The sequence below is a fragment of the Nocardia sp. bgisy134 genome (assembly GCF_965341865.1).
Taxonomy (GTDB): domain Bacteria; phylum Actinomycetota; class Actinomycetes; order Mycobacteriales; family Mycobacteriaceae; genus Nocardia.
Genome location: NZ_CBDQZP010000011.1, coordinates 57,672 through 168,510 on the forward strand (window position 1 = coordinate 57,672; position 110,839 = coordinate 168,510).

Annotated in this window: 109 protein-coding genes and 1 pseudogene (2 of these 110 only partly in view); 57 read left to right on the forward strand and 53 right to left on the reverse strand. The window is 68.2% G+C overall.

Going from position 1 to position 110,839, the window contains the following annotated elements:
• The 7 genes from ACRWNM_RS20210 to ACRWNM_RS20240 all read left to right on the forward strand — a co-directional run.
• Nucleotides 1-363, forward strand: partial view of a hypothetical protein gene (locus ACRWNM_RS20210; RefSeq protein ID WP_431969597.1) — the final stretch only. Its footprint begins 705 nt before the window's first position; the window shows 363 of its 1,068 coding nt (coding positions 706-1,068); its start codon lies beyond the left edge, outside the window; it ends in the stop codon at nt 361-363.
• The gene (locus tag ACRWNM_RS20215; RefSeq protein WP_431969598.1) at nt 360-1,013 is read left to right on the forward strand and encodes an ABC-three component system middle component 2; all 654 of its coding nucleotides are present in this window, start codon (nt 360-362) and stop codon (nt 1,011-1,013) included. The genes ACRWNM_RS20210 and ACRWNM_RS20215 overlap by 4 nt, the downstream gene beginning before the upstream one ends.
• The gene (locus ACRWNM_RS20220; RefSeq protein WP_431969599.1) at nt 1,010-3,103 is read left to right on the forward strand and encodes a hypothetical protein; all 2,094 of its coding nucleotides are present in this window, start codon (nt 1,010-1,012) and stop codon (nt 3,101-3,103) included. Before ACRWNM_RS20215 ends, ACRWNM_RS20220 begins: the two co-directional genes overlap by 4 nt.
• A gap of 545 nt (nt 3,104-3,648) precedes the next feature.
• Nucleotides 3,649-4,197: a TOBE domain-containing protein gene (locus ACRWNM_RS20225; RefSeq protein ID WP_431969600.1), complete on the forward strand. Its 549-nt coding sequence runs from the start codon at nt 3,649-3,651 to the stop codon at nt 4,195-4,197.
• Between the two features lie 220 nt (nt 4,198-4,417).
• A complete protein-coding gene (locus tag ACRWNM_RS20230) occupies nt 4,418-5,779 on the forward strand; it encodes a DUF5933 domain-containing protein (RefSeq protein WP_431969601.1) in 1,362 nt (453 codons plus the stop codon).
• Nucleotides 5,780-6,477: 698 nt separating this feature from the next.
• Complete coding sequence (locus ACRWNM_RS20235) at nt 6,478-7,566, forward strand: flavin-containing monooxygenase (protein WP_431969602.1); 1,089 nt, start codon at nt 6,478-6,480, stop codon at nt 7,564-7,566.
• Nucleotides 7,567-7,740: 174 nt separating this feature from the next.
• Nucleotides 7,741-8,691 carry a TauD/TfdA family dioxygenase gene (locus tag ACRWNM_RS20240; RefSeq protein ID WP_431969603.1) on the forward strand — a complete coding sequence of 317 codons (951 nt, stop codon included), beginning with the start codon at nt 7,741-7,743 and terminating at the stop codon, nt 8,689-8,691.
• A gap of 130 nt (nt 8,692-8,821) precedes the next feature.
• Here ACRWNM_RS20240 and ACRWNM_RS20245 read toward each other — a convergent pair whose 3' ends face one another.
• Both ACRWNM_RS20245 and ACRWNM_RS20250 read right to left on the reverse strand, forming a co-directional pair.
• Nucleotides 8,822-11,332 (reverse strand): serine/threonine-protein kinase, encoded by a 2,511-nt coding sequence (locus ACRWNM_RS20245; RefSeq protein ID WP_431969604.1) that lies wholly within the window; start codon nt 11,330-11,332, stop codon nt 8,822-8,824.
• A 424-nt stretch (nt 11,333-11,756) separates the two neighbouring features.
• Nucleotides 11,757-12,164, reverse strand: coding sequence for a hydrogenase (locus ACRWNM_RS20250; protein ID WP_431969605.1), 408 nt, complete (start codon nt 12,162-12,164; stop codon nt 11,757-11,759).
• Nucleotides 12,165-12,261: 97 nt separating this feature from the next.
• Here ACRWNM_RS20250 and ACRWNM_RS20255 point away from each other — a divergent pair, with 97 nt between their 5' ends.
• Together ACRWNM_RS20255 and ACRWNM_RS20260 are read left to right on the forward strand one after the other, a co-directional pair.
• The gene (locus ACRWNM_RS20255; RefSeq protein WP_431969606.1) at nt 12,262-12,405 is read left to right on the forward strand and encodes a hypothetical protein; all 144 of its coding nucleotides are present in this window, start codon (nt 12,262-12,264) and stop codon (nt 12,403-12,405) included.
• A 140-nt stretch (nt 12,406-12,545) separates the two neighbouring features.
• Nucleotides 12,546-13,856: an FAD-binding oxidoreductase gene (locus ACRWNM_RS20260; RefSeq protein WP_431969607.1), complete on the forward strand. Its 1,311-nt coding sequence runs from the start codon at nt 12,546-12,548 to the stop codon at nt 13,854-13,856.
• Nucleotides 13,857-14,061: 205 nt separating this feature from the next.
• On the opposite strand, the gene ACRWNM_RS20265 is transcribed toward ACRWNM_RS20260, so the two are convergent.
• On the reverse strand, nt 14,062-14,535 hold the full coding sequence (locus ACRWNM_RS20265; protein ID WP_431969608.1) for a hypothetical protein: 474 nt from the start codon (nt 14,533-14,535) through the stop codon (nt 14,062-14,064).
• Between the two features lie 414 nt (nt 14,536-14,949).
• Here ACRWNM_RS20265 and ACRWNM_RS20270 point away from each other — a divergent pair, with 414 nt between their 5' ends.
• Nucleotides 14,950-15,384 carry a DUF4189 domain-containing protein gene (locus ACRWNM_RS20270; protein ID WP_431969609.1) on the forward strand — a complete coding sequence of 145 codons (435 nt, stop codon included), beginning with the start codon at nt 14,950-14,952 and terminating at the stop codon, nt 15,382-15,384.
• Between the two features lie 336 nt (nt 15,385-15,720).
• On the opposite strand, the gene ACRWNM_RS20275 is transcribed toward ACRWNM_RS20270, so the two are convergent.
• Together ACRWNM_RS20275 and ACRWNM_RS20280 are read right to left on the reverse strand one after the other, a co-directional pair.
• Entirely contained in the window at nt 15,721-16,284 is a 564-nt protein-coding gene (locus ACRWNM_RS20275) for a GNAT family N-acetyltransferase (RefSeq protein WP_431969610.1), read from the reverse strand.
• 213 nt (nt 16,285-16,497) lie between these two features.
• Nucleotides 16,498-17,037 (reverse strand): GrpB family protein, encoded by a 540-nt coding sequence (locus tag ACRWNM_RS20280; RefSeq protein ID WP_431969611.1) that lies wholly within the window; start codon nt 17,035-17,037, stop codon nt 16,498-16,500.
• A 293-nt stretch (nt 17,038-17,330) separates the two neighbouring features.
• On the opposite strand from ACRWNM_RS20280, the gene ACRWNM_RS20285 reads away from it, so the two are divergent.
• On the forward strand, nt 17,331-17,828 hold the full coding sequence (locus ACRWNM_RS20285; RefSeq protein WP_431969612.1) for a phosphotransferase: 498 nt from the start codon (nt 17,331-17,333) through the stop codon (nt 17,826-17,828).
• A gap of 101 nt (nt 17,829-17,929) precedes the next feature.
• On the opposite strand, the gene ACRWNM_RS20290 is transcribed toward ACRWNM_RS20285, so the two are convergent.
• From ACRWNM_RS20290 to ACRWNM_RS20310, 5 genes are all read right to left on the reverse strand, one after another.
• Nucleotides 17,930-18,247, reverse strand: a complete 318-nt coding sequence (locus tag ACRWNM_RS20290) for a hypothetical protein (RefSeq protein WP_431969613.1) — start codon at nt 18,245-18,247, stop codon at nt 17,930-17,932.
• A 178-nt stretch (nt 18,248-18,425) separates the two neighbouring features.
• The gene (locus tag ACRWNM_RS20295) at nt 18,426-18,839 is read right to left on the reverse strand and encodes a PPOX class F420-dependent oxidoreductase (RefSeq protein WP_431969614.1); all 414 of its coding nucleotides are present in this window, start codon (nt 18,837-18,839) and stop codon (nt 18,426-18,428) included.
• Nucleotides 18,840-18,878: 39 nt separating this feature from the next.
• Nucleotides 18,879-19,355: a DUF1772 domain-containing protein gene (locus ACRWNM_RS20300; protein ID WP_431969615.1), complete on the reverse strand. Its 477-nt coding sequence runs from the start codon at nt 19,353-19,355 to the stop codon at nt 18,879-18,881.
• Nucleotides 19,356-19,650: 295 nt separating this feature from the next.
• Nucleotides 19,651-20,277 (reverse strand): hypothetical protein, encoded by a 627-nt coding sequence (locus tag ACRWNM_RS20305; protein WP_431969616.1) that lies wholly within the window; start codon nt 20,275-20,277, stop codon nt 19,651-19,653.
• 192 nt (nt 20,278-20,469) lie between these two features.
• Nucleotides 20,470-21,060 carry a hypothetical protein gene (locus ACRWNM_RS20310; RefSeq protein ID WP_431969617.1) on the reverse strand — a complete coding sequence of 197 codons (591 nt, stop codon included), beginning with the start codon at nt 21,058-21,060 and terminating at the stop codon, nt 20,470-20,472.
• 495 nt (nt 21,061-21,555) lie between these two features.
• Between ACRWNM_RS20310 and ACRWNM_RS20315 the strand changes: the two genes are divergently transcribed.
• The 3 genes from ACRWNM_RS20315 to ACRWNM_RS20325 all read left to right on the forward strand — a co-directional run bounded on the left by ACRWNM_RS20315 (nt 21,556) and on the right by ACRWNM_RS20325 (nt 24,687).
• Nucleotides 21,556-22,473 carry a haloalkane dehalogenase gene (locus tag ACRWNM_RS20315; protein WP_431969618.1) on the forward strand — a complete coding sequence of 306 codons (918 nt, stop codon included), beginning with the start codon at nt 21,556-21,558 and terminating at the stop codon, nt 22,471-22,473.
• Nucleotides 22,474-22,531: 58 nt separating this feature from the next.
• Nucleotides 22,532-23,155, forward strand: coding sequence for a hypothetical protein (locus tag ACRWNM_RS20320; protein WP_431969619.1), 624 nt, complete (start codon nt 22,532-22,534; stop codon nt 23,153-23,155).
• A 230-nt stretch (nt 23,156-23,385) separates the two neighbouring features.
• Nucleotides 23,386-24,687, forward strand: a complete 1,302-nt coding sequence (locus tag ACRWNM_RS20325; RefSeq protein ID WP_431969620.1) for a PucR family transcriptional regulator — start codon at nt 23,386-23,388, stop codon at nt 24,685-24,687.
• Between the two features lie 184 nt (nt 24,688-24,871).
• On the opposite strand, the gene ACRWNM_RS20330 is transcribed toward ACRWNM_RS20325, so the two are convergent.
• From ACRWNM_RS20330 to ACRWNM_RS20350, 5 genes are all read right to left on the reverse strand, one after another.
• Nucleotides 24,872-25,600, reverse strand: coding sequence for a hypothetical protein (locus ACRWNM_RS20330; protein WP_431969621.1), 729 nt, complete (start codon nt 25,598-25,600; stop codon nt 24,872-24,874).
• Between the two features lie 56 nt (nt 25,601-25,656).
• The gene (locus ACRWNM_RS20335; RefSeq protein ID WP_431969622.1) at nt 25,657-26,379 is read right to left on the reverse strand and encodes a hypothetical protein; all 723 of its coding nucleotides are present in this window, start codon (nt 26,377-26,379) and stop codon (nt 25,657-25,659) included.
• 139 nt (nt 26,380-26,518) lie between these two features.
• The gene (locus tag ACRWNM_RS20340) at nt 26,519-28,870 is read right to left on the reverse strand and encodes an arylsulfatase (protein ID WP_431969623.1); all 2,352 of its coding nucleotides are present in this window, start codon (nt 28,868-28,870) and stop codon (nt 26,519-26,521) included.
• A gap of 116 nt (nt 28,871-28,986) precedes the next feature.
• Complete coding sequence (locus tag ACRWNM_RS20345) at nt 28,987-30,294, reverse strand: MFS transporter (protein ID WP_431969624.1); 1,308 nt, start codon at nt 30,292-30,294, stop codon at nt 28,987-28,989.
• A 118-nt stretch (nt 30,295-30,412) separates the two neighbouring features.
• A complete protein-coding gene (locus ACRWNM_RS20350) occupies nt 30,413-31,258 on the reverse strand; it encodes an SDR family NAD(P)-dependent oxidoreductase (RefSeq protein WP_431969625.1) in 846 nt (281 codons plus the stop codon).
• Nucleotides 31,259-31,443: 185 nt separating this feature from the next.
• Between ACRWNM_RS20350 and ACRWNM_RS20355 the strand changes: the two genes are divergently transcribed.
• From ACRWNM_RS20355 to ACRWNM_RS20365, 3 genes are all read left to right on the forward strand, one after another.
• Nucleotides 31,444-32,664, forward strand: a complete 1,221-nt coding sequence (locus ACRWNM_RS20355; RefSeq protein ID WP_431969626.1) for a PucR family transcriptional regulator — start codon at nt 31,444-31,446, stop codon at nt 32,662-32,664.
• 154 nt (nt 32,665-32,818) lie between these two features.
• Nucleotides 32,819-34,462 carry a long-chain fatty acid--CoA ligase gene (locus tag ACRWNM_RS20360; protein WP_431969798.1) on the forward strand — a complete coding sequence of 548 codons (1,644 nt, stop codon included), beginning with the start codon at nt 32,819-32,821 and terminating at the stop codon, nt 34,460-34,462.
• Nucleotides 34,431-34,835, forward strand: coding sequence for a YidH family protein (locus tag ACRWNM_RS20365; RefSeq protein WP_431969627.1), 405 nt, complete (start codon nt 34,431-34,433; stop codon nt 34,833-34,835). The genes ACRWNM_RS20360 and ACRWNM_RS20365 overlap by 32 nt, the downstream gene beginning before the upstream one ends.
• A gap of 280 nt (nt 34,836-35,115) precedes the next feature.
• On the opposite strand, the gene ACRWNM_RS20370 is transcribed toward ACRWNM_RS20365, so the two are convergent.
• Complete coding sequence (locus tag ACRWNM_RS20370; RefSeq protein WP_431969628.1) at nt 35,116-35,856, reverse strand: SCO6745 family protein; 741 nt, start codon at nt 35,854-35,856, stop codon at nt 35,116-35,118.
• A 242-nt stretch (nt 35,857-36,098) separates the two neighbouring features.
• On the opposite strand from ACRWNM_RS20370, the gene ACRWNM_RS20375 reads away from it, so the two are divergent.
• A complete protein-coding gene (locus ACRWNM_RS20375) occupies nt 36,099-36,431 on the forward strand; it encodes a thioredoxin family protein (RefSeq protein ID WP_431969629.1) in 333 nt (110 codons plus the stop codon).
• A gap of 181 nt (nt 36,432-36,612) precedes the next feature.
• Here the strand turns inward: ACRWNM_RS20375 and ACRWNM_RS20380 are convergent, their stop codons facing one another.
• The 3 genes from ACRWNM_RS20380 to ACRWNM_RS20390 form a co-directional block, all read right to left on the reverse strand.
• Entirely contained in the window at nt 36,613-37,467 is an 855-nt protein-coding gene (locus tag ACRWNM_RS20380) for an alpha/beta hydrolase (protein ID WP_431969630.1), read from the reverse strand.
• Nucleotides 37,468-37,521: 54 nt separating this feature from the next.
• Nucleotides 37,522-38,484, reverse strand: coding sequence for an alpha/beta hydrolase (locus tag ACRWNM_RS20385; RefSeq protein WP_431969631.1), 963 nt, complete (start codon nt 38,482-38,484; stop codon nt 37,522-37,524).
• 131 nt (nt 38,485-38,615) lie between these two features.
• Entirely contained in the window at nt 38,616-39,605 is a 990-nt protein-coding gene (locus ACRWNM_RS20390; RefSeq protein ID WP_431969632.1) for a GlxA family transcriptional regulator, read from the reverse strand.
• 118 nt (nt 39,606-39,723) lie between these two features.
• On the opposite strand from ACRWNM_RS20390, the gene ACRWNM_RS20395 reads away from it, so the two are divergent.
• Both ACRWNM_RS20395 and ACRWNM_RS20400 read left to right on the forward strand, forming a co-directional pair.
• Nucleotides 39,724-40,308: a TetR/AcrR family transcriptional regulator gene (locus ACRWNM_RS20395; RefSeq protein WP_431969633.1), complete on the forward strand. Its 585-nt coding sequence runs from the start codon at nt 39,724-39,726 to the stop codon at nt 40,306-40,308.
• A gap of 271 nt (nt 40,309-40,579) precedes the next feature.
• A complete protein-coding gene (locus tag ACRWNM_RS20400; RefSeq protein WP_431969634.1) occupies nt 40,580-42,103 on the forward strand; it encodes a GMC oxidoreductase in 1,524 nt (507 codons plus the stop codon).
• A 327-nt stretch (nt 42,104-42,430) separates the two neighbouring features.
• On the opposite strand, the gene ACRWNM_RS20405 is transcribed toward ACRWNM_RS20400, so the two are convergent.
• From ACRWNM_RS20405 to ACRWNM_RS20430, 6 genes are read right to left on the reverse strand one after another with little or no spacing between them, the layout of a single operon-like run.
• Entirely contained in the window at nt 42,431-43,642 is a 1,212-nt protein-coding gene (locus ACRWNM_RS20405) for an acetyl-CoA C-acetyltransferase (RefSeq protein WP_431969635.1), read from the reverse strand.
• A 23-nt stretch (nt 43,643-43,665) separates the two neighbouring features.
• Nucleotides 43,666-44,820 (reverse strand): acyl-CoA dehydrogenase family protein, encoded by a 1,155-nt coding sequence (locus tag ACRWNM_RS20410; protein ID WP_431969636.1) that lies wholly within the window; start codon nt 44,818-44,820, stop codon nt 43,666-43,668.
• Nucleotides 44,804-46,345, reverse strand: a complete 1,542-nt coding sequence (locus tag ACRWNM_RS20415; protein WP_431969637.1) for a 3-hydroxyacyl-CoA dehydrogenase — start codon at nt 46,343-46,345, stop codon at nt 44,804-44,806. The genes ACRWNM_RS20410 and ACRWNM_RS20415 overlap by 17 nt, the downstream gene beginning before the upstream one ends.
• Nucleotides 46,345-47,130 (reverse strand): enoyl-CoA hydratase-related protein, encoded by a 786-nt coding sequence (locus ACRWNM_RS20420; RefSeq protein ID WP_431969638.1) that lies wholly within the window; start codon nt 47,128-47,130, stop codon nt 46,345-46,347. Before ACRWNM_RS20420 ends, ACRWNM_RS20415 begins: the two co-directional genes overlap by 1 nt.
• Nucleotides 47,127-47,921, reverse strand: a complete 795-nt coding sequence (locus ACRWNM_RS20425; RefSeq protein ID WP_431969639.1) for a CoA-transferase subunit beta — start codon at nt 47,919-47,921, stop codon at nt 47,127-47,129. Before ACRWNM_RS20425 ends, ACRWNM_RS20420 begins: the two co-directional genes overlap by 4 nt.
• Nucleotides 47,909-48,844, reverse strand: coding sequence for a CoA transferase subunit A (locus ACRWNM_RS20430; RefSeq protein ID WP_431969640.1), 936 nt, complete (start codon nt 48,842-48,844; stop codon nt 47,909-47,911). The genes ACRWNM_RS20425 and ACRWNM_RS20430 overlap by 13 nt, the downstream gene beginning before the upstream one ends.
• A gap of 106 nt (nt 48,845-48,950) precedes the next feature.
• Between ACRWNM_RS20430 and ACRWNM_RS20435 the strand changes: the two genes are divergently transcribed.
• Nucleotides 48,951-49,865: a LysR substrate-binding domain-containing protein gene (locus ACRWNM_RS20435; protein ID WP_431969641.1), complete on the forward strand. Its 915-nt coding sequence runs from the start codon at nt 48,951-48,953 to the stop codon at nt 49,863-49,865.
• A gap of 6 nt (nt 49,866-49,871) precedes the next feature.
• On the opposite strand, the gene ACRWNM_RS20440 is transcribed toward ACRWNM_RS20435, so the two are convergent.
• From ACRWNM_RS20440 to ACRWNM_RS20470, 7 genes are all read right to left on the reverse strand, one after another.
• Nucleotides 49,872-51,029, reverse strand: coding sequence for an acyl-CoA dehydrogenase family protein (locus tag ACRWNM_RS20440; protein WP_431969642.1), 1,158 nt, complete (start codon nt 51,027-51,029; stop codon nt 49,872-49,874).
• A gap of 95 nt (nt 51,030-51,124) precedes the next feature.
• On the reverse strand, nt 51,125-51,883 hold the full coding sequence (locus ACRWNM_RS20445) for a hypothetical protein (protein WP_431969643.1): 759 nt from the start codon (nt 51,881-51,883) through the stop codon (nt 51,125-51,127).
• 77 nt (nt 51,884-51,960) lie between these two features.
• Nucleotides 51,961-53,211, reverse strand: coding sequence for an ABC transporter substrate-binding protein (locus tag ACRWNM_RS20450; RefSeq protein WP_431969644.1), 1,251 nt, complete (start codon nt 53,209-53,211; stop codon nt 51,961-51,963).
• Complete coding sequence (locus ACRWNM_RS20455; protein WP_431969645.1) at nt 53,201-54,256, reverse strand: branched-chain amino acid ABC transporter permease; 1,056 nt, start codon at nt 54,254-54,256, stop codon at nt 53,201-53,203. Before ACRWNM_RS20455 ends, ACRWNM_RS20450 begins: the two co-directional genes overlap by 11 nt.
• Before the next feature lie 5 nt (nt 54,257-54,261).
• Nucleotides 54,262-55,149, reverse strand: a complete 888-nt coding sequence (locus ACRWNM_RS20460; RefSeq protein ID WP_431969646.1) for a branched-chain amino acid ABC transporter permease — start codon at nt 55,147-55,149, stop codon at nt 54,262-54,264.
• Nucleotides 55,146-55,871, reverse strand: coding sequence for an ABC transporter ATP-binding protein (locus ACRWNM_RS20465; protein WP_431969647.1), 726 nt, complete (start codon nt 55,869-55,871; stop codon nt 55,146-55,148). The genes ACRWNM_RS20460 and ACRWNM_RS20465 overlap by 4 nt, the downstream gene beginning before the upstream one ends.
• A complete protein-coding gene (locus tag ACRWNM_RS20470) occupies nt 55,868-56,626 on the reverse strand; it encodes an ABC transporter ATP-binding protein (RefSeq protein WP_431969648.1) in 759 nt (252 codons plus the stop codon). The genes ACRWNM_RS20465 and ACRWNM_RS20470 overlap by 4 nt, the downstream gene beginning before the upstream one ends.
• Nucleotides 56,627-56,853: 227 nt before the next feature.
• Here ACRWNM_RS20470 and ACRWNM_RS20475 point away from each other — a divergent pair, with 227 nt between their 5' ends.
• The 4 genes from ACRWNM_RS20475 to ACRWNM_RS20490 all read left to right on the forward strand — a co-directional run bounded on the left by ACRWNM_RS20475 (nt 56,854) and on the right by ACRWNM_RS20490 (nt 61,358).
• Nucleotides 56,854-58,137 (forward strand): PucR family transcriptional regulator, encoded by a 1,284-nt coding sequence (locus ACRWNM_RS20475; RefSeq protein WP_431969649.1) that lies wholly within the window; start codon nt 56,854-56,856, stop codon nt 58,135-58,137.
• A gap of 43 nt (nt 58,138-58,180) precedes the next feature.
• The gene (locus ACRWNM_RS20480; RefSeq protein WP_431969650.1) at nt 58,181-59,698 is read left to right on the forward strand and encodes a long-chain-fatty-acid--CoA ligase; all 1,518 of its coding nucleotides are present in this window, start codon (nt 58,181-58,183) and stop codon (nt 59,696-59,698) included.
• A 568-nt stretch (nt 59,699-60,266) separates the two neighbouring features.
• Complete coding sequence (locus ACRWNM_RS20485; RefSeq protein WP_431969651.1) at nt 60,267-60,668, forward strand: STAS domain-containing protein; 402 nt, start codon at nt 60,267-60,269, stop codon at nt 60,666-60,668.
• 198 nt (nt 60,669-60,866) lie between these two features.
• Complete coding sequence (locus tag ACRWNM_RS20490; RefSeq protein WP_431969652.1) at nt 60,867-61,358, forward strand: hypothetical protein; 492 nt, start codon at nt 60,867-60,869, stop codon at nt 61,356-61,358.
• Between the two features lie 4 nt (nt 61,359-61,362).
• On the opposite strand, the gene ACRWNM_RS20495 is transcribed toward ACRWNM_RS20490, so the two are convergent.
• Both ACRWNM_RS20495 and ACRWNM_RS20500 read right to left on the reverse strand, forming a co-directional pair.
• Entirely contained in the window at nt 61,363-62,316 is a 954-nt protein-coding gene (locus tag ACRWNM_RS20495; RefSeq protein ID WP_431969653.1) for an AraC family transcriptional regulator, read from the reverse strand.
• A gap of 151 nt (nt 62,317-62,467) precedes the next feature.
• Nucleotides 62,468-62,659 (reverse strand): hypothetical protein, encoded by a 192-nt coding sequence (locus ACRWNM_RS20500; RefSeq protein WP_431969654.1) that lies wholly within the window; start codon nt 62,657-62,659, stop codon nt 62,468-62,470.
• 198 nt (nt 62,660-62,857) lie between these two features.
• Between ACRWNM_RS20500 and ACRWNM_RS20505 the strand changes: the two genes are divergently transcribed.
• Nucleotides 62,858-63,349: a VOC family protein gene (locus ACRWNM_RS20505; protein ID WP_431969655.1), complete on the forward strand. Its 492-nt coding sequence runs from the start codon at nt 62,858-62,860 to the stop codon at nt 63,347-63,349.
• Nucleotide 63,350: 1 nt separating this feature from the next.
• Here ACRWNM_RS20505 and ACRWNM_RS20510 read toward each other — a convergent pair whose 3' ends face one another.
• Nucleotides 63,351-63,956, reverse strand: coding sequence for a TetR/AcrR family transcriptional regulator (locus ACRWNM_RS20510; protein WP_431969656.1), 606 nt, complete (start codon nt 63,954-63,956; stop codon nt 63,351-63,353).
• Between the two features lie 74 nt (nt 63,957-64,030).
• On the opposite strand from ACRWNM_RS20510, the gene ACRWNM_RS20515 reads away from it, so the two are divergent.
• From ACRWNM_RS20515 to ACRWNM_RS20525, 3 genes are all read left to right on the forward strand, one after another.
• Nucleotides 64,031-64,438 (forward strand): RidA family protein, encoded by a 408-nt coding sequence (locus ACRWNM_RS20515; protein WP_431969657.1) that lies wholly within the window; start codon nt 64,031-64,033, stop codon nt 64,436-64,438.
• 133 nt (nt 64,439-64,571) lie between these two features.
• Nucleotides 64,572-64,835 (forward strand): cold shock domain-containing protein, encoded by a 264-nt coding sequence (locus ACRWNM_RS20520; RefSeq protein WP_431969658.1) that lies wholly within the window; start codon nt 64,572-64,574, stop codon nt 64,833-64,835.
• A 432-nt stretch (nt 64,836-65,267) separates the two neighbouring features.
• Nucleotides 65,268-66,056 (forward strand): helix-turn-helix transcriptional regulator, encoded by a 789-nt coding sequence (locus ACRWNM_RS20525; RefSeq protein ID WP_431969659.1) that lies wholly within the window; start codon nt 65,268-65,270, stop codon nt 66,054-66,056.
• A gap of 84 nt (nt 66,057-66,140) precedes the next feature.
• Here the strand turns inward: ACRWNM_RS20525 and ACRWNM_RS20530 are convergent, their stop codons facing one another.
• The 3 genes from ACRWNM_RS20530 to ACRWNM_RS20540 form a co-directional block, all read right to left on the reverse strand.
• Entirely contained in the window at nt 66,141-66,950 is an 810-nt protein-coding gene (locus ACRWNM_RS20530) for a VOC family protein (protein ID WP_431969660.1), read from the reverse strand.
• A 172-nt stretch (nt 66,951-67,122) separates the two neighbouring features.
• A complete protein-coding gene (locus ACRWNM_RS20535) occupies nt 67,123-68,190 on the reverse strand; it encodes an alpha/beta hydrolase (RefSeq protein ID WP_431969661.1) in 1,068 nt (355 codons plus the stop codon).
• Nucleotides 68,191-68,295: 105 nt separating this feature from the next.
• On the reverse strand, nt 68,296-69,168 hold the full coding sequence (locus ACRWNM_RS20540) for a LysR family transcriptional regulator (RefSeq protein ID WP_431969662.1): 873 nt from the start codon (nt 69,166-69,168) through the stop codon (nt 68,296-68,298).
• 61 nt (nt 69,169-69,229) lie between these two features.
• Between ACRWNM_RS20540 and ACRWNM_RS20545 the strand changes: the two genes are divergently transcribed.
• Together ACRWNM_RS20545 and ACRWNM_RS20550 are read left to right on the forward strand one after the other, a co-directional pair.
• The gene (locus ACRWNM_RS20545) at nt 69,230-70,225 is read left to right on the forward strand and encodes an aldo/keto reductase (protein WP_431969663.1); all 996 of its coding nucleotides are present in this window, start codon (nt 69,230-69,232) and stop codon (nt 70,223-70,225) included.
• Nucleotides 70,226-70,489: 264 nt separating this feature from the next.
• Nucleotides 70,490-71,896: a hypothetical protein gene (locus ACRWNM_RS20550; protein ID WP_431969664.1), complete on the forward strand. Its 1,407-nt coding sequence runs from the start codon at nt 70,490-70,492 to the stop codon at nt 71,894-71,896.
• On the opposite strand, the gene ACRWNM_RS20555 is transcribed toward ACRWNM_RS20550, so the two are convergent.
• Nucleotides 71,883-72,866, reverse strand: a complete 984-nt coding sequence (locus tag ACRWNM_RS20555; RefSeq protein WP_431969665.1) for a TIGR03557 family F420-dependent LLM class oxidoreductase — start codon at nt 72,864-72,866, stop codon at nt 71,883-71,885. The genes ACRWNM_RS20550 and ACRWNM_RS20555 overlap by 14 nt on opposite strands.
• 225 nt (nt 72,867-73,091) lie before the next feature.
• Here ACRWNM_RS20555 and ACRWNM_RS20560 point away from each other — a divergent pair, with 225 nt between their 5' ends.
• The 6 genes from ACRWNM_RS20560 (at nt 73,092) to ACRWNM_RS20585 (ending at nt 78,902) form a co-directional block, all read left to right on the forward strand.
• Nucleotides 73,092-74,093 carry a glycosyltransferase gene (locus tag ACRWNM_RS20560; protein WP_431969799.1) on the forward strand — a complete coding sequence of 334 codons (1,002 nt, stop codon included), beginning with the start codon at nt 73,092-73,094 and terminating at the stop codon, nt 74,091-74,093.
• Between the two features lie 87 nt (nt 74,094-74,180).
• Nucleotides 74,181-75,197 (forward strand): iron-containing redox enzyme family protein, encoded by a 1,017-nt coding sequence (locus tag ACRWNM_RS20565; protein ID WP_431969666.1) that lies wholly within the window; start codon nt 74,181-74,183, stop codon nt 75,195-75,197.
• A gap of 31 nt (nt 75,198-75,228) precedes the next feature.
• Entirely contained in the window at nt 75,229-75,879 is a 651-nt protein-coding gene (locus tag ACRWNM_RS20570) for a HemK2/MTQ2 family protein methyltransferase (RefSeq protein ID WP_431969667.1), read from the forward strand.
• A complete protein-coding gene (locus ACRWNM_RS20575; protein ID WP_431969668.1) occupies nt 75,857-76,066 on the forward strand; it encodes a CDGSH iron-sulfur domain-containing protein in 210 nt (69 codons plus the stop codon). The genes ACRWNM_RS20570 and ACRWNM_RS20575 overlap by 23 nt, the downstream gene beginning before the upstream one ends.
• Before the next feature lie 40 nt (nt 76,067-76,106).
• Nucleotides 76,107-77,894, forward strand: a complete 1,788-nt coding sequence (locus ACRWNM_RS20580) for a thiamine pyrophosphate-requiring protein (RefSeq protein WP_431969669.1) — start codon at nt 76,107-76,109, stop codon at nt 77,892-77,894.
• A gap of 174 nt (nt 77,895-78,068) precedes the next feature.
• The gene (locus tag ACRWNM_RS20585) at nt 78,069-78,902 is read left to right on the forward strand and encodes an RNA polymerase sigma factor SigF (RefSeq protein WP_431969670.1); all 834 of its coding nucleotides are present in this window, start codon (nt 78,069-78,071) and stop codon (nt 78,900-78,902) included.
• A gap of 6 nt (nt 78,903-78,908) precedes the next feature.
• Here ACRWNM_RS20585 and ACRWNM_RS20590 read toward each other — a convergent pair whose 3' ends face one another.
• Nucleotides 78,909-79,499 carry an LppA family lipoprotein gene (locus ACRWNM_RS20590; RefSeq protein ID WP_431969671.1) on the reverse strand — a complete coding sequence of 197 codons (591 nt, stop codon included), beginning with the start codon at nt 79,497-79,499 and terminating at the stop codon, nt 78,909-78,911.
• Between the two features lie 342 nt (nt 79,500-79,841).
• Here ACRWNM_RS20590 and ACRWNM_RS20595 point away from each other — a divergent pair, with 342 nt between their 5' ends.
• Nucleotides 79,842-80,297 carry a hypothetical protein gene (locus ACRWNM_RS20595; protein ID WP_431969672.1) on the forward strand — a complete coding sequence of 152 codons (456 nt, stop codon included), beginning with the start codon at nt 79,842-79,844 and terminating at the stop codon, nt 80,295-80,297.
• 43 nt (nt 80,298-80,340) lie between these two features.
• Here ACRWNM_RS20595 and ACRWNM_RS20600 read toward each other — a convergent pair whose 3' ends face one another.
• The 3 genes from ACRWNM_RS20600 to ACRWNM_RS20610 all read right to left on the reverse strand — a co-directional run bounded on the left by ACRWNM_RS20600 (nt 80,341) and on the right by ACRWNM_RS20610 (nt 82,740).
• Nucleotides 80,341-81,522 carry a cation:proton antiporter gene (locus tag ACRWNM_RS20600; protein WP_431969673.1) on the reverse strand — a complete coding sequence of 394 codons (1,182 nt, stop codon included), beginning with the start codon at nt 81,520-81,522 and terminating at the stop codon, nt 80,341-80,343.
• 3 nt (nt 81,523-81,525) lie between these two features.
• Complete coding sequence (locus ACRWNM_RS20605) at nt 81,526-82,005, reverse strand: cation:proton antiporter regulatory subunit (RefSeq protein WP_431969674.1); 480 nt, start codon at nt 82,003-82,005, stop codon at nt 81,526-81,528.
• 72 nt (nt 82,006-82,077) lie between these two features.
• Nucleotides 82,078-82,740 (reverse strand): TetR/AcrR family transcriptional regulator, encoded by a 663-nt coding sequence (locus ACRWNM_RS20610; protein WP_431969675.1) that lies wholly within the window; start codon nt 82,738-82,740, stop codon nt 82,078-82,080.
• A 116-nt stretch (nt 82,741-82,856) separates the two neighbouring features.
• Between ACRWNM_RS20610 and ACRWNM_RS20615 the strand changes: the two genes are divergently transcribed.
• The gene (locus ACRWNM_RS20615) at nt 82,857-84,035 is read left to right on the forward strand and encodes an esterase/lipase family protein (protein ID WP_431969676.1); all 1,179 of its coding nucleotides are present in this window, start codon (nt 82,857-82,859) and stop codon (nt 84,033-84,035) included.
• A gap of 75 nt (nt 84,036-84,110) precedes the next feature.
• Here the strand turns inward: ACRWNM_RS20615 and ACRWNM_RS20620 are convergent, their stop codons facing one another.
• The 4 genes from ACRWNM_RS20620 to ACRWNM_RS20635 form a co-directional block, all read right to left on the reverse strand.
• Nucleotides 84,111-85,238, reverse strand: coding sequence for a lipase family protein (locus ACRWNM_RS20620; RefSeq protein WP_431969800.1), 1,128 nt, complete (start codon nt 85,236-85,238; stop codon nt 84,111-84,113).
• A 590-nt stretch (nt 85,239-85,828) separates the two neighbouring features.
• On the reverse strand, nt 85,829-86,239 hold the full coding sequence (locus ACRWNM_RS20625) for a DUF5360 family protein (RefSeq protein ID WP_431969677.1): 411 nt from the start codon (nt 86,237-86,239) through the stop codon (nt 85,829-85,831).
• 197 nt (nt 86,240-86,436) lie between these two features.
• Nucleotides 86,437-86,997, reverse strand: coding sequence for a hypothetical protein (locus ACRWNM_RS20630; RefSeq protein WP_431969678.1), 561 nt, complete (start codon nt 86,995-86,997; stop codon nt 86,437-86,439).
• Nucleotides 86,998-87,324: 327 nt separating this feature from the next.
• Nucleotides 87,325-88,320, reverse strand: coding sequence for a LysR family transcriptional regulator (locus tag ACRWNM_RS20635; protein WP_431969679.1), 996 nt, complete (start codon nt 88,318-88,320; stop codon nt 87,325-87,327).
• Between the two features lie 62 nt (nt 88,321-88,382).
• On the opposite strand from ACRWNM_RS20635, the gene ACRWNM_RS20640 reads away from it, so the two are divergent.
• The 6 genes and pseudogenes from ACRWNM_RS20640 to ACRWNM_RS20665 all read left to right on the forward strand — a co-directional run bounded on the left by ACRWNM_RS20640 (nt 88,383) and on the right by ACRWNM_RS20665 (nt 92,753).
• Nucleotides 88,383-89,276 (forward strand): serine hydrolase, encoded by an 894-nt coding sequence (locus tag ACRWNM_RS20640; RefSeq protein ID WP_431969680.1) that lies wholly within the window; start codon nt 88,383-88,385, stop codon nt 89,274-89,276.
• A gap of 74 nt (nt 89,277-89,350) precedes the next feature.
• Nucleotides 89,351-90,325: an MBL fold metallo-hydrolase gene (locus ACRWNM_RS20645; protein ID WP_431969681.1), complete on the forward strand. Its 975-nt coding sequence runs from the start codon at nt 89,351-89,353 to the stop codon at nt 90,323-90,325.
• A 66-nt stretch (nt 90,326-90,391) separates the two neighbouring features.
• A pseudogene (locus tag ACRWNM_RS20650) lies at nt 90,392-90,700 on the forward strand (hemerythrin domain-containing protein); the annotation flags it as partial.
• Between the two features lie 39 nt (nt 90,701-90,739).
• A complete protein-coding gene (locus tag ACRWNM_RS20655; protein ID WP_431969682.1) occupies nt 90,740-91,567 on the forward strand; it encodes an SDR family oxidoreductase in 828 nt (275 codons plus the stop codon).
• Nucleotides 91,568-91,954: 387 nt separating this feature from the next.
• Nucleotides 91,955-92,281: a hypothetical protein gene (locus tag ACRWNM_RS20660; RefSeq protein WP_431969683.1), complete on the forward strand. Its 327-nt coding sequence runs from the start codon at nt 91,955-91,957 to the stop codon at nt 92,279-92,281.
• 172 nt (nt 92,282-92,453) lie between these two features.
• Complete coding sequence (locus ACRWNM_RS20665) at nt 92,454-92,753, forward strand: hypothetical protein (RefSeq protein WP_431969684.1); 300 nt, start codon at nt 92,454-92,456, stop codon at nt 92,751-92,753.
• A gap of 41 nt (nt 92,754-92,794) precedes the next feature.
• On the opposite strand, the gene ACRWNM_RS20670 is transcribed toward ACRWNM_RS20665, so the two are convergent.
• The gene (locus ACRWNM_RS20670; protein WP_431969685.1) at nt 92,795-93,337 is read right to left on the reverse strand and encodes a YaeQ family protein; all 543 of its coding nucleotides are present in this window, start codon (nt 93,335-93,337) and stop codon (nt 92,795-92,797) included.
• Nucleotides 93,338-93,481: 144 nt separating this feature from the next.
• Between ACRWNM_RS20670 and ACRWNM_RS20675 the strand changes: the two genes are divergently transcribed.
• Both ACRWNM_RS20675 and ACRWNM_RS20680 read left to right on the forward strand, forming a co-directional pair.
• The gene (locus ACRWNM_RS20675; protein ID WP_431969686.1) at nt 93,482-94,405 is read left to right on the forward strand and encodes a LysR family transcriptional regulator; all 924 of its coding nucleotides are present in this window, start codon (nt 93,482-93,484) and stop codon (nt 94,403-94,405) included.
• 145 nt (nt 94,406-94,550) lie between these two features.
• A complete protein-coding gene (locus ACRWNM_RS20680; protein ID WP_431969687.1) occupies nt 94,551-96,086 on the forward strand; it encodes a DHA2 family efflux MFS transporter permease subunit in 1,536 nt (511 codons plus the stop codon).
• A 118-nt stretch (nt 96,087-96,204) separates the two neighbouring features.
• On the opposite strand, the gene ACRWNM_RS20685 is transcribed toward ACRWNM_RS20680, so the two are convergent.
• Nucleotides 96,205-96,636, reverse strand: a complete 432-nt coding sequence (locus ACRWNM_RS20685) for a type II toxin-antitoxin system Rv0910 family toxin (RefSeq protein ID WP_431969688.1) — start codon at nt 96,634-96,636, stop codon at nt 96,205-96,207.
• A 143-nt stretch (nt 96,637-96,779) separates the two neighbouring features.
• Here ACRWNM_RS20685 and ACRWNM_RS20690 point away from each other — a divergent pair, with 143 nt between their 5' ends.
• Together ACRWNM_RS20690 and ACRWNM_RS20695 are read left to right on the forward strand one after the other, a co-directional pair.
• Nucleotides 96,780-97,874, forward strand: coding sequence for an LLM class flavin-dependent oxidoreductase (locus ACRWNM_RS20690; protein ID WP_431969689.1), 1,095 nt, complete (start codon nt 96,780-96,782; stop codon nt 97,872-97,874).
• Nucleotides 97,875-98,051: 177 nt separating this feature from the next.
• A complete protein-coding gene (locus ACRWNM_RS20695; protein WP_431969690.1) occupies nt 98,052-98,600 on the forward strand; it encodes a YceI family protein in 549 nt (182 codons plus the stop codon).
• Nucleotides 98,601-98,712: 112 nt separating this feature from the next.
• On the opposite strand, the gene ACRWNM_RS20700 is transcribed toward ACRWNM_RS20695, so the two are convergent.
• Nucleotides 98,713-99,585: a hypothetical protein gene (locus tag ACRWNM_RS20700; RefSeq protein ID WP_431969691.1), complete on the reverse strand. Its 873-nt coding sequence runs from the start codon at nt 99,583-99,585 to the stop codon at nt 98,713-98,715.
• Nucleotides 99,586-100,229: 644 nt separating this feature from the next.
• On the opposite strand from ACRWNM_RS20700, the gene ACRWNM_RS20705 reads away from it, so the two are divergent.
• The 6 genes from ACRWNM_RS20705 to ACRWNM_RS20730 are packed head-to-tail and all read left to right on the forward strand — an operon-like array spanning nt 100,230 to nt 105,461.
• A complete protein-coding gene (locus ACRWNM_RS20705; RefSeq protein WP_431969692.1) occupies nt 100,230-101,609 on the forward strand; it encodes an ATP-binding protein in 1,380 nt (459 codons plus the stop codon).
• Nucleotides 101,609-102,040 carry a roadblock/LC7 domain-containing protein gene (locus ACRWNM_RS20710; protein WP_431969693.1) on the forward strand — a complete coding sequence of 144 codons (432 nt, stop codon included), beginning with the start codon at nt 101,609-101,611 and terminating at the stop codon, nt 102,038-102,040. Before ACRWNM_RS20705 ends, ACRWNM_RS20710 begins: the two co-directional genes overlap by 1 nt.
• The gene (locus tag ACRWNM_RS20715) at nt 102,037-102,387 is read left to right on the forward strand and encodes a DUF742 domain-containing protein (protein WP_431969694.1); all 351 of its coding nucleotides are present in this window, start codon (nt 102,037-102,039) and stop codon (nt 102,385-102,387) included. The genes ACRWNM_RS20710 and ACRWNM_RS20715 overlap by 4 nt, the downstream gene beginning before the upstream one ends.
• Nucleotides 102,362-102,967, forward strand: coding sequence for a GTP-binding protein (locus tag ACRWNM_RS20720; protein ID WP_431969695.1), 606 nt, complete (start codon nt 102,362-102,364; stop codon nt 102,965-102,967). Before ACRWNM_RS20715 ends, ACRWNM_RS20720 begins: the two co-directional genes overlap by 26 nt.
• The gene (locus ACRWNM_RS20725; protein ID WP_431969696.1) at nt 102,964-104,220 is read left to right on the forward strand and encodes a cytochrome P450; all 1,257 of its coding nucleotides are present in this window, start codon (nt 102,964-102,966) and stop codon (nt 104,218-104,220) included. The genes ACRWNM_RS20720 and ACRWNM_RS20725 overlap by 4 nt, the downstream gene beginning before the upstream one ends.
• A gap of 14 nt (nt 104,221-104,234) precedes the next feature.
• Nucleotides 104,235-105,461 carry a cytochrome P450 family protein gene (locus tag ACRWNM_RS20730; protein WP_431969697.1) on the forward strand — a complete coding sequence of 409 codons (1,227 nt, stop codon included), beginning with the start codon at nt 104,235-104,237 and terminating at the stop codon, nt 105,459-105,461.
• Between the two features lie 45 nt (nt 105,462-105,506).
• Here the strand turns inward: ACRWNM_RS20730 and ACRWNM_RS20735 are convergent, their stop codons facing one another.
• The 3 genes from ACRWNM_RS20735 to ACRWNM_RS20745 form a co-directional block, all read right to left on the reverse strand.
• Entirely contained in the window at nt 105,507-105,890 is a 384-nt protein-coding gene (locus ACRWNM_RS20735) for a DUF1304 domain-containing protein (protein WP_431969698.1), read from the reverse strand.
• A gap of 129 nt (nt 105,891-106,019) precedes the next feature.
• Complete coding sequence (gene glpK / locus ACRWNM_RS20740; protein ID WP_431969699.1) at nt 106,020-107,537, reverse strand: glycerol kinase GlpK; 1,518 nt, start codon at nt 107,535-107,537, stop codon at nt 106,020-106,022.
• Nucleotides 107,534-108,307, reverse strand: coding sequence for an IclR family transcriptional regulator (locus ACRWNM_RS20745; protein ID WP_431969700.1), 774 nt, complete (start codon nt 108,305-108,307; stop codon nt 107,534-107,536). The genes glpK (ACRWNM_RS20740) and ACRWNM_RS20745 overlap by 4 nt, the downstream gene beginning before the upstream one ends.
• A 140-nt stretch (nt 108,308-108,447) precedes the next feature.
• On the opposite strand from ACRWNM_RS20745, the gene glpK (ACRWNM_RS20750) reads away from it, so the two are divergent.
• Nucleotides 108,448-109,962 (forward strand): glycerol kinase GlpK, encoded by a 1,515-nt coding sequence (gene glpK, locus ACRWNM_RS20750; RefSeq protein WP_431969701.1) that lies wholly within the window; start codon nt 108,448-108,450, stop codon nt 109,960-109,962.
• A gap of 65 nt (nt 109,963-110,027) precedes the next feature.
• Nucleotides 110,028-110,839, forward strand: partial view of a glycerol-3-phosphate dehydrogenase/oxidase gene (locus ACRWNM_RS20755; RefSeq protein ID WP_431969702.1) — the start only. The gene runs 943 nt beyond the window's last position; only the first 812 of its 1,755 coding nucleotides appear in the window; its start codon is at nt 110,028-110,030; its stop codon lies beyond the right edge, outside the window.

The following is a 110,839-nucleotide window of genomic DNA, read 5'->3' on the forward strand; positions in this document are numbered from 1 at the left end:
GAGATTGTGGACAAGGGCGTCCCCGGCGAAGTCGCAGCACTCTCGTCAGCCGACGCCGTGGTGAACGGTCTGTGGGAGGATCATTTCAACGAGGCGTGCCAAACCCACGAAGGTGCACATCTGCCTGGTTTGCACAGGTCAGTGATGGGCGAAATCCGGGCGCAGCACGCCACTTTGGGGGCTGGCCTCCCCGGCGGTCCTGTACACACCTGCGGACTGATGCATCGCGTGGTCGACAACCGCAGGGCGGGGTGGGTAAGGCACTGGCGTCAGGTCGCCGACGAACATGAGCGTCCCGACGAAACTCAGCCACCCGCTGACACCACCAGCGCGTCCACATCGACTGCGACGGAGACGTCATGACGCCACCTCACGTTCTCGCCGAGGACACCTGTCCCACACCGGTCGTCGTGCCCGAGGACGACGTCGTCTTCCGCCTTGCGCAGTTACTTCTTCTGCTCGCCTCGCTGCAACATCTGCGCCAGCCTGGTATCTCGCTGGAACGGTTGGGTTGCTACGACTTCTTGGTCGCCAACCCACTTCTCGTGCTCACTGACGAGAACGACGCAGATCGTAAACGCCTTCTGCTGGCCGGTTTCGATGGTCGTGCACTCAGCTACGCGAGCCCGGCGCACCGTTTCACCACCCGCCGAGAACGTCTCCAGCACGATCTGGCGCTGCTCATCGCCTACGGCTTGGTCGCGCCCACCGTCGACAAACACGTCCTATATCTGGTCACTCCGGCAGGGGAGGATCTCGCAGGAAGGTTCACTGCCGTTTATGCACGTTCCTACCGCTTGTCGGCGGACCTCCTCATCCGCAAGCTGGCACGCTTGAGCGACAAGCGACTTCGCGAAGCAGTCCGTGCATGGACCACCGTAGAAGCCAACGGCCCACGACCTGAAGCGCTCAACCTCCTCGACGCCGTCGACCTGATGCATGACCGCCGAGAGATCGAGCCGCAGCTCGAAAGCACGGCAGCGTCAAACTCTGTCGACGGACAGATCACATGAGCACGACAGACGAGCCAGCAGAGACCGAGGCAGAGCCAGCTCCCAGCACACAGCAGGAACCGGGTCAGAAGCGGGGCATCCGAGTGCTACGACTTCGCCTGAAAGGCATCGATCGGGACTACGAGGTCGACTTCCAGGACAAAGAGGTGGGAGGACCGAAGGCCCTTTCAGTGATCGCTGGGGCGTTCAGTACAGGCAAGTCCTCCGTACTGGAGTTCATCGCCTACTGCCTCGGTACCGGAAGCCACCCGCAGCACCCCGAAATCCTGCGCAAAGTCAGGTCAGCATTGCTTGAGGTAGAACTCAGCGGCCAACCACACGTCATCGAGCGCGCTGTTGGTGAACCCTCGACCGCCGCCTTCGTCCGGCCAGGACGTCTTGGCGAAATAGAAACGCCGCCGATGGAAAAGCGTGTGCTCAAACCCGTCGGCGATCCCCAGAGTCTGTCCAGTCTGCTGCTTTCCTACTGCGGCCTGGAGGGAGTCCAGCTGCGAGAAGCACCCAAGCAGGCTGAGTCGGGTACCGACCCGCTGAGTATCCGAGACCTGCTGTGGCTGTGCTTCATGCCCAACGAACGCCTCGACGACAAGAACCTCTTGTTCGAGAAAAGCGCCCACATGAAACGGTTCAAGTTACGCCAGGTTGTGGACGTGGTATTCGGGGTTCACGACGACAAAGCGGTCGAACTCGGTCGGCGCATCAAAGAGTTGGAAACGCGGCTGAGCCGCGCGCGAAATGAGCACCTCACGGCCCAGAATTTCCTCGACGAGCAGGAACTCGGCACTCGTATACAACTCGAACTGACCCGCGACGAAGCCGAGAGAGCGTTCGCAGCAACGATCCGCGCGCTCAGTGATCTGGATAGTCGGGTGCGCGCCGCGTCAACTTTCGCTACCGAGTTGCGCGCGCGGCACCGCGACGCCGCGCGCCGCGCGCAACGCTCTGCTGCCCTGCTCCGTGACCGGGAGACACAACTACGCAGATTCATCCCCCTACGCGCTCAGTACGCCGACGACATCACCAAACTCACGATGCTCGCCGAAGCGCGGATGCTGTTCGACCCGCTTCTGGTCAAGGTGTGTCCGGCGTGCCTGACCACTCTTCGGGATGCACCCCATATCGCCGAAGGGCACTGCACACTGTGCACCTCCGATGTCACAACCCAGCAAACCGATCAAGTCGAACCGGACAACGCCCACAACGGGAACGCCCCGGCAACCCACACCGGCTCTGACCGCGCTGTAACGGAGGCCAAGTTCGATGTCTCGTCGGAACTGAGAGCAACGAAGAACCGTCTGACAGAAATCACTCAATACGTAGGGGAACTCAACGCAGAGCTAGGCAACCTGCGGACCGCAGCCGAGGAAGATGATGCCGCCGAGGCCGAACTCGCGCGGGCAGTCGACTCGGCCACCAACGAGACCGTCAGCCCGTTCCTCAGCCAACGCGATGACCTGATGCGTCAACAACAAGCCGCAGCCACCAACCTGGAACGAGCACGAACAGCGATCAAGATGCTCGACAGCCTCGACCGCCGCGCGATGGCTGTGACACGACTCGAAAACGCCCTACGTGCCCTCCGCGGCGAGCTGGACCAAGCCACAGTGCAACCCGACCGCAATGACGTCATCCACCGCATCAGCGATCGATACGCCGCGATCCTGTTGTCTTGGCGGTTCCCCAAACTCGAACAGGCTTTCATCGACAACAACCTCGTCCCACACATGCGGGGCCAAAGCTATATCCACACCTCATCGGGCGCGCGCACCTTGATCTCCCTAGCCTGGATCTTGGCCGTCTTCGAAATCGCCTGGGAAACCGGCAGCGCACATCCCGGTTTCCTCATGATCGACAGCCCGCAGAAGAACCTCGGCCAAGGCGGCGACCGTGACGCCGAATTCGCTGACAGCGTCGCTGTGACGGACTTCTACAAGCACCTACACGACTGGCTGACAGGGCCAGGCGAAGGCGCTCAAATCCTCGTCGTCGACAACGCCCCACCGGCCACCGCTGATGACGACATCGTCGCCCGATTCTCACGACGAGCCGACCAACCACCGTATGGGCTGATCGAAGACGAGGTGGCCTGAGCAACCCACACTTGCGCGTCCTGCCCGAAACGAGCGGATGAGATCACTCCGACTTCGGATATCCGAATCCAGCTTCGATCGTCAGCGTTCCCCAGCAAAATCGCTGTTCAGCGCCGGTCCCATCCTTGTGGTGCCCCGCCGAGGGCTCGAACCTGCGACGCAACCCCCGTGCACCCCAGGCCGCGCAGGAGTGCACGATCTCGTCGGGCTTGTCCGGTTTGAACCTGGACGTCGCGCAAGTCGAAACAATGCGGTGGCCGCCAGGTTTCGTACCTCTGCCGAGCAGTGCCGACCTCCGAGAACCGCACAGGCTACCGGCGGTCAGTCCGATGTCGGCGCGAGCGGTCACGTCTGTGATTGGTGAGCCTGATTCAGTGAGCGAGATTTGGACGGCCTCCATCGGCTATGCTGGCAGACAACGAGTTTGCGTGCGTATGCCGGATCAGGGTTGGGACCGAATTGGGACCACACGGAATGCGCGGTAGTGAACGACTAGCGCATAAGGCGCGAGAATAGCTGCGGCACATCGTTTTGCACGTGCGCAAATGCCAAATTCCCGCAGCTGGGGGTCAAGTGGTCGCAGGTTCAAATCCTGTCAGCCCGACAGAGAAAACCCCTTCCGACCAGGTCGGAAGGGGTTTTCTGTTGTTAATGCCACGGCTGTGATTCGAGACCACTCCACAGGTAAGTCACATTTTGGCTGCTCACCAACCTCTGGCCCATCGTTCGAGCACCTCCCTGCTGTAGGGCACGGTCTCGGGGGTGTCTCCGGGCGATCGCCTCGGTGTTGCCCAGTTGGCGGGTGGCCCGGCTCGGGTCGTCGTAGGCGTGGTCGACCTCGGTACCTGCGCCTCGGCGGACCGAACGCCGTCAGCCTGCACCAGGACCAACCCACCGGCAGCCAGCGAAACAGTTGGCCCGTCATCGTCACCGGACTCGAACAACGCGCCCACACCACCCGCGTCCGCCTCGACGGCAGCCCACCGATCCTCGCCGACTTCACCCCCGCGACCGTCGCCGAACTCCGCATCCAACCGGGCGCCCGCCTCTGGGCTTCCCTCGAAGCCGCCGAAATCCACACCTACCCCGCTTGATCGGACCGAGCGGACCCCAAGCTTCGCGAAGGCTCCTTGCACACAGCCGCCCCGGCGCTCACCTGTCCACGGATCGGGAGCCGATCACACGTCCCCGGCCCCGGGACGTGCGGTGATGGGCTTCGGCAGGCGCGCATGAGTTTTCGTACTCGATCGCCCGATGTCGGTCTGCGTTAAGTGCCCCGTCAAGCCGTGTTCACGGCGTATTTACGATGTCCGAATGCTTATTCACGACGCGCACGGCAGTTCGACCTCACCCCCGGAGCCAGCGGGAGTTGAGCGACTCCAGGAGCGTCGATTTCGGCCGTTCGTGGTGTGGGGCGGCATTGCCGCCGCGGTGCTGGTGCTTGTCGCGGGTCAGCTCATGGCCGTTCACATCCATGCTCTCGGCCCATTGACCAGCCTCTTTCGCGACTACGCCGGGACACCCAAGTCGGCGACGACACCGTGGGCGGGTTTCCTGCTGGCACTGATCGGTGTCACTGTCCGGGTACGGGTGAGCGCCCTCGCCGCCGCGGTCGCCATCGATCTGATCTTCGTGGCGGTTCGGACATTCGACGGTCGGCCGTTCACCGTCGGCAACGGACCGACGATTGTGCTGACGGCGCTGGCGGTGATCGCCGCCCTACGGTGGAGCGGTGTGCGACGCCAGACGGCACTGCACACGATCGCGCTCGGAGCGCTGCTCATCCTCGCGACGAAGGTCGGCGAAATCTGGTTGGACATCACGGCTTGGTCCTGTCCGCAGGTCCTCGACCCGTATGTGGAGCTGGCCGATCGAGCGCTCGGCAATCCGTCCTGGGTCGTCGGGCATGCGCTCGATCTGGCTGGGCCGGTACCGGTGGGGCTGGTGCGCTGGGTGTACTTCGAGCTTCCGGTGGCGGCCATCGTCGTCGCCATCTGGCAGTTGCGCGGTGTGACCACGGGTTCGTGGCCGCGGCACCACTTGGTGCGCACGTTCTTGGTACTCGGCCTCATCGGCCCGATCTTTTACGTGATCTTCCCGGTGGTGGGGCCTGTGCTCGCGTTCGGACCGCAGGGGCACGGCATGGAACTCGCCGACGTCTGGCCGAATCTCGTTCCGGCGCTTCCCGCCTCGGTCGAATCGATGCCCTTCGACGGCATCACACCGCGCAACTGTATGCCGTCGCTGCATACGGCGTGGGCACTCGCGCTGTTCATCCACTCACGACGCGGGCCTGGCTGGTTGCGCTGGGGCGGTGCTTTCTGGCTGGTGTGCACTCTCATCGCGACGCTCGGCCTCGGGGCACACTACGGCGTCGACCTCGTGGCGGGCGCCGCACTCTGCCTGACGATCGAGTCCGCCCTGCGCGACCCCGACCGAGGCTGGGACCGTCCGCGTGTGCGGGTGGTGGCGATGGGGATCGCCACGTTCGCGGGAGTGCTGCTGTGCATCCGCTACTTCGCGATGCCGATGGCGACCTACCCGGTCCCCTTCGGCATCGCGATCCTCGGCATTCTCACCGCACTGTCTGTCGTGTTCTACCGAACCTGGTTCGCTCCGCAACGTCCAGAAGTCGTTGCCCGCGAGGCCGAGCAGGTCGAACTCGAGCGTTGCTGAAGCGAGCGGCCACTCAACCCCTGATCACCAGAACCACACCCGCGGCGAGCGCCACAATTCGGCGCGCTGCCGCTCCGACCGAGCCCGCCTCGGCGTCCACGCTCTGGTCCTTCTCGAACTCCGGTGTCACGGTGGAATCCGCCGGTGGGCGTGAATACCGCTTCGGCCGAACAGCTTTCGGAGGCGGGCCCGAGGCCGCGTGACCGCACCTCGGGCCCGGGGCCGGAAGCTCGATCGGGGATTCCGAGCGACGTGCCCGCCGATTCCTTGCGCTTGGCGCGGGTTCTCACTGTCACAGCGGCCGAGGGTCCGAGCCCGTGTGCCCGCACCACGCCCCGACCTCGGCAAACCCGCCGAACAACCGGTCACCACAGACCAAGCGGGAGGTTGAATCGAACGACAAGTCGAGCAATCGGCCGAAAGCCGGGGTAGCCCCAGGCGCCGAGTGGCCCGCGGGTGATTCCTGGTTCCCGCTGGGGTGGGGATTTCCGCACCCAAGGAGTGGTGTCGGCGTGACGGCATGCAGGAGACGATTGAGCAGTTCGTCGATGCATCGATAGCGGTCGATACGAGGAGTTGGAGATGTCGAATATGCCTGTTGTGGTAGTAGGTGCCGGACCGCAGGGGCCGGCCGCGGCGTCGCACCTGCTCGAGCACGGGTTGCAATTCTCGGCATCGTCGACGGAGCAGTCGTACCGATGAGTATTCCGACACCCGACGACGCCATCGTCATCGGCGCCGGCCAATCCGGTCTCGCCGCGGCATGGGCGCTGCGGCGGCGCGGATTGCACCCGGTGGTGCTGGAAGCCCATGACGAACCGGGCGGGTCGTGGCCGCGCTACTACGACAGCCTCACCCTGTTCAGCCCCGCCCGCTACAGCGCCCTGCCCGGCTTGCCCTTCCCCGGCGACCCGGACCGCTATCCGCACCGCGACGAGGTCACCGACTACCTACGCAGCTACGCCGACCGGCTCGACGTCGGAATTCGCACCGGTTGCCATGTCACCGCTGTCGAGCAGCATGGGGACCTGTTCGCGGTCACCACCGCCGACGGCGAGCAGCTGTCTGCACCAATCCTCATCGCCGCCTCCGGCGGCTTCGGAAACCCCTACACCCCAGCACTTTCCGGGCTCGATACATTCACCGGACAGCTGTTGCACGCCAGCCGATACCGCGAGCCCCGTGCCTTCGCCGGGCAACGGATCGTGATCGTCGGAGCCGGGAACTCGGCGGTGCAAATCGGCGCCGAACTCGCCGAGGTCGCCGACGTCACCATCGCCAGCCGCACACCGGTCAGGTTTGTGCCGCAGCGCCCGCTGGGCCGCGATATGCATTTCTGGTACTCCGTCACCGGCGTGGACACTGCACCCGTGGGGCCGTGGCTGCGGCGTGCGCCCACCGCCCCGGTCTTCGATGAGGGTCGCTACCGTGGCGCCCTGCGCGCTGGGCTGCCCGATCGGCGACCGATGTTCGGTCGCATCGACGGGGATACCGTGGTGTGGCCGGACGGCTCGCGAGAACGCGTCGGCACGCTGTTGTTCGCCACCGGCTACCGACCCGCCGTGGACTACCTCACCCACCTGGCTGCGTGCGACGAGACAGGTACGCCACGGCAGCGCCGCGGCCTGTCCACCACCCACCGCGGGCTGGGCTACGTCGGGCTGGAATGGCAGCGCTCGCTGTCGTCGGCATCACTGCGCGGAGTCGGCCGCGACGCGGCCTACGTCGTCGACAAACTGCTGCACCACAACGCTTCTCGACGCAGGGCGCCGGCACGAGCCACGTGACGTCGCTGGTACTGCGGCTCGAGACGCTGCGAGGATCCGGCTCATGTCGATCCTGCCGACCACCGGGCTCACATCGCCGCGTTGGAGGCGTTACGCGGCGGCTTGGTCTTCTGCTGCTGAACGTAGCGGGGCATTACAGGCAAATAAAAAGCATCATCGAGAAGGAGTAGTTCTATGAGAACGTTCGTTGCAACCGATTCGTCGTCGGTGTGGACGCCGACCGACTTCCCCGACGAGACCACCTGGTCCTTCGACCTGTCCGCCGATGACCGGCAAGCCTTGATCGACTACGGTCGTGGCGGGGCGAGCCAAGTCCTGTCCCACCAGTTCGGCCCCGCGGTGGCCCGTTGGACGGATCTGCTCAACGACGGACCGGGGTTTCTCCGGCTGCGTAACTTCCCGACCGACGCACTCACCGAACCCGAGATCGAACACGCATACCTCGGACTGGGAACACTGCTCGGCCAACCCGTTGGGCAGGACCGCGACGCCAGCATCATCACGCACATCCGCGACGAGCGAATCACGCCGGGACCCGGCGTGCGTAAGTACCGGACCAATCTGCGACAGGACTTCCACAGCGACGGATCCGACCTCGTCGGACTGCTGTGTCTACATCCGGCCAAGACGGGCGGCGAGTCGAAGATCGTCAGCGCGCACGCCGTCTACAACGAGATGCTGCGCCGAGCCCCGCACCTGGTCGACGTCATGTACCAGCCGATGCCATGGTCACGCAACGGCGAGGAGAGCCCGGGGCAAGCACCGTTCTTCGAGCTCGCGCCGTTCACTGATATCAACCGGGTGCCCCGGCTCTTCTTCATCGCCTGGTACATCCGTGACTCGCAACACCATTCGAGTGCGCCCCGGCTCACCGATGACCAGTCAGCAGCGCTCGATCTGGTAGAGACCATCGCCAACGATCCGGCCTTCTATATCGAAATGGACTTCCATCCAGGTGATATTCAGCTGCTCAACAACAGCACGGTGCTGCACTCGCGCGAACAGTACACAGATCATGACGACCCCGTTCGCCGACGGCATCTACTTCGACTCTGGCTCACCACAGACACACCCTCGGCGCATGAACTCCTCCGAGGCGGCATCCCGAGGCAGAACGCACGCTAGGGTCGATGCCGCGCAGTCCCCTGCCTCCCCGGGGGAGGTCGCCGACTGGATGTGGGTGGGACCGCGCAAGGAATCAGCTGGCTCGCGGCAGGCTCGAGCGTGCGCCGACTGCCCTGGCGATCCGTTGGGCTCAGTGCGCGACGAAGTGCCAGCGCGCACGTGAGAGGGGACTGTGGTTGGTCGATCCGCGTTTCGCCCGTTTATCCGCCGCAAGGCGCACACCACTCGGATCGATCACCCGCTCCAGGGCTCGCAGGTCGGCCTCCAGCGCGCGGAACAGCAGGTAGGCGGCCACGAACGCGACGATTCCGCCGACGCAGACCACGCGGACCGCGACGATCACCGCTGGAATATCCGTCGGCGGCAGGAATGTCGCGCCGGCCACCGTCAGCAACGGCACCGATGCCGCGATCGCCAGGTAGCCGGTGCACCGCTGGTCCAAGTGGCGCAACCACCCGACATCCTCTGCGCTGATGTCCCCATGTTGGAGGAACACCGGATAGATGCTGCGCACCACGTAGAACGTCACCAGGAAGAACGGGTACGCCACCGCGATGCCGCCGCACACCGCCAGCGACACGAGGAAGTGCACGACGGCGTTTGCCGGAATGTGGCCTGCTGCCAGTTGCAGGCTGATCGGGAAGGTAATGCCGGACACTGTCCATAGCGAGAACCCCACGACCACGATCCGTTCGCTCAGGGCCAGCGCATCGGCGCGGGCCCGTTGCAGTGTTTGCGGGTCGTAACTTCTGCCCTTGCGCAGTCCCCGCGGAACCGAGATCACATACCGGGCCAGGTAGATGATCACAGCCGTGCCCAAGGGGAAGAACACCGCATTGATGACCGCCCGGTCGACCAGGAACGCGTGTTGCGCGTCCGCGGTGAGCCGGCTGGTGATCAGCGACTGGTTGTGCTGGATGTTGTACAACGAGGCAATCGCATTCGGCAGCCCGACGGCCAGCACCAGCACCGGAATCAGCCACGGCCGCAGTCGCAGCCGCCAGCTGCGTGCGGGCGGGTCGACCAGGTCCCGAGCTCGCTCGTCCAGGCACACATGGAGCTGTTTGGCCAATAGTCCGCCGTTGTCCCAGCGTGCTTCGCGCTCCGGCGCCAGGCAGGTCAGCAGCACGCGGCGCAGCGCGGCCGGGCACTCCGGGGGCACCCGCTCCTGCGCCTGCACCCCACCGCGCCGGCGCTCCAGCATCGCCTCCAGGGTCGTCTCGTCGCTGCGTCCGTCCGCGCCCGCAGTACTGTCGTCGAACGGCTTCGCTCCGGTGAGCAATTCCCACAGCACCACCCCCAGTGAGTAGATGTCGGAGCGAGTGTCCAGGTCGGCGGCGTCGCGGTGGTGACGGGAATGGCAGGCCTCCAGCTGTTCGGGCGACATGTACGACAGCGAGCCACCGAAGTACGCAACGGGGCTGGTGCCCTCGACGTTTCGGCTGAAGCTGATGTTGAAGTCGGCCAGTTTCGGCACCGCCTCCGCGGTGAGCAGCACGTTCGCCGGCTTCACATCGCGGTGCAACACCCCGCGCGCGTCCGCGTACTCGAGCGCCTCGGCGAGCCGGCGCCCCAGCCACGCAACGGTTTCCGGCCAACTCAATGCCGCGATCTCGGCGCGCATGCTGGAATCGGTCGGACGGATCTCGCCCTTCTCCTCCATCGCCGCGTCGACCGCGTCCAGCAGCAGTTGCCCGCTGCGCTCGGCGGGCGAGGTCGTGCGCACCCAGCGCAGCACGTCGAGCAGTGTGCCGCCGGGCAGGAATTGCATGTAGAGCAATCGCAGCCGCCGGGCCGAAGCCCCGCCGAGAGTCGCGCCGGCCAGCAGCCGCTGGTCGAAGACCCGGACGATGTAGTCATGGTCCAGCTGCGCGAGGGTCTGCGGTTCGGTGCCGTGGTCGGCGGAAATCTTCACCGCGACCATCCGCTGGAGGGACCGCTGCCGGGCCAGGAAGACTCGGGCGAAGGCTCCGCTGCCCAGGTTGGTGAGCAGATCGAAATCCTCGATTCGCTGACCGACATCGATGCGGTCGAGTGTCTCGTCGATGCCGGGCGCGGTGCCGATCGATGCGGTGAAGTCGGAGGTATCCCGAGTCTCGTCCGCGCCGACGGTGACGTTGCCCTGTGCCACGGTGCGGTCCGGGAGGGCGAACATCACCGAGGAGTCGTCGGGTGTCGCACGGCGGGTGCTCTGGCCCTCGCCGTCCGCGTCGAGCATCTCGCTCAGCTCATCTGCCTGATACGGATACTCCTGCAGGTAGGTCCGCGGATCCACCCGCTCGCCGCTGCGCCGGCGGATCGCGAACTCTTCGAACACCAGCCCGGCCGGAATGCTGCGCACATCGAGTTCCGCAAATTCGGCACAGTAGTCGATCAGCCTCTTGCACAGTGCGGGCTGTTCGCCCACCGGCAACGCCTGCCGCCTCGGGCCCAGCCAGCGATGCCGCATATCCGCCCGGATCAATTCGATCAGCGCGGCTACTCGCAACGTGCGCTCATCGGGCATGTACGCGGCGATCTCGGGCGGATGCGCGCTGGTTTCCCAGGCGGTGTCGAAGGCGGCCACCGCACCGAGTTCGATTCCGTTCGCCGACCGACCTCCGCCGGAGGCGCTGGAACTCAATTCGGACCTGGAACTCATTGTTCGCACCTATCCGGCTCGGCACGGATGCCGGAGACCGCATTGGCCGGTCGCAAGGCGGAGCGGATACAAATCTGCCACACCCGACACCACCATTATCCCCCGAGCGGTTGCGAGCCAATCTCACTGGCCGTTGTCACAGCACCGTCGTCCGGAACCACCAGGTTTGTGGCGGCCGTCAGTACGGGGCGTCATGCCCTGCGAGGACGCGGTGACCTTCAGGAAGTCGTGCGCAGGCGTGGGCGGATCGTGTGCATCTTGCTCGGACTGCTCGTCACCGGCTTCGCCGAAGGCTTCGTTCTAGTTGAAGTAGACCGCGAGTTCTCGGCGGAGTGTGGTGTCCTCGTTGAGGGCGTTCCGTCGCAGCTCGATCACGTACACGGTGAGCCAGCTCGGCGCCGCCGCGCTTCGTCCCTCACGGAACTCAGAGGGTGAGGCCGACGAGGATCAGCACACACCCGGCGATGATGGACACTGCCACTGAGATGAGCAATATGCGGATCACGCGCTCCTGTGATGCGCTACCCATGCGGTCTGCCGCAGCGATCGGCATCAGCGGGGCCCCGGCACCCCAGGCCGCTGCGAGCAGCGTGGCCAACCAGTTGGCGTATGCGGCGTACACAACGAGCCAGAAGGTCACAATCAACCACGCGTGCGACAGCTCGAGCCGCGACCAGATCAGACCGACAATCACCAGGAAGGTGCCGTTCATGGCTCCTTCGAGGTGGCTGGACAAGCCCATTCGCGGGTTCTTCAGTTTCGGCACGGCCAGTCCGGTGAGCAGGCCGAGCAGGAACAGCAGGATGCCGAGTCGAATCAGGTGCATATCCATTGCCGGCTCCGGGTCCGTTGGTGTAACGAGGGTACGCCTCGGGCGGGCGCTCAGGCCATTGCTTGGAGGTCGCACTCGTCAGAGTGGCCGCGCCAAGATGTTCATTCAGGACCTGATCGCGGGCAAACCCGATGTCGAGCATGCGCGGACCGCCGCCGAGGCTGAATCGACGCGGAAGGTGGTACCGGCCCCGCTCTCGCTGCATCTGCCGTGGGAGCCGGAGTGCAAGTCCGACCGCTGACCATCGACAGCGCGAATATGCCGGTCGCGAGATGTGTTGTGTATCACGGATTTCGGGTGCGTGTTCACACTTTCGGCGCGCCGCCCAATTACGAGAGAGCGCGTCGTGGGGGCGCGCAGTGTGGAGAAGGGATATCCAAGGTGCGCTACGAAGATGTGCGCGAGGTTGTGCGGGGCCGGGTGCTGCTGGCCGGGGATGCGGGATTCGAGGCCGCCGCCATGCCGTGGAATGTGACGGTCGCGCAGCCGGTGGCTGCGGTGGTCGAGGCCCTGGATGCGGTCGATGTGGCGGCGCTGGTCGGCTACGCGAGGCGGGCCGGACTCACCGTCGCGACCCAGCCCACCGGTCACGGTGCCTCCGGCGACGTCGACGGTGTGATCCTGTTGCGCACCGGTCGCCTCGACGACATCGAAATCGATGCCGAACGGCGGGTGGCGCGGGTCGGTGCGGGCGCGAACTGGGCGCAGGTGCAGGCCGCGGCGGGTGCGCACGGACTCACCGGCCTGCCGGGCAGCAGCGCGGTGGTCGGGGTGACGGGTTATGTCCTCGGCGGTGGGCTCAGCTGGTTCGGCCGCGCGCACGGCTTGGCCTCGGATGCAGTGCGCGCCTTCGAGATCGTGGATGTGGACGGCAATGCCGCGCGCGTCGACCCCGGCACCGACCCGGAAATGTTCTGGGCCCTGCGTGGCGGCGGCGGCGACTTCGCGATAGTGACCGCGCTGGAGCTCGACCTGTTCGCGGCCCCCGGTCTGTACGGCGGCCGGGTGCTGTGGCCGGGCGACCGGACCCGCGATGTATTCGATGCCTTCGTCGCTCTCGCCGCGACCGCGCCCGACGCGCTGTCCCTCTGGTTCCAGCGGGTCCAGTTCCCGGACGCGCCGCCCATGGTGGGCATCGACGCCGCCCATCTCGGCGATCCGGCCGAGGGTAAGTCCTTGCTCGCCGCCCTGGACACCCTCGGCGGCGCGGTGCTCGACACGCGCGGCGTGTTGCCGGTCGCGAGTGTCGGCGATATCTGTGCCGAGCCTACCGATCCCAGCCCGGCGCTGTGTCGCGGCGCCCTGCTCAGCGACCTCGGCAGTACGGTCACCGATCTCCTGATCGACGGCCCGGTCGCCCCGCTCACGGTCATCCAAATCCGCCACCTGGGCGGTGCTTTCGCCGAACCGGCAGTGGTCCCGGGCGCGCGTGGCCCGATCGGGGAGCCGTTCGTTCTCAATCTGCTCGGCCTCGGACTTCCACATCTCACCGACGCGGTGCTGGCTCGGCAGGGCGAGATCCTGGGCGAATTGCGCGGCCACATCGGTGCCACCAAGCCACTCACCTTCCTCGCCCCGGGGGAACGGGCGGCCGAGGCATTCGACGAGACGACTCTGGCCCGCCTACGTGAGCTCAAGCGAGTTCGCGACCCGCACAACATGTTCCGATCGAACTTCCCGGTCCTCGGTTAACGCGAGCTCGACGCGGGGTCGGACACCGGTCGGGAAGCATCCCGGAGGCCTCGACGCGATCGCCGCGGAACTCAACCACCGGCCCCGCAAGATCCACGGCTACCGCAATCCCGCGGAGGTCTACAGTGGACACCTCAACAGCGTTGATGCGCTGAGCATTTGAGCGCAGCACCATCCGCCGAACTCGGCGGGCGCGAGCGCCTGGCTACGTCGCGGCGTTCGCAAGCTGCCGATAGAGCCGTGCCAGTTTCGCGGCGTCCTTGCGATCGACCCCGAACCCCTCGTCGATCTCGCGGGACAGGAGTTCGAGCCAGTCCGCGATCGCCGCGTGCTGTGCGGGGCGGAGGCCGCGCAGGGTCGTCTCGTCGTCTCGTCGCGCACTGCCGAGAAAGCTGCTGAGATGGATCCAGAGCTCGAAGTCGGACGGTTGGATCAGCATCAGCTTCAGCACCGCCGGGAGGTAGTACTCGACGGCCTGCGCGGTCATGTACGCGAAGTCTTCCATGTGCAGGCCGGGCAGAAAGCTCGAGCGGTCGATGTCCGCCCGCGAGCGGCCGTGAAAATGCGCGATGACGTAGGGCGCATCGATGCTCGGCGGTGCGAGTTCGTCCTCGGTGAGCGGCATCGAGCCCGTGAACACCTGATCGATGCGGTGCGTGATTTCGTCGCGACTCCTCATTGCCGCCACAGCCTACCTCGCCATTGCTGCAGGCCGGCAACACATTTGGTGACCAGTCTCGGTGGTGAGCTGGCCGGCGTGGCCATCGCTATCCAGCTTCGACGAACGATGCCGACCCATGAATCCACAGTGATGAACGCGTTGTCGGACGCTTTGAACCCGTCGATCCGCGCCTTGCTGTTTCGGCGAAGGTGTTGCTCGCGCGATCCGCATGGCAAGCCGAGCAGGCGGTCTGTTGGGATCTCCGGATCGCTTCTCGGCTACGGCTGTCCCGGATTTCCAGCTGATGCTCCCGACCCGATAGCCGTCGGCGGGCAGTGTGATCCTTCAGTCGAATTGGGCGAATCGGATAGTGATCCGCCATGATTCGTCGGGTTCATATCCGCCCTTCATGTTCACAGAGGAAAGTGCTTGATGAAGCTCATGGGTAAGACCGCCGTCGCTGTCGCGGCAGTGGGTCTTGCGACCGGGTCGGTGATCGGTGCAGCCACGGCGAATGCGGCCGGTCTCCACGGGGCGATCGCGTTCAGTGCCGAGGACTGGAGCTACAGCACCAGCATCGATGCGTTCAGCCGCGACGAGGCCGTCGACGAGGCGATCGCCGCGTGCAGTCTGGACGGCGCCTCCGACTGCGTCGTCTTGGTGGACTGGTCGGACGGCTGCGGCGCGCTCGTCTACAGCGATGACGCGGTGGGCACCGGTGCGGGCCCCGACCGCTCGACCGCGCTGGCCTATGCCTACGCCAGCCTCGCCCAGTACCACCCGCCGGCGATGCTGGCCAATGTCGGTTCCGCGGACAAGTCGGGAACGGAGATCAGCGAAGTGCTCTGCACCGCCAACGTGTACTGACCGGCCCGTGGGGTCCAGGCGGACCAGAAGTCACCGAGAAGCTCGCATCCGATTACAGGGATTCCTACCATCCGATCGATTCGGAACATCGTCTACCGCAGATAGTCTCGGTGCAGATGCCCTGGCGTGTTCAGCCGAGTCGACACGAGAGTTGCCGCAGATGGTGGAGTCACGATCTGCGGTAACTCGTCAGCGTGACTCTCGCGAATGTTCCCCGACCTGGCTAGGAGGTGAATGTCGATGTCGTTTGTCGGTGAATCCTGTTGTCGTCGACCGGCTTCGGGGTCGCGTTGTGTCGGTGGAAAGTGATGTCACCTGCTCGGCGTGTCGCAGACCTCAGGCTTTGAACGAGTGCAGGCTGGCCAGGCACAGGGACTGCTCGGCGTCGAACCATTCGAAGGTGCTGACGGGCTGGAATCCCAGGCGGACCGCGAGTCTGAGTGAGCGTTTGTTGGCCGTCTGGGTCGCGATGAGGACCGGCTGGTCGGGGAGTTCGTCTGCGGCTGAGCGTAATACGGCGGTGGCGGCTTCGAACGCCAGTCCCGCGCCCCAGGCGTCGGGCCGCATCAGGTAACCCAGTTCCAGTTCCTCGCCGTCTTCGGTGACATGACCGGGCTGGTCGGCGGCGCGCCGTTTGAGCTCGAATGTTCCGAGGAGGTCGTCGGTGGTTTTGTCGGCGATGACGAAGGTGCCGGGAGTGGCGGTGGCGTTGGCTGTGCCGCCGATCGCGTCGAGGAACTGCTCGACATCCTCCCGCAGACGCGGGCCTCCGATGTAGGTCCCGACCTCCGGGTCGGTGCGTAGCTCGATGAGTCTTTCCCGATCGGCGTCGCGCGCCTTGCGCAGCAGGACCCGGTCGGTTGCGATCTGGACGGCGGACAGCATCGGCAACTGGTTCATGTGGCCCTCCCCTTGCTGGACGTTGATCCATCAGATCATGTCGTCGCCTCGTGGACACCTTCGACGATGCGGTTGATGCCGGCCGCAGTGAGTGCGCCGTGCTGGCACTCGGGATGCTGATCGCGAGTAGAGGGTCTCGTGAACGATCGTTGGCGAGGCACCGCGCGGTGCGCTGTTCCGGGTGCGGGCGGATGATCGGGCGGTGCTACTCGGTCACTTTTCCCAGACTGGGATCGGTGGCAGCCCTCGCTCTGCGCGTGCTCGGTCGGTGAGTTCTTGAATGAGTCCTGTCTTCGCCCGCGCATAATCTTGCGGTGGGATGCCCGCGGCCACGATGCGACGTTTCAGGTCGGCGTACCGCGCAGCGTCTCGCGGGTGTTCACGCAGATAGTCGCGCAGTAGGCGCTGATTTCGATGTGGCCAGCTCACGAGGTCGACGACATGCAGGATATGGGTCCGAACCCCCGCGCGGGTTCGCACATACAGCATCCTGTCCTTCATGCCGTTGCGGTGGCGCCGATAGCCCAGTGCCGCGAGTTCGGTCTCTCGGTTTTGCACCTCGGTCAGATCGACAACCGCGGCCATGAGGTCGATGACAGGCTTTGCCGCCAAGCCGGGGACCGCGGTCGAACCGATGTGCTCGACTTCGCTCAACAGGTCGGGCCACACGGCGCACAGCTCCGAAATCGCTTCTGCCGCCTGCACAGGCCACGACGGGTCGTAGTCGACGATACTGACACGCTCGATGTGCACCACTTGATCATGCCGACATACCGATCCATGAGTTCGGCCGACTAGGGGCCACGGGTTGCATGACTACCGGCGAGTTCGGCCCCACTTGGCGGGCTCGGTCGAGGACTCGGCGTAGGTAGGATCCTCGGCGATGATGGGAGTCGGATGTCGGAGGTTGTGCACCTGACGGCGGTTGATTCTGCGGGCGTGCTCTGGCCGGTCGTGCTTCGTCTGGGTGAGCCGTCGGTGACGCGGGTGGAGTTGGCGGGGCAGGGCGCGTTGCCAACCCTACGCGCGGCATCCCTCTGGCCGGATTGCAAGACGGGGTCGACATCGGGTTCGAGGTCATTGCCGACCACGCGAGCGCTGACAGTGCGCGGGAAATCTGGGAGAAGGCGGTAGCAGCGCCCGTCTGGCAGGGCGCGCCGCTGTGGCTGCACGGTGACCTGCATCCGGCGAACGTGATCTTCCGGGACGGGTTGCTCGCCGGGGTGATCGACTTCGGCGAAATGTGCGCGGGCGACCCCGCGACCGATCTTTCAGCCGCCTGGATCCTGTTGCCTGCCGCAGCGGCGAGCCGGTTCTTCGACGCCTATGGACAGGCCGACGAAGCGACCATCACCCGGGCCCGTGGCTGGGCTGTCCTGCGCGCCCTGGGCCTGATCAGGATTGGGCAGAACGGTAGGCGTGGTCTGCCCGGGGGCAAACCGACCTGGGAGCCAGCAGGCTACGCAACGCTCGAGCGGGTAGCTCCTCCGGCTCGAACCAGCTGCCCAAACCTCCACGGCCACCGCGACATTGCCTCTGGGTGAAGGTCGGGTGAGCGCGGCCGCAGCGAAGGCCACCTCCCGGCGCAGCGGGAGGTGGCCTTCGGCATTTCGAGGTGGGACGGACAGCTGCTACGGCTGTGGGGCTAGCTGCTGCCGAACGATCCGGTGGGCGGGAGCGCCTGCCGGAAGATGCGGGGGCCTGGGCCGGGGAAGCCGGGGTCCGGCCCGCGGAACTCCACCCGCGGTCCGCCCGGGCCAGGGTGGCCGGGGAATTCGTGGGGCCCCGGATGCGGACGGCTGACGTCGTCCAGCGCGATGCCCTCCGACACTTGCGTGACTTGCGTATCGGCGGGCGCTTCGGCACTGGCCGTCGCGGCCACGGCGGCCATCGGAATCGTCACCAGGGCACCGGCCACGGCGACCCGGACCGCTCCTCGGCGCATGTTCGTCTTGGAAAGCACTCGGAATCCCTTCTCTCGGAGCGTGAGTCGCGGTGACTCACGCCTTCTATCGAAGGCCGCAGTGCTGTGACCGCGGTGCGACGAGTCTGGTAGTCGGCTGTGAGCGGCGGGCTTTCCTGCGAATCAGCGGCCCATGGTGCGCGGCAACAACATATCCCACACATGCCCCCGTTCTCGTTCACTGGCCATCGAACGACTCGGCGCCGCGACTGGTGAAGTCGAAGGATCCGCCGTCGATGCCCCAGGAGATGACCCGTTCGGGGTGAATTCGGATGACCGCACGTTCCTGGTGTTGGAACGGTGGCTCCTCGTCATCGAGCGCCTCGGCCGTGCCGCGTATCTCGATGCCGCGAATCACGTATGGCTCCAATGAAACCTGTTGGTCGATGACGAACGACACCCGGCTGCCCGCCTCGACATTGCGGTACTTTCGACTGGCACGCATCCGCATGCCCCCGATGTCGATCGTGCCGTCGGCGTTCACCCGATAGCTGGTCGGGTTGTTCTGCACAACGCCGTCGGGCGACACCGTGGCCAGCCGACCGATCCCGGCCTCCGCGAGGAACTGCTGTTCGTTGATGGTGAAGGTCATGTCAGTTACTCCTCGGTGAATTCGATATCGGTTCTGAGATCAGAACAGGATCAGTGCGGCGCACAGTCCGGCGATGGCAATGAACTGCAGGGTGACCCGGTATTTCAGGATGCTGTCCCACTTGTCTTGCAGCGCACGGGCATTGGCCGGGATGATGCCGCTCTGGGCGGCGGCGGTCTGCTGGGAATTGATCGGCTTGGCGATGCGGACGTAGAAGGCGAGCCAGGTGAGCAGCGCCGCCACCGTGATCCCCGCCGCGACAGCGGCGCCGATCTGCCCGGCCAACACTGCGATCAGCAGCGTGAGCACTGCGGTGACCACACCGCCCGCACCGACAACCGGCATGCGCTTGTCGCCGTAATAGTGACCCCATCCCGCGCTGATGGTCACGGTCGCGTCATCGAGCTTGCGGTACACGGACCGGGTGATCACGGCTCCGCAGACATCGGTGCCATAGACGACGGCATTGGCGAGAACGGCGGCGGCGGCAATGATCTGGCCGGTGACAATGAGCATTTTCGGCTTCCCTTCCAAAATCTAGCATCGCTAGAAACTGGAGCAACGATAACATCCGCCCGCTAGCCTGTCTAGCGTTGCTAGATTTCGGATCGCTACCGCGGGATCGCGCTCGAATCGGCAAGCTGCACATGCCCGTTCCGGCCGGGCGGATGCTGATCACGGCCTCGACGAGCCTGTCGGCCTGTGCCAGGCATAGGGCCCGGAAGGAAAGACAACGTTGGTACAGCCCCAGATGCAGGGCGCCCGTGAACCCTCCCGTGGCGTGGCGGCCCGCGGCGCAGGACGCCTCGCACTATGACAGCACCTGCTCGACGTCGACTTCGTCTTCGGGCAGGCTGAGTTCGATCGCCAGCCCCAGATAGAAGGTGGCGATCCTCGCCATGACCTCTGAATGGAGGGTCGTCGTGAACGGCGGCCGCCGTAGATCGATCACATGACGGATCCGGTCGGCTATGGCGAGGGCCTGATCCACCTCGCCCTCGGGGTATCTCGCGCCGAGCGGGACGCGGTCGAGCCAATCGAGGAGCGAATAGTAGTCGTAGAGGTGCTTTCTCAGCCACGAGACGCTGACCACTGAAGTCACAGCGAGCCACACGGAGGGCCCGACAACCAACGCGCTCACCACGGCTACGGGCCAGAACCAGGGCGATCCGCCCAGAAGCTCGCTTGCCACCGCGACGGTCACCGCAATCCCGGCCAGGATGAACATCCATCCGGCCAGCACGGCCACCCGGCGTCGCTCGGCCGCCAGCACGTACCAGACCGGGGGTCGGATCCGGCCCACCAACCAGAGACCGGGCACCACCGTGAGGGCATACCACGCATTTCCGGTCACCATCACAAGCGGTACGACGAGAGCGCTGACGACGACGAGGTTGATCACAGGTGCGCCGGAACCGCCAGGACTGCGATCGGTCATAGACCCGACCATTGCATGGAACCTTCACGCCTGCATCGATGTTCGGCTATTTGTCTGCCTGCTGAGGTTCGATTCGGAGTCGGCTTGCTCCCCGCCTCCTGCAGGGAAGCCGGCGACCTAGCGCAGTTCGAAGGTGTGCTCGGGGCGGACGTCGACCGCTTCGTAGCGCCCGGATGGCCCGATCGTCCGCGATCAGAATGTGCGGGCGGGCAGTGGCTTGATCAGCGGGGCCAGCAGGATGCTGGACTGCTCGATCGTGAGCACCTCCGACGGGTCGAGTTCGATGATCTCGCGCTGGGATTCGTCGATCTCCCACACGTCCTCTCCGACCAGACGGCCCTGGTCGTCGTAGGGCCAGATCATGTGCTCGACGTTCTTGACGAGATAGGTGGCGTCCGTGTTCACGTCCGCGCCGGCCTCGGCGAGGATGACGCCGGGTGTCTGCTGATAGATCGCCGCGGTCGAGCAGATCGTGTTGTCGCCGACCGCGAGCTTTTCGTCGTCGACGTAGAAGACGCACTGTCCGGTGGCGGCCCATTCGTTGTAGACGGCCTGTACTGCTTCGGCCCCGTCCAAGACGGTGTTGATGCCGAACACGTTGAAGTGGTAGACGGGGTGCGCGACGGTCATCTCCGGGTCGAAGATCTCTTTCCAGCGGCCGGCCATCTCCAGGTAGCGGTGCCGGTTGTAGGCGTGCAGCAGGTACAGGTGGCGCGGGTTGTCGGTGATCTCGATCAGCCGCTCCACAGCGAGGTTGGTCTTGGTGATGTCGAACCGGCTCATGTCGTGGTTCCTTCCTGCCACCGATCAACGGCGTCATGCGAGGGTCTGCGGGCCGCAGGACATCTGCGTGAGACCTTCGAAGAGAACGTGACCGATCGGCCACGACACGCCACAGTAGGAGACGCAGTTCGCAATCCGCTCGTTGCGGGAAAACAATCTTCCCGATGTAAATTGTGCTCGCATCACACATCCTGCTCGCAAAACCACATCTGTCCACATACAGCGCCAAGAAGCTCGCCGTCCTCGGCCTATCCGGGAAATTGTGAACCGAACTTCGGAGCGGCGCACGAAGGAAATCGAGCTGCTGCCGGTGCCGATGCCCAATCCGCTGGCTTGTGGCGCGGGCACAACGTTGGCGCCGAATTTTGGCGCAAAGCGCCGAGACAATTGGTATACGGCCACCTACCTTCGGGTCGGCGGCCAATAGCCGCCGTGAAACAGAAGCAAGGAGAATTCGATGCATATCGTGGACAAGCCTGCCGACCTGGTTCGGCCATGCTGACGCTGCGCACCCCCGAGGAGCGGTTCGCCGAGCTGCCCGACTTTCCCTACCCTCCTCGGTATTGCGAGGTCGACGACACCGAGGGTGGATCGTTGCGTATGGCGTGGGTCGAGGCCGGCCCCGAGGACGCAGACCCGGTCCTGATGCTGCACGGCGAGCCGTCGTGGTCGTTCTTGTACAGGCGAATGATCCCGATCGTGGCTGCGGCCGGTCATCGGGTCATCTGCCCCGATCTGGTCGGCTTCGGTCGCTCCGACAAACCGGCCCGCCTCGAAGATCACACCTACGCCCGGCATGTCGAATGGGTGCGCGCGCTCGCCTTCGACACGTTGGACCTGCGTAACGTCACCCTGGTCGGCCAGGACTGGGGTGGATTGATCGGGTTGCGGCTGGCCGCCGAACATCCCGAACGGTTTTCGCGCATCGTGACCGCCAACACCGGTCTGCCGACCGGTGACTTCCCGATGCCCGAGATCTGGTGGCAGTTCAGGAAAGCCATCCAGAGCCAACCGGCAATTGATGTCGGCGGATTCATCCAGTGGGGTTGCACCCAGGTGATGCGCGACGAGGTACGCGCCGCATACGACGCGCCGTTCCCCGACGACAGCTACTGCGCGGGCCCGCGGGCGATGCCCGGCCTGGTGCCCACCTCACCCGATGACCCGGCCGCGCCTGCCAACCGGGCGGCCTGGGCGACGCTGTGCCAGAGCGCCACACCGATGTTGGTGGCGTTCAGCGACTCCGATCCGATCACCGGCCCGATGGGGGGCATCCTGCAAACCGAGATGCGTGGCGCTCACGGCATCGAACACCCGGTCATCCGTGGTGCGGGCCATTTCCTGCAGGAGGACGCCGGTGAGGAACTCGCCAGGCACGTCGTCGAGTTTTTGGCGACCGTTTCATCAGCCTGACCACCATCCCGCCGTGAGCTCGACATCAAACAATAATCCGGCACAAAGGAATCGATAAATGAGCCGCTTCGATATCACCCAGACCAACATCGCCGTGGAGCGACTGATCGAGACCACGGAGAACCCCCGCCACCTGTACCTGCTGCACGCCTACAACCGGCACCGATATTTGGAGATGGCGGGCCGCTTCGAAGAGATCTTCGCCGCCGACATGACGGTCGAGGAGCCCGTCTACCACTTCAACTTGTTCGGCATGAACACCACGCTCGTCGGAGCCGAGGCCGTCAAAGAGGTCTATCGCGACTGGACCGGCACGGCGCAGTGCGTCTTCTACACCGGGGGCGACGAGAAATTGGCGGTAAGCGACACCATGATCGTCTCGTCGGCCACGCTGTACCAGCAGACGCCGGGCAGCATCCTCCAGGCCGCGGGCGTCCCAGCCGACCCCGACGCCACCTATTTGATGAAAACCCGGGAGCACATGATCTGGCCCTACGACGACGAGGGCCGGTTGGTCGGCGAGGACGTCTGGGAATACGACGAGTCGCTGCGCGAAGTCATCCCGCTCGACCCGAGTGAGGTCCTCACCGTCGAGCAGTCCGGCAGACTGCTCGCCCCGCTCATCAAGCCACTCCCGGCCTACAATCCCTTCACCGGCCGGACGCAACCACTCGCGTCGTAACCGAGGCCGGGTTCGGGGCCGCTTCTTTTCGTGAGGCGGATGGTCGCCATCCTGTCGAAGCGCTACCCGCCCGAGATTCGTGAGAAGGCCGATCGTTTGGTCTCGAGGCGCCTGAATGAGTTCCGTGCGCTCGTGCGATCGGCCCGCGAATTTCGGGGCGGAGCACTCGTGTGCCGGCGTGGTCACGGCTGATTGTCGTGGCGCGACAACGGTGACTATATTCGGCCGTCATGGAGGTCGAATGGCCGCCGGCGCGTGAGCCGTCTGCGCAGCGGGTCTGGCGGGAGGTGTTGCGGCCGATGGCGGCGCAGATGCGTGCGTCCGCCAAGGACCTCGCGCAGCGGGCGGTCGCTCGGATGCAGACCGAGTTGCCGGAACTGTTCCCGGATCTGCAGAACGTCCAGGAGAACCTCGTCAGCACGGAGGCGAGCCTGCGGCAGCTGGCTCAGATCATCGAACTCGCAGGCGACCCCCGGCAGGTCGAATTACCGCCGTCGACTCTGGCCATCGCACGGTCAGCTGTGCACCGACAGGTCGCGCTCGCGGATTTGATGCGGCTCTACCGGCTGGCTCAGGAACGGGTGTGGCAGTGGATGTTCGCGCACATTGTCGACAAAGCGTCGGACGCAGCCGATCAGGCGGTAGGGCTGGATCTGGCCACGGGGTGGCTGTTCGCCTACGTCGACGAGGCGATGGTCCGAGTCGAGAGAGCGTACGAGGTCGAGCGCGACGCCTGGCTACGCAGTGCCGCCGCGGTCCGCGCGGCCGCGGTCGAGGAGATTCTGGCCGACCGTGAGCGCAATGAACAGCGGGCATCGAAACGACTGCGCTACGACGTGAATCGGCGTCACGTCGGGGCCATCGCCTGGGTCGAGCAGGCTTCCGAAGGCGGCGAAACCCACGCAGCTCTGGGCGAGGCTCTCACGGGGCTCGCCCACACGCTGGGCGCCGAGACCACCCTCATCCATTCCCTGGGCTCGCTTGCCGTCGCGGGCTGGATGAGCCGCAGGGACTCCTTCACCTCCGACAAGCTCGATGCTGTGGGTCGTGGTGACCGGGTGCCGGGTGTGAAGCCCGGTGTCAGGATTGCCGTGGGCGAGCAGGGCCGCGGCCTGGAGGGCTTTCGCCGCACCCATCTCGAAGCAGACCACGCGCGGCGGGTCGCGTCGCTGGCGGGGCCGCGCGGGGCAACGATCACTTGCTACCGCAGCGTCGCCGTTGCGGCGCTCGGCATCGCCGACCGCGATCACGCACTGTCGTTCATCACCCGGGTGCTCGGGCCGCTGGCCGCCGACGACGAAGCCACATTCCGGCTGGCGATGACGCTGTCGGTCTATCTCGACGAAAATCGCAGCCGCAGTCGCGCTGCCGAGCGGCTCATGGTTCATCCCAACACGGTCAGCTACCGAGTCCACCAAGCCGAGGCACTGCTCGGACGCAGCGTCGCCACCGACTTCTTGGACGTTCAGGTCGCGCTGGCGATGCTCCCCGCTCGCCCCGGCCTCGCGCGTCCCCGTCCCGACGAACTGTGACGTGAGCACAACGAGTGAGGTGGGAATCCTGTTGGGCGCATTGGCAACAGCCACGATGCTGTTGTCACGCACTGCGGCCGATGTGGCGTGGGAGCGGGCCACCGCGGTAGAACTTCTGCGGTCGACCATTCACCGGAATCGGCCCCGGCGATGGTTCGCCGGGGCCGGGGATGTTCCTCTGTCGTCAGCGCGCAGAACCGGAGGACGACCCGGTGCGGATGCCGCTCGCGGACCCGCTCGGTAACCGCAGGTTGGCGTCGGGGATGACGACGCCATCCGGTGTGTTCACCGTGCTGTCGGCGTAAGGACTCTGCCCGGGCGGTGACTGAATGGTCGTGAGGTACTTCCACAGGCCGTCGGCCAGCGCGACGCCGCCGCCGACCAGCGTGCCGGCCACCCCGCCCGCGGCGGCGAAAGCCAGCGCGGCCGCCGGGACGGTGGCGAGGCAGGCGGGTCCGACGACGAGGCACGAGGCGGCGCCGATCGCCGCGCCGACCACAGCGCCGACCACGGTCCCCACCACTGTTCCGAGCAGTGGGCCGCGGGTGAGCGAGTTGGACAGTTCGGTCAGGGCGCGCTGTTCCTCCAACGGGGACGCGACGGTTCGTGGCGCACGTTCGACCTGGCTCACATCGGGTCTCAGCGTCAGGGTGCGCGCGTCGTCGGAGATCGACTCCGCAAGGGGATGAACCACACCGTCGATCGAATAGGCCATCGGCAGCGACTCCAGCACTCGACCGGCGGAGTCGCGCAGTTCGATCTGGTGACGACTCTCCGCGACAGCGAAGTGGGCGTTGTCGACCGTGGTCATCACACGGTCGCCCACGACCTCGATGCGGTACTGCACCGATGGCGGCGCCGGTGCCTCGGCGAGTGCGGGCGGTGCGGCGATCCCCGAAGCGACGACGGCCATCAGGACACCCAGCCAACACGCGCGTTGTGAGACAGGGTGCCCCTCGTTTCGCGCGATCATCGCGTGGCTCCTGTTGTGGCTGAGGGGGATTCGGCACGAGCTTGCAGGTCCGGTGCGTACTTGCTGGTTCCAGGCGGGGCGTTGAGTGTGGTGAGGTACTGGTACACCGCGATCGCCGTCGTCGGACCGCCGCCGAGGACGAGGCCCGCCATCCCGCCGACGCCTCCGGCGAGGGCGACGATGGGCAGGACGGCGACAACACATCCGAGGCTCAGCACCACACAGGACGCGCCCGCGAGCGCGACGCCGACGCCCACGCCGAGAACCGCTCCGACGGCGGTGCCGATCAGGCTTCCCACCGACGTGCCGATGCTGACGGCATTGATGAGGTCGTTCATCGCAAGCTGATTCTCGACCGGTGACGCCACGGGTTTCAGTTCGTCGCGTCGAATTGCGGCGACGTCCGGGGTCAGCGTGAGAGTGCGACCGTCAGGCGCGATCAGGTGCCGGACCGGTAGCGTTTGGTCGTCGATTCGGACCCGCAACGGCAGAGCGTCCAGGACGCGTCCCGCAGTGTCGAAGACCGAGACCGCGCTGCCATCGTCCGACAGCGCGAAGGTCCCGTTCTCCAGGCTGGTGACCACCGATCGGTCGGTTGTCAGTTGTGCCCGGTACGACACCGCGGGAATGTCGGTCGGCGCGGCTGTCGCGGTCGCTCCTGTCAGCGCGATGCCGACGACTGTCGAGGCGGCCCCGAGGGCTGACCATCGGATTCTCATTGCTTGTTTCCTCATCTTGGATCGGAGGGGTCGACGAAGGCGGGCGCCGCGGCGGTTGTCACCGTGCCGCCCGATGCCTCTGTGGGGGGATCTGATGAACGAGTGCGAACGCGCACCCGTGACGTTCAGCGCTCGGCGACTACTGCCGGGCCATGGCCGCGCGCAGTTCGCTTGCGGCATCGCTGATCGGCGTGCCGGAGATGTCGACGGTCACGCTGTGCAAGGTGCCGGTGAATCGGAACGGCGCGCGGTACTCGGACGTCACCACCGACCCCGGGTTGGCGCCGCAGCGCAGGCCGCCCGGGTTGAAGATGATCGGTGTGGTGACCGGGAAATCGGCCTGGCCGACAAGGCGGTCGTCGAGGTACAGCAACGCACGACCGGGCGCGCCTTTACCTTGCGTGAAGTCGGGGAGTCCGGTGGGTTGGAACTCGAAGCCGAGCCTGTGACGCCCGGCCGGAATCTCTTCCTCGGAGGACACGGTGAGCCAGGACCGGCGCACATAGTTGTGCGTGTAGTGCAGTCGGCCGTGCTGCAGGTAGAACGACCAACCGCCGGTGTAGCCGCCCTCGCACAGCAGCACTCCCTCCGCCCCGTCGGTGGAGATGGTCACCTCGGCGGTGATGCTGTGCGGCCGGTTGAACAGCCGGGGTGCGACCGCCGCGGGCAGCATCTGGGTGCCAGGCCGGAGGGTGTAGCTGGTGCGGTTCTCGGTGAGTTGAGGTCGCTCGTCGAGCAGTCGGGCCATCGCTCTGCCGTCGACGGGAAGGACCTGGTACTTGCCTGCCTCGGCGTACCACAGCCGGATCAGTTCGGCGAGCTTGTCGGGGTGCTGGGCGGCCACATCGTGGTTCTCGGCGAAGTCCTCGGCCACGTGGTACAGCTCCCAGTGTCCGGCATCCAGGTCGGTGAGGTCCTCGGCCGTGATCGGGGTGCCGAACGGTCGCTCGGACTCGGCGAAAGACGGACCGGGCCAAGGACATACCGCTCGCCAGCCGTCGTGATCGATCGCGCGGTGGCCGAGCATCTCGAAGTACTGGGTGTGGCGGCGGGTCGGCGCGGTGGGATCGTCGAGGGTGTGGGCGAAGCTGATGCCGTGCAGCGGGGTTTGCCCCACACCGTTGATCGTCTCGGGCGGCTCGAGGTCGAGCAGGTCGAGCACGGTGGGCACGATGTCGATCAGATGCGCGTACTGGGTGCGCACCTCGCCGCGAGACGCGATGCCGCGCGGCCAGTGGATCAGGAACGGGTCGCTGGTGCCGCCGCGGTAGGTCTCACGCTTCCACCGCCGGAACGGGGTATTGCCCGCCCAGGTCCAGCCCCACGGATAGTGGTTGAAGGTGGCGGGGCCGCCGAGTTCGTCGATGTCCCTGAGGCTTTCCTGGAGTGTCTCCTGCGCGTTGTTGAAGAACTGCAGCTCGTTGGTCGTGCCGGTGACACCGCCCTCCGAGCTGGCGCCATTGTCGGAAACCACGGCGACGATCGTGTTGTCGAATTCGCCGATCTCCTTCAGGAAGTCCAGCACGCGGCCGATGTGGTGGTCGGTGTGGGTGAGGAACCCGGCGTACACCTCCATCATCCGGGCTGCCAGCCGGCGCGCGTCGGGACTCAGTGAGTTCCATTCCGGCACATCGGGATCCCGTTCGGACAGCTCGGCATCGGCGGGGATGACGCCCAGTTGCTTCTGCCGGTCGAACACCATTTCCCGATAGGCCTCCCAGCCCTCGTCGAATCGGCCCTTGTAGCGGTCGGCCCACTCCCTGGGCACATGGTGCGGAGCATGTGCGGCGGCAGGACAGAAGTAGAGGAAGAACGGCTTGTCCGGTGCGGCCTGTTTGGCGTCGGCGACGAACTGGATTGCCTTGTCCGCCAAGTCCTCGCTCAGGTGGTATCCCTCCTCGGGAGTGCGTTCCGGCTCGACCTGGTGGTTGTCGTGGACCAGATCCGGGTACCACTGACTGGTGTCGCCGCCGAGGAAGCCGTAGAAGCGTTCGAAGCCGCGTCCCAGCGGCCAGCGGTTGTAGGGGCCTGCGGCCGATTCCTGGTCGGCGGGTGTCAGATGCCACTTGCCGACCGCGTACGTGTTGTAACCGCGCGCCAGCAGCATCTCCGAGAGAAACCCATTGGAGAACGGGATGTTTCCGTCGTATCCGGGGTATCCGGTGGCGAACTCGGTGACCGCCGCCATCCCGTTGGCGTGATGATTGCGTCCGGTGATGATGCACGAGCGCGACGGTGAGCACAGCGCGGTGGTGTGCATGTTGCTGTAGAGCAGGCCATCGGCAGCCAGCGCATCGAGGTGGGGCGTCGCGATCGGGCTGCCGTAACACCCCAATTGTCCGTAGCCGACGTCGTCGAACACGATCAGCAGCACATTCGGTGCGCCCGGAGCGGCACGGACCGGCCTCGGCCAGGCGGGACTCGATTGGTCGATGGTGGTTCCGACCGCTCCCGGAAAGGCGGTGCCAGGGGTGTACTCGTTCAATGCCATTCATTGCTCCTCTGGTCAGCGCTGGCGAAAACGCTGTCGAAATGGGTTCTTTGCGCGATGGGCGCGTCAGTCGACGGGCCGAACCGGGTGCTGACGATCCGTGCGACTGTCCGGCGTCAGTTCCCGCCCACTGGGACCGCGCTCTCGGAGTCGGCATGTTCATCGGACCGTTCGAGGGAGCCGCTCGTCGACTCCCCGAGGGACACCATGACCATGGCGAGGATGAACATGAGGGCAGCGATGAAGTAGAAGACCGCGGGGATTCCCCAGTGATCCAGAATCGCTGTGATGGCGAAGGCGCCGACGATGTTGCCGATCCGGGCCGAGGCGCTGGCCCAGCCCGAGCCTATCGATCGGAAGCGGGTGGGGAAGACCTCGGCCGAATACGTCTGCGTGAGCGGTACGACCAACTGGAACAGGACCTGGAGCACGCAACCGATTGCCAGGACGTAGGAGGTCGAGCTTCCCGCGGTGAACAGCAATGCGACTACGCCCAACACGGTGCCGACGACGGCGAGGGAATACTTGCGTTGCCAGCGATCGGTCACCACGGTGCTGGCGAAGAATCCCAGCAGGCCGACGGTGGTGACGACCGCGGTGATCAGTGTTGATTGACCGAGGTCGTACCCCTGCAGTTTCAGCAGCGTCGACAGCCATCCGGTGAACCCGAAGTAGGCGACCACACCGAGCGTCCACAGTGCGCCGGTGACCACGAATCGTCGGCCGTGTCCCTCCCGGAAAAGCGCCCGAATTCCGCTACCGCGATCGTCTACCTGGGTGGAGGTCGCACTCTTGGCGGGCGCAGGTGCAGGCACGGGCGCGATCGTGTGTCCGGCTGCGCGCACCGCTTCCTCGATGTCGTTCATGATCGAATCGGCGCGGGCCAGGTGCGCGCGGGACTCGAGCCAGCGCGGTGATTCCGGCAGGTGCCGAAGGAAGGGGACCACCAGCACCAGCCCCAACCCACCGAGGACGAACAGCGCACGCCATCCCCAGTCGAAGTTGGGTACCAGGGCGAATGCGAGCCACGCGAGCAACGTAGGACCGACTCCGGCGATGGTGATCACCCACGCGATGGCGCGGCCACGCACCCGGCCGGGGACGAGCTCTGTCAGCAGGACCGCACCGACCACCGTCATCCCCTGATACCCGATTCCGGTGAGGAACCTCAGGACCAGGAACCACTCGGGTGCCGAGACTGCGGCGTTGATCAATGACGGCGCCGAGAACAGCACCAGGCAGGCGACGAGTGCCGGTTTGCGGCCGAACCGACCGGCCGCCCATCCACCGGCGAACGCTCCGACGAACGAACCGATGCCGGTGGCGGCGGTAATGGCGCCGACATCACGCACCGTGAATCCATGGTGCTCGATCAGTGCCGGCGCGCTGAACGCGAACGAATAGAGGTCGATCAACTCGAACATGAAAGCGCCGATCATCAGGGCACAGACCATGTAGTGCCAGCGACATACCGGCAGACGTTCGAGCCGATCGGATACCGAAACACGCAGGGGCGGAGAGGAGATCGGTCTCACTGCGCGCTCACTCGGCGACGGCGGCGAGCTTCGCCGCGACCCATCGGGCCACCGGCGGGGTGGCACGGGACAGCGCGTACATGATGTGGGCCTCCGCGGCGACCGGGGCGACAGCGCGGTTGCGGTCGACGGCGCGCAGGATGTTGCGAGCGACGCGCTCGGCGGTGTAGCCGCGCTTCCGGTAGACCGCGGCCATGTTCTTGCGCCGCTCATCGGCGTCTCCACCCCGGATCGGGCTGGTCTGGGTGATCGCCGTGTCGATGACACCGGGACAGATCGCGGTAACCCCGATTCCGTGCGGCGCGAGTTCCATGCGCAGCGCCTCGGACAGGCCGAGGACAGCGAATTTGGTTGCGCTGTAGGCAGAGAGCTGGGGGTTGGCGAGCAAGCCCGCCGCCGACGAGAGGTTGACGATGTGGCCACCGCGGCCGCGGTCGACCATCGACGGCACGAATGCGTGGCAGCCGTGCACGACGCCCATCACGTTGATCGAGACCAGCCACTCCCAGTCCTCGAGGCTGGTGTCGAGGAACCCGCCGACGAGACCGACCCCGGCGTTGTTGACCACCATGTCCACGCCACCGAAATGGTCGTCGGTGGCTTCGGCGAACGTGGCCATCTGCTCGGCGTCGGCAATGTCCACCCGGCTGGTGAAGACCTCACTGCCGGCGGATCGCACCGCGTCGGCGGTGTCGACAAGCCCGGCCTCGTTGATGTCGCACAGCGAGAGGTACGCGCCGCGGGCGGCGCACAGTATGGCGAGCTCACGCCCGATTCCGCTGCCGGCTCCGGTGATGGCCACGACCCGGCCGGACAGGTCCGGGGCTTTGGTTCGCGAAGGTACCGTGATCATGGTCACAAGTTAGGGTGGGTGTGCGGGGGAGCGCTCGTGAGCGCGCGCCAACGTGTGCGCGACTCGTTGTGACCGCACGACAAAGGTGAGTAGGTTTTCCCGGCATGAAGATCGAGTGGCCGCCGGCTCGGGAGCCATCAGCACAGCGGGTGTGGCGGGAGGTGTTGCGGCCGATTGCGGCCGAGATGCGATCGTCAGCCGCGGACCTGGCCGAAAGCGCAGTCGCCAGGATGCAGGAGGAACTGCCCGAGCTGTTCTCGGATCCGCAGACCGTCACGGAGAATCTCGTCAGCACCGAGGCGAGCCTGCGACAGCTCGCGCAGATCATGGAGCTCGGCGCGGATCCGCGCGGAGTGGAGCTGCCGCCGTCGACTCTGGAGATTGCCAGGTCCGGGGCGCGTCACCACGTCGCGCTCGCGGATCTGATGCGGTTCTATCGGCTGGCTCAGGAACGGGTGTGGCAGTGGGCGTTCGGCCGGATCACCGCCACCGCGCGGGATTCGGCAGAGCAGGCTGTTGCGGCCGAACTGGTCACGGGATGGATCTTCGCCTTCGCGGATGGGGCGATGGTGCGGGCCGAGCAGGCGTACGAGGTGGAGCGCGAGGCGTGGGTGCGCAGTGCCACAGCGGCCCGCGCCGCGGCCATCGAAGAGGTCCTCGCCGGCCGGGAGCGCGACGGGCAGCGAGCGTCGAGGCGGTTGCGGTACGAGGTGAATCGGCATCACATCGGGGCTATTGCCTGGGTCGACCGCGCCCCGGACAGCGGCGACGCCCTCGACGTGCTCAACGAGTCCATCGCCGAACTGGCCCGCACCTTGTCGGCCGAGAGCACCCTCAGTCAGCCGTTGGGGTCGCTCGCCGTGGCGGCCTGGGCCAGCCGTCGCAGCGCCTTCACCGCCACTGACCTCGACGCTGTCCGTCCGCGCCGAGGTCGGCGCACCGTGACGCCCGGGGTCACTATCGCCATCGGCGAGCCGGGCCGGGCGCTGGACGGATTTCGTCGCACCCATTTCGAGGCGGCCCACGCGCGCCGAGTCGCCTCGATGGTTCTGTCTCGCGGGGAGGCACTGACGCGATACCGCGACATCGCTGTCGCCGCGCTCGGCACCGCGGACCGCGATCACGCGCTCGCATTCGTCACCCGTGTACTGGGGCCCCTGGCTGCCGACGACGAGACCACCTATCGGTTGGCGATGACATTGGCGGTGTATCTCGACGAGAACTCCAGTCGCATCCGCGCCGCCGAACGGCTCACCGTCCATCCCAACACGGTCACCTATCGGGTTCGTCAGGCCGAAGCGCTCCTCGGTCGGAGCATCGGCTCCCAGACGCTGGAGCTGCGGGTCGCGCTGGCGCTGCTGCCCACCCTGCCCGGCCTGACGCATTCCCGGCCCACGGAATTGTGACGTGACGACAATCCGTGCTTCGAATGTTGGCGCGGAGCGCCGAGAGAATGTGATCCGGCTCTCCTAGCGTGACGTGGCAGTGGCCCGCCGGTCCGCAGCCTTCCCACGCAACGAGGAGCCCTCCGTGCAGACCCAGCAGATCGATGCTCTGACCATGGACGATTACCCACTCACGCTGACCCATGTGGTCGAGCGCGCCGAGCGGTTCCACGGCGGGAGGGAGGTGATCTCGCGACGGCCCGACGGCAGCATCGCCCGGACCACCCTCGGTGCCTGCGCGAGGCGGGCGCGGCGGTTGGCGTCCGCGCTGGCCGGGCTGGGCGTCGGCGACGGAGATCGAGTGGCCACCCTGCTGTGGAACCAGGCCGAGCACCTCGAGCTGTACTTCGCGGTCCCGGCGATGGGGGCGGTGGTGCACACACTGAACCCGAGACTGCACCCGGACGGGCTCGCGTTCATCGCGGCCGACGCGCAGGACCGGGTCATCGTGGTCGACGAGTCTCTGCTCGAGGTCTTCGCAGGCTTCGGCGATACGCACCCCTTCGAGCACGTCATCGTCGTCACGCACGGCGGGGCGGTGCCCGACGGGATGGCGGACTACGAGGACTTGATCGGCAGGGGGGCGCCGGTGGCGTGGCCGGTGCTCGATGAACGACGCGCCGCCGCACTGTGTTACACCTCGGGCACCACGGGCAGGCCGAAGGGGGTGATCTATTCGCATCGCGCTCTGGTGCTGCATTCGATGGCGGCGGCGTTGCCCGACCAACTGGGCGTGTCGGCCCGCGACACGCTGCTGCCGGTGGTGCCGATGTTCCACGCCAACGCATGGGGTCTGCCCTATGCGGCGGCGCTGATCGGGGCCCGGCTGGTGCTGCCCGGGCCGCGCCTCGATCCGGGCAGCGTGCTCGATCTGCTTGCCGGCGAACGGGTTACGGTGACCGCAGGCGTCCCGACGGTGTGGATGGGAATGCTGGCCGCTCTCGACGCCGAGCCGCGGCGATGGGACCTCGGTCGCCTCGACCGGCTGATCGTCGGCGGCGCCGCGGTGCCGCGCAGCCTCCTGGAAGGGTACGACCGGCATGGCCTCACGGTGATCCAGGCGTGGGGCATGACCGAGACGGCGCCACTGGGCAGCGTCGGCCGCCTGCCCGAGGATCTCGACGCCGGGGAATCGGATGAGCGGTACGCGTTCCGGGCACGTCAGGGGATCGCTGTGCCGTTCATGGATATCCGCGCCCGTGATGACGACGGCGAGCTGGTCGCGTGGGACGACACGGCGATGGGCGAGCTCGAGGTGCGTGGTCCCTGGGTGGCGGCGGCCTATCACAACGGACAAGCCCCCGACAGCTTCACGCCGGACGGATGGTTCCGCACCGGCGACATCGTCCGCATCGACCACCGCGGCTGCCTGCGCATCTGCGACCGGGCCAAGGACCTCGTCAAGTCCGGTGGGGAGTGGATCTCCTCGGTCGATCTGGAGAACCACCTCATGGCGCATCCGGCGGTGGCCGAGGCCGCGGTGGTGGCGGTACCCGACGAGCGGTGGGGTGAGCGTCCCCTGGCGGTTCTGACGCTGAAGGACGGGGCGCGGACCGATCCCGAAGAACTACGTGAGCATCTGGCCACCGACTTCGCGCGATGGCAGCTGCCGGAACGCTTCGAGTTCGTCGATGTCATCCCGCGCACGGCCACCGGCAAGTTCAAGAAGTCCGTACTACGCGAACGCTACTCGGCCACCCACCTGGAAGATCACGATTCGAACGGCCATGGACCCGACGGCGGCTCAGACCTACTGTGAGGATGTGATCGTGGCAGATACGCCTCTCGCCGAACACAATTCGCGACCGGATGAGCGCTTCACGCTCGCCAGCGAGCGGACCTTTCTGGCCTGGATTCGCACCTCGCTCGGTCTACTCGCCGGTGGGATCGCCATGGTGCATCTGGTCCCCGAATTCAGCACCGGGTGGGCACGGACCCTGCTGGGTACCATGATGATCCTGCTGGCGGTCGTCGCGCCGATCGCCGGTTTGCGCCGGTGGTTGCAGGTGCGGCAAGCCCTGGAATCCGGTGCCGAGATGCCCGATGAGCGCGACCTGTGGGTGCTCACTGTCGGTATCACCGCTGTCGCGATCCTCGCAGGCACCGTCACCGTCGTCGGCGCTCTACACTGATTCGCCGCGTCACTGATCCGCCGTGTCCGGGCGCGAGCTCCCTCGTTGCGGAGGACCCTCGCGAAGGTCGCGACAACCCGTTCCCCTCGAAACACCTGTGACGCAGGAACTCTCGGATCGACCAGGTTGTCTCGAGGTCGACGAGACGGGACGCTCGTGCGTCCCGGAGCGGGTCGCCTGCGGTCGGAAGCCAGTGGGGTGTACTGGTTTTCGGCCGCAGGCGGGTCTCCGGATCGGTCGGGTGGATCGCGGCTCGCTCGGTTGATACGTGCGACCGGTCCTAGCGGGCGAAAACCTTCGCGTGGGCGGCGGTGAGCAGGGTGGTGAGTTCCGTGCTCGCGGCGCCGTCGAGGACGGCGAAGGCGGGGGCGATGAGGGTGTCGGTCAGGGCTTCGGCGCGTTGCCAGCGGTCGTGCACCGTGGGGGTGAGGTCTTCGAAGGGTTCGGGCCAGCCGTACCAGCGGGCCTGGCCGGGGCCGTCGTTGAACGGGGAGCCCGAGATCAGGACAGCTTGCAGCGGGGTGATGCCGCTGGCGCGGATCGCGAGCAGGTGCAGTCCGCCGCGGAGTTCGCGCAGGATGTGCGTGAGTTGCGTGACTCGCGCGGGCGCGTCGGTGGCCAGCGGCAGGGCGCGCCAGCCGGCGAACAGTGGCAGACCGGCCGGATCGGCCGCGGCGACAACGACTTCCAGCAATTGCGCGAGACGATCGGCCTGCTCGAAATCGCCGAGTTTGCGGCGGCCGAAGTCCTGACAAGCGGCCAGGTAGCCGTCGGCGGCCTTGGCGGCGGGCATGGGGACCGACTCCCAGGCCTTGCGGATGGAATGGGCGGGGAAGAAGCCGAAGGCCGCGGTGACGACGTCGGCGTCCACGTCGCCGAGCACGCCGCCCCTGCCGCGGGTGTACGGACCGAAGAACCCGTCGACTCCGGTGCTGTGCCCGAATTCCTTGGTCTCCCGGGAGAACATGAATCCCCCGCCGAGTTCCTGGACCTGCTTCTTGACCGCGGCGGCGACCGACACGTGCGCTTCCTTTCGACGGACTGTATCCGCCGCCACACTATGCGATTCTTACACCGTACGGAACACCCGTGTCACACTCCGGGAAGAACCTGGCGCAAGAAGTCGGTCTGGTCGGCGAGGACCTTGTCGCGGTGGTACGGGCGGTAGATTTCGAAGTGGCTGAAGGGGAGGTCGGCCCAGGGGTGTTTGGCGCGACGCCGACCGGTAACCCGGTAACTGAGCGAGGTGTCGAGGAGAGAACCGTGAACGGTGTGCGCGCCGTATCGACCGAGACCTTCGCCGAGACCGTGCTCGGTGCCGGTAAGCCGGTGCTGGTCGTGTTCTCCGCGCCGTGGTGCGGCCCATGCCGTCGGTCGACGCCGCGGCTGCGCCTGCTCGCCGACGAGCTCTCCGATCAGCTCGTCGTCGTCAGCGTGAACGTGGAAGAGCACCCCGAGCTGGCCGAGCGGTACCGGGTGCGGGCTTTCCCCACCCTGGGCCTGTTCGTCGGCGGCCGCCTCGTCCACCACAGTGTGGGCGTCGACCCGGTACCGGACTTCCTGGACGAGTTCGGGGACTACCTTCCCGGGTGCTGACCGGGGCCCGATCGCCACAGCCTCGCGATCGCTGAGCGTCGCCTGATTGCCGAGTGCCGTCCGGTTGCTCGATACCGCCTGCGGTAGTAGCCCTTTCGGCACGGGCGGACATCGTGGTGATGAGGGCGATCTTTCCGCCGCGCCCGCCGCGGCCGGGTATCCCGACCGCGACGGGCCTCGATCAAACGAACCGCTGGACGAACCGCAACGCCGTCTCGGCGACCTCGCGCCACCCGGAATCGATCGTCAACGCGTGACCCCGCCCCGGCAGCTCGACGAACTCGGTGACGCCGGGATTGCGCTTCTGCTTGACGTATTCGGCATGCGTGATCGCCCGTGGCACCGTGTTGTCCTTCTCGCCCGAGAGGATCAACAGCGGTCCCCGCTCGGGATTCTCGGTATCGACCCGGGTCTCCGACCACGGGTTGAGGTTCGCGGCCGCGGCCTGGAACAGCGGCGCCCCCGGCGCGGCGACGGCGTATATCTCGAACAGGCTCCTGGCTTCGTCCTCGTCCACCGCATTGGCGAAGCTGTAGCGGAACTGTTCGTAGGTCAACGGCACCGCGCGGCGCCGATTCGCCGGATTGCTCAGCACCGGCGCGGCGGCGCGCAGCGAAGAGATCGGCAGCGCAAGGACCCCGCGGAACGGTGCGGCGTCGATGGCCACCGAAGCCGCGGACAGCCCGCGCCCGGCCAGGATCTGGGTGAGCAACCCGCCGAAGGAATGCCCGATCACCGCGGGCTTGCGGTCGAGTGCGCGAATCACCGATGCATAGTGATCGGCGACCTGGCCGACGGTCTTGCCCGCGAACACCTCGGGATGTTCACGCGCCTCCGCCACCGTCCGCGGGTCGTCGGGCCAGCCCGCGGTCACCGGCGCGTAGCCAGCGTCGGCGAAGACCGCGGCCCAGCGGTCCCAGCTGCCTGCGAGCAACCACAGCCCGTGGATGAACACCACCGGCGTGCGCCCGCTCGCATTGGCCTGGTCGATCTGGGCGCGGGCCTGCTCGTCGATGGAGGTCGAGGCAGTCGACATCGTGAATCGTCCTGTCGATCGAAAGGATTCGGAAGTCGTGGCGGATGCCGCGACTCAGCCGTGCAGCGCCGCGGACAAGGTCGCGACGGCTTGGGCGATCGCGGCCTTGGCCGCGTGGGTGTCGTGCAGGGCGTTGACCATCACGAAGTCGTGGACGATCCCGCCGTAGCGGGTCTGCGTCACCGGGACGCCCGCCCGGCGCAGCTTGCCCGCGAAGGCCTCGCCCTCGTCGCGCAGCACGTCGGCCTCCGCGGTGATGACCAGCGCGGGCGGCAGTCCGGCCAGCTGTTCGGTGCTCGCGCGCAACGGCGACGCGGTGATCTGCGCCCGATCCGCTTCGCTGGTGGTGTACTGATCCCAGAACCAGCGCATTCCGTCCAGGGTCAGGAAGTACCCCTCGGCGAACTCGCGGTACGAGCCGGTATCGAAGTTCGCGTCGGTCACCGGGTAGAACAGCACCTGCTGCACGAAGGAGACGTCGCCGCGCTCCTTGGCCATCAGCGTCAGCGCGATGGCCATATTGCCGCCGACCGAGTCGCCCGCGACCGCGAGGCGCGAGGAATCCAGGCCCTTCGCGCCGCCCGCCGTGGTGATCCACTGGGCGACCCGGTAGGACTGTTCGTTCGCCACCGGGTAGCGCACCTCCGGCGAGCGGTCGTACTCGGGGAACACCACGGCGGCGTTCACCCCGACCGCGAGGTCACGCACGAGCCGATCGTGGGTGTGCGCGTCACCGAAGACCCAGCCCGCGCCGTGCGTGTAGAGGATGACGGGGAGCGGTCCGGTCGCGCCGACCGGTTTCACGATCCGCACCGGGACCGAGCCGGTGGGGCCGCCGTCGACGGTGATCCACTCCTCGTCGATCTCCGGCTTGAAGATCGGGCTGTCCTGGACGCCGTCGACCGCTTTGCGGCCCTCTTCCGGGGGCAGCTGGTACAGGAACGGCGGTTCGGAGGTCGCGTCGACGAACTCCTGGGCGGCCGGCTCCAGCGATAGACCGAGGGGGTTCCCTGCCATGGTTCCTACCTTTTCGGCGTCGTTGTTGAGGGGAGCCTCCAGTTTTCGTGAACCGGGCGTCCGCGCGCCCCACCCATCGGGCCAAGTATCCGCACGATTTGAGACACCGGACAGCAAATCCGCGACCGGGATCAGCCGCCGGTCGCGTACGCCGTCGAGCGGAAGCGCTGCTGGTACTTGCGCGGCGAGACGCCCAGGCGCGCGATGAAGGCGCGGCGCATCGCCTCGCCGCTGCCGTATCCGGCGGCCATCGCGGCCTCGGTCACGCTGTAGCCCGCGTCGAGTTTGTCTCTGGCGTAAGCGAATCGGACGAAGGCGACGTACTCCGCGGGTGTGCTTTCCAGTTCCGCCCTGAACAGCCGGGTCAGGTGTCGCGGGCTCACCCCGGCGTGTGCGGCGAGCGTTCGCACCGTGTACGGCTGGGCCGGATCGGCGCAGATCAGGTTGGCGACCGCGCGGACGAGCGGGCTGCGCGGAACCGGTCCGCTGAGCGCCGCCGAGAATTGCGACTGGCCGCCGGCCCGCTGCATGTACACCAGCAACGACTGGGCGACCCGGCGCGCCACCGCGGCGCCGTGGTCCTCCTCGACGAGCGCGAGCGCGAGATCGATGCCCGCGGCGACGCCCGCGGAGCTGTAGATGTGCCCGTCGCGCACGAAGATCGCGTCGGGGTCCACGTCGACCGCGGGAAACTGGCGGCCGAGATCCTTGACGAATTTCCAGTGCGTGGTGGCGCGGCGTCCATCCAGCAGGCCGAGGTGGGCGAGGATGGCGGCCCCGCTGCAGATCGACGCGAGCCTGCGGGTGTGCTCGGCGAGATGGCGGGTGGCCCGCAGCACCTCCGGCGTCACGAACTCGGCGGCGGGCAGCTCGCTGCCGGGGATGACGACGGTGTCGAAGCGGCCCGCGTCCGCCGCCGCGTGCGCCACGGCGACGCGCGCGCCGATCGAGGTCTGCACGTCGTTGCCGTCGGCCGAGACCAGCACCACGTCGTAGGCGGGCAGCGACTGATTCGCCTCGACGAACACCTCGGCCGGACCCGCGAAATCGAGCATCTTCACGCCGTCGAAGACCAAGATCCCGATCCGCCGCCGCGACGAGGTGACCGCTCTGGAATTCATCCGCCGATTATTGTGGAGGCGCGACTCCATAATCAAACGAGGCGGCCCGCGTGTGCCGCGTTTCATGCTCGCTCGGGCCTCGCGCGCGGTCTAGTGATGGCGTTGCTAGCGTGGACGAATGGGGCGTCCACGGCAGTTCGACGAGTCGGCGCTGCTCGACGTCGCCATCGAACTGTTCTGGACCGACGGGTTCGACAGCACTTCGGTGGAGGGCGTGTCCAGCGTCTCGGGTGTCGGCAACGGCAGTATCTACGCCGCCTACGGCAGCAAGATGGGCCTGTTTCTCACGGCTTTCCGCCGATACTGCGAGCGGCGAGCCGAGTATGTGCACGCCGCGCTGCACGCCGCTCCCGGCCCGCCGCGCACGGTGGTGCGCGCGTTCTTCGACGCGGTGATCGCCGACTGTCTCGCGTACCCGAACCGGCGCGGGTGCCTGATGATCAACAGCGTCGCCCAGCTGGGGCATCGGGTCCCCGAGGTCGTCGCCATCGGCGACCGGACGACCGCGCGGATGGAGACCCACGTCGCCGAACGGCTCGGCGCCGATATTCCGCGAAAAGTCCTGGACGAGAACGAACTAGCGACGCTCAGCGCTCACATCGTGCTGGTGTCCCAGGGGCTGATCCAGCTGAGCCGCCTCGGCGCGTCTCGGCAGCGTCTGCACGATGTCGCCGAAATCTCGTGTGCCGCTGTCCCGCAATGACTACGCGACATCGCCGGTAGCGTCGTAGGGCCGAACGGTCCGGCGGCGGATCGCCCAGGGAGATCGAAAATTTTCCGGCTTGTCCGGAAAGTTCCGCGCGGTCGCGTTTCACATCGCTATAACAGGTTCCAATCAAAATCTCGATGAGGAGCCTGCGTTGCCTGTTCGCACTCATGAAATGCCTGTTGGTAATCGGTCCTGGGGGGTGAGCAGGCGCGGATTTCTAGCTGCAACAGGTTTCACCTTTGCTGGCGCGCTGGTGGGGAGGTCGATGGCGCGGGCAACCGCGGCACCGCTGGCGGATGGGGAGAAGGTTCCCGCGCTCGTCATCGGCAGCGGATACGGGGGATCGGTCGCCGCACTGCGGCTCGCGCAGGCGGGTGTGGAGGTGACCGTGGTGGAGATGGGCAGGTCGTGGACGACGCCCGGCTCCGACGGCAAGATCTTCTGTCCCGTGCTGAAACCCGATGGGCGGTCCTACTGGCTGCGCGACCGCACCGATCAGCCGGTCGGCTACTTCGCGGGCAGCAGCTACAACAAAGACATCGAAAGGTACACGGGCGTCTTGGATTCCGAGCGCTTCAGCGGGATTCGCGTCTACCAGGGCCGGGGCGTCGGCGGTGGCTCGTTGGTCAACGGCGGTATGGCGGTGACGCCCAAGCGGGAGAACTTCGCGGCCATCTTGCCCTCGGTGAACGCCGATGAGATGTACGACATCTACTACCCGCGCGCCAATGCCGGTCTCGGCGTGAACAATATCGACCAGACCTGGTTCGAGAGTGCGGAGTGCTACCAGTTCGCCCGCGTGGGGCGCAAACACGCGGAACGCTCCGGCCTCGGCTGGACCTTCGTGCCGAATGTCTACGACTTCGAGTACATGAAGAAGGAACAGGCCAAGCAGGTCACCCGGTCGGCACTGGCTGGTGAGGTCATCTACGGCAACAACCACGGCAAGCGGTCGCTGGACAAGACCTATCTGGCCGCGGCCACCGGGACCGGCAAGGTGCGTATCACGCCCATGCATATCGTCACCGCCGTATCGCCCGCGGAGGGCGGCTATCGGGTGGAGATGAACGAGATCGACACCAGCGGTGCCACGGTGGCGACCAAAGCCGTTGTGGCGCAGAAGGTGTTCTTCGCGGCGGGCAGTATCGGCACCTCGAAGCTGCTGGTGGCCATGAAGGCGCAGGGCAAACTGCCGGACCTGCCCGATGCCGTCGGCAAGAAGTGGGGCAACAACGGCAATGTGATGGTGGGCCGCGCCAATCACATGTGGGACGGCACCGGCGTACTGCAATCCAGCATGCCGTGCCTGGGTATCGACAACTGGGCCGATGCGGGTGGCCCGGCCTTCGCCGAGGTCGCGCCCTTCCCTGCGGGGCTGGAGACCTACGTCAGCCTGTACCTGGCGATCACCAAGAACCCCAATCGCGGGCAGTTCACCTTCGACTCCGGTACCGGCAAGGTCGATCTGAGCTGGCAGACCGCGCAGAACCAGTACGCCATCGATGCCGCCAAGCGCATCTTCGACAAGATCAACAAGAAGGAGGGGACGATCTACCGGACCGACCTCTTCGGCGTCTACAAGACCTGGGGCGACGACTTCACCTATCACCCGCTCGGCGGTTGCGTGCTGAACGAGGCGACCGACAACTACGGTCGGCTCCCCGGCTACACCGGGCTCTACGTCATCGACGGTTCGCTGATCCCGGGCAATACCAGCGTCAATCCATTCGTCACCATTACAGCTCTGGCGGAACGCAATATCGCGAACATCGTCGCAGGCGATCTGTAGCCTCGGCGTCGAGGGCGTGGCGGCAGGCGTCATCGATCCCCGGCTGGCCGTCGATGCGAACAAGGCCGAGCAGCCGATAGAGCTGCAGTGTCTTTCGTTTAGGGCAAATGAAGGCTCCGACATGTCCGGATGCCTTGCAGTGCAAGGTATCCGGACACGTTGGCGAGTAGGCTCAGCCGGCCACGGATGCCTACCCTGTCGCCGCCGCGGACGACGCTTCCGCAGCAGCCGATTGGGACCAAACCCCCGACCACCGCGGAGCGCGGTGGTCTCGGCGGCGGATCCAATGGCGGCAGCGGCAGCTGACTGGTTGGAGGACTTACTCGTTCAGGAGAGTCGCTCGAAGACGGCGGCCAGGCCTTGTCCGCCGCCGATGCACATCGTCTCGAGGCCGTATCGCGCCTCGCGCCGGTCCATTTCGCGCAGCAGGGTCGCGAGGATGCGGGCTCCGGTCGCGCCGACGGGATGGCCGAGGGAGATGCCGGAACCGTTGGGGTTCAGGCGGGGATCGTCGGGCTCGACGTCCCACCGGCGCAGTACGGCGAGCACCTGGGCTGCGAAGGCTTCGTTCAGTTCGATGACATCCATATCCGCGAGGGTGAGCCCGGCCTGGGCGAGAGCCCGCTCGGTCGCGGGAACCGGACCGATTCCCATGGTGCGCGGCGCGACGCCCGCCACCGCCCAGGAGGCCAAGCGGGCGAGGGGGCGCAGACCGAGCTTGCGGGCGTGCTCCGGGGTGGTGACGAGGCACAGTGCCGCGCCGTCGTTCTGGCCGCTGGCATTGCCCGCGGTGACGGTGGCGTCGGGGTCGACGGAGGCTCGGATCGGACGCAGTGCGGACAGCGCCGCGACCGTGGTGTCGGCGCGTGGGTGCTCGTCGGTGTCGACCAGCAAAGGTGCCGAGCGGCGCTGTGGAACAGGAATTCCGACGATCTCGTCGGCGAATCGTCCTTCGCCCTGGGCGGCGACGGCGCGGTGATGCGAGAGCGCGGCCAGCTCGTCCTGATCCGCCCGGCTGATCGCGAATTCGGCGCGCAGGTTTTCCGCGGTCTCGATCATGCCTCCCGGCACAGGGAAGTCACGTCCGCCCGCGGTGACGCGCGCCCGTGCGAGCCGGTCCGCGAGCGCGACGCCGTCGCCTTTGACGCCCCACCGCATTCCGGTCGCGTAGAACTCGGTCTGGCTCATCGACTCCACGCCGCCCGCCAACACGAGATCGCTTCCGCCGGAACCGACTTGCAGGCACGCCTGGATGACCGCCTGGAGTCCGGAGCCGCAGCGCCGGTCGACTTGCAGGCCGGGCACATCGATGCCGAGGCCCGCGTCGAGCGCGGCGATCCGGCCGATGGCGGGCGCCTCGCCGTTGGGCGAGGCCTGCCCGAGAATCACGTCGTCGACCCGGCTGCCGTCGATGCCGGTGCGCTGCACCAGTTCCGCGACGAGCGTGCTGGCGAGCTGTTGCGGCGGAATGTCTTTCAACACGCCGCCGAAGCGGCCGACGGGAGTGCGGAGCGGTTCGCAGATGACTGCGTCGGGCATGGGTTGTCCTTCGGGAGTGGCGGTCACATCGCGTCGACGCCGGTGAGAGCGCGGCCGATGATGAGCTTCTGGAGCTGGCTGGTGCCTTCGTAGAGGGTGAGCACGCGCGCGTCGCGCAGGTACTTGCCCACTGGGTACTCATCGATGAAGCCGTAGCCGCCGAACACCTGCAGGCAGTTGTTGCTCACCCGCACGGCGGTCTCGCCCGCGGCGAGCTTGGCCATGGACGAGGCGAGCTGCACCTCCTCCCGCGACGCCCCGGCGTCGACCAGCGCGGCGGCCTTCCAGGTCAGCAGGCGCGCCGATTCGATGTCCACCGCGGAGTCGGCGAGCAGTTCCTGCACAAGCTGTTTGGCGGCGATGGGTTGTCCGAACTGGATGCGCTCGGTCGAGTAGCGCACCGCGGCGTCGAGGGCCGCCTGCGCGACACCGACGCTGCCCGCCGCCACGGAGATGCGGCCTTTGGCCAAGGCGCCCAAGGCGATGCCGAGACCCTTGCCCACCGCGCCGAGCCGCGCCGAGTCGGGCACCCGGACGTCCTGGAGCGTCAGCGCCGCTGTCGCTTGCCCGCGCAGTCCGAGTTTGCCGTGGATGGTCGTCGCCGTGAAACCCGGTGTGTCCGTGGGGACGAGGAAGGCGGTGAGGCCTTTGCCGCCGTCGGCCGAGGTGCGCGCGAAGACCAGGGCGACCTCGGCCCAGGTGCCGTTGGTGATGAACATCTTCTCGCCGGAGAGCACCCAGTCGTCGCCGTCGCGCACCGCCCTGGTGCGCAGCGAGGCCGCGTCGGAGCCGCTGTCGGGTTCGGTGAGCGCGAAACAGCCGAGCGCGCGTCCCGCGGTGAGCCGCGGAAGCCAGGCGCGTTTCTGCTCCTCGGTGCCGTGCGCGGCGATGGACTTGGTGACCAGGCCGAGCGACACCGAGACGATGCCGCGCACGGCTGAATCGCCCCGTCCCAGTTCCTCGCAGACCAGGACGTAGGAGAGCATGTCGACCTCGGTGCCGCCGTATTCCTCGGCGATGCCGAGCCCGAGGAATCCGAGCTCGCCCAGCTGTTCGACGATGGACAGGTCGACGCTTTCGGCGAGGTCCCAGTCGCGGGCGCGCGGGGTGATCTCGCTGTCGACGAAATCGGCGGCCATCGCCCGGATTTCGCGGTGCATGTCATCGAGAACGAACATCGGTTCCTCGGTTCGGGAGCAGGTCTTCGGGGCGGGTGCCCCTGGTGTGCAGGGGAATTCGCTGCTCGGCGCGGGCGCGCAGCCAGCTGCTCACCCGATAGCGTGGATCGCGGGTGTAGGCGTAGAGGCCGTCGAGTATCGCGGTGACGCGCTCGCTTCCGGTGGATTCGCCGAGTTCCAGCGGTCCGATCGGGTAGCCGAGGCCGAGGCGCGCGCCGCGGTCGATGTCCTCGGGGGTGCCGATGCCGTGTTCGGCGAGGGCGCAGGAGAGGTTCACGATGGCGGCCAGAATCCGTTGCGCCACAGGGGCGGTGACGTCCGCAGTCGGCGTCGGGAGGTAACCGGCGGCGGCCAGGACGCGCAATACGGGCGCGGCGACGACCGGGTCGACAGCGCCGGGCACGATCACGGTGAGGCGGCGGCGATCGATCCCGAGCGGATCGATGCCGAGGGTGCGGGCGGGGTCGAGACCGTAGCGGGCGGCGACCCGATAAGTCGGTTCGCCGATCGGCAGGACGAGGGAAACCGCCTCGGCATCGGGAGATTCGAGCACCGTCGCGCCGGATCGGCGCAGCGCCGCCGCGAAATCGGGGTGATTGTGGACGTGGACCGGGGTGGCCTCGGCATCCGGCACGATCAAGGGCTCGGCGGGCAGCGCAGGCGCGCCGTCCTGGTAGCGGTAGAACCCTTCGCCCGTTTTGCGGCCGAGCAGACCGGCGGCGACGCGGGCGGCCGCGATCGGGGAGGGCCGCAGCCGCGGATCACCGTAGAACCCCGCGGAGACGGTCTCCATCACGGTATGGCTGACGTCCAATCCGGTGAGATCCATCAGCTCGAACGGGCCCATCCGCAAGCCGAGCGTGTCGCGGACGATGCGGTCGATATCGGCCGGCGCGGCGATCTGTTCGGACAGGATGGCCAGCGCCTCGCTGGGCAGGGCGCGCCCGAGGTGGTTGACGAGGAACCCGGGGGTGTCTCGCGCCAGGATCGGGGTGTGGCCCAGGCGTGTCACGAAAGACGTTGCGGTGTCGACCAATTCGGGCGCGGTGCGCAGGCCGGAAACGACCTCCACCAGCGACATGAGCGGCACCGGGTTGAAGAAGTGCAGCCCGATCAGCCGCGAGGGGTCGTGCAGCGCCGACGCGATCGCGGTGATGGACAGCGAACTGGTGTTGGAAGCGAGCACGGCGTTCGGCGTCGCGGTCTCCAGTTCGGCGAAGATCGCCTGCTTCACCGGAAGTCTCTCGACCACGGCCTCGATCACCAGATCGATGTCGGCGGCGGGTGCGGTCGGGGCCGCGCCCGCCGTGAGCCGTGCCAGGATGGCCGCGCCCTCGTCGGCGTCGCGTATGCCTTTGTCGACGGACCGGTGAATCATCGCCGCGACGAACTCGAGCGCGGCGCGCACCGCGGCGTCGTCGGTGTCGGTCAGCTCGACTCGGTATCCGGCGGTCGCGGCGACCTGCGCGATGCCGCGGCCCATCGCGCCCGCGCCGACGATGCGGATGCGTTCGATCGGTTCCATCAGTGTCCTTCGTAGGTCGGGGAGCGTTTGCCGAGGAAGGCGGCGATGCCCTCGGCGTGGTCGGCGGTGTCGAACAACACCTGAAAAGTCGTGCGTTCCAAAGCGATCGCGGTGTTCAGCGGGGCGTTCTCCGCGTGCCGCGCCACACCGCGAATGGCGCGGATGTTCAACGGGGGCTGACGCAGGATGGTCGCCGCGATGTCGACGGCGGCGTCGAGCGCGGCGCCGTCGGGCACGATGTCGGCGACGATCCCGATCTGCTGCGCGGTGACGGCGTCGATCGGCTCGCCGGTCAGCACCATGCGCAGCGCGCGGGCGCGTCCGGCTCGCTGCACCAGGCGGCTCAGCCCGCCCGCGCCCGGGATGAGCCCGACCCGGATCTCCGGCTGCCCGAACCGCGCCGACGCGCCGGCGACCACGAGATCGCACGCCATCGCGAGTTCGCATCCGCCGCCGAACGCATAGCCTTCGACGGCGGCGAGCACCGGCGTGCCGAGCTCGTCGAGCACCGAGAACACCTTGCCGGTCTCGCCCGCGAGCAGATCGGTGGGCCGGTACGTGCTCATCTCCTTCAGGTCCGTTCCGGCGACGAACACACCGGCGTCGCCGGTGAGGACGATGACGCGCACGGCCGGATCCGCGTCGGCGTACGAAAGCTCCTCGGCAAGAAGGATTTTCGTGGCAGAGTTCAATGCGTTGCGGGCCTGCGGCCGGGAGATGCGCAGAATGCGGATGCCTGCGTGCTCGCCGGACAGATCGGTGCGCAGGACGGTGGATTCGTTCATCGGAGATACACCCTGGTCGGATCGATGGTGGTGCGCAGCAGATCGAGTTCCGCCGCGGTAGGTGGTGCGGTGACGGTGACGGTGTCGCCGACGCGGAGCGGCCAGCCGGTGGCATCCAGCACCCGGTCGACGGAGACGCCGGGATGGACTGCGCCGAGCCGCAATTCGCCGTCGGCGTCCGCGGTGAGCACGCCGAGCGGGGTGATCACGGTCGCCACGCCGCGGCCGCGGGTGCGTACCCGCGGTTCGGCCCGGCGCGCCACCGCGGGCGCCGGGCTGGTGGTGAAATCGAGCCGGTCGACGAACGATCGCCGGTCGTGGCGCCGCAGCACCACGAAGACCTCGTCCGCGTTCGCCATCACCTCGGCGGCGCCGCCCGCGCCGGGCAACCGGGCGGCCGGGGCCGCGTAGTCGCCGATCACGGTGCTGTTGAGGCTGCCGAAGCGATCGATCTGGGCCGCGCCGAGAAAGCCGACGTCGATATAGCCGCCCTGCAGAACGTATCCGAAGAGCGCGTGCATCCCGAGGATCGCCTCGGCCCCGGTGGCCAACGGGGCGTCGCCGATGGTCTGCGGCAGGCGCGGGGGATGCGCGCCGCAGACGCCGGATTCGTACACCTGCTCGAGGTCGGGCGAGGTGGTCGCCTGCGCGAGCGCGACGGCGAGGGTCGGCAGGCCGATACCGGCGAAGACTCGCCGTTTGCCGTGCAGGTGGCGGGCGCTGAGGACGGTGAGCAGCTCGCTCGTGGTGTGGGCCCGATCGGTGGGGCGCGCGGTCGTCACAGTGTGCATCCGTAGTCGACGGGGTGGGACATCGCGGGCTCGGGAACCAGGCGGTCGAAGTAGCCGGGGCCGAGCTTGTCCAGGTAGGCGGCGTGATCGGGCAGGTCGTGGATCCATTCGTGCAGCCAGCGGTCCAGCGCGGCCGGATCCTTGCTGATCGCGGGCCAGGACCGGTAGAAGTCGTTGTCGCGGTCGTAGTAGCCCTGCACGAAGGAGGGATGCGCGCCGCGCGGGCACTCCACGACCGCGTCGACCGCGAAGCCGGGGATCACGGTGCGGTTCGGGTCGGCGCGGATCACCTCGTCGTCGACGATCTCCTCGACCACCACGATGGTGCGGGTCGATGCGAACGCCACCTCCTGCAGCGGGCCGAGGATGCCCCACGCCTGGACGTTGCCCGCGCGGTCGGCGCGCTGCGCGTGCAGGATCGCGACATCGGGCCGGATCGGCGGCACCACATAGATCTCCTCGACCCCGCCGTCCGGTGCGGGGAACGGCGACACCACCTTGGCGATGCGTGGATTGTGCGCGGGCAGATCGCTGCCCGCGTACGAATGCAGCGGGTAGAAGGGAAGATTCGCGGCTCCGGCGAGATAGCGGGTGAGCAGGCCGAAGTGGCTGTACTCCTCGATCTCGATGCCGCGCGGTTCACGGTGCTCCACGGCCCGGCGGATGGCGTGCAGCGAGCCGACCGAGCTGTTGCCGGTGAACGAGAAGATCATCTTTCGTGCCGCGCCCGCCGCGATCAGCTGGTCGAAGACGATATCGGGCGTCATGCGGACCAGCGTCAGATCTCGCCTGCGCTGGCGAATCAGCTCGTGACCAGCGGCGACCGGGATCAGATGGGTGAATCCTTCCAAGGCCACGGTCGCGCCGTCGTCGACGAACGCGGCGACGGCCTCGCGCATCGTCAGCTGTTTGGACCGGGGCATCGGGCTCCTTCGCTCGGAACTGTCCTCACCGTGCCCTGTTCGACCGATATAGTCCAATACTCAATTCGCAATGCAGTGATACCGTTTCTTACCGAATGGGGACGTCGTGGAGTTCCGTCATCTCGCCGGGTTCGTCGCGGTCGCCGAGGAGTTGCACTTCGGCCGCGCGGCCGAGCGCCTGCACATGGCCCAGCCGCCGCTGAGCCAGCAGATCCGCGCGTTGGAGAAGGAACTCGGGGTCGCGCTGTTCGAGCGGAACACCCGCTCGGTGCGGCTCACCGCCGCGGGCGAGGTGCTGTTGCCGCACGCGCGCAAGGTGCTCGACGACCTCGAGCTGGCCAGGCGGGCGGCGGTCGCCTCCGGCCGCGGCGAGGTCGGCCGGGTCTCGATCGGCTTCGCGGGCGCCAGCAGCCACGAGTCGCTGCCGACGCTGACCAGGGCGGTGCGCGCGGCGCACCCCGGCATCGAGGTGCGCCTGCGCGGCCAGACCTACGCGGGCGCCGCGCTGAACCTCGTCGCGGCGCGCGAGCTGGATCTCGGCTTCGTCCGGCTGCCGGTGCGGCGCGAGGGCGTCGCTGTGCGGGTGATCCAGTACGAGCGGCTGGTCGCGGCGCTGCCCGCGGAGCATCCGCTCGCCGACGCCCCCGACATCGATGTCGCCGACCTCGCCGACGACGCCTTCGTCACCTTCCCCGGCACGCAGGGATCGAGCGTGCGCGACCACCTGGTGCGCACGGCGCTCGACGCCGGGTTCACACCGCGCATCGTGCAGGAGGCGCCGGACTCGTACACCATCCTCGACCTGGTCGCCGCCGGCGTCGGCGTGACGTTGACCGTCTCCTCGGTGCAGCACATCCACCGGTCCGGCATGGTCTACAAGGAATTGCGCGGCGATGTGCCCGCGCTCGCCTCCGCATTGGCCTGGCGGGCCGACAACACCTCGCGCGCGCTGGCCGCCGTGCTCGAGGTGGCCGAAGAGGTGCTGCCGACCCCGCCCGAGCCGACGGCGGGCGCGCGCTGAAAACCGTTACAGACCCATGTCTTTGGCGATGATCATGCGCATCACCTCGCTGGTCCCGCCGTAGATCCGGTTGACGCGGTTGTCGGCGTAGAGCCGGGCGATCGGATACTCGGTGATGTAGCCGTAGCCGCCGTGCAACTGGAGGCAGCGGTCGATCACGCGGGAGGCGGTCTCGGTGCAGAACAGCTTGGCCGAGGCGGCGTCGGCGGGGGTCAGCTCGCCGCGGTCGTGCGCGGCCAATGCCCGATCGACGACTGCTTCGGCTGCGTCCACCTCGGCGCGGCAGGCGGCCAGCTCGAACTTGGTGTTCTGGAAACTGGCCACCGGCTTGGCGAATACCAAACGGTCCCTGGTGTATTGGTGCGCGAAGCGCACGGCGGCCTTGGCCTGGGCGTAGGCGCCGACGGCGATGCTGAGCCGTTCCTGCGGCAGGTTCTGGCCCAGGTAGGAGAAGCCGCGGTGCTCCTCGCCGAGCAGATCCTCGACAGGCACCCGGACATCGGTGAAGGTCAGCTCGGCGGTGTCGGAGACCTTCAGGCCCAGCTTGTCCAGCTTGCGGCCGACGGAGTAGCCGGGCGAGGCGGTGTCCACCACGAGCAGAGACAGGCCGTAGCGGCGGTCCTCCGCCTTGGTCGGAGCGGTGCGCGCGCACACGATGACCCGGTCCGCGTGCACGCCGCCGGTGATGAAGGTCTTGGAGCCGTTGAGCACGTAGTGCGTGCCGTCCTCGGACAGGGTCGCGGTGGTGCGGATGCCCGCGAGATCCGAGCCGGTGCCCGGTTCGGTCATGGCGATGGCGAACATGATGTCGCCGCTGACGAATCCGGGCAGCCAGCGCTGCTTCTGCTCCTCGGTGGCCAGTGCTTTCAGGTACGGAAGGCACAGCGACACATGCACGCTGGAGCCGCCGAAGGACACCGCGGCGCGCGCGATCTCCTCGGTCAGGACCGCCTGGAAGGAGAACGACTCGATCCCGGCGCCGCCGTATTCGGTGGGGACCTCGATGCCGAACACGCCGAGTTCGCCGAGCTTGCGGTAGAAGTCGCGCGGCACGATGCCGTCGGCGTACCACTTGTCGTACTCCGGGACGACCTCGGATTCGATGAAGGACCGGACGGTCTCCCGGAACGCCTCGTGGTCGGCCTCGAAAACTGTTCTGCGCACGATGATTTCCTTCCTCGTCGGGCGGCGCCTGGCACCGCCGCGCAGGCCTGCCCGGTTGTGCGCCGGACAGGCCTGCGGGATCTTTTCTTGCGGTGTTACTTCGGGGGAGCCGGAACCGAGGGGTCCTTGCAGTAGGGCAGTTCCGCCGGGCAGGGGGCGATGATGGTGGAGAAGTACTGGAACGCCGAGAACAGCGCGATCGGACCGCCCACCGTGATCAGACCGACCATGGCGCCCACCGCGCCCAGCGTCGCTGCGCCGAGCACGCACCCGGCGATGGTGGCGCCGACCCAGGGGAGCAGCAGCGCGATCACCGGGCTGGCGACCGTCGCGCCCGCCGCGCCGCCCAGCAGGCAGCCGACGCCGCCGCCGAGCACCGCGCCGACGACGGCGCTCACCGCGGCGCTGATGGTCATCCGCTGAGCGAACACGCCGAGCGCGGATTGGTCACGCGGGGTGAAGGATTCGGCGACCTGCTTGGCCGCTTGATCCGTGCTGATGACCTCGTTCGGCGACACGGCGGCCACCGGCGTTCCGCCCTCGCGGGACGGCGTCAGGATCGCGCGGTCACCCTCGACCCGCGCCGCGATCGGGTACGCCATGGCGTCCATGCGGTAGGTGAGCGGCACGGCCGCGACCGGGGTGTCGTGCGTGTCGGTGACCACCAGCTGGTCCGCGACGACGCGCAACTTGCCGTCGCCGATGGTCACCACGGCGGAATCACCCTGGCGGGTGACCTCGTAGCGCACCGCAGCCTGTTCCTCGGCGGGCTGGGCGTTGGTGACGCCCGCGCCGCAGACACCGACGGCAACGGCCGCCATAGCTGCGGTCACGACGCTGTTTCGCAGTTTCATTGTTGATCCTCATCGATCGGTTTTCTTCGTGCTTGCCGACGACGCCGGAGTGCGCCGCGGCACGTAGTGGGGGAGTGTTACCTGCCGGTGTTGATGACGTCGCCGGTCAGCACCCAGTGGTCACCCTCGAACCTCTGGATGCGCAGGGACTCCATCGGGAAGGCGTCGCCTTCGCCGGTCTTCAGCGTGATGCCGGGCAGCAGCAGGTCGATGCCGACATCGTTCAGCGAGCGCATGGCGTCCCGAAGTCCCTCGCGGGTGGGGCATTTCGCGGCTTCCATCGTCTTGTGGAAGCTCTCGGCGGCCGACCAGCCGACCAGGGTGTACTGGTTGGTCGGGTCGGCGCCGGGCGCGTACTTGGCCAGCTTCTCCTGGTAGCCGCGCATCGCGGGGTCGCCGGCCCACTGCGGGTCGGACGGGTCCTTGGTGAACGCCGCCGACACCACGCCCTGGGCGTTCTCCAGGCCGACCGGCTTCAGCGTGCTGACGGTGTTCGCGACCTGGGTCAGGATGTGCAGCGGGTTCCACTCGGCGTTGCGACGCTCGGCGGCCAGCGCCTGCGAAGCGAACTTCGGTGTGGAGAAGTTCAGCAGCACATCGGCTTTCGAGCTGGCCAAATTGCGCACCTGCGGTTCCACGGTCGGGTCGGTGACTTCGTAGCTCTGCTCGGCCACCACCCGGACGCCGCTGCCCGCGACGGCCTCGGTGAAGCTGTTCAGCAGATCTTTGCCGAAGTCGTCGTTCTGGTAGAGCACCGCCACCGTCGCGTCGGCGCGCTGCTGCCTGACGTACTGCGCGAAGGCGCGGCCTTCGGCGCGGTAGCTGGGCTGCCAGCCGATGGTCCACGGATGCTTCTCGTCCGCACCCCACTTCGTCGCACCGCCCGCGACGAACACCTGCGGCACCGTGCGCTGGTTCAGGTAGTCCCACACCGCGGAGGAGGTGGGGGTGCCCAGCGTCTGGAAGACGGCGAACACCTGGTCCTGCTCCACCAGCCGCCGGGTTTCCTCGACGGTCTTCGGCGGCTGGTAGCCGTCGTCGCGAACCAGGTACTCGACGGTGCGGCCGCCGATGCCGCCGTGTTCGGCATTCAGGTAGTCGAAGTAGGCGCGGACGCCCTTGGGCAGTTCGCCGTATGCCGAGGCGGGTCCCGACAGTGGGTAGACCCCGCCCAGCTTGATGCTGCTGTCGGTGATGCCGGTGGTCTGCTGACCGCTGCACTCGCCCTGCCCGACGGTGCTGCCCGTATCGCCGCGGCCGCCGCAGCCGGAGACCGCGAGTAGGACGGCGACCGCGACGCCGGCGGCGCGGATTGCCTTAGTACGCATTGTTCTTCCCTTTCCGAACGAGACGTTCGAGCCAGCGCGCCGTGCGGCCGAGGAGTCCGGCCAATCCGTTCGGCGCGAGGTACATGACCGCGATGATCAGCAGTCCGAAGATCACTCCCGGTGCGGCCTGGTTCAGGTCCTGGGCGAAGCTCGGGACGTACATCACGAACAGCCCGCCGAGGAGCGGTCCCCACAGGCCGCCGAGCCCGCCGACGACCAGTCCGGCCAGCAGCGTGATGGACAACCCGACGGCGAAGGAGTCCGGCGAGACGAACCCGATCACCCAGGTGTAGACGCAGCCCGCCGCTCCGGCGAGCATGGCGCCACACGCGAAGGCGAGCGTCTTGTAGAAGGCCAAGCGCACGCCCATCACCTCGGCGGCGATCTCGTTGTCGCGGATCGCGTGCAGCGCACGGCCGACCCGCGACCGCAGCAACCCGGCCACCAGGAGGAAGCTGACGACGGTGACGAGCAGCGCCAGGAAGTACAGCCACTGATCCTCGGCCAGTTCGGTCCACGCGGGCGGCGCGGGTTTGGTCAGCGTGAGTCCCATGGAACCGCCGGTGAGCGACTCGAAACGCTTGAGCAGCGGCACCAGGAAGATCGCGATCGCGAGGGTGACCAGTGCCAGATACAGTCCGCGCAGCCGCAGCGCCGGGATGCCGAGGGCGAAGCCGAGCGCGAAGGCCACCGCCGCCGCGACCGGCAGCGTCGCGAAATACGGTGTGTCCCAACGGTCGAGCAGCACGGCGCTGGTGTACGCGCCGACGGCGAAGAACGCGCCGTGCCCCAGCGAGATCTGGCCGGTGTGCCCGACCAGCAGGTTCAAGCCGAGCAGTGCGACCGCGTAGATCATCGCGAGCGCCAGCTGGAAGGTGCGGAACGGCACCAGCTGGAACGGTGCGAGACAGGCGAGCAGGAGCAGTGCTCCGATCCCGAGCCACGACCAGTGCGGCAACGGAAGACGCCGCGACGCGGTGCGCGAGGGGGCTTCGGGCGTCGGAGTCGCTTCCTCCGCCGCGAGTGCAGTGTGTTGAGTTCCCATGTCACTCATACCCGTTCCACCACCGCGTGACCGAAGAGACCCTGCGGCCGGAGCAGCAGGACGCCGAGGATGATCACCAGCGGCACGCCGATCTTGAGTTCGGTGCCGATGACGTCGAGATAAGCGCCGGTGAGGGTTTCGGCGACGCCGACGATCAGTCCGCCCGCCACCGCGCCGCCCGGGCTGTCGAAGCCGCCGAGCGTCGCCGCCGCGAAGGCGTAGATCAGCACGCCGCCCATCATGTTCGGCTCGAGGAACAGCAGCGGCGCCGACAGCACGCCGGACACCGCGCCGACCAGTGCGGCCAGGCCCCAGCCCAGCGCGAGCACCGTGCCCACTTTGATGCCGACCAAGCGCGCCGACTGCGGGTTGCAGGCGACCGCCCGCATCGCCAGGCCGATCTTGGTGTAGCGGAACAGCAAGTACAGCAGCCCCATCACCGCGGCGACCACCGCGAGCACGCCGATGCTGCCGTACCCGGCGGTGACCCCGCCTGCGCGGAAAGCGCCCTCCGGGAACGGGTTCGGGAAGGACTTGACCTGATAGGACCAGATCCAGCCCGCCGCGGCGTTGACGAAGAAGAACAGGCCGACGGTGACGATCACCAGCGTCAATTCCGGCGCGCCCTCGACGGGCCGGATGATCACGCGTTCGATCAGCATGCCGCCGAGGAACGACACCACCAGTGTGGCGGGCAGCGCCAGCCAGAACGGCAATCCGCTCTGGACGAACTGCCAGGCCAGGAAGGCCGAGAACATGGCGAGCTCGCCCTGTGCGAAATTGACGATGCCGGTGAACCGATAGATGAGCACGAGCGCGAGAGCGAGTCCGGCGTAGATCGCCCCGGTCGTGAGGCCTTCGATGAGTTGTTGCAGAAATCCGGCCACGGTCACACCCGATATCCGAGATAGGATTCGGCGACCTGCTTGTCGGCCTTGATCTGGGCCGCGGTGCCGGACAAGACGATTCGGCCCGTTTCCAGGACGTGCGCCCGGTGCGCGGTGCCGAGCGCGAGATGCGCGTTCTGCTCGACGACGATCACGGTGGTGCGCTCCTCTTCGTTGATGGTGTGCACGATCTGAAAAAGCTCCTGGGTGACCAGCGGCGAGAGGCCGAGCGATGGCTCGTCCAGCAACAGCAGCCGGGGCCGCGACATGAGCGCCCTGCCGATCGCCAGCATTTGCTGCTGACCGCCGGACAGTCCGCCCGCGGTCTCGCGCAGCTTGTCGCGCAGGATGGGGAAGAAGTCGAAGACCCGGCGCAGGTCGGCCTCGGTGCGGACGCGGTCGCGGTGCTGATAGGCGCCGAGGCGCAGGTTGTCCTCAACGGTCAGCGGCAGGAAGGTGCCGCGGCCCTCGGGCACGTGCGCGACGCCGAGGCGCGCGATCGCCTCGGGGGTGCGGCCGGTGATCTCGGCATCGTCGAGCCGGACCGCCCCGCGGACCCGGATCATCCCGCACAGCGCGCGCAACAAGGTGGTCTTGCCCGCGCCGTTGGGACCGAGGATCGCGCAGACCTCGCCGCGGGCCACCGAGAAGCTCAACCCGTGCAGCACCTTGGCGGCGCCATAGCCCGCGCGCAGGTCGGTGACGGTGAGGAACGCTTCGTCGCTCATGCCGCCGTCCCCAGGTAGGCCCGGATGACCGCCGGATCGCGTTGCACCGCTTCGGGTTCGCCCTCGGCGATGACCTTGCCGAACTCCAGGCAGATCACGCGGTCGCAGGTGCCCATCACGAATCCCATGTGGTGTTCGACGACGATCACCGTCAGGTCGAACTCGGCGCGCAGGGCGCGCAGGCGTTCGGCGAACACGTCGACCTCGCCGTGGCTGAGTCCATTGACCGGCTCGTCCAGCAGCAGCAGTCGCGGTCCGACGGCCAGTGCGCGCGCCAGTTCGATCCGCTTGAGCGTGCCGAACGGCAGTCCTTCGGCCGGATGGTCCGCGACGTCGGCGAGGTCCAAGCGCTCCAGCAGGGCGTCGACCTCGGCGCGCAGCCGCCGCTCCTCCCGGCGCACCCCCGGCAGGCGCAGGCTCGCGGAGACGAAACCGGCGCGGGCCCGGTGGTGGGCGCCGACCAGGACGTTGTCCCGGACCGACATGCGGGGGAACAGGCCGAGGTTCTGGAAGGTGCGGGCGATGCCGAGCCCGGCCAGCGCGTCGGGACGGACCGTCAGCAGGTCGTCGCCCCGGTAGCGCATGGCGCCTTCGGTGGGCTGGTAGCGCCTGGTCAGGCAGTTGAACAAGGTGGTCTTGCCCGCGCCGTTCGGACCGATCAGGCCGACCATCTCGCCCGGCGCCACGGCGAAGCCGACGTCGTGCAGGGCGGTGATGCCGCCGAAGCGAACGGTCAGGTGGGATATCTCGAGCATGCGTCCTCCGACCCGCGTCCGAGACGTGGGTGAAAAATTCCGAGCGGGTCGGCGCAGTCTTCGCAGACTGGCCTGTGGATCGTGGTCAGCGTAAAGACGCTGGTCAGGGCGCACATCGGACGCGGAGGCCCAATCTCGGCCGTCCGGTTTGTCCGGCGTGGACAGGGGTGGATGTCTCGTTCGGGCCGGTTGACACCCCCGACGAGGGCCGTGGAGTATGCCGGGTTATGTCAGCTGGATCACATTCGATCGGGGTTTCCGCACCGGTCCACGCCGAGCGCACGCGGATCGTCGGCAGCGTCTTCGAGCACGCGCACGACATCGCCGACGCGGGCATGTCCGCGATCCTGGCGCAGGTCCCCGGCTACGCGGCGCGCGACACCGCCTTCCACGCCGACGTGCACGACCAGCTGACCCGCCTGTGCCGGACCGGGCTCGGCGCGCTGCTGGACAAGCGCCGCGTCACAGCCGCCGACATCGCCTACGCCAGGCGGGCCGCGGCGCGCCGGGCGCAGTCGGGGCTGACGCTGGTCGACTACATCTCCGCGTTCCGGCTCGGACAGCAGGCGATCTGGAAATCGCTGGTCGCGCACGCGGGCGATTCGGAGGCCGGGCGCGACGCCGCGCTCTCGATGGTCGTTCCGCTCACCCGCTACTGCGATTTGATCAGCACCCAGGCGGCCAACGCCTACCTCGAATTCCAGCAGTACCTTTCCGCCGAGGCCGGTCGCGACAGCCGGGAGCTGGTCGAGTGCCTGCTGGACGGCGTCCTGCCCGACCGGGGTCCGCAGCTGGCCACCGCGCACGCGCACGGCCTCGGCACGGAGCGGAACACGGCCATGGTGGCGGTGACGGCGGTCGTGTTGCGGACGGCGGATCGCGGGCAGCCGGGTGATTCCGAAGCGGCGGCCAGGCACATCGCCTCGGCCGCGCTGGCGCGCACCGGGGTCAACGGGCTGCGCACCCTGTCTGTGGTGCGCGGGCCGGAGATCGTCGCGATTCCCGCGCTCGGTCGCGACGGCGCCGCCGACGAGCTGTGCGCGCGGTTGCGGCGGACCCGCGACAAACTGCACGCCGAGGGCATCACCCTGGCCATCGGCATCAGCACCGCGTTCACCGAGGTCGCCCAGCTACCGCGGGCCTACCAGCAGGCCCGCTCCGCGCTGGACCTGCTGCCCGAGGGCGGCGGCGTGCTGGCCCTGCCGCATCTGTCGCCGTTCCGATACCTCATGCTGCGCGCCGACGACACCGTCCGTCAGCTGGTGGATCCGCGGATCGCCGCCGCGCTGGCCGAGGACCGGATGCGGGGCGGGATGCTGGCCGACACCATCCGTGCCTTCGCCGCCGCCGACATGAACCTGCGCGAAGCCGCCGACGCGCTGCGCATCCATCACAACACCGCCAAGTACCGCCTGCGGCGGATCCAGGAACTCACCGGCCGCAACGTCCGCAGCGTGCACGATCTGGTCGAGTTGCTCGTCGCGATCGAGCTGCACGCCGCCCCGAAGTAACGCGCCAAAGAGAAACTTGCACCGCTAGTTTCACTGCTCTACGGTGGCAGAAACTTGCATCGTTAGTTTTGGAGGTGGCATGAACGCCACGCTGTCGTTGGCGAGCATTCTGGCCGAGCAGGCGCGCCGCCGCCCGGACCGGATCGCGTTGATCGAGGGCCCGCAGCGCATCACATTCGCCGAATTGTGGGCGCAGGCCCGCGAACAGGCCGGCGCTCTTGTCGAACTCGGGGTACGCCCCGGCGATCGCGTCGCGCTCATGTGCCCCAACACCGCCGAGTTCCCCCGCGCCTACTACGCCATCCTCGCCGCGGGCGCGGTGGTGATCCCGGTGCATCTGCTCCTGACGGCCGACGAGACCGCGCACGTGCTGCGCGACAGCGGGGCGACGCTGCTGGTGTGCCACGAGCAGTTCGCCGGTGTCGGGCAGGTTGCGGCGGCCGCGGCGGGCATCGGCTGTCACGATCCGAATACCCTTGTGGCGGAACCGATCGGCTCGTTCGTCTCGCGCGCACCTGGCGACCCGGCCGTGGTGTTCTACACCAGCGGCACCACAGGCAAGCCGAAGGGCGCCGAGCTCAGCCATCTGAACATGGTCATGAACGCGACGGTGAACGCCTTCGACGCGAACGATGTGCGGAGCGACGATGTGGCGCTCGGCGCGCTCCCGCTGTTCCATATCTTCGGCCAGACCGTCTCCATGAACTCCACCTGGCGCGCGGGCGCGACGCTGGTGTTGCAGCCCCGCTTCGACCCCGACGCGGCGATCCGGCTGATGCACGCCGAGGGCGTCAACACCTTTCACGGCGTGCCGACGATGTACGTCCGGTTGATCACCGCCGCCACGAAACTCGGTGCGCCGCACCTGCGTTTGTGCATCTCGGGCGGTGCGTCGCTGCCGCAGCCGGTGCTGGAGACCTTTCACGACCTGTTCGGCACCCGGATTCTGGAGGGATACGGGCTCTCGGAGACCTCGCCGACCGCCGCGGTGAACCAGCCGGACTTCGGTCCGCGCGCGGGCACCGTCGGGCACGCGGTGTGGGGCGTGGAGGTGGAGATCGCCGACCCCGGAGTGCCGGACGAGATCGTCCTGCTGCCCAGCGGAGAACTCGGCGAGATCGTGATCCGCGGGCACAACGTGTTCAACGGATACATCGGCAACCCGGGCGCCACCGCCCGCGCCGTGGTGCAGGGCTGGTTCCGGACCGGCGATCTCGGCGTGAAGGACGCCGACGGGTACGTGACCATCGCCGACCGGATCAAGGACATGATCATTCGCGGCGGCTTCAACGTGTACCCCAGCGAGGTGGAAGAGGCGCTGCTGTACCACCCCGCGGTCGAGGCGGTCGCGGTGATCGGCCTGCCCGACGAGACCTACGGCGAGGAGATCTGCGCGGTCGTCGTCGCAGGCGGACCGCTGACCGCGGAGGAGGTCGTCGCCTTCGGCCGCGAGCGCCTGGCCAAGCACAAATATCCGCGCCGCGTGGAGTTCGTCGACCAGTTGCCCCTCGGCCCGAGTCACAAGGTTCTCAAGCGCGAACTCGTGCGTCGCTACGGCTGAAACCCCCTGGTAGCCGGATGTCATCCGAAGGCATGTCCGTTACCGATCCGGGTAGGCGAGGAGCGGGTGGAGGATGACGCCGGAGAGGAGGTGTTCGCCGTGATGATGGACATGTTCGGGCAGCTGATCGAGATGCTGCGCGGATTGTGGACCGACATGTTCCCCGGCATGCCGATGATGATGTGACGCAGCGTCGAAGAAGGGGGTCCATGACGAAGAAGGGGGTTCATGACGGGTTGGCAGCCGAACCGCAGGGGGATCCCAGGGGGTTTCCAGCAACGGCCCCGGCGAGCAAGCGCAGGTAGACAGGTCCTTCGCCGCAACAGGTGAAAGTCGATCGGCTACCGGCCTATGCTTGGAGCACAACAAAGGAGGGCGGCCGGGGCCGCGGATCGTGGCTACGATCGCGCGACGCCGAGGATCGAAGGACAGGACCGGCCGCAGGCTGAGATCTTCAGACGAGCACAGTTCCACGCGGTTCTCGGGCGAATCGCACCGACCAGGTGACGCCGTTCGACGGCGCCGTTCGGTCGACAGGTGGGACACCATCCCGTTGGGAGGTTCTGCGATGTCGACGAAAATCGTTGTGCGGTCCGGCGTCGGGCGAACGCACCACCACATGCGCGACAAGCGGCGGCCTGGGGGACGCTCGGTGGCCATGCGCGGCAATTGCGTGGTGATGGTGGTGGACGGCGAACTGGATCTCGCCGGGCTTCCCGAACTGTGCGCCGCGCTCGACGCCATTCCCGAGCGTGGCTGTAGCGCGGTCGTAGTCGACTTCCGTGCCACTCGTTTCGTCGGGATACGCGCCGCCCTCGCGTTGGGGGAGTACAAGCGACAGCTCGCCGAACAGGGCATCGACCTGCGCCTGGTGTCGGGTCACGCCGAGATCGACCGGGTGCTCGACCTGGTCGGAGTGCGCGCGCTGTTCTGCTACTACGTCAGTTTGGACGAAGCACTCGGATCGTGAGTCGCCCGCGCTGAATCCCTCCGGGCGCATGCGCTTCGTTTTCTGGACAGCGTCCCGCCGCGACTTCGTTCTCTGTGTTGTGGGCTCCGATCACGCATTGACAGGCTTGACTTCGGTGGTCGAGCCGCGTCGTCGGCGCGGTGGTCGCCGACAGTCGATCCCGCGCGGCCCAACGCTCGGGCGTGCGAAGGAGTTGCCATGCTCGAGACGAGCTTGTGGGCGTCCGAGCCCACCGCCGCGCAGCCCGTCGAGCAGCCCACGGCGGCGGTGCGGGATCTGCATGCGGTTGTCCGGGAACTGGCCAAGGCCTTTCCCGCGGGTGTACTCGCCGGGCTCACCGTCCGCTCGGGTGGCGAGATCGGGGTCAGGGCGTGGTCGTCACCGCGGGCGAAGCTGGCCGAAGAAGCGCAGCTCATCAGCGAGTCCGCGCCGAATCGGCTGGCGCTGAACGAGGAATCCGCCGTGATCGTCGCCGATCTGGAGGCCGAGACCCGCTGGAGCGAGTGCCGTGCGCAGTTGCGGCTGCTCGGTCTGCGGTCGCTGCACTGCCGCAGGGTGCCGGGAGCGAACGGCCGGGTCGCGGTGCTCGCGCTCTACGCCGACCGGGTGAACGTCCTCGACGGAGACCTGGACGACGCGGTGGAGCGCGCCTGCCGCGAGATCGCGGCAATGCTGGACGGCGGCGCGTGACCCCTCAGTTGTGCAACGTCGTCTGCGGCGAGACGCCGTAGGTCTGGCGGTAGGTGCTCGCGAACCGGCCGGGATGCGCGAAACCCCAGTCGGCGGCGACGCTCGTGACGGTGTGCCCGCTGCCGGGCGCGGCCGCGAGCAATTGCTCGTGCGCGCCCGCCAACCGCACCATTCGCAGATACGCCATGGGCGTCGAGTCCAGGTGCCTGCGGAAGGCGAGCTGGACGGCACGGATCGTCACGTGCGCGCCCGCCGCGATGTCGGCCACGGTGATCGGCTCGGTGGCGTGCGCATCGATGTAGGCGATGGCGCGGCGCAGGGTGTCCGGGTGGGCATCCCTGCGATCGACGATGGTCGGATCCGGCGACGCGTTGTTCGGGAAGGCTTGCAGCACGCTCGCGGCTAGGCACTGATCGGCCGAGGCAGCGATGAGCGGCGATTCCCGCGCCTCGGGCACGGTGAGGACGTGCTGGTGCAGCCACCGGATCACCTGGCGCAATTGGGCGACCGCGGTGTCCGAGACCGGACGATGGTGCAGCAAGCGCACCGGCTCGGCGCCGCGGCCGGGGATCGCCGCGGCCACCTGGGCGAGCAGTTTCGGGTCGAACATGGTGAGCCGGTAGCGCGCCCGGCGCACCACGCCGGAATACGGTTCGTCCGGCGGCGCGATCAGCGCGAAGTCGCCGGGCACGAAGGTGTCGGTCGCGCCGTCGGCGAAGGTTTCCTCGATGGCGCCGCTTTCCATGTCGCACAGGCACACGCGCCCGAGCGGATCGGCACGGTAGGCCATGTCGAATCCCAGCTCCAGCTGGTCGACGCTGATCGTGCCGAGCACGTCACGGGCCAGCTGCGCGCGCGTCCGCTCCTGACTGCTGCCGATCCGCATCTTCGTGTAGGCCGCGTTCAGCATGGCTTCGGTCGCGGCGAGATCCTCGCTGTCGAAAACGAACGTGTCCATCGCTGCTCCGCCTCGGCCGTGCCCGCTGGGGGCGACTGCGTCGAATCATCGCCCGCAGCGGGTCGTCGCGCGATCGCACCGGGGTGAGACCCACCAATGTAGTCCGATTCTGGTGCGGCCGTGCCGAAGCGTGGACGGGTCGGCGGATGTGTCAGGGTTGCGGGTTGTCCGGTGGGGCCGGGCGCGGGAGTTTGGGGCGAGGGGTCAGGACGTCCTCGTCGGACGGTTCGGGATCGCGCCATTCGTCGGCGTGGTTCGACGGGCTGGCGTGCAATGCGCCGTGTAGCTCGCGGACGAGTTCGTCATCGCGCTTGGGTCCGTGCTTGCTGTTTCCGCGTTCCATCGTGTCCTCCTCTCGCGCTGGCCGATGGTGCCGCAGCGGTACTTCGCCGGTTACCCAGCGTCGCGGCAGCGAATCCGGCGGACCGGATCCCGGCGATCTAAGTCGTTCGAATTGATGGATTAAGCGAAGTCGCTTAACGTCGGTTCATGAACGACAGGTATTCACGAGCCGACCCGACGATCGAACACAGGACCCGGTATGGGTTTCAGTGAGGGACCGATCACCCAGATCGCGTGGGTGACCGCCGATATCGAGAAGGCGGAACGCTTCTTCGTCACGCATTTCGGCGTGCGGAAATGGACACGCATCCCCGGCGTCGAATTCGGCCCGCGCACGTGCACCTACCGGGACCGTCCCGCCGATTTCACCGCGCACATCGCGCTGTCGTATCTCGACGACATGCAGCTCGAATTGATCGAACCGGTACGCGGGGAGAGCATCTACGCCGACTTCCTCGCCCGCTGCGGTCCCGGCCTGCACCACGTGTGCTTCGAGCCGGACGACTTCGACGCCGCCGTGGACGCGGCTGCCCGCGACGGCCTCCCGGTGTTGCAGAGCGGCGACATGGGCGGGGACATGCGTTTCGCCTACATCGACGGCGCCTCCGAGGGCGTGCCGTATATAGAACTGGCCGCCATCGGAGACGGCATGCGCGCGTTCTTCGACGAGGTGAAGCGCTCGGCGTCCTGACTCAGAGCCGCCAGCCCGCGCGCACCGATCGGCGGCAGCGCGTCCGCTCGTCGCCGGCCGCGACGAACAGGGCGGTCAGCAGGGGAACGCCGTTCGCCAGGGTCGCGCGCGGGAGCGGGCCGGTGGCGACGAGCGAAGCGAGGCCGTGGCCTATGGTCCAGCTCTGGGTGGCCAGCTCCAGCGAGTCGACGCCGGATCGGAGGCGGCCCACGTCTTTCGCGCGGTCCACGGCGACCACCAGGCGATGCAGCGTCTCGTCGGCGGCGGCCGAATCCTCCAGTTCGAAGCCGGCGTCGAACATGACGCGATAGAGGTCGGGATTCTCCAGGGCGTTCACGACATAGGCGGCGCCGAGCGCCGCGAGATCCCGTACCGGATCCGATGTCTCGGCCACCTCGGCGAGGGTGGCCGAGAGTCGGGTGAAGCCCTCCTGCCGCAGCGCGCGCCACAGGCCGTCCATGCCGTCGAAATAGGTGTAGACGGCCATGGTCGACACGCTCGTGCCCGCCACCAACCCGCGCAAGGTGACCGGCTCCCGCCTGCGGAGCATCTGCGCGGCGCGCTCGAGCAGCATCGACCGCACGTGCGGATTCTTGGTGCGCGCCATGGCGCAACAATACATAGCATTGTTATGGTTTGGTCGGCCGCAGCCGCGGAACCGAACGACGTGGAGGAGTAGCCATGGCCGTGACGCTGGTCAATCCCGAGGGGTTGCCCAAACCCGAGGTGTACCGCCAGCTTTCGATCGCCCAGGGCAGCAGGCTGGTGTTCCTGGCCGGGCAGGTGGCCCGAGACGCCGAGGGCAACAAAGTGGGAGAGGGGGATTTCGCGGCGCAGGTCGAGCAGGCCTACCTCAATGTGGCCATCGCGCTCACCGAGATCGGCGGCTCGTTCGACGACGTCGCGAAGCTGACCATCTACGTGGTCGACTGGAATGAGGAGAAATACCCGCTGCTCGGCGAGGGCGTGGCGCGGGCGGCGGCGAAACTGGGTATCGACCCGGTCAAGCCGATCACGCTGCTCGGTGTCGCCGCGCTGGGCGAGCCCGACCTGATGGTCGAGGTCGAGGCGACCGCCGTCCTCGACTGACCCGCCGTGCGCGCCACATCGGCGCGCGCGTCCGGCAACATCGACCCCGGGCACTGTTTCGATCACGGCGAATCGGGAAATCCGCGGGCACCGGCTGCTCGTAGGGGGCGGCTAGGACCCGGAGGTGATGCCCATGACGCCTGCACGGTCGGGAACTGCGAGCTGGTCGCGCGGGACGGTGGCGTGGTTCGACGCGCCGAAAGGGTTCGGTTTCATCGAACCCGCGTCGGACCCACGCGCATTGGTGTACGTGGACTATTCGAGTATCGAGATGGTCGGCTATCGCACCCTCGTGGAGGGGCAGCCGGTCGCGTTCATCCGATCGCGGGAACGGCCCGAGGCCGTTGTCGTGCGTGTGCTGGCCGAGGGCGTCCGCAAAGGGCGAGTGGCGGCCTGAACGCGAGCGCTCGGACGGGCCGGCGGCAGTGGCCGGCCCGTCCGAGCGTTCGCGTGTGCGGTCAGGCTCGCGCTACCTGCGCGTTGCTGTAGCGCCGCCGGTATCCCGGCGGGCGGGCGCTGTCGAACAGCCGGTTCGACCGCTCGGTGACTCCGACGCCTCGGCGGCCGGGACGCGAACCCGGTCGCTGATTTCGATGCGGCCGACCAACTCTCGACATCGCCGTTCCCGTATTTCCCCTGGTAGCGGCTGTAGCGTCGGGGATAGCACTCGGCAATCGAGTGGCGAACCGGGCCGACACGCCGCGCTTGCGGGCGGGCTCCGATTAGCTCGATCATTGCCGTCGCTGCCCGTTATTCTGCGAGGCAATCGGTCGCCCAGCCGGTTCGACGCCGGTGCACCGCGGTGCCCGACGTGCCCGGGAGGATTGCTGTGGTCGAACGGCCGAGCGGAGACGGCGACCGGCATACGGTGCGCCCGCCGACATTCGGTGGATGGCTTCGGCAGCTGCGCGACGATCGCCGCATCTCCCGGGAGAAGCTCGCCACCGTCACCGGCATGAGCGCCAGCTACGTCACCCACCTGGAGAAGGGCGAGCGCGATCACCCGACGCGGTCGGTCGTCGAGGCGCTGGCCCGCTCGCTGGACGGCGTGTGTGCCCTGAGCCGAGCCGAGCGCAGGCATCTGTTCGATCTGGCGGGGCTGGCCGACACCGTGATTCCCACGGTGGCCCAGTTGCGCGCCGACATCACCCCGGCGATGCGGCGCGGGCTGGAGCTGCACGACCCCAATCCGGCGGGCTATGTCGACTCCCGCTGCAATCTGTTGGCCTGCAACGCCGTCGCCTCCGCCATGCTGCACGACCTGCCCGAGGGCGCCAATCTGCTGCACTGGATCTTCGGCGACCCGGTGGCCGAAGACGTCCTCGTCGACTGGGAACAAGCCGCGCGACTGTCGGTCGCGACGCTGCGGGCGCGCATGGGCCGCACACCGCCCGGCGAATGGTCGGCCGCGCTGCTCGACGAGCTCGGCAGGTATCCGGACTTCCGCCGCATGTGGGGCGACGGCGTGGTGGATTTCGCCGACGCCTCGGCGGTCCTGCGTCTGCGTGAGCGCGTGACCCGCCGGCCGATCGTCGTCGACTTCCAGATGTACGAGGTGGACACCGGAGGCTATCCGGGGTGGGTTCGCTTCTTCGTCGGCCTGCGCCGCGCGGCCTGACGGGCGGCGGACCGAGTCCGCCCGCGCACTGTGGGTGCGCGGGCGGAGCTACGCCAGTGGCGCTTTCCGGTGCGAGGCTGTCGGTCAGCTCGGCGTCGGCGGCTGGCCGACGGCGCGAGTCGGATCGATGACCGCGAACACCTCGCCCTGCTGTCCCCGGAGCACGCCCATCCTGCCGAAGGGACTGTCGTCGGGTCCCGCCAGCACGGCGGCGCCGAGCTCGGCCGCCTTGGCGAGCGCGGCGTCGGTGTCGTCCACCTGGAACCAGGCCAGCCAGTGCGGGGGCGCTTCGGTCTGCCGCCCCTTGGTGTCGTCGTTGATGCCGCCCGCGACGTCGCTGCCCGACGGCACGGTGAACGTCGAGTAGACGAAGTTCTGGCCGTCGCCGATCTCCTGGTAGGTGTAGCCGAACACCGAGGAGTAGAACTGCTGCGCCTGCTGGTAGCCGGGGGTGTGCAGCTCGTTCCAGCAGTACGCGCCGTGCTCGTTGTAGATCCGCGCGCCGGTGTGCTGCTTGGCTTCCCACACGCCGAAGGCCGCGCCGGTCGGGTCGGTGGCGACGAACATGCGGCCGACATCGAGCACGTCGAACGGCGGCATCAGGACGGTGCCGCCCGCGGCGGTCACCTTCTGCGCCACATCGTCGGCGCGATCGGCGGCGAAGTAAGTCGTCCACACCGAGGGCATCGCCATGTTCTCCGGCTTGGGTCCGATGCCCGCCGCCGCGGATCCGTTGCGCATCGCCATCAGATAACCACCCGCTTCCGGCGGGCCCTCGTCGATCTCCCAGCCGAACAGCGCTGAGTAGAACTCCTTGGCCCGAGCGGGGTCGTCGACCTGGCAGTCGACCCAGCACGGCGTGCCCTGCGGCCAAGCGGTGTCACGAGTAGGCATATCCGTTCCTCCTACTGATCGAAGATCAATGAGTGGATGTCAGCATTGCCTTGGCAACCGGTCAGTCACCCAGCGTAAACCGATCCGTCGCGCCGGCTGGCGCGAATGCCGGGGGAGGAATCGCCGGGAGCGGCCGGACTCTCGCCGCGAACCGAATCCATACCCAGCTGGATCAGGCAGGCAGCTCCAGGCCACGCGCCAGTACCGGCCAGGACAGCTTCAGCGCGTCGAGCCAGTAACCCCAGGAATGTGTTCCGGTCGGCGGGAAGTCGTAGGTCGCCGGGATGCCGAGCGAATTCAGCTTGGCTTGCAGATTGTGGCTGCAGTAGTTGACGCCCGCCTCGATCAGGCCGCCGAGGAGCACCTGGTTCGCCAGTCCGCCCACGCCGGGCAGCGCGAACGGGCCGTCGAGCGTCTCGTAAGGGCCGGGCAGCCCGCTGCCGCTGGAGATGAACAACTCCACCCCGCGCAATTTCTCGGCGTTCACGTACGGGTCGTTGGCCGCCCACATCGGATCGCCCTCCGGGCCGTACATGTTGTCGGTGTTGCCGCCGCCCCACACCCCGACGGACAGGTTGACGAACGAGTACCCGATCGGATCGCTGATCTGCGCGCATCCGCTGTAGGCCGCCGCCGCGCGAAAGAGACCGGGCGCCGCGATCGGCAGTTGCAGCACCGAGGTACCCGAAGTCGACAGTCCCGCAATCGCATTGAGACCGTTGGTGCCCAGCGCGCCGTCGATCAGCGGCGGCAGTTCCTGGGTGAAGAAGGTCTGCCATTTGTTCACACCGAGCTTCGGATCCGGCTCCCGCCAATCGGCGTAGTAGCTCCACGCGCCACCGATGGGCTGCACGACGTTGACGTCCTTGGTGCCGAGGAATTCCAGCGCCTGCGGTGTGCGGTGATCCCAGTTCGCGGTGCCCTCGCCGCCGTCCGCGCCGGAGAGCAGATACAGCGTCGGGCGCGGTACGGACGTGTCGGCCGGTCGCTGCACGGTGATGGTGACCGGCTTGTCCATGGCCGCGGAGTACACGCTCAGCGTCAGGTGCCGGTCGTCCACGACGGTGTAATCCACTATGCGCGAACCGCCCGCCGCCACCGGGTGCGCGAACAAGACGTGGTTCGCCGTGATCGGATCGGTGTTCTGGGCGTGCGCAGTGCCGGGGACGAGCGTGCCGACCGTCGCCGCGGCGACCGCCGCAAGCACGATCGCGGGCCTGCCGAGCGCTCGCCGCGCCATGGTGTACCTCCGTGACTCGTCGGTGGTCCGTCGCACACGTTCAGGCACACCGTACTGGCTATCGAGTAACCACTCGGCTATCTCCGCGCGGCGTGCCGCACCGTCTCAGTGCTCGGTGAGGCAGTCGACGAACAGAGCGGTGGCCGGTCGCGTGTCGTCGCGGCGCCACGCGACGGCCAGCTCGGCCGGATCGAGACCGTCCACCGGGCGATACACCAGGCCGGGCCGTCGATACAGGTCGGCGTTGCCCGCCGCCACCAAGGCGACGCCGAGCCCCGAGGCGATGGCCTCGAACGTCTCGTCCGCCCCGGTGGTTTCGGCGCCGATGCGGACCGGATGCCCGCCGCGTGCCTCGATCGCCAGCCAGTGATCGCGCAGCGACCCGGCTGCGCTCGGCAGCGCGACGAACGGTTCGTCGAGCAGATCGGTGAACGCGATCGTGGCGAGGTCGGCGAGGGGGTGACCCTCGGGCAGCATCACGCCGCGGGATTCGCGACGCAGGATTCGGGTGCTCAGCCCGTCGAGCGGGATGGGCAGCCAGACGATGCCGACATCACTGGAGGCGTCGGCGAGCCCGGCCGTCGGATCCGACCAGCCGACCAGGCGCAGCGAGACGGTCCAGTCCGGCGCGGTCGCGCGGAACCGGGTGATCGCGCGGCGCTGCAAGTCCCGTCCCACCGCAGTCTGCATGCCGACCACGAGGGTCCGCGGGCGGCCGATCGCCTGGGCGCGCGGGTAGGCGCGGTCCCATCGTTCGAGGATCTCGCGCGCGGCAGGCAGGAGTTCGGCGCCCTGCGCGGTGAGCGTGACGCCGCGCGGCGTGCGGTCGAAGAGGTCGAAGCCGAGGCGGCGTTCCAGTGCCCGGATCTGCTTGGACAGCGCGGGTTGCGAGACGAAGACGCGTGCCGCGGCCCTGGTGAAGTTGGCCTCCTCCGCCACCACGACGAGGTAGCGCAGGTCCCGCAGATCGACGTCCATAACGGTTGGTTATACCAACATGACTTGGACGGCGCGGTGCGTCGTCGGCGAGAGTGGTGTCATGACCAAGATCCCCGTGCGCCACCTCGGCGAAATCCCGGTATCCGCAGTCGGTTTCGGCGCAATGGTGCTCTCGCCGGGCATGTACGGAGCCGTCGACGACGACCGCGGCCGCACCGCGCTCCGGCACGCCTTCGACCAGGGCGCCACGCTCGTCGACACCAGCGACGGCTACGGCGCCGACGGCCACAACGAACAACTGATCGGTCGCGCGCTCCGCGGCCGCCGCGACGAGGTCACCGTCGCCACCAAGTTCGGCTTCCGCATCCCCGAAGGCGCCGCGGCGCACAAATTTCCGGTCGGCTTCGCGTTCGGCGAGCTGGCCGTCAACGCCGAGCCACGCTACGTGCGCGGCTACGCCGAGCAGAGCTTGCGCAATCTCGGCACCGACGTGATCGACCTGTACTACCCGCACTTCCCCGATCCCGAGGTGCCGATCGAGGACACCGCGGGCGCGGTCGGTGAGCTGGTGGCCGACGGCCTCGTGCGCTATCTCGGCCTGTCCAACGTCACCGCCGAGCAGTTGCGCCGCGCGCACGCCGCGCATCCGGTCCAGGCGGTGCAGGCGGAATGGTCCATGTGGCGTCCGGTCGATCCCGAATTGCTCGCGACCGCACGGGAATTGGGTGTCGGTGTGGTCGCGTGGAGCCCGTTGGGCGCCGGATTCCTCACCGGCACGGTGGATCGTGTCGGCGACGACGATTTCCGCGCCAATCTGCCCCGGTTCGACGCGGCCAATCTCGCCGCGAACAACGATTCCTACGCCGCGCTGCACGCGATCGCGACCGAGCTCGGCATCAGCCGGAGTCAGTTGGCGCTCGCCTGGCTGCTGCACCAGGATCCGCACGTGGTCCCGATTCCGGGCAGCCGCACTCCCTCCCATATCGAGGACAATCTGTTCGCGGCGAACATCGGCCTGCACGCCGATACGCTGCGTCGCGTCGACGAGGTCCTCGGCGGCGTGCAAGCGGTGGGTGCGACGCTGCTGGAGAACTGATCTCGGCAGAGCGGTCGATCTTCGTGGACCGCGCGCCCGCGGACATCTCGGTGGCGGTTCCGCGTCAGCGCGAGCGCGAACGCGCCGTCCATGATTCGATGGGACATCCTTATCCCCGTCGTGTCGGACCCGGCGCGCCGACTGGATTCGCGACGCGGCAAATCTATAGTTTTGCTGGCAACGACGCATCGACTATGAATGTGGGGTGTTGTTCACACTCGTGATCACTTGCCTGCCATCGGATCTCCACGGTCGGAGGTCGATTTGACCATAGAGCACCCCATCGAGGACGAGGTCACGCAGCTGGCGCGACGGGTCGAAAAGGCCCGCGGACGGCTTGCCTATCAGTTCGACCCGGCTCTGACCGAGGCGTTGTCCGAAGACGAACTACACGCCGAACGCGACCTCGCCGAGCGAATTCGCGAACAGGACCGTGGACAGCGGTGGAAAGAGGTACAGGCCGCCGCGGTCGCCTCCGACCGCGCCAGGCACACGGCGGAGGAAATCGCGAAGGCCGATATGCGAGATCTGTTGCTCGCCCGCAAGGCGATTGCCGCGCAGCGGCGCGAATCCAGTCCGCACGCGAAGCTCGCCTCGCTGTACCGACACCGCGCCTGGTCGCTGCGCGCGCTGGCCGGTGTGGTCGGTGCGGGCATGCTGTGGTCCGCGGTCAACGTGCAGCACAATATCGCGCCGGGCGGAGCGAAGGATCCGCTCTACTGGTTCAGTTATCTGCTGGAAGGGATGATCAGCGTCTGTCTGATCATCATCATGATCGGCACCAACAAGGTGGCCGAGTGGGGCGTCATCGACAACCGGCGTCAGGTCGCCGCCGCCGAGATGGCGCTGCTGACACTGACCGTCGGTCTCAACACCTACCCGTACCTGCGGGGCGGCCAGTGGTACGAGGTGGCCGTGCACGCGATCGCCCCGGTGATGATCGGTGTGGCTCTGCTGATTCACGACGCCGCCAGCGCGCGGTACGGCCTCGCCATCCATCGGGCCACCGAACAGGTCCGCGAACTGCCCGATCCGGCCGAGCAGATTCGGCGCAGCTTGCCCGCGGTCGTCAATCTGCGGGCGGCTGCGGCGGCCGCGGCAGCGGGTGCTCCCGTGGTGCACGTCGCCGAGCGGGAGATCGTCGAGGAGCAGTACGCGCAGCCCGAGGTCGACGTCGAGCAGATCGTGCCCGATGTCGAGGACGCCTTCGCCGAAGCCCCGCGGGCCGCGAGCGGCAACGGGAAGGTATCGGTCAACGGGGTGGCAGCCCCGGCCCTGACCCCGAAGAAGCCCGAGCCGAAGAAGGTCGAAAAGCCCGCCGCGGCAGCGAAGGTGACCAAGCCGGTGGCCGAGCCCACCCCGGCGCGGACGCCGGAGCCGGTGGCCGCCAAGGTGGTCGTCCGGCAGACTCCGCCGCCGCCGACCAAGCCGATCGAGATCGACAAGCCGACCGCGGCGCGCCCGGTCAAGGAGAAGGCGAGCGCGAAGGAGCGCAACGCGGCGCCGCCGGATCCGGACGGCGCCCTCCACGAGGTGGTTCGCTCGTCGGGCATCTACGACACCGGCCAGTTCCGCATCGCCGAGGCGCTCGAACAGGAGCTCGCCGAGATGCAGGAGGCACGGCGGCGGGCGCGCGCAACCGCGAGGCGCTCGGCGCTCAGCTCGGACTAGCGGCGGGGGTGAGCGAGCGGCGCAGCTTCTCGTCGAGTTCGTCGCGATAGAACTCGAGGAAGCCGTCCGGGTCCGGTCCGGCGTTCTGGAGGACGAGATGGTCGAATCCGGCGTCGGTGTAGGCACGGACGGCTTCGACGTAGCGCTCCGGATCGGAGCCGCAGGTGAAGTGGTCGCGAATGTCCTCTTCGCGCACGGTGGCGCTGGCGGCGGCGAAGTTGACCGGATTGGGTAGTTCGCTCATGACCTTCCAGCCGGACAGCGCCCAGCGGGTCGTCTCCAGCGCGGCCTGCGCGCCGGTGTGCTCGTCGGGGGCCCAGGCCAGCGGCACCTCGGCGTAGCGCGGCCCCGTGCCGCCGTTCTCGCGGTAGTGCCGGACGATCCCGGGGTCGGCGGTGGTCGCGAAAAGGCCGTCGCCGAGTTCGGCCGCGAGCTTGGCGGACGACGAGCCGCCCGCCGCGACCGCGATCCGCGGCGGCTCGTCGGGCAGATCGAAGATCCGCGCGTCCGAGAGATGCAGGTACTGGCCCTCGTAGGACCGATAGCCGCCGCTCCAGAGCAGCCGGATGATGTCGAGCGCCTCGCGCAGCATGTCGTGGCGCACCCGCACCGAGTCGGGGAACTCCAGGCCGACGATGTGCTCGTTGAGCCGTTCGCCCGAACCGACGCCGAGGGTGAAGCGTCCGTCGGACACCAGCGCCATGGTGGCGGCGGCCTGCGCCACGATCGCCGGGTGGTAACGCAGGATCGGACAGGTCACGCCGGTGGCCATGCCGATGCGGTCGGTCCGCGCCGCGATGGCGCCGAGCACCGTCCAGGCGAACGGGGAGTGGCCCTGATTGTCGAGCCAGGGGTGGAAGTGGTCGCTGATCTCGACGAAATCGAAGCCGGCGCGCTCGGCCTGCACGGCCTGGCGGATCAGCTCGGCGGGGCCGAATCCCTCTGCCGCCAGCTTGTATCCGATCTGCATCGCTGCCTCCTCGGCTCGGTGGTGTCGCTGGTGGACCACCGACCGCCTACCCTCGTCCGCTTTCGGCAAACGAAGCGCCGAGGTCAGCGGGGGCGAACGTGATCTAGGTTTGTCCCGCCCGCAGCCGGGTAGATCCGCATCATCGCAGGTAACAGCAGTTCCGCCGGGAGGTCCGATGGCCACAACGGAAACCGGCGCGTGGCCCACCGGACAGTGGAGGGCCACGTGATCGGCTACTACATCCACCATCACGGCTCGGGTCATCTGCTCCGCGCTCGCCGTATCCGCGCCTGCCTCGCCCAGCCGGTGACCGCGCTGTCCGCGCTGACCGTGTCCGGCGACGAGGTCTTCGACGACGTCGTCCACCTGCCCGCCGACAACCCCGCCGCGGTGACCGCCGACCCCACTGCCGCCGGGGTTCTGCACTGGGCACCCCGCCACGACCGGGGGCTCGTCGAGCGGATGGCGACGATCGCGGCGTGGCTCGCCGACACCCGGCCGGATGCGGTGGTGGTGGACGCGTCCGTCGAGGTCGCGCTGCTGGCCCGGCTGCACGGCGTGCCTGTCGTCTGCATGGCGCTGCCCGGCGCCCGCGGTGATCCCGCCCACCAGCTGATGTACCGCGTCGCCGACCGGTTGATCGCCGGGTGGACGCGCGATCTCTACGATCCGCTGTGGCTGCGCCCCTACGCGGACAAGACCCGCTACGTCGGCGGCATCACCCGATTCGACGGCCGCCCCCCGGCGTTCCCGCCACCCGACGGGCGGCCGACCGTGCTGGTCGTCGGCGGTGCGTGCGGCGGGGCGTTCACCGCGGCGAAGGTGCGCGCCTGCGCCCTGCGGCACCACGAATACCATTGGCGCAGTGTCGGATTGGGTGATCTGGTGGACGATCCGTGGCCGGAGCTGTGCCGGGCCGACGTTATCGTGACGCACGCGGGGCAGGGCGCGGTCGCCGATGTCGCCGCCGCCGCCAAACCCGCCGTCGTGGTGCCCGCGCCGCGCCCGTTCGGCGAACAGGAAGCCATTGCGCACACGCTCGCCTCGGCCGGGATGGCGATCACGGTGGACGGCTGGCCGGATCTCGACGACTGGCCCGCCCTGCTGGCACGGGCGCGCGACCTGGACACCGGCCGCTGGCGTGCGTGGCAGACGCGTGGCGCGGCCGTGCGGGCCGCCACGACGATCGCCGAAGTCGCCGCCGAGCGGCTGCGCTGCGTCTCGTGACAACCGCTGCGTCTCGTGATGTCTGAAGGGTCCAGGCAGCGTCACTACTGGGCGATAACCGCCGCCCGAGCCGGGTAAGCGACCAGCATGACAGCGATCGTGGCCCCGGAAGCCCTCCCTCTGCCCGACCCGCGCGGTGATCTGTCCGCGGCGGTGGTCGATCTACTGCGCGGTGCGCCGGGGCGGGCCGCACCGCGGCCGGGGCCGGTCGATCCGTTCGGCGAGGATCTGCTCCTCGCGCTGCACACCTGCTACGAGCTGCACTACTACGGTTTCGCGGAGGTCGATCCCGGCTGGGAGTGGGATACGGCCCTGCTGGCGTTGCGTGCGGCGATGGAACAGCGACTCCTGAACGCGCTGCGCGACGCGGTCCCCGGCGGGACGGATCTCGAAGCAGAACTCGAACAGCTGCTCGTCACGCCGGTGGAAGCGCGCGGGCCCAGCCAGTTCCTGCTCGATCGCGGCGAATGGTGGCAGATGCGGGAGTACCTGGTACACCGCTCGCTCTATCACCACAAGGAGGCGGACCCGTACGCCTGGGCGATTCCCCGCCTGCGCGGCCAGGCGAAAGCGTCGCTGGTCGCGGTCGAGTTCGACGAGTTCGGCGGCGGGCGCGGCGAACGGGTACACGCCCGGCTGTACGCGGACCTGATGGCCGCGGCGGGCCTGAATCCGGACTATCTGCACTACCTGAACGTCATCCCCGCGCCGATGTTCGCACTGATGGACACGATCTCGTTGTTCGGTCTGCACCGGTCCCTGCGCGGGGCCTTGGTCGGGCATTTCGCGACCGTGGAGATCAGCTCGCCGCCGGGCGCGCAGCGGATGGTGCAGGCACTGCGCCGCCTCGACGCCGACCCGGCGTGCACCCTGTTCTACCGCGAGCACGTGGAAGCCGACGCGGTGCACGAACAGGTCATGCGCCGCGACGTGATCGGCGATCTGCTCGCCCAGGAGCCCGCGTTGACCGAATCGGTGGTGTTCGGCATCCAGGCGACGAACCTGCTGGAGGACCAGTTCGCCGATCATGTGCTCGACTGTTGGGAGGCGGGGCGCAGTTCGCTGCGCGACAGTGAGCGGGTTTCGGCGACGCGGGCCGATTAGGTCGGCGCGATCCGGCTACCCGCTGTACGTGATGTTGATTCGACCGCCCTGGGTGTACCGCCCGCAATCGGACACCTGGCTGCTGGCCAGGGCGCTGAGCGAAGCGGGCGTCCCGCGCGGTGGGCACGTGCTCGACGTGTGCACGGGCAGCGGGGCGCTGGCGATCGCCGCTGTGCGTAGCGGAGCCGCGGCGGTCACCGCCGTGGACATCTCGCGCTCCGCCGCGGTATCCGCGTGGTTGAACTGCCGTGTGCGGGGGATAGGGGCGGAGGTGATCCGGGGCGACTTCGCGTCGGTGCTGGGTGGACGCCGCTTCGATCTCGTGCTGGCCAATCCGCCCTACGTCCCCGCGCCGCAGCGGGAGCGCCGCGGTGCGGCGCGGGCCTGGGATGCGGGCGAGCACGGTCGCAACGCCCTCGACCGGCTGTGCCGGATGATGCCGGGTCTGCTGAATCCGCGCGGCGCGGCGCTGGTCGTGCACTCGATGCTGTCCGATCCGGACAGCACGCTGTGTCAATTGCGGGACGCAGGCTTGAAAGCCGCGATCGTGGCCCGTCACACCGTGCCGTTTGGACCCGTGTTGCGCGGGCGCGCCGATTGGCTCGCCTCGGTCGGGCTCATCGAACCGGGGCAGGACAGGGAAGATCTGGTGGTGATCCGTGCCGACCGCATCCGAAAATGAGCCGAGGCGAGTCACTTTCACCGCCGACGGTCCCGCCCTCGTCGAGGGGCCGGTCGAACTCGTGACTGCCGACGGGAAGACCATCCGCTGTGACCGCTTCCAAGTCGCGATCTGCCTGTGCCGCCGTTCGAAGAACTACCCCCTATGCGATACCAGCCACCGAAAACATCGCCGCGCCACCGCTTAGGAGGCCGGGCAGCCCAGTGACGCACGGACAGGGAGGAACCATGGCCCAACAGGTCGGCGACTACGTCGTGCGGCGACTGCGAGAATGGGGTGTCGAGCAGGTCTTCGGCTATCCAGGTGACGGCATCAACGGCTTGGTCGCCGCTTTCGGGCGGGCCGACGACGATCCCGCCTTCATCCAGGCCAGGCACGAGGAGATGTCGGCGTTCGAGGCCACCGGCTACGCCAAATTCAGCGGCAACGCGGGCGTCTGCACCGCGACCTCGGGGCCGGGCGCGATCCATCTGCTGAACGGCCTCTACGACGCGAAACTCGATCACGTGCCGGTGGTGGCGATCGTCGGGCAGACCGCGCGCAGCGCGATGGGCGGCAGCTACCAGCAGGAAGTGAACCTACAGAACCTGTTTCAGGACGTCGCCGACTACGTGGTCGAGGTGAACGTCGCCAGTCAGTTGCCCAACGCGCTCGATCGCGCATTCCGCGTTGCCATTTCGCGGCGCGCGCCCACGGCGGTGATCATTCCCTCCGATCTACAGGAGGAGGAGTACGAGCCACCCGGGCACGCGTTCAAACAGGTGCCGTCCAGCCCGCCGGGTGCGGTGCCGCCCGCACAGGTGATTCCCGCGCGGGACCAGATCCGCCGCGCCGCGGAGATACTGGACGCCGGTTCGCGCGTCGCAATCCTGATCGGCCAGGGCGCTCGCTCGGCCGCCGAGGAAGTGCTCGAGATTGCCGACCGCACGGGGGCAGGCGTGGCGAAGGCATTGCTGGGCAAGGATGTGCTTCCGGACGATCTTCCCTTCGTCACCGGGCCGATCGGCCTGCTCGGCAGCAAGCCGAGCTACGAGCTGATGCGCGACTGCGACACCCTGCTCATCGTCGGCTCCAACTTCCCGTACTCGCAGTTCCTGCCCGAGTTCGGTCAGGCACGGGCGGTGCAGATCGATATCGACGGCACCATGATCGGGATGCGGTACCCGACCGAGGTCAATCTGGTCGGGGACGCCAAATCCACACTGGCCGAGCTGATTCCGCTGGTTCAGCGCAAGACCGATCGGTCGTGGCGGGAGACGGTGGAGAAGAACGTGGCCCGCTGGTGGGAGACGCTGGAACGGCAGTCCATGCTGGACGCGCGGCCACTGAATCCGATGCGGGTGGTCTGGGAGCTGTCCGAGCGCATTCCCGACAACGCCATCGTCACCGCTGATTCGGGCTCTTCTACCAACTGGTACGCCCGGTGCCTGCGCTTCCGCGGCCAGATGCGCGGTTCGCTCTCCGGCACGCTGGCGACGATGGGGCCGGGTGTCCCGTACGCCATCGGCGCCAAGTTCGCCCATCCGGGCAGACCCGCGATCGCGCTGGTCGGCGACGGCGCCATGCAGATGAACGGGCTCGCCGAACTGCTCACCATCGCTCGTTACCGGCACCGGTGGTCGGATCCGCGGCTGGTGGTCTGCGTATTCCACAACAACGATCTCAATCAGGTGACCTGGGAGCTGCGCGCGATGGGCGGCGCGCCGAAATTCGAGGAATCCCAGTCGCTTCCCGATGTGTCCTACGCGGACGTCGCCCGGGTCATGGGGCTCGCCGCGATCACGGTCGACTCCGCCGACGAGCTCGGACCCGCCTGGGACCGCGCGTTGAGCGCCGACGGCCCGGTGCTGCTCGACGTGAAATGCGATCCCGAGATGCCGCCCATCCCGCCGCACGCAACCTGGGAGCAGTTGAAGGACACCGCCGAAGCCGTGCTGCGCGGCGATCCCGATGCCATGCACCTCATCGCCCAGGGTGTGAAAGCCAAAGCGCAGGAATTCATGAGGAGGAGTTGAGCAGCTACATCTCCGGTGCGCGGCTCGCGGTGACCGGCGGGCGGCCCATCCTCTGATGCCGTGGCGGGAGATCGTCGGCGCAGGTGATCGGCGATTGTGCGCCATCACGTTTCGATAACGGAGAGGCGGGTACCCGATCAGTAGTCGAATTCGGTTGGAAACGAGGTACATCGGATGAAACAGGAATCGACGGTGCGCGCCGCGGACGACGACATCGCCCGGACGGACACCTACGACAACGTCGAGCCGTGGTTCGAGAAGCTGGCGAGCCTGGACGAGAACGACCCGAACCGGCAGCGGGTGCGGGAGGACATCGTGCGGATGTGCCTGCCGCTGGCCGAACACATCGCGCGTCGTTTCGCAGGCCGCGGCGAGGCGTTCGACGACCTGCACCAAATCGCCCGGCTCGGGTTGGTGCAGGCCGTGGACCGCTTCGACGTCTCCCGCGGCAGCTCGTTCCTGTCGTTCGCGGTGCCGACCGTGATGGGGGAGGTGCGGCGGCATTTCCGCGACCGCACCTGGTCGGTGCGGGTTCCGCGGCGGCTCAAGGAGATTCAGCAATCGATCGGGCCCGCGACCGACGTCTTGGCGCAGCGGCTCGGCCGTATGCCCACCGCGCGCGAACTCGGGGCCGAGCTGGACGTGGAGCTGAGCGAGATCACCCAGGCGCTGGTAGCGAGCAACGGCTATCAGTCGAGCTCGCTGGACGCGGCGTACCGCGACGGCGACGACGACGGTTCCGCGCGGGCCGCCGTGGACGTGCTCGGCGCCGAGGAACCCTGCTACCGGCTGCTGGAGGACGCGATGGCGGTGCGTCCGCTCATCGCCGACCTGCCGGAGCGGGAGCGGCAGGTGCTGGTGATGCGGTTCTTCGAGAACAAGACTCAGACGCAGATCGCGGAGCGACTCGGGGTGTCACAGATGCAGATCTCGCGCATTCTCGCCAAGACGCTGAAGACGCTGCGCGAACGGGCGCTCGGCGAGGAGAGCGCGCACCTGGCGGCCTGATCACCCTCACCCGCCTGCCGAGTGGCCGTCGGGCACCCGGCAGCCCACGGTCGCGGCGATCGTCATCGACCGCGCGTCGGCGTAGATCGACAGCTCGGTGTTGCTGTCCCACTTCGCGCCGTCCCAGCCCTCGAAGGTGACGTACCGGTCCGGCGACGAGTCTGCGCCGGGCAGCATGTCCGTCGCGCCGACGGACGCGGCCAGCGCGCGGGCCGTCTCCTGGAACCCGGGCCACGCCCCGTTGGGCAGCGAACCGTCGGCTCGGTAGTGCGGCAGGACGACGCGCCTGCCGCCGGTGTGTTCGTATGGTCCGTAGCAGGGGCCGAGCGCGCGGTCCTCGGTTCGGCTCCAGCGCAGTGCGGGAGCGATCGCCGAGGCGGCCGCCGCGATCTGGTCGACGACGGCCGTGAGCTGCCGCTCGGCCACCTCGGAAGACGGCAAATCGGTCAATTCGGCTGTGGCGGCCGCGATCTCGTCGGCCGAGGGCGGCGGCGCGGGCTCACCGAGCAAGGTCGCGCAGCCACCGGTTGTCAATACCACTACCGCGAGTGCGGCGAGCCGGCGCAAGGCGGCGGTCGGCCGTCGCGGTCCGGTCATTGTCGTCTCCCACGTTCCCCGCGGCCGCACGGATCGTGAGCGCGCTTCTCCGGCAATCCTATTCGCGATCGGCAGTGCGCGAGCAAGATCGCGACGCGCCGTGGGCGCGGGTCCGCCACCCCGTAGCGACCCGTCGTAGATGTCGATTCCCGAGACATCCGCCGATGTTTTGGATAGTTTGACCCTCGTTCAGTGAAGATCTGGCAAACACTATCCCCGGCCCGGTGGCGACGGAGTTTCGCGCGCCGCGCGGCCGACTAGGAAGGGATGGGCGGTGACGGGGAAATCCGAGGCGGGCGAACATATCGGGAGCCCGGCGCAGGGCAGGGAGGGACCGAGAAAGTGGTGACCATCGCGCAGTTGCGGGCCGTCTTGGCGATACTGCACGTCGACCCGGACAACAACCTGGACCCGCCCTTCGACGGGCCGCGGGATGTCACCGCCGAGCGCGCGCTGTTGGTCGGTCTCCTGCAACACGTGGTCGGTGGTGAATCGGGTCAGGTGAACACCGCACACGAGGACGCGGCCGAGCGAATGTGCGCCGACGCCGTCGAATTGCACGACCGCATCGACGCGATGGCCGCCGACGCCACCGCCGAGCCCGCGCCTGCGCTGCTCGCCGCCGCGGTCCGGTCGGCCGACGCCACCGCCGCGCTGCTCGAACTCAGCCGCAGCCCCGTGGGCGGCGAGGCCGAATCCCGTTGGCGGCGTGCGCTGACCGATCTCGGGCAGGCCTATCACCTGCTCAACGACGAGTACGTGGGCCGATCGAACACCCAAACGGCCCCGCTGCGCTGAGGGGCCGGGTGTCGGAGCCGGGTGGTGCGCGGGCGAGCGCCGGTCAGGCGGGACGGGCCGCTCGGCGGTCGCGCCACACCAGGACGGGCTCGACCACGCGCGCCGCGATCGGACCGAGCACGGCCATGAGCAGCACATATGTGGTGGCCAGCGCCGCGAACTCGGTCGGCACCGCGCCCGCGGTGACCGCCAATCCCGCGATGACGATGGAGAACTCGCCGTGCGCGACCAGTGCGGTGCCCGCGCGCGCCCGGCCGTAGCGCGAGCTCCCCGCACGTTTGGCGGCCCACCAGCCGGTGGCGACCTTGGTGGCCGTGGTGACCGCGGCGAGCAGGCAGGCCCAGCCGAGCACCGGCGGGATGGTCGCCGGATCGGTGCTCAGCCCGAACAGCACGAAGAACAGCGCGGCGAACAGATCACGCAGTGGCTCCAGGATCTTGGTGGCGTTGTGCGCCGTCGAATCCGAGATCGCGATGCCGAGCAGGAACGCCCCCACCGCCGCCGAGACCTGAAGCGCGGAGGCGAGTCCGGCGACCAGCAGGGCGGAACCGAGCAGCTTGAGCAGGAAGATCTCGCGATCGTCGCTGTCCACGATCATCGAGACGTATCGTCCGTAGCGCAGCGCGACCACGAGCACCACGGTGACGGCGAGCAGCGCGATCCCCAGCGTGGTGAGACCGGCCACGAATCCGGCGCCCGCCAGCACCGCCGTCAGCACCGGCAGATAGCCCGCCATCACCAGATCCTCGAACACCAGGATGGACAGGATCGTCGGCGTCTCCCGGTTGCCCAGCCTGCCGAGATCGTTGAGCACCTTGGCGACGATGCCCGAGGAGGAGATGTAGGTGACGCCCGCCATCGCGATGGCGCCGGCGAGGCCCCAGCCGAGGAAGAGGGCGACCAGGACGCCGGGGGTGGCGTTGAGCGCGAGGTCCATCACACCGGCGGCCCAGGATCGGCGCATGCCCGTGACGAGCTCGGCGGCGCTGTACTCCAGGCCGAGCAGCAGCAGGAGCAGGACGACGCCGATCTCGCTGGCCAGGTGAATGAACGAATCGACGTGGTCGAGTTCGACGAGACCGCCGGTGCCGAACAGCAGGCCGCCGACCAGATAGAAGGGAATCGGCGACATGCCGATGCGGGCGGCGACGCGCCCGAGCAGACCGAGACCGAAAAAGACCGCGCCCAGCTGAATCAACGCGAGCGCGGTTTCGTGTGCCACCATGCCTCAGCCGTCCGTGAGGATACCGGCGGCGGCGGTTAGGCCGTCCGCGGTGCCGACGACGATCAGGACGTCGAAGGCGTTGAACACGAAATCCGGTCCGGGCGAGGCGATCGCGTGCCCGGCGCGCACGACCGCGACGATGGACGTCTTCGTGCGAGTACGCATCTGGGTGTCGCCGAGTGGCCTGCCGTCGTAAGGGGATCCGCCGCGCACGGTGAGCTGGCGGGTGGTGACACCGTCGAATTCGCGGTGCTCCTCCTGCAATTGCGCCTCCAGTTGCGGCGCGCCGAGCAGGGTGGCGAGCAATGCCGCTTCGCGCTGGGTGAGCGCTATCTGGTCGGTGACGTCGGGGTTGTCGGGCTTGCCGATGATCAGGTCCAAAGTGCCGTCGCGGTGGTCGATCACGCCGACGCGCCGGTTGTTCTTCAAGGGAAAGTCTTTGCGTACACCAATACCCGGCAAGGGTGTTACCTCTACGTTCACGGCTCCACCCTATCCGGACAATTCGGACTCGCTTCGCCGTCGCCGGACGCATACCCCGCGCGCGGTGGCGAATCAGTGGCGATCGGGCTGTGCGGCGCGGACGGCGCGGTAGCGGTCGGTGAGTCCGTCCAGCAGGGCTCGGAGCCCGACCTCGAAGGCATCCTCGTCGATGCGGTGTTGCCGGTCGGCGAGCAGGTGGGCCTCGCTCAGGTGCGGATAGTCGCCGCCGTAGACGGTGGCGTCGGCCGGGAACCCCGCGGCGAACGAGGCGAGCGCGGAGCCGGTGACGAAGTAGCGCATCAGCGCGCCGACGGTGGTCGCCTCGCGGCGCGGCCAGCCGGCCGCGACGAGGCCGCCGAACACCGCGTCGGCGATCCGCAGCGCATTGGGGCGGTGTCCCGGCCCGCCCGCCAGCGCCGGGACGATGTTCGGATGGGCGGCCATGGCGGCGCGGTACGAGTGGGCCCAATCCCACAGCGCCGTACGCCAATCCGGATTCTCCACGCCGAGCGCGGCGAACATGCCGGTGTCGACCTCGCCGAGCACCGCGTCGGCAACCGCATCGATGAGTTCGTCCTTGGTGCCCACGTGGTTGTAGAGCGAGGGGCCTTGTACGCCGAGCTCGGCGGCGATTCGCCTGGTAGACACCGCCGCCATGCCCTCGGCGTCGAGTAGTGCCAGCGCGGTGGCCACGATGCGCGCGCGCGTGAGCAGCGGGTGGCGGGGTCGGGCCACGAGTTTGCCTCCTTGTCCTGTCGCAGCATTGTCGCAGGAGACAAAAACTTGCACTGCTAGTTTATCGCCCTTACGGTGAATCGGAAACTTTCATCGCTAGTTTTGGAGCGTGATTCATGCGGGTTGTCTCTCTGGCCCGAGCCAGGCACAGACCCACCGAACGACTACGCGGCGTGCTCGCGGCGACGATCGTCGCGGGTGTGACGGTGCTCGGCACGACCCACGTCGTCGGTCCCGCGTCGGCCGCGCCCGAGCCCGCCTCGACCGAACAACAGCTCGCGGATCTGGTCGGTGCGGGGCTGCTGCCCGCGCCGGACGGCAGGCAGGTGCAGCCCATCGTGGACACCGGTAGCGGCTCGGGCTCGGCCGGGCGCAGCCAGGCGACCCGGGTGGCAGGCGAGGGGCCCGAGGTGTCGGCCTACCTCGCGGCGTTCGTCAACGGACTGTCCCATCCCGATGCGGCGCCCCCCGGCGCGAATCAGCCGAATTGTCGTCCCAGCGCGGAACATCCGCGTCCGGTGGTGCTGGTGCACGGCACCTGGCTCAACGCCTACGACACTTTCGCGTACTTCTCGCCGCGGCTCGCGCGCGCGGGATACTGCGTCTTCACCTTCAACTTCGGCCGCGTCGGCGTGCTGGAGGGCGGCGGCCTCGGACCGCTCCTGCCCGGCCGCTACGGTGTCGGTCCGATGGAGGATTCGGCCCGTCAGCTGAGCGAGTACGTCGACACCGTGCTGGCCGCCACCGGCGCCGAGCAGGTCGACCTGGTCGCGCACTCGCAGGGCGGCCCGGTCTCCAGCCAGTACCTGAAATTCGAAGGCGGTGCGGGCAAGGTCGGCAAGCTCGTCTCCTTCGGCGGCACCAACCACGGCACCTCGCTGATGGGCATGGCGACCCTGGGGCGGCTCATCACCAACCTGGGCATCAACATCCTCGGCTTCTACCGGCCGCTGATCGGCCAGGCCAACATCCAGCAGGTCGTCGGCTCGGAGTTCTACGCCAGGCTGAACGCGGACGGCGACACCGTGCCCGGCGTCGAGTACACCGCGGTCGGCACCAGGCACGACCAGATCTCGAACCCGTTCGAATGGACGTTCCTGCAGCCCGGTCCGGACGCCCCCGTGCAGAACATCACGCTGCAGGACGGCTGCGAGCAGGACATGTCCGATCACCTGACGCTCATGTACTCGCCACGCGCCGCCGCGATCGCGCTGCGTGCCTTGGACCCGCAGGCGTCCGTCGACGTGCCGTGCACGTTCAACCCGTGGATGATCGGCGGCGGCGGTTCGCTCTGACGCCCGGTGCGACACTCGGAAAAGACGAAAGGGACGCCCGGCCGCAAGGCGGGGCGTCCCTTCGGGTTCGGTCGATCAGCAGCTGGTGGGCACCGGGTCGCCGCGGAAGCGGGACTCGACATAGTCCCACGCGTCGGTGAAACCGGCGACCGCCGCGGTCATGTGCTCGGCGATATCGTAGGGCACCAGTTTCACCGGAGCACCCGCCTTGCAGTACCGGTCGGCGGTCTCGGCCAGCGAGTTGAACGGCGTCAGCGTGTCGTAGCGACCCTGCCACAGGTAGGTCGGCACCGTCGGCACGCCGGGGAACAGGCGAAGGCTGTTCTCGTGCAGCACTTCTCGCGCCTCGGGGCTGTCCATCAGGCTCTTGGACGCGGCCATCTGCTCCGCGCTGCGGAAGGCGCCGTGGAACAACAGGAAGCGGCGGCACGCGTCGTGGGTGAACTCGCGGAACCACAGGCCGTTCTCGTTGAGCTGATCCGAGATCGGCAGCCGCTCCGGGTATTCCCGTTCCAGGCCCATCGCCGCGGCGAAGGCGAGGCCGAAGCCCGGATGTGGCTCGAAGCCGAGGCCGAGCGCCATCTCCTCGAGGTCGGCCGGGACGCCGCCCGCGACGGCTGCGGTCAGCTTCAGATCGGGGGCGTACGTCGGCTGGAGCGCGGCCGCCCACGCGGTGGCCATGCCGCCGCCCGAGTAGCCCGCGATCGCGACCGGCGAACTGCCGAGGCCGAGTTCGGCGACCTTCTGTACCGCCTTCACGCTGTCCAGCGTGATCATCCCGCTGAGCTTGGCGGCGCCGTAGGCGACGGTCGGCCCCAAGTAGTCGGGCATCGAGATGGCCCAGCCGCGGCCGATCGGCAGCATGGCGCCGACCGCGTCCTGCAGTTCACCGTTGAACAGCGAGCGCGAAGGGTTGCACCGGGAGCCGAGCGAATTGATCAGCGCTTGGTAGGAGACCAGCGGTGGGTTGCTCACCCCCGCGGGCAGGAAGACGGTGGTGATGGCCATGATCGGCTTGCCGCCGGAATTGGTGGAGCGGAAGGCAACCTGCCAGCCTTCGGTCCCGCCGTAGAGGGTGGTGTCGATCCTGCGGGTGCGGACGACGTCGCCTGGTTGCAGCGCGGCCAGTTCGGCGGGCGGACTGTAGAACGGATCCGGATCCGGTTCGGGGTACAGGGGGCTGGCTTGCGCCGGCGCGCCCATCACACCTAGGGACAGGATGCTCAAGACGAGGATCAGTATTCGAGTCGCGACTTTGGACACGGTCTTTCTTTCCGGCATCGGGCATCGCCGATGGACGACCGTGGGATGAGGGTCCGCGGCGGCCACCGGTGGGCTGGTTGGCAGTGTGGGAACGACGCGGTGGAACTACTTCGGTCACCGCGTGAACAGTTGTCGATCGGGACGGGTCGCTGGAGACGCACCCACGCCATCGCCGTCGTGGCGAATGGTCGTGGCAGGCTGGCACACCTCCTTCGTCTCCGTAGCTGCCCAGGGCCGCGGGCGGCGGCACCAATTCTCGGCGAACATATCGCAACCAAGATCATAGCGATGATTACGACACACCGAACTTAGTGATTCTCACAACGAATCGGCGCGTCGGCCGTGTCGTGTCACACGGTTGTCGCGGTCGGCGTTTGCTGCTGTTGCCTGCGGGTACGGCCCGAAGAGTGTTGTGCCCGAGGAGAATTCGTACCCAACATAGCTTGGTTGCGCAGCTCGTCGAACCCGCCGTGATCAGTGGTGATCATCGCGACAAGGGGTGTTTACGCGCGCGGAACGAGCGGTAGCGATCATCCAGCATCGCGGAGTTGCTGGCGAGTGGCGGAGGTGACCATGATGACGGTCATGGCGACGGAAGGGAAGAGGAGCAGCCAGGCGTTCGGGATCCACCATGCGGGATCGAATTCGCAGCGCACCGCGTAGAAGTTCAGCGCCATCAGGCCGGCGGCGGCGGTCGCGGTCAGCGAGACCAGCATCATCCGCTCGGCCAGTGGCGGCTGCCTGCGCGCCACAGCGAGACTCGCGAGGCCTATGCCGATGGCGGCGAGATCGAGCCCGAGGAACGACCAGTTCCATTGCCGCAGAAAGGGATCCGTCCCGACACTGACCGCGCCGAGCGCCGTCGCGACCCAGTAGGCCAAGAAGCCGAGATCGGTCCACAGCATGATGCGTTTGGTGCGGGCGAAGCGGGCGTCGGCCATGCGACATGCCTCCTGGGGCGGGCCATCCGAGCGGGCGCGCGCAGGTGGGCGCCCGGTGGCGAGCCTAGCGCAGACGGATACCGGCGCCGCTCTCGAACGTGCTGCGACGCAGGCGGACACGCCCGTCGCACCGCGGGCGTTACCGATCGCCGCGCGCCGTCACCGGAGCGGCATCCGGCGACGGCGGCGGATCTCGATCAGGGAGTGGCGAAGCCGATCAGTGCGCCGATGCCCGCGCCGATCGGGACGGTGACCAAGGCGCCGACGCCGCCGAGGAAGAAGCCGATCACCGCGCCGATGCCCGCGCCGATCAGCGCGCCGACCGCGGCGTTGTGCTGCTTGCGCGCGACGGTCTCGTCGTATTCGACGAGTTGACGCAGGTGCTGGGTGGCGGCCACCGGTGCGCCCGCAGGTGTGAGGGTGAGCGTCCGGCCCGCGTCGGTGATCCGCGGTGTCAGGCCGAAGGTCTGGCCCTGGGCGGTGAAGCCTGTCGGCAGGGTCGCGACGATGCGGCCCGTGGCGTCGGTGAGGCTGACCGTTCGTGCGTCGGCGGCCAGGCTGAACGCGCCGTCGTCGACGGTGGTGACGATGCCGCTGCCGTCCGACGTCGGTCCGGTGGTGTAGCCGATGCCGTGGTCGACGCCGCGCACGGACACCTCGGCGGCGGGGTCGGTGGGCGCGGCGTCTGCCGTGCCCGCGGATATTCCGATGGCCCCGATCGCGAGCAAGGCGGAAGCGGCGAATTGATTGACTCTCATCGTGTTTCCCTACGTGTTTCGTTCGGGCAAGACAGCCGATGCGTCCCCAAGAGGCCGTGATCGGCCGTCTTCATCCTACGTCCGAACGTGCGAAACGGGCCGTTTTGCGAAATCTCCACCGGGAAAACGCATTCCGGGTATCGCGTTCGTCTGCCTCGCGACGTCTGCCATCGCGGCGGGCATGCGATGCGGAGTTCGACAATGTAGGCGGCGTTGTTGTCCGCGAACGCCTTTCAGCTATGCACAGGCGCACCGGCGGCGCCGCCCGAATATCGGCATCGAAATACCTTGGGAAATCGGCGTGATCGGTCGGAACGGAAACCGCCTTCAGGGCTCCGGATTCGAGACGGGGTCGGTGCGCTGCGCCGGGTGGACGGTGTAGACGACCGACCACGGCCCGGCCGGAGTTTCGGGGGCGGGCGCGGGGAGCGGCGCGGCTCCTTCGGTCAGAACCGCGGCGGCCACCTGGGCAAAGCGTGGCGCCGCCGGGTGCGGCGAGGTGTCCGGCCATACGGCGCCGACGCGCAAACGCAGCGGTCGTCCGGCGAGGGGACGCCAGGCCACCCGTGGCTCGCGCCTGGCCGGCTCCTCCCGAGTGAGGGCGACGCCGTTGCCCGAAAGGACCAGCCCGAGCAGGAATTCGGGATTCCGGGCATGCCGGACCCGATCGGGAACGAATCCGTGCGCGCGGCACACCTCGAGCAATTCGTCGTGCCTGCCCGGCGCGGTGGCGCGGGGGAAGAGGATCAGCTCGTGTCCGGCGAGGTCGGCGAGGCCCACCTCGCGCAGGCGCGCCAGCGGAGACGTGCGGGGCAGCGCCACACCGAGTGGCAGTTCCGCGCTGGGTCCGTGCTGTAGATCGGGCGCGTCGACCGGATGTTCCACCAGCCCGACGTCGAGCTCCGCGGTAGCGAGCAGGCGGAGCTGTTCGGCGGTGGTGAGTTCGTGCAGATCCACGGTGAGCCCGGCGGATTGCTCGGCCAGTTCGCGCAGCAGTCGGTGCAGCACCGCGGCGGGCGTGTCCGGCGGGACGCCCGCTCGCAGCGTCCCGAGGCTGCCGTCGCCCGCCTTGCGGGCCACCGTGCGCAACCGCTGCTCGGCCGCCAGCACGGCCCGCGCCTCCGCGATGAGCAGCTGACCCGCCGTCGTGAGCTGCACGGTTCGCCGCGAGCGGTCGAACAGCGCGACGCCGAGCTCGCGTTCGAGCCGCTGAATGGACTGGCTCAACGGCGGCTGGGCCATGCCGAGCGCCTCGGCCGCCCTGCCGAAATGCCTCTCCTCGGCCACCGCCAGAAAATGACGCAGGTGCCGGGCGAGATCCATCGCTCGACGATATGCGATCGGATATCGAGGACTCCGGCGCGGGCCGACTACCGTGTGCCGTTGTGTCACCCGAGGAGCGCATCCGCGAGATCTTTGCCGAGCTGCCGGTGCGCGGCCGGTTGCACGCTGTCGACCTGGCCGACGGCCGTGAGCTCGGCATCGGCGCCGACGATCAGGTGGTGATCGCCTCGATCTTCAAGATTCTGCTGATCCTGGAGTTCGGCAGGCAGGTCGACGCGGGCCAGCTCGATCCGACCGAACGCGTGCTGGTGCGCGCCGCGGACCGGCTCGGCGGCTGGGGGACCGCGGGCTGCGCGGACGACGTGGAGATGTCGCTGCGCGACCTGGCCTACTTCACGATGTCGGTCAGCGACAACACCGCCGCCGATCTGCTGCTGCGCCGGATCGGTCCGGACACGCCCGGGCTGCTCGCGGCCGAACTCGGGCTCGCGGCCACCCGAGTGATCGGCGGACCGCGCCAGCTGTTGGAGACGATGTTCGCCGACGCCGGCGCACGCACCGCCGCCGAGTTCGCCGCGACCTTCCCGAGCCTGTCGCGCGAACAGGTGGCGAGCATGCGGGTGTTCCGGCCCGAGCACACCACCTCCAGCACCGCGCGGGAGATCACCCGGCTGCTCGGCATGATCTGGCGCGACGAAGCGGGCAGCCCCGCGGCCTGCGCCGCGACCCGGGACCTGTTGCGGCGCCAGATGTTCTGGACCCGGCTGGCGGCCGGATTCCCGGACGAGGTGCTGGTCGCCTCGAAGACGGGCACGCTGCCCGGCCTGCACATGGAGGCGGGGGTGGTGGAGTACCCGGACGGCGGGCGCTACGCGGTGGCGGTGTTCGCGCGCAGCGACGAGCTCGGCACCCGTCGCATCGATGTCGACCTGGCCATGGCGGGGTCGGCGCGCTTGGCAGTGGACAGCCTCCGCGGTAGCTCCGACCTGGCCTGATATTCGATCGCCTATCGGCCGAACGGCTTTTCGATCTTGGACGCGGCCCCGTGTCGCCTGCTTGTCTCGTCGCCATGACATCTCCACGGATCAACCGCCGCACTATGTTCCGCACCGCCGCCGCGGGAGCGGGGGTCGCGGCCGTCGGCGCGGCGGGCGCGGGCGTGCTGCTCTCGGGCCGGGAATCCGGCGAGCCAGTTCGCCTACCCGGCGCGGGGAACGCGGAATTCCGCTGGCTGGGCGTCTCCGGTTGGCGCATCGACATCGGCGGGGACACGCTGCTCATCGACCCGTATCTGACCCGCTTCCCGGTGGGCCTCGCCGCGGGCGCCTTCGAGGCGAACGCCCCGCTGCGGGTCGATCCCGCCGCCATCGACCCGCACGTCGGCAACCCGAAGTACGTGTTCGTCACGCACACCCACTGGGATCACTTCAACGACGTGCCGCACATCGCCGCGCGCAGCGGCGCACGGGTTTTCGGCACCCTCACGACCTATCACGTGGCGCAGTCCTACGACCTGCCGCCCGCGCAGTTGAGCGTGGTGAAAGGCGGCGAGGTGCTCGATTTCGGCGGCTACACCGTGGAGGTCGTCGGCTCGCTGCACAGCCGCACCGGCCAGTACTCGGTCACCTTCCCCGGCGTGCGGACCAGCACGCCCGCGCGTCCCGCCACCATCGCCGACCTGCCCGAGGGCGACACCCTGGCGTTCCTGCTCCGCGTCGACGGCGGACCATCGGTATTCTTCATGGGCGCAAGCGATTTCGTCGAACGCAACCTCACCGGCGCCGCGCCCGACGTCGCCGTCGTCGCGGTCAACTCCAGCAACGCCACCCACGACTACGCCACGCGGCTGCTACGCGCACTGGATCACCCGCGCACCGTGGTCCCGGTGCACTGGGACGATTTCGAGTCCCCGCTGGCGAACCCGCCGCGCACCGACGACAAGAGCGCGCGGCAACGCGACGCGCTGATCGCCGCGGTGCGCGCGGAGAGCCCGCGGACGGAGGTGATCGTGCCGGAGTACCTGAGGCCGTACCGATTCGGGTGAGCCCCACGGAACGCCGCCCGGTTTCGGGGCCTGGGGGACGGGAATGACGGCAAACGAGTCACGTAGCCCGAACGCGAGGCCGACATCCTCGAGTCCTACGAGGAGCATCACGTGGCCGATCTGCTCGTCATGGAGCTGGCCGCCATGAAACCCGAGGACGAGCGCTTCACCGCCAAGACCACCGTGCTCATCGAGAACGTCGATCACCACATCGATGAAGAGGAGAACGAATGGTTCCCGCAGGTGCGCGAGCATCTCGGCCGTAAGCAGCTGCAAGAGATGGGCGCGCGGATGATCGAGCTGCGGAAGAAGGCGCCCACGTCGCCCGCCCACCCCTCGGCGCTGAAGAAAGCCGTCGACGCCGTCGTCTCGTGATCGGCGTGTGACGCCGCGGGACCGGGGTATGCGGCGAGCATGGCTACTACAGCTCCGCTTCCCGAAGAACGTGTCGGCGCGCCGTTGCGCGCCGTGGTGACCGGGTCGGACTCCGGCATCGGCGCGGCCGTGGCGGTCGCGCTGGCCGGTGGCGGCGCCGACGTGGGCATCACCTACCACACCGACGCCGAAGGCGCCGAGCGAACGGCCGAGGAGGCGCGCGGGCGCGGTGTCTCGGCGGTCGTGCGCAGGCTCGACCTCGGCGACTTGCCTACTTCGGCCGCTGTCATCGATGAACTGGCAGACGAGCTCGGCGGCTTGGACGTTCTGGTCAACTGCGCGGGTACGGGCTCTGCGCAGAAGGCCATGGACATGGATTTCGACACCTGGCGTCACGTGCTCTCGGTCGATTTGGACGGCGCGTTCCTCTGCGCTCAGCGCGCTGCCAAACACATGATCGAGGGTGGTCACGGGGGCCGCATCGTCAACATCACCAGCGTGCACGAGCACGCGCCGCTGGTCGGCGCCGCGCCGTACTGTGCCGCGAAAGCGGGTCTCGGCGCCTTGACCAAGGTGCTGGCCCTGGAACTGGCCGAGTACGACATCACGGTGAATTCCGTTGCGCCGGGGGAGATTTCGACGCCGATGACCGGTCAGGAAAATGTGGACCCGCGCTCGGAACCCCGCCCCGGCGTGCCGCTCGGCCGTCCCGGACACGCGCGGGAAGTCGCGTCGGTGGTCGCGTTTCTCACGACGCCCGCGGCGGGATACGTGACGGGGGCGTCGTTCGTGGTGGACGGTGGGATGCTGCTCATGGGGCCGCAGGCCAGTGTGCTTCTCGGCGACGAGAAGTGGCGGCGGGTCTGAACCCGCGGGTGGATAAGCCAGGTTGCGTTGCCTTCTGGGCCGAGCTCGACGGGTCGCGTATGCGGGCCGAGCTGGGTTGAACCGCAGAGCTTTTGGTGTGATTGGGCAAGGCGCCCGCCTCGTCGCTGCGGTGACGGCGCTGCGCCGGGGCGTCGAGGGCGCTCGGTGAGGTGTGCTCGGGCGAAGTCGGTTGGACGACTCGGGATGCCGCGTGGGGAACCGAGGAGTCGATCGGCTACTGTCGAGCTTCTCCGGCCGACCCGCGACAGCGTGCTTCCGTGGCCGCGAGGCGGCGGGACGGTCGCCATCCCATTCTGCAGGACTCGATATGCGGGATTGCGCCCCGAATTGTTCGTGAAACCGGGTTCAGACCATATGATCTCGCCCATGAGAAAACTCGCACACCGCCGGATCACCTTCCTCGCCGGAGCCGTCATCGCCGCCGCGCTCCCCATGGCGGGAGCCGGGTACGCGTTCGCCGCGGACCCGGCCACGGACGCCTACCTCCAGGCGGCGAAGGAGGCCTGCGAGTCGGCGGGCTTCCAGCTGAACACGAACGTGGCGGCCGCCGGCTTCCGCTCGGCGACCGCGCCGTGCGTGGACTCGCGCACGCTGGCCGTGGTGCAGGTGCCCGTCGCGAACGGGACGGCGTGCTCGATCCTGGACGGCATCGTCACCCGTGAGGGCACCGCCTTCGACGGCGTCTGCCGGTAATCTTCCGATCTCGCCGAACACGGCCCTCCGCTGCCGCGCGCACGGAGGGCCGTCGTCGTATTCGGAACCGCCGGACGAGACGGTGCCTCGCGGCCTGCGCCGACCCCGAATTCGCCGACGGAGAATGCGAAATCCCCACACCGGGCTCGGCGCCACGATTACCTTCGGCTCTATGACGAACAGTTCGTCGGAACGACGCTACGACAGCCGAACCAAGGCGGTCCGGCTGCAACTCCAGGAGCTGATGCTCGCCTACTCTCCCGTGAGCCAGAACTCCTCGAACCGAGCCGCCTTCGCCCAGGACGACCAGCTGGTCTTCGCCCAGCACGTGCCCGTCGGCGGATATGGCAGCGCGCGTGCTGCGGGCGCCGCTGGCCTTGCCCTCGGGTCGAATCCCTGCGCGACGCCGGGCATTACATTCGCTGACCCGCAGCGGCTCGGTCGGGGCTCGGGCCGTTCACCCGGCAGGTAACAATTGAATACCGGGCGGTCTTCTTTTATGATCGCCGACGGTCAGGCGAGGCGGTGCTCTTCGACGGGAGTGCTCAGGATAATTCCGTTGAGGTCGAGGTAGAGCAGGCGCTCGGTGACCGAGAGGGTGACGGTGTTGCGGCGTTCGACGGCCGCGACGGCGGAATCGATGAAGGCGCGGTCGAAGCTGTAGACGGGGATCGCGTCGGCGCGGTGGATGCGTTTGCCGGTGAGCTGGGCGAGGACCTTCGCGGGATCGCGATGGGTGTAGACGGCGACGCGTTCGGCCAGCTTGCTGCCTCGGTGCAGGCGCTCGGCGTCGGGTGCGCCGACCTCGATCCAGGCGGTCAGGCGGCCGGTGAGGTCGCGCACCAGCACCGCGGGCTCGTCGGTGGACGACACGCCGCCGTCGCTGAAGGTGATGCCCTCCTCGTACTCCAGGCAGTAGGCCAGCAGTCGCGTCAGCATGAACTCCGCCGTTTCGGACGGGTGACGCGCGACGCGCAACTCCAACTCCTGGTAGACGCCACGATCGACATCGGCCAGGTGAACGGTGAAGGTGTGCAGTGTCGCGCTGAGGGCCATAGAAGCAGAAGCTTAATCGCCCCGCCGACCGGCGATGCTCGGCCGCACCCGGCTTCGCACGCCGCGCAGCGGCAGCGCATCCACAAGGCATTCGAAAAGATCCAGGGCAAGGGTAGCCATTGGTAAGTCAATAGACTTCTGTTCATGGGGAATCGGCAGGCCAATGGGGTGGCGGATCTGACGCACCTGCGGACCTTTCTCGCGGTGTACCGCGCGGGGTCGATCACCGCGGGCGCCGCGCAGGTCGGGTTGTCGCAGCCGACGGTGACCACGCAGTTGCAGACGCTGGAGCGGCGGCTCGGGCGTCCGCTGTTCGATCGGCTGCCGCGCGGCGTGGCGGCGACGGCCGCCGCACACGAGCTGGCCGCCAGGCTGGCCGGGCCGATGGACGCGTTGGAGGCGATCGCGGGCGGCGCCGAGCCGGAGGCCGCCGTACCCGAACCTCCGGTGCTGCTGGCCGGTCCCGCCGAGCTGCTGGCCACCAGGGTGGTGCCCGCGCTGGCCCCGCTGGTGTCCGACGGCGTGCGGCTGACGATCACCGCGGGGCTCACCGACGACCTGCTCGCCGGTCTGCGCGCCGGAACCTACGACCTCGTCGTGGCCACCACCCGCCCGCGCGGCCGCACGGTGCTCGCCGAGCCACTCGCCGACGAGGAATTCGTCCTCGTCGCCGCGCCGGACATCGCGCGACGCATCGACACGGCCCGGCTGCGCGCGGGCGACCCGTCGGCGCTGTCCGCACTGCCCCTGCTCAGCTACGCCACCGATCTGCCGATCCTGCGCCGCTACTGGCGCCACGTCTTCGACACCCGCCTCGTGGCCGAACCGGCGCTCGTCGTCGGCGACCTGCGCGCGGTGCTCGCCGGGGTGGTCGCGGGCGCGGGCGTCAGCGTCGTGCCACGCTATCTGTGTGCGCGCGAACTCGCCTCGGGCGCGATCACGGCGCTGCTCGAACCGGACGATCCGCCGATCAACACCGCCTTCCTTGCTCGCCGCCCCGGCGGCTCCCCGCGCCGCCACGTCGATCTCGTGCGCAGCCATCTGCTGGGCGCGGCCAAGGAGTGGTGATTCCGCCGCAGTCGTGCGGGGCTGGGGGTCCGTCGCATCCTTCACCCGGCAAGCGGCGAGGATCGTTCCGCCCGGAATCATCGAGTTTCCCCGTAAGTCGGGGAAACCGCTGGTTCTTCCGTCGAAGAAGTGTCAGTCTTAACCGGTGACCCAACCTCCGGATATTCAGGCAGCGGGACCAGATCCGTCCTCGGACAAACTGGACGCCGCGGTGTTCAAGGTGGCGGGCGTGGTCGTGCTCGGCGCGATCATGTCGATCCTCGACATCACCGTCGTGACCGTCGCGCTGCCGACCTTCCAGATCGAATTCGGCACCAGTTACGCCATCGCCGCGTGGACGATGACCGGCTACACGCTGGCGCTCGCGACCGTCATCCCGCTGACCGGATGGGCGGCCGACCGATTCGGCACCAAGCGCCTCTACATGGCGGCGCTGACCTTCTTCGTGCTCGGTTCGCTGCTGTGCAGCACCGCGTGGAACATCGAGTCGCTGATCGCGTTCCGCGTGATCCAGGGCATCGGCGGCGGCATGCTGATGCCGCTCGGCATGACGATCATGACCCACGCGGCGGGACCGCAGCGGGTCGGTCGCGTGATGGCGGTGCTGGGCGTGCCGATGCTGCTCGGTCCGATCGGCGGCCCGATCCTGGGCGGCTGGCTGATCGACGCGTTCAGCTGGCACTGGATCTTCCTGATCAACCTGCCGATCGGCATCGTCGCGCTGGTGCTGGCTTACCTCGTGTTCCCGGCCGACCAGCCGGAGCCCTCGGAGTCGTTCGACTTCCTCGGCATGCTGCTGGCCTCGCCGGGTCTGGCGTTGTTCCTGTACGGCGTCTCCTCGATTCCGGAGGCGGGCACCGTCACCGCGCGAAAGGTTCTCATCCCGGCCGCGATCGGTCTCGTGCTGCTGGTGGCGTTCGTCTTCCACGCGCTGCGGGCCAAGCATCCGCTCATCGACCTGCACCTGTTCCGCAACAAGGCGCTGACCGCCTCGGTGCTCACCATGGTGCTGTTCGCCATCGCGTTCTTCGGCGCGGGTCTGCTGCTGCCGAGCTACCTGCAGCAGGTGCGCGGTGAGTCGGCGCTGGCGGCCGGTCTGCTGATCGCGCCGCAGGGCTTCGGCGCGATGCTCACCATGCCGATCGCGGGCCGCTTCGTCGACAAGTACGGTCCGGGCAAGATCGTGATGATCGGCATCGTGCTGCTCTCGGCGGGCACCGCCTTCTTCACCCAGCTCGAGGCGGACACGTCCTACGTCGTCATGTGCCTGGCGCTGCTGGTGATGGGTCTCGGCATGGGCTGCACCATGATGCCGATCATGACCGCCGCGATCCAGACGCTGACCCACCAGCAGGTGGCGCGCGGCTCGACGCTGATGAACATCATCAACCAGACCGCGGGCTCGATCGGCACCGCCACCATGTCGGTGGTGCTGACCAACCTGCTGAAGGACCAGCCCCTGGCCGGACCCGCGATCGTCGCGAACTCCGATCCCGCCATCGCGCAGCAGCTCGGACCCGACGCCATCGCCACGGGTCTGGATCAGGCCGCGCAGGCGTTCAGTGACACCTACATCGTGGCGCTGGTCCTCATCGTGCTGACCCTGGTTCCGGCGTTCTTCCTGCCGCGGACCAAGCCGGCGACCGCGCAGGACGCCGACGCGAAGGTGCTGGTGCATTGAGCGCGAGGCTGGTGCATTGAGCGCGCAGGCGCTGGCGCACTGAGTTCGCGGCGCTGCCAATCGATTCGGGCCCACGGCGAATACGCCGTGGGCCCGAGTCGTTTCCCGGCCGAAGCCCTCAGCCGTAGAGCGCGACGAACTTCTCCAGCGAACGCTCGATATCGCCCTTCACCGCGCGGGCCACGCCCGCGCCGATCGGCCCGAACAGCGGCGCCCCGCCGAGCTCGATGTCGACGGTCACCTCGGATCCGGAACCCTTGGGGGCGACCAGAAGTCCCAGCGAGAACTTGGTGCCGCCCTTGCCCGAGCCGTTCAGCACCAGCTTGCGCGGCGGCTCGGCGGTCTTGACCTTCCATGTCACGCGGTTGCGCAGACCCTTCACCGACGCGACACCCACCAGCTCGGTCCCGACGGTCAGCTGCTCCGGGACCTCGCCGCGCCACGACTCGTGCATGGTCAGCCACTTGTCCAGCTCGGACAGATTGGCGGTGTGCGTCCACGCCGCTTCCGGGCTGATGGGGACGTCGACGGAGACCTTCAGCTTTGCCATGCCGCGCATGTTATCCGGTACCGGCGGTTCGGCCTATCGTCGATCGCGGCCGTCGGCTGTGAGCCCTGTCACTGCGGAATAGGCTGCGGCGCACTCCGGTTACTATGGTTGCCAAGTCAACCAAATGAGCTCGAGGAGGCCTCGTGCAGTTCGGAATCTTCACCGTCGGTGACGTCACCGCGGATCCCACGAACGGCCGCACCCCCAGCGAGGCCGAGCGGATCAAGGCGATGGTGACGATCGCGCAGAAGGCCGAGGAGGTGGGACTCGACGTGTTCGCCACGGGCGAGCACCACAACCCGCCGTTCGTGCCGTCCTCACCGACCACCATGCTCGGCTACATCGCCGGGCGCACCGACCGCATCCAGCTGTCCACCGCCACCACGCTGATCACCACCAACGACCCCGTCAAGATCGCCGAAGACTTCGCGATGCTGCAGCACCTCGCCGACGGACGGGTCGACCTGATGCTCGGCCGCGGCAACACCGGACCCGTCTACCCCTGGTTCGGCAAGGACATTCGCGACGGCATCGCGCTCGCGATCGAGAACTATCATCTGCTGCACCGGCTCTGGCGCGAGGACGTGGTGGACTGGGAGGGCAAGTTCCGTACGCCGCTGCAATCCTTCACCGCCACGCCGCGCCCGCTCGACGATGTGCCGCCGTTCGTCTGGCACGGATCCATCCGCAGCCCCGAGATCGCCGAACAGGCCGCCTATTACGGCGACGGCTTCTTCGCCAACAACATCTTCTGGCCCAAGGAGCACTTCCAGCGGCTGATCGAGCTGTACCGCCGCCGCTACGAGCACTACGGGCACGGCGCCGCCGACCAGGCGATCGTCGGTCTGGGCGGACAGGTGTTCCTGCGCAAGAACTCCCAGGACGCGGTGCGGGAGTTCCGCCCGTACTTCGACAACGCGCCGGTCTACGGTCACGGTCCCTCGCTGGAGGAGTTCACCGAGCAGACCCCGCTCACCGTCGGCAGCCCGCAGCAGGTCATCGACAAGACGCTGACCTTCCGCGAGCACTTCGGCGACTACCAGCGCCAGCTCTTCCTGATCGATCACGCCGGGCTGCCGCTGAAAACCGTGCTGGAGCAACTGGATCTGCTCGGCGAGGAGGTGGTTCCGGTGCTGCGCGAGGAGTTCGCCGCCCGCCGTCCCGCCCACGTGCCCGACGGGCCGACGCACGCGTCGTTGCTGGCCGCGCGCACCGCGGCGCAGGAGGTGATCTCGTGACGACCGATCCGTATCGCGACACGACGCCGTTCGAGGACCTGCTTGCGGGACGTCTGCCGAGCTGACGGGGGATAGTCGTTGCGCACCGGCCCGGTGCGCAAGAACAGGGCGGCGCCGAGGATGTCGCGCCCGATCATCGTAGTAATTGAAAGTTCTACCAACTCCAAGGAGTGCACCATGACCACCGGAATCGCCAAGGGACTGACCGCGGGCACCTGGGTCGTCGACCCCGCCCACTCGACCGTCGGCTTCTCGGTACGCCACCTGATGGTGAGCAAGGTCCGCGGCCGGTTCACCGACTTCGGCGCCACGCTCGTCATCGCCGAGGACGGCACCGCGTCGGCCGAGGCCGAGATCCGGGTGAACTCGCTGACCACCGACAACGAGCAGCGCGACGCCCACCTGCGCACCGCCGACTTCTTCCACGCCGAACAGTTCCCGGTGATGACCTTCAAGTCGACCGGATTCCGGGCGAGCGGTGCGGAATTCGTCGTCGACGGCGAGTTCACCGTGCGCGGGAACACCAAGCCGGTCTCGCTGAAGGTCGAATTCCTCGGCGTGAACGCGGGCATGGGCAACGGCCCGGTCGCCGGTTTCGAGGCCACGACCGTGGTCTCCCGTCGCGAGTTCGGCCTCGACATCGACATGCCGCTGCCGGATGGCGGCGCGGTCATCGGTGACAAGATCACCCTGACCCTGGAGATCGAGGCCGGCCTGCAGGGCTGAGGTCGGGCCCGGCCGAGGGGGATCGGGGCGCGCGCCATCTCGCGAGCGCGGCGCGCGGCCCGTCGATCGCCCTCGGCCGCCGAGCCGATCGGGTCCTTCGCCACGACGCGGATCAGATCGGATCGAATGCGCACAACCGCCAGGAGCCGCCGGACCAGTCGCGGTACTCGGCCCGGTAGCGGATGTCGGGGTGCCGCTGGTAGCGCACCGTGACCACGGCGCTCGCCGCGCTCGGCAGCATCGGATCGCCGAGCCATCGGAAACTCGTGATCTCCACGACCCGCCCGACACCGCGGGTCTCGGCGTCGGCGGCCATCGCCTGGCGCAGCCGTTCCCGCTCGTCGGCGGGAACGGCGAAATCGACGCGCTCGCCCAATTTCCCGCACGCGACGCCCCGCAGCGCCGCAGGATCGGCGGCCCCGAACGCGTGGACCGCCTTGCGTGTCGCCAGCCGGACCGCGTCCACGACCGGCGGAATCGGCCCGCCGCCAGTCGATTTCTCGGCCGCGCATGGCGTGGTCGCGACGACCGACAGATAGCGCTTGCCGTCGGTGTCGCGCACCTCGAAGCCGATCTCGAATCCCCTTCCGTCGCGCCGATACCCGCCGCGGCGGCCGGCGAGCGCCTTGTCGACGGGCGCGGTGAACCCACGCTCGGCCATCGACGTCAGTGCCGTTTCCGTCGCATCGACCAGCTCCGGCGACGGGTCGGTGAAACGGTCGCCCGCCGACAGCTTCCACAGCGGGCCGACGGTTCGCGCCGACGCGTTGGTCGCGCACCCGTGTCGCGTCACCTCTGCCCCGTAGGAGCGGGCCGGATGGGGTGAGAGGGCGAGCAGGTTGTCGAACAGGGCGTATTCCGCCTGTTCGACGGTGAGACCCGTCGACTGCAGGATCTCGGCGTTGTCGGGGCCGCGGCGGTAAGGATCGCAGGCCGTCGCCAGAGCAGCCAGCGCGAGCGCGATCAGCAGTCGGCGGCACCTCATCGCCGGACACATCGGCGCGGGCCCGGCCTGCCGGACGCGGCGATTTCGTTGTCGGGCGTACGGGCGTCCACGGTGCTCGGTTCTGGATCCATGATTGCTTTCCCCCGGTTCGGTTGTGCTGGTCGGAGCGTTCGTCTACTCCGACGCAGCGGCGGTCCGCGCGGTTCCCCCGGCGGGCCGGAATTCACCGAACAGCGCGTGATTCCACCGGTCGATCTTTCCGGCGCAATGGCTCGTCTGCGGGCACAATCGGCTGCGCTACTTTCGTTTTTCGACGTCGGAAATCCATGCGCCCCCGAAAAATGAAGCCGGTCACCGGGATACGTCGAGACTTCGTTGAGATGCTGCTAGGGTGGGCGAGTCGTCGGGTTCGGGCTGGTCGGAGTCGCTTCGGTCAGCCGGCGGTCTATTCGCTGATCGCCTGTCCTGCAGGCACTGTGAGGTGTGCGGTGAGCCTCCGGTCGGTGTCTTCGGGGTGCCGGATCCACCGACGTGCAATGGATCCGATCGAGCGTCATGCGATCGGTGTCGTGAGGAATAAAGGTAAGACGGAGATCTGTAGTGACAGGGTGCTGGTTCAGGCGCGGACCGTAGCGGGGCGGGGCATCGGGGGAGGCACGATCCCGTGAACGACGAGAGAACTGATGAATCTGGATATCGCCGTACTTGTTCCATGGATCCTCGCCGCGCTGCTGATCGCCGCGGTCGTTTATCTGATCACCGCGCTACGCGGAGCGCAGGGCAAAGCCGAGTCCCTGCTGGAAGACCAGCGTAAACGCGACGAAGCGCTGGAGCGCTTCGCCGGACAGACGATCCCCTCGATCACCGACGCCGTCCGGCGCTTCGAAGCACCGACCGGAACGATCGAAGTGCCGACGGGACTGCAGAATTCGCGGCTGGCCCAGTGCCTGCAGTGGATCGGCGACCGCTACGCCGATGACCTGCGCCTGGTGCAGACCGAGGCGAGGGACCGGGCCATGCTCGAGGCCGACGCGCATGCCAGGCAGGCGATTCAGGCTGCCGAGGACGCGGTGCGCGCCGAGGTGGGTGGCGCCGCGCGCGACGCGACCAGCGGCGCGGTGCGCTCCTTCGGCACCTCGGTGGTGAGCCTCGGCGCCGACGCCAGCCAGGTGGTGAGCGCCGCGCTGCGCGCGCACCGCAACGACGACGTGTACGCCACCCTCACCCGCATCGACCACACGGTTCAGCAGATGATCCGCCAGGCGCAGTCCTACGTGATCGTGTGTGGCGGCCTGCCGGGCAGGCGCTGGCCCGCCCAGTCGCTCACCGACGTGGTCGGCGGCGCCACCGGCCGCGTGCGCGACTACCTGCGGGTGCGCACCACGCAGCTGGACCGCGTGGTCGTCAGCCGAGCGGTGGAACCGCTCGTGCACACCCTGGCCACCCTGCTCGACAACGCGCTGCGCTACTCGCCGCCGACCTCCTTCGTGGACATCAGCTTCCAGGAGGGGCACCACGGCGTCACCGTCATCATCGACGACGCGGGCGTGCGGATGAACGCCGAGCAGATGGAGGAGGCAAGGCAGGTGCTCGCCAGCGAGCGCCCGGTCGACATCCACCAGCTCGGTCCGTCGCCGAAGGTCGGTTTTCCCGGTGTGGCCGCGCTCGCGCGTCGCTACGGGTTCACGGTCTACATCGACGGGCCCAACGCCTACGGAGGCATGCGCGCGATGGTGTACATCCCCGAGGCCCTGCTCGCCGCGCCGAGCGGGAGCGACGCGACGGCCGTGGCCACCCCGGCCGTGGCTCCCGCGCCCGCGCCCGAACCGGCGCCCGCACCGCGCCAGGAAGAGCCGGAGGACACCCGGTTCGCGGTGCACGAGATCACCGAGGGCGGCCTGCCGAAGCGGCGCCGCCGCGAGGTGGCGCCCGCGATCGGAACGCGAGCCAGGAATTCCGGCTCCGAGCCCGCGCTCGGCAGGCCCGATATCGCCGCCGCATGGCACACCGGTTCCAAGAGCGGCCGCGCCGCCGCCGAACAGACGGAAGGGATGACTCCTTGATGGGCACACCGACTACCGCCATGGCCGATAGCAGCAACAAGCTCGGCTGGCTACTCGAGGATCTCAACATTCCAGGCGTCCGGTTCGCGGTACTGCTGTCCGACGACGGACTGCGCATCGCGCACTCGAAAGGCATCGCTCGCGACGACGCCGAACGTTTCTCCGCGGCCGCCTCGGGACTGCGGTCCCTGGGCAAGGCGCTCGGCGAGTTCTGCGGCGGTCTGGAAACGGGCTTGCGCCAGAACATGACCGAATACGACGACGGGATGATCTTCATCACCGCCGCGGGGGAGGGCGCGCTGCTCGGCGTCTCCACCACCGCGGACATCGACGTCAGCCTCATCGCGCACCGGATGAACGAGCTAGCCGGTCGCGTCGGGCACGAGCTCGGCAGCCAGTCTCGGCAGAGGACAGACAGCAGCTTGTCATGACCAGGTCCCGCCGCGACCCCGACCTAGTCAGGGCCTATGTCCGTACCGGCGGGCGTTCGCGTCCCACTCGCCAGCTGGATCTGGTCACGCTCGTGGTCGCGGCACTGGCGCCGCCGCCCGGCGCGGGCCCGGACGCCCGCCGCGTAATGAACCTGTGCAGCGGTCGCGGCGTCCTGTCCATCGCGGAGATCGCCGCGTACCTGGACCTGCCGCCGTCCGTGGTGAAGATCGTCGTAGCCGATCTCATGGACGGCGGCCATTTGACCACACCGACCCCGGCCGAGAACTTGCCGGAGATAGCCCTGTTGGAGGAGGTACTGAATGGGCTCCGCGCTCTCTCGGCCTGAACGTGTCGTCGACTATGTGCCGGAGACCGTGACCCGATCGGTCAAGCTACTGGTGGCAGGCAATTTCGGCGTCGGCAAGACCACGTTCGTCAGCAGTATCTCCGAGATCAAGCCGCTGCGCACCGAGGAGACCATCACCGAGGCCAGCATCGGCATCGACGACATGGCGGGCCTGCCGGGGAAGACGCAGACCACCGTCGCGATGGACTTCGGCCGCATCACGCTGAATCCGCAACTGGCCCTGTACCTTTTCGGCACGCCGGGTCAGCAGCGCTTCGTGCCGCTGTGGGAGGAACTGGCCCGCGGCGCGCTCGGCGCGCTGGTGCTGGTCGACACCCGGCGCATCGAGAAGGCCGACGAGGTGCTCTCGGTGCTGGAGGAGCGCGGCGTGCCGTATTCGGTGGCGGTCAATCAGTTCGAGGGCGCCAAGCAGTATCCGCTGGAGGAGGTCCGCGACGCGCTGGACCTCACCGAGGGCACGCCGCTGACGATGCTGGACGCACGACATCGCGGCACGTGCCTGCAATCGCTGATCACGCTCGTCGAATTCTTGTTCCACCGTTTGGAGTCCCGACTTTGACAACGCCACCGCACGCGCCGCCCGCCGGTGTCTGCCCCGTCCCGCACGGCTCGCCGATCGACACCAACGGTCCGCGAGTGCCGCTCTACACCGAGGAGTTCGCCGCCGACCCGCACCGCGCCTATCGGCAGATGCGCCGCCAGTACGGTTCGCTGGTGCCGGTCGAACTGTCGCCCGGCGTGCCCGCCACCCTGGTGATCGGCTATCACACCGCGCTACGAATCCTCAACGATCCGGAGCACTTTCCGGCCGACCCGCGCACCTGGCAGCAGAACGTGCCGGGCGAGTGCCCGATCCTGCCGATGCTGGAATGGCGGCCCAACGCTTTGCGCAGCGCGGGCCTCGAGCACCTGCGCTACCGGCAGGCCAACCTCGCCGCGGTCGCCGAGGTCGACCTGCACGCCATGCACGCGACCATCGAGCGGGTCGCGGTCCCGCTGATCAACGCCTTCTGCCAGGACGGCGCGGCCGATCTGATCAGTCAGTACGCCTTCCCGCTCGCCTTCGCCGTGCTCAACGAGATGCTCGGTTGCCCATCCGATATCGGCCAGCAGGTGGCCACCGGCATGGCGGCCATCTTCGAGGGCGTGAACGCCGACAAGGGCAACGCGATGCTCACCGACGCGCTGCTCGAGCTGACCACCCGCAAGCGCAAGGAGCCGGGCGACGACATCGTCTCCCGGCTGATCGGGCACGGGGCCGGACTGGACGACGTGGAGATGATCCACCAGCTGGTCACCCTGTACGGCGCGGGCATCGAGCCGGAACAGAACCTGATCGTGAACACGCTGCTGCTCATGCTCACCGACGACCGGTTCGCCGGAAACCTGTTGGGCGGCAGCCTGTCCACCCGCGACGCGCTGGACGAGGTGCTGTTCACCGACCCGCCGATGGCGAACTACTGCGTCTCGTACCCGAAGCAGCCCATCCTGATCGACGGCGCCTGGCTGCCCGCGCATCAGCCCGTGGTCATCAGCATGTCGGCCTGCAACAACGATCCGGCGATCGATGCGGGCGACTACACCGACAACCGTTCGCATCTGGCGTGGAGCGCAGGCCCGCACGCCTGCCCGGCGAAGTCGGCAGCGTACCTGATCGCGCAGGACGCCATCGATCAGCTGCTCGACGCACTGCCCGAGTTGCGGCTCGCGGTGCCCGTCGATCAATTGACCTGGCGGCCCGGGCCTTTCCATCGAGCTCTGGTGTCCCTTCCGGTCACCTTCCCGAAATCCCCCCCGCTGAACCTGTATTAAAGGAGAGTGCCCCGATGGACAGTCAGCCCCTTGTCCTCGACCCCACCGGTGCCGATATTCAGGGTGAGTCCGCGCGCCTGCGTGAACGCGGACCGGTCGTTCTCGTCGAGCTGCCGGGCGGTGTGCGTGCGTGGTCGGTGACCGATGCCGAACTGTTGAAGCAGCTGCTGGTCGATCCTCGAGTGTCCAAGGACGCGCGCCAGCACTGGCCCGCGTTCATCAACGGCGAGATTCCGCAGGACTGGCCGCTGTTCCTGTGGGTGGCGGTCAACAACATGTTCACCGCCTACGGCACCGACCACCGGCGACTACGCAAGCTGGTGGCGCCCGCGTTCACGCACCGCCGCACCGAGGCCATGCGCCCGCGCATCGAGGCGATCACCGCGGCCCTGCTCGACGAACTCGCCGCGGCCCCGGCCGGGGAGCCGGTGGATCTGCGCGAGGGCTTCGCGTATCCGCTGCCGATCCAGGTGATCTCGGAGCTGATGGGTGTGCCGGAGTCGCTGAACGCGGGACTGCGCACCTGTGTGGACGGCATCTTCGACACCTCGCTCACCCCCGAGCAGTCGCAGGCCAACTACATGGAGATGTACCGCATCCTCGGCGAGCTCGTCGCCTACCGGCGCGAGCATCCCGGCGACGACATGACCAGCCTGCTCATCTCGCACCACGACGAGGAGGACGGCGCCCAGCTCACCGATCAGGAGTTGATCGACACCCTGCTGCTGGTGATCAGCGCGGGCCACGAGACCACGGTGAACCTGCTGGACCAGGCAATTCACGCGCTGCTGACCCATCCCGAGCAGCGCGCCGAGTTGATCGAGGAGCGGGCCGCGTGGTCCGATCTGATCGAGGAGGCGCTGCGGTTCGAGGCTCCGGTCGCGCACCTGCCGCTGCGCTACGCGGTCGACGACATCGAACTCGACGGCGGCGGCCGCATCGCGAAGGGCGAGCCGATCCTGGCGTCCTACGTGGCCGCCAATCGCGACTCGAAGGTGCACGGCGACACCGCAGGCGAATTCGACGTCCACCGCGCCAACAAGGATCACCTCGCTTTCGGCTACGGTGCCCACCACTGCCTCGGGGCTCCGCTGGCGCGCATGGAGGCCGCCGTTTCGCTGCCCGCGATCTTCGCGCGGTTCCCGAACATGCGGCTGGCCGCCGAGCCGGAGGAACTCGGCACGGTGCCCAGCTTCATCTCCAACGGTCACCACCGCCTGCCGGTGTACCTGAACCCGTAATGAGTCGTCCGCGGGGGAGGGCCGCGCGAGCGACCCTCCCCGCGCTCAGATCTGGGACATCAGGCCCGCGAGCAGCGTGAGGGCGGGCAGTGTGCCCTGGATGAAGGCGGCCTTGACGAAACGCCGATCGGTCGCCACCAAGACGCCCGCGGCGGCGATCATCGACCCGCAACCGATCAGCAGCAGCGCCCAACCCGCCTGCGGAAGCGTGGGCAGCAGCAGCGCGCCGATCAACGTGCCGATCGCGAGGAACAGGTTGTACCAGCCCTGGTTGAAGGCCCAGGGCTGGACGGCCGCCAAGTCGTCACGCTCGACGTGGAACGTTGCCGCGTAGACCTTCGGCTCGGCGAATCGCAGCGATTCGAGCACGAAGACATAGCCGTGCAGCAGCGCCGCGAGCACAGCGAGTATCTGGACGACCGTGAGCAAGATGCCCCTCCTCGGTGGGCGCCGACGCGGCGACGCGGTGTACCGGACGAATTCGAGCTTTTGCTTCCAGCACCGTAGCGTCGGCGCGGCGAACGGCTCGCCGACGCGCCGTCGCGCCACGCGCGCGAATCACGCCTCGCCGGGCTCGTTCCAGTTGTAGGTGAGCTCGGCGGCACGAGACCAGCGGCGGTACTCCCGCTCCCTGCGCTGCTCCGGCATCGTCGGCAGCCACCGGCTCGCGGTGCTCCGATTGCGGCGCAGCCCAGTCATATCGGGCCACAGGCCGACCGCGAGGCCCGCGGCGTAGGCAGCGCCGAGCGAGACCGTCTCGGAGAACAGCGGCCGTTCCACCGGCACCCCGAGCGCGTCCGAGATCTGTTGCATGAGCAGGTTGTTGGAGGTCATGCCACCGTCGACGCGCAGTTCGGCGAGCGCGTAGCCGGTGTCGGCGTTCATCGCGTCGACCACCTCCCGTGTCTGCCACGCGGTGGCCTCGAGCACCGCGCGGGCGAGATGCCCCTTGGTGATGTAGGAAGTGAGCCCGGCGATCACTCCGCGCGCCTCGGACCGCCAGCGCGGCGCGAACAGGCCGGAGAAGGCGGGCACCACGTAGCAGCCACCATTGTCCTCGACGGTGCTTGCGAGAGTTTCGATTTCGGGTGCGGCCTCGATGAGCCCGAGCCGGTCGCGCAACCATTGCACCAGCGTCCCGGTGGCGGCCATCGAACCCTCCAGCGCGTACCGGGCGGGTTCGCCGCCGATCTGGAACGCCACCGTGGTGAGCAGTCCGTGGGTGGAGCGCACCGGCGTCGTGCCGGTGTTGGTGAGCAGGAAACTGCCGGTGCCGTAAGTGCATTTGGCCTCGCCCGCCGCGAAACAGGTCTGGCCGAACAGGGCCGCCTGCTGATCGCCGAGCGCGGCCGCGATCGGGATGCCAGCGGCGGTGCGGCCGTACACCTCGGCGTTGGACCGTATGTCGGGCAGCATCGCGCGCGGGATGTCGAAGAAGTCGAGCAGCCGGTCGTCCCAATCCAGGGTGCCGAGGTTCATCAGCATGGTGCGCCCGGCATTGGTCACATCGGTGACGTGCACGCCGCCGCGCGGACCGCCGGTGAGGTTCCAGATCAGCCAGCTGTCCATCGTGCCGAACAGCACCGCGCCACGCTCGGCGCGTTCCCGCAGCCGCTCGTCCCGGTCCAGCAGCCACCGGATGCGCGGCGCCGCAAAGTAACTCAGCAGCGGCAGGCCGCAGCGCCGGATCACCTCCTCGGCCTCGGGGCGGCGGGCGAGCCGGGCGACGAGTTCCTCGGTGCGGGTGTCCTGCCAGACGATCGCGTTGCCGATCGGTGCGCCGGTCTCGCGGTCCCACAGCACGGTGGTCTCGCGCTGGTTGGCGATGCCGATCGCCACCACTTGGTCGGCGGCCACGCCCGCCTTGGCGATGACCCGGTCGACCAGTGTCGCGACGTGGCGGCGGATCTCGGCGGCGTCGTGCTCGACCCGTCCGGCTGCCGGATACAGCTGCCGATGCTCGCGCTGGGCGATCGAAACCAGTTGTCCCGCTGCGTCGTACAGGATCGACCGGCTGGAGGTGGTGCCCTGGTCGATGGCCATCACATAGCGGCCGCGGCCGCGTTCGACGTTCATCGGCCCACTCGCGGCCGTTCGGCGCTCAGATCGCGGGAGACGGCGCCCGCGGTGGTGCGCACCAGCTCGACGAGCCGGGGCCGGACGCCGGGATCGGTGATCCGGTCGACGGCCCCCACCACGCCGAGCGCGCCCACCACGCGCCCACCCGCGTCGCGCAGCGGCGCCGCCACCGAGGCACGCTCGAAGGCGAACTCGGCGACGTCCTCGGCATAGCCCTGGGCGCGCACCCGCGCGATCTCGGCCTGCACCGCGCGCGGCGTCGTCACGGTGCGCCGGGTGTAGGCGGGCAGCGGCGCGCCCGCGACGCGTTCGGTCAGGCCGGGCGTGTAGGCGAGCAGCACCTTGCCGAGTGCGGTCGCGTGCAGGGGAAGTTCGATGCCGACGCGGAGGGTCTGCTCGGTGCCGTCGGGCCGGAACACGTGGTGCACGACCGACACGCCCTCGCCCCGCAGGGCTCCGATCCGCACCGATTCGCCGGAGCGCGCGGCCAGGGTGTCGGCCCAGTTCATCGCGTAGGAGCGCAACACGTTGGTGTCGAGCCGGGCGTCGGCGAGCCCGAGCGCAGTGGCGCCGATCAGGTACTTGCCGGTGCTGTCGTCCTGCTCGATGTAGCCGACGCGTTGCAAGGTGCGCAGCAGGCCGTGCGCCGTCGCCTTGGGCAGGCCGAGCGCGCCGGCGAGCTCGCCGACGCCGACGCCGAAGGGCGCCTCGGCCACCACGCGCAGGATGGCGGCGGCGCGTTCGATGGACTGGATCGGTCCCGGCACGGAGTCGACTCTACAGCCGAGGATCAGCAACGTTCGACAATGTCGAACGTGCCCCGTTGTCGCGGCACTGCCCCCTGCCTACCTTCGGCATGGCGCACCGGCTGCCACGCGCGCCGGGCAACGGACAAATGGAGAGACGCATGCCAGACCTCATCGGTGCGGTCGACCAGGGCACCACGAGCACCCGCTTCATGGTCTTCGACCACGCGGGCGCCGTCGTCGCCCAGCACCAGCTCGAACACGAGCAGATCCTGCCGCGTCCCGGCTGGGTCGAGCACAACCCGGTCGAGATCTGGGAGCGCACCTCGGCCGTCATCCAGACGGCGCTGAACTCGCACGGCCTGCGCGCCGCCGACCTGGCCGCGATCGGCGTGACCAACCAGCGTGAGACCACCGTTGTCTGGGACCGGCGCACCGGACGGCCGTACCACAACGCCATCGTCTGGCAGGACACCCGCACCGACCGGATCGCCGCCGAGCTGGAATCCCGTGCGGGCGAACTGATCCGGCAGCGCACCGGGCTGCCGCCCGCCACCTACTTCGCGGGCGGCAAGATCCGCTGGCTGCTGGAGAACGTCGACGGCCTGCGCGCCGCGGCCGAGCACGGCGAGGCGCTGTTCGGCACCATCGACTCCTGGCTGCTGTGGAATCTGACCGGCGGCGTGCACGGCGGCGTGCACGTCACCGACGTGACCAATGCCAGCCGCACCATGCTGATGGACCTGGAAACCCTGGACTGGGACGACGAACTGCTGGCCCTGTTCGACATTCCGCGCGCGATGCTGCCGACCATCCGGCCCTCCGCCGTGCCCGAGGGCTACGGTCGCGCCACCGCGCGCGGCCCACTGGCAGGCGAGGTTCCGGTCGCGGCGGCCGTCGGCGATCAGCAGGCGGCGATGATCGGGCAGGTGTGCCTGTCCGCGGGCGAGGCCAAGAACACCTACGGCACCGGCAATTTCCTCCTGCTCAACACCGGGGGCACGCCGGTGCGGTCGAAGAACGGGCTGCTCACCACGGTCTGCTATCAGTTCGCCGGACAGGACCCGGTGTACGCGCTGGAGGGCTCCATCGCTGTCACCGGCTCGGCGGTGCAGTGGCTGCGCGACCAGCTCGGCATCATCCAGGGCGCCTCGCAGAGCGAGACTTTGGCGGGCGAGGTCGCCGACAACGGCGGCGTGTACTTCGTCCCGGCGTTCTCCGGACTGTTCGCGCCGCACTGGCGCTCCGACGCACGCGGCGCGATCGTCGGGCTGACCAGGTACGCCACCAACGCGCACATCGCGCGGGCCACCCTCGAGGCGATCTGCTACCAGACCCGCGACGTCGCCGACGCGATGTTCAAGGACTCCGGGGTGGCGCTGGAGGTCCTCAAGGTGGACGGCGGAGTCACCGCCAACAACCTCTGCATGCAGATCCAGGCCGACGTGCTCGGCGTGCCGGTGAGCCGTCCGGTGGTGTCGGAGACCACCGCGCTCGGCGCCGCCTACGCCGCGGGCCTCGCCGTCGGATTCTGGGGCGGCACCGACGAATTGCGACAGAACTGGCGCGAATCCGCGCGCTGGCGACCGGAGTGGACCGAGGAACAGCGGGCCGCCGGATACGAGGGCTGGCAGAAGGCCATCGGCCGCACCCTCGACTGGGCGCCGACGCGATGAGCGGCACCACTCACCGACCACTTGCGCACGCGCGCACCACTTTTCGAACACAGAAGGAGACCGACATGGTCGACCGTTCTCTCACTTCACCGGTCGCGATGAGCCCGGCCGAGCGTAGCCGCGCCCTGGACGCCATGGCGAGCACCGAACTGGACGTGCTGGTCATCGGCGCGGGCGTGGTCGGCGCGGGCGCGGCGCTCGACGCGGTGACCCGCGGCCTCAGCGTCGGCCTGGTGGAGGCGCGCGACTACGCCTCCGGCACCTCGAGCCGGTCGTCGAAGCTGGTCCACGGCGGCCTGCGCTACCTCAAGCAGCTCAACTTCGCCCTGGTCTTCGAGGCGCTGCGGGAGCGTTCGCTGATCCTGGAGACCCTGGCGCCACATCTGGCCAAGCCGGTGGAGTTCGTCTACCCGCTGGAACGCCCCGGCCTCGACCGGGCCTGGGTGGGCGCAGGCGTCGGCGTGTACGACGTGCTCGGCGCGGGACGTGGTGTGCCGCAGCATCATCGGCATCTGGGCAGGCGGGCCACGCTGGCCCGCTTCCCCGGGGCCAAGCGCGGCACGGTGCGCGGCGGCGTGAGCTTCTACGAGGGCCAGCTCGACGACGCGCGCCACACCATGATGCTGGCGCGCACCGCCGCGAGCCACGGCGCGCTCGTCGCCTCCAGCGCCAGGGTCGTCGACTTCCTGCGCGAGGACGGCCGGATCGTCGGCGCGCTCGTGCACGACCTGGAGAGCGGCAGGCACATTCCCGTTCGCGCCAAGCGCACGGTGAACGCGGCCGGTCCGTGGACCGACGAGATCCAGGAGATGCTCGGCGGGACGAGCGATTTCCGGATCCGCACCTCCAAGGGCGTGCACATCGTCGTCCCGCGCGA

Coding starts and splice junctions, on each gene's coding strand:
- ACRWNM_RS20450 (WP_431969644.1), bottom strand. CDS start 53,211: ATGCGTACTAAGGCAATCCGCGCCGCCGGCGTCGCGGTCGCCGTCCTA.
- ACRWNM_RS20380 (WP_431969630.1), bottom strand. CDS start 37,467: ATGTCGACTGCCTCGACCTCCATCGACGAGCAGGCCCGCGCCCAGATC.
- ACRWNM_RS20585 (WP_431969670.1), top strand. CDS start 78,069: ATGAAACAGGAATCGACGGTGCGCGCCGCGGACGACGACATCGCCCGG.
- ACRWNM_RS20240 (WP_431969603.1), top strand. CDS start 7,741: ATGAGAACGTTCGTTGCAACCGATTCGTCGTCGGTGTGGACGCCGACC.
- ACRWNM_RS20615 (WP_431969676.1), top strand. CDS start 82,857: ATGCGGGTTGTCTCTCTGGCCCGAGCCAGGCACAGACCCACCGAACGA.
- ACRWNM_RS20455 (WP_431969645.1), bottom strand. CDS start 54,256: ATGGGAACTCAACACACTGCACTCGCGGCGGAGGAAGCGACTCCGACG.
- ACRWNM_RS20660 (WP_431969683.1), top strand. CDS start 91,955: ATGAGAAAACTCGCACACCGCCGGATCACCTTCCTCGCCGGAGCCGTC.
- ACRWNM_RS20635 (WP_431969679.1), bottom strand. CDS start 88,320: ATGGATCTCGCCCGGCACCTGCGTCATTTTCTGGCGGTGGCCGAGGAG.
- ACRWNM_RS20475 (WP_431969649.1), top strand. CDS start 56,854: ATGTCAGCTGGATCACATTCGATCGGGGTTTCCGCACCGGTCCACGCC.
- ACRWNM_RS20675 (WP_431969686.1), top strand. CDS start 93,482: ATGGGGAATCGGCAGGCCAATGGGGTGGCGGATCTGACGCACCTGCGG.
- ACRWNM_RS20315 (WP_431969618.1), top strand. CDS start 21,556: ATGCTGACGCTGCGCACCCCCGAGGAGCGGTTCGCCGAGCTGCCCGAC.
- ACRWNM_RS20300 (WP_431969615.1), bottom strand. CDS start 19,355: ATGCTCATTGTCACCGGCCAGATCATTGCCGCCGCCGCCGTTCTCGCC.
- ACRWNM_RS20670 (WP_431969685.1), bottom strand. CDS start 93,337: ATGGCCCTCAGCGCGACACTGCACACCTTCACCGTTCACCTGGCCGAT.
- ACRWNM_RS20320 (WP_431969619.1), top strand. CDS start 22,532: ATGAGCCGCTTCGATATCACCCAGACCAACATCGCCGTGGAGCGACTG.
- ACRWNM_RS20350 (WP_431969625.1), bottom strand. CDS start 31,258: ATGATCACGGTACCTTCGCGAACCAAAGCCCCGGACCTGTCCGGCCGG.
- glpK (WP_431969701.1), top strand. CDS start 108,448: ATGCCAGACCTCATCGGTGCGGTCGACCAGGGCACCACGAGCACCCGC.
- ACRWNM_RS20530 (WP_431969660.1), bottom strand. CDS start 66,950: ATGCCTACTCGTGACACCGCTTGGCCGCAGGGCACGCCGTGCTGGGTC.
- ACRWNM_RS20250 (WP_431969605.1), bottom strand. CDS start 12,164: ATGGATATGCACCTGATTCGACTCGGCATCCTGCTGTTCCTGCTCGGC.
- ACRWNM_RS20340 (WP_431969623.1), bottom strand. CDS start 28,870: ATGGCATTGAACGAGTACACCCCTGGCACCGCCTTTCCGGGAGCGGTC.
- ACRWNM_RS20305 (WP_431969616.1), bottom strand. CDS start 20,277: ATGACCGATCGCAGTCCTGGCGGTTCCGGCGCACCTGTGATCAACCTC.
- ACRWNM_RS20465 (WP_431969647.1), bottom strand. CDS start 55,871: ATGAGCGACGAAGCGTTCCTCACCGTCACCGACCTGCGCGCGGGCTAT.
- ACRWNM_RS20270 (WP_431969609.1), top strand. CDS start 14,950: ATGAAGCTCATGGGTAAGACCGCCGTCGCTGTCGCGGCAGTGGGTCTT.
- ACRWNM_RS20695 (WP_431969690.1), top strand. CDS start 98,052: ATGACCACCGGAATCGCCAAGGGACTGACCGCGGGCACCTGGGTCGTC.
- ACRWNM_RS20630 (WP_431969678.1), bottom strand. CDS start 86,997: ATGAGAGTCAATCAATTCGCCGCTTCCGCCTTGCTCGCGATCGGGGCC.
- ACRWNM_RS20230 (WP_431969601.1), top strand. CDS start 4,418: ATGCTTATTCACGACGCGCACGGCAGTTCGACCTCACCCCCGGAGCCA.
- ACRWNM_RS20570 (WP_431969667.1), top strand. CDS start 75,229: ATGTTGATTCGACCGCCCTGGGTGTACCGCCCGCAATCGGACACCTGG.
- ACRWNM_RS20715 (WP_431969694.1), top strand. CDS start 102,037: ATGACCAGGTCCCGCCGCGACCCCGACCTAGTCAGGGCCTATGTCCGT.
- ACRWNM_RS20520 (WP_431969658.1), top strand. CDS start 64,572: ATGACGCCTGCACGGTCGGGAACTGCGAGCTGGTCGCGCGGGACGGTG.
- ACRWNM_RS20360 (WP_431969798.1), top strand. CDS start 32,819: ATGGACGATTACCCACTCACGCTGACCCATGTGGTCGAGCGCGCCGAG.
- ACRWNM_RS20335 (WP_431969622.1), bottom strand. CDS start 26,379: ATGAGAATCCGATGGTCAGCCCTCGGGGCCGCCTCGACAGTCGTCGGC.
- ACRWNM_RS20415 (WP_431969637.1), bottom strand. CDS start 46,345: ATGGAACCGATCGAACGCATCCGCATCGTCGGCGCGGGCGCGATGGGC.
- ACRWNM_RS20275 (WP_431969610.1), bottom strand. CDS start 16,284: ATGAACCAGTTGCCGATGCTGTCCGCCGTCCAGATCGCAACCGACCGG.
- ACRWNM_RS20490 (WP_431969652.1), top strand. CDS start 60,867: ATGCTCGAGACGAGCTTGTGGGCGTCCGAGCCCACCGCCGCGCAGCCC.
- ACRWNM_RS20555 (WP_431969665.1), bottom strand. CDS start 72,866: ATGCAGATCGGATACAAGCTGGCGGCAGAGGGATTCGGCCCCGCCGAG.
- glpK (WP_431969699.1), bottom strand. CDS start 107,537: ATGAACGTCGAACGCGGCCGCGGCCGCTATGTGATGGCCATCGACCAG.
- ACRWNM_RS20405 (WP_431969635.1), bottom strand. CDS start 43,642: ATGCCCGACGCAGTCATCTGCGAACCGCTCCGCACTCCCGTCGGCCGC.
- ACRWNM_RS20665 (WP_431969684.1), top strand. CDS start 92,454: ATGACGAACAGTTCGTCGGAACGACGCTACGACAGCCGAACCAAGGCG.
- ACRWNM_RS20325 (WP_431969620.1), top strand. CDS start 23,386: ATGGAGGTCGAATGGCCGCCGGCGCGTGAGCCGTCTGCGCAGCGGGTC.
- ACRWNM_RS20225 (WP_431969600.1), top strand. CDS start 3,649: ATGCCAAATTCCCGCAGCTGGGGGTCAAGTGGTCGCAGGTTCAAATCC.
- ACRWNM_RS20400 (WP_431969634.1), top strand. CDS start 40,580: ATGGCGCGGGCAACCGCGGCACCGCTGGCGGATGGGGAGAAGGTTCCC.
- ACRWNM_RS20545 (WP_431969663.1), top strand. CDS start 69,230: ATGACCAAGATCCCCGTGCGCCACCTCGGCGAAATCCCGGTATCCGCA.
- ACRWNM_RS20590 (WP_431969671.1), bottom strand. CDS start 79,499: ATGACCGGACCGCGACGGCCGACCGCCGCCTTGCGCCGGCTCGCCGCA.
- ACRWNM_RS20410 (WP_431969636.1), bottom strand. CDS start 44,820: ATGTTCGTTCTCGATGACATGCACCGCGAAATCCGGGCGATGGCCGCC.
- ACRWNM_RS20730 (WP_431969697.1), top strand. CDS start 104,235: ATGGACAGTCAGCCCCTTGTCCTCGACCCCACCGGTGCCGATATTCAG.
- ACRWNM_RS20620 (WP_431969800.1), bottom strand. CDS start 85,238: ATGGGCGCGCCGGCGCAAGCCAGCCCCCTGTACCCCGAACCGGATCCG.
- ACRWNM_RS20395 (WP_431969633.1), top strand. CDS start 39,724: ATGGGGCGTCCACGGCAGTTCGACGAGTCGGCGCTGCTCGACGTCGCC.
- ACRWNM_RS20430 (WP_431969640.1), bottom strand. CDS start 48,844: ATGCCCCGGTCCAAACAGCTGACGATGCGCGAGGCCGTCGCCGCGTTC.
- ACRWNM_RS20345 (WP_431969624.1), bottom strand. CDS start 30,294: ATGTTCGAGTTGATCGACCTCTATTCGTTCGCGTTCAGCGCGCCGGCA.
- ACRWNM_RS20700 (WP_431969691.1), bottom strand. CDS start 99,585: ATGAGGTGCCGCCGACTGCTGATCGCGCTCGCGCTGGCTGCTCTGGCG.
- ACRWNM_RS20310 (WP_431969617.1), bottom strand. CDS start 21,060: ATGAGCCGGTTCGACATCACCAAGACCAACCTCGCTGTGGAGCGGCTG.
- ACRWNM_RS20220 (WP_431969599.1), top strand. CDS start 1,010: ATGAGCACGACAGACGAGCCAGCAGAGACCGAGGCAGAGCCAGCTCCC.
- ACRWNM_RS20535 (WP_431969661.1), bottom strand. CDS start 68,190: ATGGCGCGGCGAGCGCTCGGCAGGCCCGCGATCGTGCTTGCGGCGGTC.
- ACRWNM_RS20330 (WP_431969621.1), bottom strand. CDS start 25,600: ATGGCCGTCGTCGCTTCGGGGATCGCCGCACCGCCCGCACTCGCCGAG.
- ACRWNM_RS20470 (WP_431969648.1), bottom strand. CDS start 56,626: ATGCTCGAGATATCCCACCTGACCGTTCGCTTCGGCGGCATCACCGCC.
- ACRWNM_RS20600 (WP_431969673.1), bottom strand. CDS start 81,522: ATGGTGGCACACGAAACCGCGCTCGCGTTGATTCAGCTGGGCGCGGTC.
- ACRWNM_RS20385 (WP_431969631.1), bottom strand. CDS start 38,484: ATGGCAGGGAACCCCCTCGGTCTATCGCTGGAGCCGGCCGCCCAGGAG.
- ACRWNM_RS20355 (WP_431969626.1), top strand. CDS start 31,444: ATGCGATCGTCAGCCGCGGACCTGGCCGAAAGCGCAGTCGCCAGGATG.
- ACRWNM_RS20215 (WP_431969598.1), top strand. CDS start 360: ATGACGCCACCTCACGTTCTCGCCGAGGACACCTGTCCCACACCGGTC.
- ACRWNM_RS20365 (WP_431969627.1), top strand. CDS start 34,431: ATGGACCCGACGGCGGCTCAGACCTACTGTGAGGATGTGATCGTGGCA.
- ACRWNM_RS20685 (WP_431969688.1), bottom strand. CDS start 96,636: ATGGCAAAGCTGAAGGTCTCCGTCGACGTCCCCATCAGCCCGGAAGCG.
- ACRWNM_RS20295 (WP_431969614.1), bottom strand. CDS start 18,839: ATGACCTTCACCATCAACGAACAGCAGTTCCTCGCGGAGGCCGGGATC.
- ACRWNM_RS20720 (WP_431969695.1), top strand. CDS start 102,362: ATGGGCTCCGCGCTCTCTCGGCCTGAACGTGTCGTCGACTATGTGCCG.
- ACRWNM_RS20245 (WP_431969604.1), bottom strand. CDS start 11,332: ATGAGTTCCAGGTCCGAATTGAGTTCCAGCGCCTCCGGCGGAGGTCGG.
- ACRWNM_RS20655 (WP_431969682.1), top strand. CDS start 90,740: ATGGCTACTACAGCTCCGCTTCCCGAAGAACGTGTCGGCGCGCCGTTG.
- ACRWNM_RS20515 (WP_431969657.1), top strand. CDS start 64,031: ATGGCCGTGACGCTGGTCAATCCCGAGGGGTTGCCCAAACCCGAGGTG.
- ACRWNM_RS20495 (WP_431969653.1), bottom strand. CDS start 62,316: ATGGACACGTTCGTTTTCGACAGCGAGGATCTCGCCGCGACCGAAGCC.
- ACRWNM_RS20580 (WP_431969669.1), top strand. CDS start 76,107: ATGGCCCAACAGGTCGGCGACTACGTCGTGCGGCGACTGCGAGAATGG.
- ACRWNM_RS20485 (WP_431969651.1), top strand. CDS start 60,267: ATGTCGACGAAAATCGTTGTGCGGTCCGGCGTCGGGCGAACGCACCAC.
- ACRWNM_RS20425 (WP_431969639.1), bottom strand. CDS start 47,921: ATGCACACTGTGACGACCGCGCGCCCCACCGATCGGGCCCACACCACG.
- ACRWNM_RS20565 (WP_431969666.1), top strand. CDS start 74,181: ATGACAGCGATCGTGGCCCCGGAAGCCCTCCCTCTGCCCGACCCGCGC.
- ACRWNM_RS20710 (WP_431969693.1), top strand. CDS start 101,609: ATGGGCACACCGACTACCGCCATGGCCGATAGCAGCAACAAGCTCGGC.
- ACRWNM_RS20255 (WP_431969606.1), top strand. CDS start 12,262: ATGTTCATTCAGGACCTGATCGCGGGCAAACCCGATGTCGAGCATGCG.
- ACRWNM_RS20420 (WP_431969638.1), bottom strand. CDS start 47,130: ATGAACGAATCCACCGTCCTGCGCACCGATCTGTCCGGCGAGCACGCA.
- ACRWNM_RS20645 (WP_431969681.1), top strand. CDS start 89,351: ATGACATCTCCACGGATCAACCGCCGCACTATGTTCCGCACCGCCGCC.
- ACRWNM_RS20390 (WP_431969632.1), bottom strand. CDS start 39,605: ATGAATTCCAGAGCGGTCACCTCGTCGCGGCGGCGGATCGGGATCTTG.
- ACRWNM_RS20505 (WP_431969655.1), top strand. CDS start 62,858: ATGGGTTTCAGTGAGGGACCGATCACCCAGATCGCGTGGGTGACCGCC.
- ACRWNM_RS20445 (WP_431969643.1), bottom strand. CDS start 51,883: ATGAAACTGCGAAACAGCGTCGTGACCGCAGCTATGGCGGCCGTTGCC.
- ACRWNM_RS20705 (WP_431969692.1), top strand. CDS start 100,230: ATGAATCTGGATATCGCCGTACTTGTTCCATGGATCCTCGCCGCGCTG.
- ACRWNM_RS20500 (WP_431969654.1), bottom strand. CDS start 62,659: ATGGAACGCGGAAACAGCAAGCACGGACCCAAGCGCGATGACGAACTC.
- ACRWNM_RS20625 (WP_431969677.1), bottom strand. CDS start 86,239: ATGGCCGACGCCCGCTTCGCCCGCACCAAACGCATCATGCTGTGGACC.
- ACRWNM_RS20540 (WP_431969662.1), bottom strand. CDS start 69,168: ATGGACGTCGATCTGCGGGACCTGCGCTACCTCGTCGTGGTGGCGGAG.
- ACRWNM_RS20235 (WP_431969602.1), top strand. CDS start 6,478: ATGAGTATTCCGACACCCGACGACGCCATCGTCATCGGCGCCGGCCAA.
- ACRWNM_RS20510 (WP_431969656.1), bottom strand. CDS start 63,956: ATGGCGCGCACCAAGAATCCGCACGTGCGGTCGATGCTGCTCGAGCGC.
- ACRWNM_RS20265 (WP_431969608.1), bottom strand. CDS start 14,535: ATGAGGAGTCGCGACGAAATCACGCACCGCATCGATCAGGTGTTCACG.